Raw genomic sequence first — 108,228 nt, forward strand, 5'->3', positions numbered from 1 at the left:
CACTCTGCAATGTCTGGCGAAAGACGTCCTCATCCGACAACAGCAACGCTTTCAACTCGCCTCTGCTCAGTCTAACGTCTCGATTGGTCATGGCACTTCCCCTTCCACGGGAATCGGTGATCGCAACGTCACCACCGTGCCATGGCCGCTCGCCCCTCAGAGCAGGCGCCGTTCTCTCTCCAAAACTTTTTGCAGAACCTTCAGCACACTATCTCGCCAACCGAGCGGGGACACCCTAATTGGTGGTGACTTGCGTCACCGCCACGCCGGTTATCCTGCCGTTCCCGGCTGTGGAGGTGAGCGTCTGCGTGACCGTGGCGTCCTTCTGGTCGGGAGACGAAGCAGGATAAGAGGCGGCGAAGCCGAAATGGCCGTAACGATCGGGCTTGGCGGCGCCAAATTTCGCGGCCACGTCGCTCAGCGGCGCTCCGACGCCGGGCGTATCGAGTTCAATAGCTGTCAGGCTGGCAGGCGCGCCGGCGCATCCTTCCGGCACCTTGCCTTCCGGGTTCGGCTGCAGGGCGACGGACAGGACACCGTGGTCGGAGCCGCCCATCTCGCCGGATACGAACCAGAAGATCGACGGCGATCCGCCGGCGTCGGGGCCGGCATAGCAAAGCCAGTGGCGTGAATCTCCGGCGTCACCTTCATCGTGCATCGCTCCGCCGAAGGCTTTTTCGACATCGGCAAGCGTGGTTTCCTCAAGCTTTATCTCCAGCGGCCCAGCTTTGACCTGCTTGAATAGCGGGCTGGCCAGCGGCGAGTTGATATCGCCCAGGGATGGAATCGCCCGGTCCGGGTTGAGCGGCTTGGCCAGCGTCGTTGCATTGGTCACCAGTCCGGCAACGATGAGTGCGAAATATCCGGCGTTCTGTCCCATGCCGATCTCCTGTCGTTCGAAATGAAGGTGCGGAAGGATTTGCGGGCGGGTGCTACCCTGTCTGGCTGATGCCCAAACCGGTGCACGACCAACTGGACCGAAGATAAATTCACAAGTCCGCAGCCTTCAACGTCATTCCGGCGACTTGGCAACCAAAGTGTAATCGAGGCTCACAATTCCTTCTCGGCCAGCTCCCGAAATGCGTCGGGAACCGACCGCTGTAGCCCGAGCGCGACCGAGGCGTAGCCGACCGCCTCCCAGCCGAAGCGGTCGCGGATCTTGTCGACGGCGCGATCCGCGGTCCAGCGCGCCGCGCCCTTGCTGGTGCCGGGGCGGCGGCGGTAGTCGTCGAGCCCGAGCGGCAGTTCCAGTTGCAGGCCGGCATGCTGCTCCAGATGCGATACGGCGATCGCCAGCAGCGAGATTGTCTTTTCGTGCGGATGGTCGATGAGCACCTTGCGCACCAGCGCCTCGGCGATCTCGGCCAGCATGGCGGTTGCCGAAATCGGCTGATCGAGCGTGATCGAGCGCGTCACCGAGCGCAAATCGGCAAAGCGGACGCGAACCGTCACCGTGCGGCCGGGCCGGGATTTCGCCCGCAGCCTTGTGGCGACCCTGTCGGCCAGATGCAGCAAAGCGGGCACGAAGACCTGCTCCTCGGCGGGTTTCCGGCCGAGCGCCGATTGCGCGCCGGCCGAGCGCGCCCGGCGCTGCGTCTCGAGCTTGCGCGGATCGCGGTTCCACGCCAGCGCGTTGAGTTTCTCTCCCGCCGCCGGCCCGAGCAGGCGCTCAAGCGCCCCACCATTGGTCTTCGCCAGCTCGCCGATGGTGTTGACGCCGATGCCGGCCAGCCGCTGCCTGGTGACCGGGCCGACGCCCCACATCAACTCGACCGGCAGGTGGTGCAGGAACTCCAGCTCGTGGCGCGGATCGACCACCACCAGCCCGTCCGGTTTTGCGACCTGTGAGGCGATCTTGGCCAGATGCTTGGTGCGGGCTACGCCGACCGAGATCGGCAGGCCGAGCTCGGCCCGCACGCGGCGGCGGATCTTGCCGGCGATCTCGGCCGGCGAGCCGAACAAATGGGTGCAGCCGGCGACGTCGGCAAAGGCCTCGTCGATCGAAATCCGCTCGACCACCGGCGTGAAATCGCCGAGCACCTTGATTGCCGCATCGCCCAGCCGCTGATAGTCCTTGAAATGGCCGCCGACGAAGATGAGTTGCGGGCAGAGTTCCCGCGCCCGCCGTCCCGGCATACCGCCGCGCACGCCGAACGCCTTGGCTTCATAGGATGCGGCAAGCACTACCCCGCCGCCGACGGCAATCGGCTTGCCGCGCAAGGCCGGGTCGAGCAATTGTTCGACCGAGGCATAGAAGGCATCCAGATCCGCGTGGAGGATGTTGGCTTCCATCCGGCCCGTTCGCCCGCGGCGGTTCGAACGCCGCATTGTCTCGAGTTGTGATGAGAACATAAAGAGAACATTGTGGGTGAATTGTCAAGCAGCGCGGACGACAGGTGAAGGGGCAATCGCTTCAGGTTGGCGCCGCCCCTCATCGCCCTGCCGGGCACTTCTCCCCGTATAGTGACGGGGAGAAGGACGCTTTCGTCGATGGCTTCGCCAATCACTAACGTTGCAGGAAAGTGCCGAGTTTGCGGACAGCCCCTTCTCCCCGTCGCTATACGGGGAGAAGGTGCCGGCAGGCGGATGAGGGGCAGCGCCGACTTCGGCAATCAGCCGAGCGCTACAGCGCCATCTTGTAGCCGAGATGACTGGCGGTGAAGCCGAGGCGCTCGTAAAAAGCGTGCGCCTCCCGTCGACCTTTGTCCGTGGTGAGCTGGACGAAGCTGCAATTGCGCGAACGGCATGTTTCAATCGCCCATTCGATCATCAGCTTGCCGAGGCCGCGCGAGCGCCATTGCCGGGCGACGCGAACGCCTTCGATCTGGCCGCGCCAGGCGCCTTTTCTCGAAATGCCTGGAAGGAAGCTGAGCTGCAGCGTTCCGACCACTTGCCCGGCGTTGACGGCGACGGCCAGCAACTGGTTGGGATCGATATCGATTGCGCTGAAGGCATCGAGATAGGACGGCGCAAGCGGCGTGGACGGGTCTTCCCGGTCTGCGCCGAGCACATCGTCGGCAAGCATTGCAACGATCGCCGGCAGGTCGGGCGCCTGCGCGCGACGGAATTCGATCTCGCTCATCGCGTGGAGACATACGGCGCGGATTTGGGGACGACAAGCGTGAAGGGATGCAACTTTGCCGGTCTACTGGAAAGCAGCCGTTGAAAGACCTATGACAGGCGAGATCGGGAGGCTACGATATGGATGTTCCAGCCAGCATGAAGGCTGAATTGGCAGCCTGGAACAATGGGTCCGGCATCGATCTACAAAGCTGGGTCGGGTGCGAGGGCCGATTTGCGCTTGCTGTGGGATACAGCACCATTTTCTGGCCGAAATTCGTGACGTTCGAACGCTACGTTTTGATGGAAGGGTTTAGCGAGGAAGGCCTGCGAAGCTTTGAACGAGACCCCAACGCCACACGACAGTCCGTGGAAGCGGTTATGAACCACCTGCACATTGCCGACATTCACGCCTTGGGCGCCGCCGACATCTCTCGCGACAAACTCGTGTTTCTCGGCTCGGTTCTCAAGGAGATTTATGAGGCAAAACTGCAATGGCAGTTTGCGAACCGAAGGTTTGTCGTCGAGTTTTTCGCTTCAGACTCCAGAGACCTGGAGGATTATCAGCTGTCTTTCTGGCAAGCAGACTAGGGCAATGGGCGAGGCGAGCAACTTAGCGAGGGTCAACCCTTCAATGCGGATCGAAATCGAGGGTGTCTCCCTGGAGACGTTGAGGGCGCTGTCGCGCGCGGACCAGGATGCGTTGCTGGCCTTCGGCCGGCCGATCTCCTTCGCCATGGGCAGCGCCACCGTCCTGGCCGAATTCAATCGCAATGGCGGCACGCTTCTGGTCAATTTTGCCCATATCGACGGCGGTGGCGAAGGCGTCCTGCTCGTCTTGTGGAGGCTTGTCCGGGCCTATGCCATCGATCGGCAATTCAAGCTGATCCGTTGGAATGTCCATGCCGCCACCTGCGCCACACCGAATCCCCGGCTGCAGCGTTTCCTGCGCTCCCATCACTTCGCAGAGATCGACGATGCCAGCTACGGCCGCATTTTCGCTCGCAGCCAGCAGCTTTGATCGGCTGGCTGGCCGCTCCGCTCGGGCTTACGCCGCCTCGAGCGCCCAGAGGCGGTGGCCGTAGCGGCGGAAGAAGCGGGCGAAGAGGCGTTGCTGCCTGGCGCGGGTGAGGTCGGCGGCGCGCCTTTCCTGTCGCCAGCGCGGCATGTTGCGGAACATCGACAGGAAGCGGGCGGCATCCTCGAGTGCCTCCTCGGCTGACTGCGCCGGGCGGATCGCCGCCAGGACAGAGCGCGGCTCGGCTTCATCTGGTCGATCGCCGCCTTGCGCTGGCGATGACCCTGGCGTGCCTTGCGGATGCCGTCCTGGCGGATGGCCGCGAAAGCGGCAAGCATGGCCGGGCTGTCGCCGCTATAGCCGCAAGCATGGGCGAACTGGGCTGGGTCCATCGTCATTCCCTTGCTGCCGGCCGGCTGCGGTTCCGTTGCTCGCGCCGATTCCAGTCCGCACCACGTATAAGCATAACTCAAATAATCGAACAAGTGAAACTTTCACATTGATGTAAGCGGAACCGACTCGACTCCGCTCCAAAAACCGATAATGTTGCGAACAAAGCAGGAACAACGATGGGGATGATCATGGCATTGGCAGGCAAGGAAGCGACGATCGCCGATGTTGTCTCGATTGCCGTCGAATGCATCGACTGCGGCCGTAACAGGTGGTGGAAGCCGGCCGAGCTCAAGCGGCATGGGGTGATGCCGGAGACGCCGCTGGCCGCACTTTCGGGGCGCCTGATCTGCAAGGCCTGCCGGGCCGACGGCCTGCCGGGCGCCGCCGTCTCGATCCAGGCCGCCTTCATCGACGACCGGCAACGGACCCGCGCCGAGGCGCGCCTGCTCAACGGTCGAGAGCTGCAGCCGAGGCGGGCTTGAGGGGGCGGGACGGTGTTCTTCCTTCTCCCCTTGTGGGAGAAGGTGGCCGAGCGAAGCTCGGTCGGATGAGGGGTGTTGGACGGATCGCTACCNCCTTGTGGGAGAAGGTGGCCGAGCGAAGCTCGGTCGGATGAGGGGTGTTGGACGGATCGCTACCTTGATGGCGTAAGTGCTTAAAAATCGCTTCTACATTTCCTCCGCCGCGTTCCTTCCAGCACCCCTCATCCGGCTCGGCGCTGTGCGCCGATCCACCTTCTCCCACAAGGGGAGAAGGCAACAAGCCCTCAATACCCCAGCAATTCCTTGAGCGGGATGACGCGGAAGACGTTCTTGATGGCGTAGCGGTTGAAGGACAGCGTCTTGGGCGGGTTGTACTGCTCGACGATCAGCTCGGCGGCGGTGCGCTTGACCAGCTTCTTGATGAAGGCCTTGCCGTTTTGCTCGTTCTCCTCGGGCAGGGTCTCGATCACCACATGGTCGCCGGGCAACGCTTCGCGGCCGCCGCAATAGATCATCTCGCCGGGCTCGTAGCGCGGCACCATCGAATCGCTCAGCACGTGCAGCGCAAACACGTTGCGCAGATGCCGGATCCCCGGCGGCCGCTGGACATAGCCGGCCGGCTGGCCGTTGAAGGTGAAGTCGCCATCGTCGCCGCCGACGGCGGTGCCGAGAAGCTGGATGTCCATCGGCCCGGCGGGCAGGGGGCCGGAATCGGTGACGATCTCGGCATCGGCAACCGGCCCGGCATCTTCGAGGAAGACGACCTCGCCCTTGCCGAGCGCCACCGGGTCGACGCGCAGGAACGCGGCGGTCTTCAAAAGGTTCTCGGTCTTGGGCAGGTTGCGCCCGGTTTCCCAATTGCCGACGGCAGCGACATCGGTGTCGTTGTGCTCGGCAATGTGGCGCATCACCAGGCCGCGCTGCTTGCGCGCCCGGCGGATCGCCGCCCCGACCTTGATCGACAGTGCAGTTTTCACCATGGCTCCATCTGAGGCACAAGATTCGGTTTCGTCTATGCAAGAATCGCTTGCATTATGGTTTGAGTTATGCTCTTATGTGGTCATGCACAAGTCGCTCCGCCAGCTTTCGGTCCTCGAATCCGCCCTTCAGCGCCAAGGCGGCGGCCGAGGTAGTCATGTGCCAACCCTTTCCCCTTCGTCGCGGCTGTCCTCCTCCCCGGCCGGGACGATGCCCGAGGCTCGCGCCTCGGATCCGGCAGCGCAAGCGGCCGGAACGGCCGGAGCCGTTCCCCTCACGGCTCCGGCCACGAATTACCTGCCGGCCGGCAATGCGGAAGCCGCGGTTTCCTGCATCCGCACCGAAGACGGCACGGTCATCGCCTTCGACGAGCGGACGGACAAGGCAGTGTCCGGCGCAACAAGGCAGGCGGCCGAGATGAAGCTCGATCGCAGCAGACCACGCGAAGGCTGACCGGCTTTCGAGCCTGAGGCCGGCGAAGCCGGCGCCGCACACAACCATTTTTGCAGGAAATGAAACATCATGGGCGCCCGCTATTCCGCCTCGGAACTGGAACAAATAGAGAACTGGCTGATGAGCGGGCTGTCGGCCGCGAAGATCGCCACCCGGTTGACCGCGCTGCGCGGCCGCCCGGCCTCGCGCGCGGCCATCATCGGCATCGTCCACCGCACCGCCCGTCTGCGCGCCATCGGCCTTGCCAGATCCAAAGGCTGGTGTGGCGGACGCTCTGGCGGCCGGCTCGGAAATTCGGCGCCTGAGCCATCAAGCACTGCTGATCAAGCGGAGTCGGCTCCGAAGGCCGAGCCACGCTGCCGCCCGGCAAGGCTGTCGGCCAGGCTGGCGCCGCCGGCCTGGCAGCCGGGTCCGACTCGGATCACCGGGTCAGATGGCGCGCCGCTCGAAATGCCGGCGCCGCGCCCGATCGCCGCCGGCGGTCGCCAGCCGCATTTCGTTGCCATGCGCTTCATCGATTGCCTGTTCGAGCGCTGCCGCGCGCCGCTCGACACGACGCCGCAGGAGGATGCGGAAAACGACGCCCCCGGCAGCCGCCCCGGTTTGGACATGCTGTGCTGCGGGCTGCGCACAAAGCCTTCGAAAGCTACTGCGCCTATCACGCTGCGCGCTTCCTGCGCACGCTGCCGGCCGAAGCGATTTGAGCCCGCTGCAATGAGGCTGGAAGTTCGCCAGAGCCCGACGACCAAAACCTAGGAGGACCGAGCCGATGAGCACCAAAACCGCCCAAAAGGCCACAGCCAGGCCACCGCGATTGCCGAAAGGCGAGGCCGAGCAGGTGCGCATCCGCAAGGAGATCGGCCATGATTTCGCACTGAAGGACGACCGGTTCGGCCGCAAGCGGCTGGCGAAGGGGACGCAGGAGGGAGCGCGCCTCTATGAGGTCTCCAATGACGGCCACACAGCGACCGGCGGCATCGTGCGGGTGCGCAACGTCGACCCGCTGAGCGGCCTCACCTCGCTGTCGCGCCAGCAGCGCGAGGCGGGTACGCGCTACCGCCAGGATTTCCGCAACTCGTCCGAGGCAACCGCCAAGCCGATGGCTTGGGCCGAGCGCGTCGACGGCGGCCGTACCGGCAGCGGCGTCGCCGAACACATCCTGTCCGCCGGCCGCGACCATGCCGAGGCAACCAGGGCGCTTGTCCATTGGGAGATCGCCGGCATCGTGCAAAAGGTCTGCTGTGCCGACGCAACGATCAAGAGCCTGGCCGAACAGGCCGGCGAGCCGCGCGACGTGGTGGTGAAACTACTCAAGATCGGGCTCGACATATTGGCCGTGCATTACGGCATGATGCTGATGCGCAAGCCGAGGTGAGAAGCCCCGCCGATCCGGCCGGCAATACCGGCCGGATCGATCCCTCAACGACGGCAGACACGGATTCTTTCGATAATCCGGTGGTGATGACGCCAGTGCTTGATGACTTCGGTGTGGCAGCGCCGGTGGTGGTACCGGTAGCGCGGCCTGTAGTCCTCGTCGTAGACATCATAGCGGTAACGGGGGACGTACTCATCGTCGTAATCGGAATACCGATGGTGGCGATAATAATAGTCGTCGTCATAGCCGTTGCCGATGCCGATCGTGACGCTGCCGCCGGCATTCGCCGGGCCGATCACGGAAGCCGCCGAGGCGATGGCGATCACCGAGGCAAGCAGGAGCTTCTTCATAGCTACCTCCTTCTTTAACGTCCCTCTAATAGAAAAACCCCCGAGGGGCAGCCTCGTTCCATAGATTGGCAAGATGTAAGGAACGGACGGGCCCGAAGTTTAGCGCCTGCTGGCGCGAAAACGCCGCTGGCTGCGCCGGGGTCGGATCGTCGACGCAGCGTGGCCGCTCCTCTCATCAAACAGCGGCAATCGCGCGTCAGTCCCGTCTTTTGCCGACGTCTGCCTACAGAACATGGCCCAATTCCAGCAAAACGAACGCGGTCGCACCCAGCACAGCGAGGGCGTAGGCCGCATAAAGAACAAGCAGCATTACCTCAAAGTCCCGGACGAAGCTTGTGGCAATCCTGGTCTCCTTAGGCTCCGCTTTCTCGATGCGGTCGGTTTCCAGTTGCTCCGTTGCCACAACGAGGCAGACAATCCTGTCGTTGTCGGCCGCCTGTAATATCCGTTCCGTCAAATCGACTGCAATCACTGGATCATCGGCCAACTGATCTCGCGATAGCCGGCTTTCAGTGACGGTCTGGATTTCACGCTTTCTCACGCACGCATAATTGCGTCGACTAAATTAGGTTCCACTAAAATAGATAGATTGCCTCGACCCGATCACGACGTGATGAGGCGTGAGCCCAGCTGGGCGGTGAACTCCGCCTGAGGCCGCCATTTGCCGACCGTCGAGGCGAATCTCGATCGGCGCATCCTCCGATCAAACGGCGCGGGCTTCTTTATAGGCTGCTACGGTGCGCCATTGCTGGTAGGTCGCAATGCCAAAGCAGCCAAACTCTCATATCGCGAACGCAGCGCCGACGTCTTCGGTGCCGACCGGTTATGACGAAGATCGCATGCTTACTTATATCCGGCTGCTCGACGCATCGGCTGAAGGGACCGATTGGCGTGAGGTCGCCCGCATCGTTCTGCACATTGATCCGGAGCGGGAGCCGGAGAGGGCTTTCCGGGCGTGGGCGACACATCTGGCGCGTGCACGATGGATGACCAGGAAGCGGAACGAGTTGCGCCAATTGCATGATGAGTGGTGGGGATGAGCACCATCTAAGCGGAACTGCCGTCTCGGTCTGGCCGTTTGAGGGAGGAGGCCAACATGGAAAAGCGCCCAATGACTTCTTGGCGAGCCAATACTTTCGAGCTGTGCTGCCTTCTTGCAGTTCCGCTGTCGCTTATTCTTACGGTTTTCCTGGCGGGTCTCATCCTTAGCTGACCCCCGCGTCGGATCCGACAAGATCCGGAACCGTTACTTTACAGCCGCCGCCATCACATCCGAAAACAGCGCCCGCTCCACTGCCGGTTCCAGCGTTTCGGCGAAGGGCGTCGCCAGGTGGTGGCGGTCGCGGAAGGCTAGTTTGCCGTCGATGAAGACATGGCAGGTGGTCTGGTCGCAAAAGCGGTCGGTCATGTCGATGTAAGCAGCGTTCGGTGTCGAGCGCACGATATCGCGCTCGATGGTGGCGATGTCGTCGTTTGCCGCCATGATCCTCGGCGTGTCGCATGTCGCGGGCGTCTGGCCCCGCCACAGCGCCCGCGCCACGCATTTGTCGGCGTAGCTTGCATTGTAGGGAACGTCCCTGATGACCGCGACCTTGATGCCGGCCTGGCTGAAGGCTTGAAGCGTCCAGGTGAGGCCCGTCCGCCACTGCGCTTGCCAATCGGCGTGCTTCAACTCCTCGGGCGATTCTTTCATCACATTGCCGATCGAGAACTCCGAGATCACCACCAGTTGCGGGTGGAGCGCGATGATGTCCTTGACCGACTGCTCGCGCCATTGATCGCATTCGGTGTAGTCGCGCTTCAGCCGCCAGTTCCAGGTCGTCACCCGCGAAGCCCGGCAGGAGGATTTGAGAAAGGTGACGACGCGAAAATTGTTCTTCTCGGCCGCCTCGATCAGCGGCGTCGACCAATGGTCGGCATGCGAGTCGCCGAACAGCACGACCGAGCGCTGGGCATCCTTGCGGCCGAACATGCAGGGCTTCGGCTTGACGGTCTCGAAATCGAGCACGCAGCCGCCATTGCTCGCGCGCACGGTGGAGAGCTGCGCGGCGCTGTCGGCGATGACGTGCTGTTCGGGGCTGAGATTGTGCTCGGCAAAGCGCGCATTGCCATAGGCCGCGACCACGCCGGCGCCGGTCAGCGCGACGGCGGGCACCAGCGCCCGCGCTGCTCCGGCCATCAGCCAGCCGTTGCGGCGGATCGGGTTCTCGATGAAATGATAGGTGAACATCGATAGAAGCAGCGTCAGCGCCGCGCAGGCAAGGCGGTCCAGGATGGACAGGCTGGGAACCACCATCGCCGCATAGACGATGACCGGCCAGTGCCAGAGATAGAGCGAATAGGACAGCCGGCCCAACCATTGCATGGGCGGCAGCGCCAGCACGGCGCTCGGCAGATTGCGGCCGCCGCTGCCGCTGAGCAGCAGCAGCACGGTGCCGACAACAGGCGCCAGCGCATTCACCCCGGGAAACGGCGAGTCTTCGTCCAGCATCAAATAGGCCCAGGCGATCAGCGCCAGACCGAGGCATGCCTGGAGCGTGGCCAGCAGCGGCCGGTCGCGCCAGATTTTTGCCGGCGCCATGGTCGCGAGGCCGCCGGCGGCGAATTCCCAGGCCCTGAGCGGCGAGAAATAGAAGGCCCAGGGCTGCGACACTTCCGTCAGCCAGGCGCAGGCGGCGAAGGAGGCCGCGCCGGCGACGCCGATGACGATTATAGCGGCGCGCTTGCCGGGACGCAGCCAAGCGGCGGCAAGAAGCAGCGCCGGCCATGCCAAATAGAACTGTTCCTCGACCGAGAGCGACCAGAAGTGGATGAACGGGTTGTTGGTGGCGTCGGCGGCGAAATAGTCGAACGACCAGCGGATCAGCCAAAGGTTGATCATGTAGGCGGAGGCGAACATGGCGCCTTTCGAATAAAGCGCCTGTTCCTCCGGCGACAGGATGAAGTAACCCGTGAACAGCGTGGCGAGGATGACGAACAGTGCCGCCGGCAACAGGCGCCGGGCGCGCCGGGCGTAGAAGCGCCAGAGGTTCAGCCGCCCGGTCTCGGTGATTTCCGTAACCAGGTGACGGGTGATCAGATAGCCGGAGATGACGAAGAAGATGTCGACGCCGGCAAAGCCGCCGGGCAGGCCGGACAGACCAAAATGGAAGGCGATGACACCCGCCACCGCCAGCGCGCGCAGCCCTTCGATGTCAGGCCGAAATGATGCCGACACAATCACCTCATGCAAGGAATGCCCACCTCGCAGAGGCTCGACCCGATGCGACGATATTGCAATGCAACAAATCTAACGCAGTGCAACATAGGGGGAGGGCGCGGCTCCTCCAGTTCCTCGCGTGGGCGATTCACTCACATGAGCGATTCGAGAGCGACTGATATGGAAGCGAAGCGAAGGGTGCCGATGCGATCACGCCTTTTTCAAAAACTCGGTCTTCAGCACCAGGCCCTTCACCTGCCTGGTGCTGCATTCGATCTCGCCGGGATTGCCGGTGAGGCGAATATTCTTCACCAGCGTGCCGCGCTTGATCGTCTCCGACGTGCCTTTGACCTTGAGATCCTTGATCAGGGTCACGGAGTCGCCCTCGTGCAGCGCCGTGCCATTGCTGTCTCTTATGATCGCGTCGGTCATGGCAGGTCTTTCGTGGGACTCCGGTGCGGAGGTGGTTGGCTCATTACCCGGCCTATCCCACGGTTGGCGGCGAGGTCAAGCGTGCCGGGGGCAGCGTGCCGGTAACCAAGCGTGCCGGCCGCTAATGCTAGGCGGACGGCCGACCGGAAAACCCGGATTGTGAGCAGACTGGGACCCCTGGGCGGTAGTGGCATTGCCGCTTCGCGACATGCGCTCAGGCCAAGCCATGCCAATGGCGCCACGGCAATCGAAGTCGTGGCCTTTTACGCGGATATTCCGGCACGAGTTCAAATAGATGAGCGCCCGCCCGTGCGGACAGGAAGGTCGCAGTGACAGACCTGCCCGCCCTTTCGCTTGGTGCGTTATTTCAATTGGCAACGATCACTTGTTGGCGCCACCGAGCTGGTTGGCCATCTTGCAGAAGTCGGCATGCATCGTGGCAATGCCTGCGTCGCTGCATTCCTTCAACATCATGGCCCGGTCGCTCGTGGACATGGCCATCCATGCCGCCTTGAATTCGGCTTCCGACTTCATGGTCTTCATGCCGGCGTCGGTGAAGAAGGGGTTCATTTTCTGCGGATCGTCGAGCGCCGAAGTGCCAGTGGCACCGGCGGCAAGCGCTGCGCCGGTCATCATCGAAAGCGCCATCGCGCCCATGCAAAGCGTCTTGATGTTCATGATCATTCCTCCTGAGCTGCTGCTTTGAGGTTGTCCATCAGCGATCTACGAAGGAACGGTGTTTTGACCCAAAAGTTCCACGTTCTGGCGCAGACATGGAACAGGATTGCCCGTGACGTCATTAATGCAAAAAATTCTACCATGACTGAATTTGCCGCGCTGCCGACCAGGGCAATCGGCGTCCAGCTGGGTGAGACGCTGCGAAGTTGCACGCCGGCTCAATATGCCCGATCATGGCGACGGCGGGGCGGAGGTATCAAGTGGCGGCAAATCGTCGAAACGACGCGCACCTGTCGGAGCCCCGGCGGGCGGGCATTGTTTCCGCGGCCAGGGCGCTTCCGCGCACATCGTTGCCCAGCGTAGCGTCGGTCGTGACGGCCGTCGCGGCGCTCTATTTCGGGCGCGAGGTCTTTCTGCCGATCGCAATCGCGCTGCTGCTTACCTTTGCGCTCGTGCCCATGGTGTCGGCACTCAAGCGAGCCGGCATTCCGCGTCTTCCTGCCGTGATCGCCAGTGTGCTCGGCGCATTCACGGTGCTGGCTCTGTTCTCCTTCATCGTCGCCACGCAGGTCAGTGAACTGGCGCAGAACATTCCGCTTTACCAGGCGAATATCCTGACCAAGGTCCGGTCGCTCAAGGAAACCGGCGTCGGCGGCGGCATCGTTTCCAGATTGAGCCGGGTGATCGAACGCGTCGGCCAGGAGCTCGACAGACCCGAGCCCGCACAACCCGCCGCCGATCAGCCTCCGCGGGAACCGATCCCGGTCGAAATCGTCGCGCGCGAACGACCGCTCGAGGTTCTCCAGAATCTGATCGGCCCGCTGCTGAGCCCGCTGGCATCGGCCGGACTGATCGTCGTGGTCGTCATATTCATGCTGCTGGAGCGGGAGGACCTGCGCGATCGTTTCATACGCCTCGTCGGCTACGGCGATCTGCACCGAACCACCGAGGCGCTGCAGGATGCCGGCAAGCGCGTCGGCCGCTATCTGCTCATGCAACTGGTCGTGAACATCGTCTATGCCGTCCCAATTGCAATCGGACTTTGGCTGCTGGGCATACCCAATCCATTGCTGTGGGGCTTGCTGGCGCTGGCGCTGCGCTTCGTTCCCTATATCGGCCCGGTCATAGCGACGCTGTTGCCTCTGTTCCTGGCGCTGGCCGTGGCGCCCGGCTGGTCGCTCGTGCTCTGGACTGCAGGGCTTTTCGTCGTGGTGGAACTGATCACCGGCAACGTGATCGAACCTTGGCTCTACGGCTCGCGCACCGGGCTGTCGCCATTGGCCATCATCGTTGCGGCGATCTTCTGGACCTGGCTTTGGGGGCCATTGGGCCTGGTTTTGTCGACGCCGCTCACGGTCTGCCTCGTCGTGCTCGGCCGCCATGTGCCGCAGTTCGAATTCCTCGACGTTCTGTTCGGCAACGAACCCGTGCTCGAACCGCACGCCCGGCTTTACCAGCGGCTGTTGGCCGGCGATCCCGAGGAAGCGACGGACCATGCCGAGGAGATGCTGGAGGAAGAATATCTGGTCGAGTTCTACGACAAGGTCGCGATTCCCGCACTTCTGCTCGGCGAGCAGGACCGGGTGCGCGGTGTGTTGAGCGATGAGCAAAGACAGCAGGTCGCGGGCAGCGCGCTGACGATGGTGGCGAACCTCGACGACAGCGCGCAGGAGGAGGCGGAAGCGGACGACACGGCCGCGGCCGAGGACCACGGCTCACGCGAGGACAAGCACGTTCAGGGGGAGGTTCAGGGCGAGGAAGACACCGAACTGCCGGATGGCACGGGCATGTCGGTGCTGTGCGCCGGAGGGCGCGGCGAACTCGACGACGCGGCTGCCGCCATGCTGGCGCAGGTGCTCGAAGTCCAGGGCGCTACGGTGTTGAGAGCGAGCTTCGCCGAGATGGAACCGGGGAGCATTCGCCGCCTTGAGCTCGACGCCGTCGATACTGTCGTCGTCGGATTTTTGAACCGGGATTCCGTCAAGCACGGGCGGTTCCTGGTCCGTCGGCTGAAACGCGCCAAACCAAGGTTGCGAGTGGGCATCGTGTTGTGGTCGGAAGCCGACAGCGACAACCAGGAGGCAGATGCCAGATTGGCCAACGAGATCAACGCCGATTTCGTCGCACATGGCATGGTAGGCGCGGTGCTCGGTGCGTTGTCCAGCGCTGCGCCGGTGGCGCTGAAGACCACCGCCAAACGCCGCATGCGCCGCCTGACGCCGGCGCGCAAGAAAGAGCCGCTCGCCGCGGCAAAATGAGCGCGGCGAAGACTGCGGCAGGTCGGGTTATTACCGCTTTCGCGAAAGTGGTAACAACGAAACGGATCAGGTTATCTTCGCAAGGTCGCGCTGAACCGTCCGCCGCGGCAAACGGCGCCAACCTTCATACAGTCCAGAAATAGCGCACCGTATGGAAGAAGACCGGGGCGGCGAAGACCAGGCTGTCGGCACGGTCCATCATGCCGCCATGGCCTTCGATCAGATGGCCCCAGTCCTTGACGCCTTGATCGCGCTTGATGGCGGAGGCGACCAGCCCGCCAAGGAAGCCCATCAGGCAGGCGATGAAGGCGACGCCGGCTGCCTGCAGCGGCGAGAACGGCGTCAGGAACGACAGCAGCGCGCCGAGCAGGCTCGATGCCGCCAGCCCGCCGACCAGCCCCTCCCAAGTCTTCGACGGCGAGACCGTCGGCGCCAGGAGATGCCGGCCGAACAGCTTGCCGAAAATATATTGCAGCACGTCGCTGCCTTGCACGGTGATGATCAGGAAAGCGATCAGCAACAGGTTGCGGCCTTCGAAGCCTGGCACCTCGAGCGTCAGCAGCGCCGGCACGTGGCTGACGCAGTAGACCGAAATCATGACCGCCCATTGCTGCGCCGAGACGCGCTCGAGAAAGCGTTCGGTGTCGCCGTGCAGCGCGGTGATCGCCGGCATCAGCAGGAAGCAGTAGACCGGGATGAAGATGGTGAACAGGCCGTACCAGGCGGTCCACACCAACCAGTACTGGAACGGGATGACGATGCCGAACATGCCGAGCAGCACCCAGTGGTCGCTGCGGCGGCTGTGCGTCAGCGTCACGAATTCGCGCAACGCGGCGAACGAAATCAGCGCGAACAGGATGGTCATGCCGGGGCGGCCGAAGAAGAAGGCGACGGTGATCGCCACCACCATCACCCACCAGGCATTGATGCGCTGGGTGAGATTGACCAGCGTCGGCGACAACGGCTTTGGCGCGCGCCATGACAAGACGCCGGCGACGACGCTGGCGCTGATCAGCACCGCCAGCAGGCCGACAATCAGAATGAGGGTTTCGTGCATCATCGGCAGCATTTTGCCTTGGTCCTCAATCGTCTCGCTGCGGCCGGGGGTTCAGCGCCAGCAGCGTTTCGCGGGCGCGGTCGAGAAAGGCGCGGCGTTCCTCACCCGGTTGAATGGCGATCGGCGCGCCGAAGACGACACGGCAAAGCAGCGGCACCGGCACGAATTGCCCCTTGGGCAGCACCCGCGACATGTTCTCGATCCAGCACGGGATGAGCTCGACATCGGGCCGCGCCATCGACAGATTGTAAAGGCCGGAGCGGAACGGCAGCAGCGGTTCGTCGGTCATGTTGCGCGTGCCTTCGGGAAACAGGATCAGCGAATGGCCCTGGTCGAGCACCGACAGCATGATCGAGATCGGGTGCTGCGTTTCATCCGTCCACTGCCGGTGGATCAGCACGGAAGACAGCATGTCCTCGGCAATGAAACGGCGCAGCCGCGTCTTGCTCCAATAATCGGCGGCCGCCACCGCATGGGTACGGGCGCGCTCCTTCTCGCTGAGGCAGGCCGACAGCAGGATGAAATCGCCGTGGCTGGCATGGTTGGCGAAGTAGATGCGCTGCCGGTCCGATGGCTGGCTGCCGTTCCAGATCGGCCGCACTCCGGTGACCACCCAGGCCAGCGCCGACAGGCCGACCGAGGTCACCGTCTGCAGCAGGGTATAGGTGCTGACGCGAAGCTTTGTCATGGACGGGCTCAAAAGAATGCCGCGACGACCGAGGCCGCCGCGAACAGGCTGAAGGCGATACGCTGCTTGGCGAGCAGACGGCGCGTGCCGGCCATCCGCTGGTCGAGCGAGCGGCCAGCGGCCGCCGTGGGTTTCAGCCGCATGCGCGCCAGCACGTCGTCGATCGCCGCACCACCGCCTGCCTCGCTGGCGTGGCTGGCCATCAGCCGGAACAGCAGCGCGTCGAACAAAAGCAGGGCCGAGAGAATAATTGTGGCTATGGCACCCGCGGCGGCGATCAGCCAGGCCGCCGCGGACAGCGACGATGTTTNCCGCCAGCAAGGCAGCAGCAATCAACAGCAGCGGCCACGCAACCTGCACCATCAGTCCGGCGGCGAACGTCTCGGCCTTGTCTCGAAAGGCGGTCATGTCGGCGCGTCCATGCCAAGATGCACAGGCCGGCCGGCAGCGGCGAGCTGGCCTCGCGCCTGATCCGGCGTGGCGGCCCGGCCGCTGGCGACCAGCCATTCGGCGACGACGGCGGCGCTGCGCTGGAAGCCGAGCGCACAGCAGACCAGCACCGTGCCCTTGCTCTGCGCCGTCTCGATCGCCGCCACCGCTTGCGCACGCGCCTCGCGAGACGGCGGCAAAAGGTCGACCATGGGCAGGCTCAACCAGCGGATCGAGGCGCCGCGCGGCCTTTCCAATTCGCCGGCAAGGTCGATCACCGTGCCGAAGGCGTCGGCCTCGGCGGCGGTCGGAAAACGGCCAAGGGAAACACCGTCGGCAATGACGATCTGCGCCGGAAGCTTTCGCGTCCATGCCCACACATTGACCTTGGCGGCAACCCGGTAGGGCCACAGCAGAAGACGGCTGGCCAGCGACACGCGGCCATCGGCTGTTTTCTGGAACACCTTGGCGCCGGCGCCGGCATAGGCGAAAGCGACTATGGCCAGCGCCAGTGCCGGCCACAACAGGATGAGCCACAGCGCCGAGACCAATGCGCCGGCAGCGGCGCCGGCCAGCGCAAGGCTTGCGCCGAGCGCATAGAACAGCGCCAGAAGCCGCGCCTTCGGATCAGTGCTCAGGCGGAAGCCGGCGAACGGCAGCTCGCCGTCGCGCGAAAACAGCCACAGCGCGAAAAGGCCGAGCAGCGCGCCGGTCGGAATGTCGATGAAATGGTGCTGCCACGTCGTCAGCACCGAGGCGCCGATCAGGAAACACCAGACATGCCAGGCGACGCCGGCGATGCCGGTCAATCGGTGACGCCAATGGTCCCAGATGATGACCAGCAGCGCAATATGCAGCGACGGCGCCTGGTTGAAGGGTTTGTCGAAGCCGCCGAGCACGGCGAACATGAAGCCGGGCAGGCCGCTCGTCTGCGGGCGCACGAACGTCGCAGTCAGCGGGAACAGGATGAAGCAGGCGACGGCGACGATCTGTGCCGTCAGATAGCGGCCGGCAAGGCGGTCGACGCCGCTCNACAGGATGAAGCAGGCGACGGCGACGATCTGTGCCGTCAGATAGCGGCCGGCAAGGCGGTCGACGCCGCTCTTCGAACTGTTCAACAGCAACGACAAGCCATAGAACAGGTTGATCGACCAGTAGGGCACGATCGTCCAGGCAAGGAACGCGACGCCATGCTCCCAGCCGAACACGATGCTGCCGAGGTCGTCGCGCCGCGACGCCAGCCAGTTGGCGAAGCCGTAGGTGGCGTAGAAGAACGGCGCCAGAAATGCCAGCCACAGCGCGGCGCGCAGGACTATCCCGGGATACGGCTCGTGCGGCAAGGCCGGAAGGGCAGGGGCATCGCGAGGTAAGGCAGAGGCAGGCAAGTCCATGTTCAGACGCGCCGCGCGACCGAAACGGTGAAGATGCCCCACTGGTCGATGCGCTGGTCGAGCTTCTCGAAGCCGGCGGCCGCCACCAACTGGTCCATCTCGGTCTGCGTGCGGCGGCGCATCACCCAGGCCTGGCCGCCGCGGTGCGAGGTCAGGCTGCGCGCGATCATCTCGAGCTGCGGATGCCAAGGCTGGTTGGTGTAGACGAGCAGGCTTCCGGGCTGCATGGCGCTGGCCAGTCCACCGAGCGAGCGGGCGATCATGGCATTGTCGGAAAACAATTCGTAGAGCCCCGAGACGATGGCGAGATCCGGCGCCGGGTCGAGCCCGGCCAGCATCGTGGCGTCGAAGGCGTCACCTTGATGGAAAGTGACGCTCGCCGGCAGCTTGCGCTCGGCGATCAGCTTGCGGCCGAGCGAGACGTTGAGCTCGGAGAAATCCTGCAGCCGCACGCTTGCCGGCGGCGCGGCGCCTTTCTGCACGGCATCGAGCACATAGCGGCCATGGCCGGCGGCGATATCGACGATATGGACCGGCCGGCCGGCGGCCTTGAGCGAGGCGGCGGCGCTGCCGATCAGCTCTTCCAGATGCAGCTTGCGCTGGCGGATGCCGCGCCAGCCGATGGCATCGAGAAAGGTGCGGTCGATCATGCGGCCAATGGGGCTGATGCCGCGCGCCTCGTTCTCATAGACATAGTCGAGCGTCGAGCCGGAATCGAAGCCGGTGGCAATCCCCGTCTTCATGCCGGACGACAGCCAGGCGCCCATGCGGATCGAAGCGCGGCTGATTGTCCAGTAGAGCCCCCTGGGAGACAGCAGCGGCAGCGGCGAGGCCAGCCGGTCGGCCTCGTCGCGTGTGTAGCCGGCACGGTCGGCCTCGGTCAGGTCGACCGGCTTTTCCGGCGCTGTGAACTGCCTTTCGAGGAAAGGCCTGATCAGGTCGAGTGCCTTGTGGCGGTCGCGCTCGCCCAGCGTGTCGTGAAAGAAGCCGGGCAAAATATGCCGCTCCTTGGCCGGGCTCGCCAGATTGACGAAAAACTCGTGCTGCGGTCCATGGCGCACCACCCAGTCGCTGCCGGAGATCAGAAGCTGTGTCGGCACGGTGATGGCGCGGGCGTCGGCGACGATGCGCGCGGCATGGTCGTAGAGCTCGACCAGGATGTTGGAGGCGATCGGCCGGGTGATCAGCGGGTCGGCGTCGAAGGAGGCGATGCGCTCGGGGTCATGCGTCAGGAATTTCGCCTTGACGTAGGAATTGACGAAGAAGCGGCCCTTCAGCTTCTGCCACAACGCAATGCCTTGCTTCGCGAAGGGCACGTAGAGCTTGACCGAGAAGGCCGGCGAGGCCAGCACCAGGGCGCGAATGTCGGGCGCGTAATCGTGCACCCAGGCGGCGGCAAGCACGGCGCCGAAGGATTGCGCGATCAGCGCGATGTCGCGCCGGGCAAAGCCGTCGCTGCCAATCTCGCGCACGAAACAATCGATGTCGCGCACCAGCGTCGCAAACGACGGCGCATAGCCGCGTTCGCCGGCGGAGCGGCCATTGCCGCGCGCATCCCAGGCATAGAACGCGTGGTCGGGCATCTCAAGCTCGTCGACCAGATGCGCCATGCGGCCGCCATGCTCGTGGCCGCGATGGAACAGCAGGATGGCACCCTTGCGGTGTTCCGACAGCGCCGGCCAACAGCGGTAAAAGATCTCGGTGCCGTCATGGCTCTTGAAGCTGCGCTCCTGCGCCACCCGCTCGATGTTGGCTGAAGCCACTGCCGCAACCGTCTGTTGGTGAAGCATGTTGTTCTCCCTGGCGAGACCGGAATTCAGCTGCCGCTCCCGTTAAGGCCGCTGTGTATCCGGTTGATGGCGGTCGCCAGCGAGAGTGTAGCCATGGCCGGAAACACGAGCGGCGTGAGCGCCGGGACCCACAGGCCGGACGCGATAAGCACGGCGAGGATGCCGAGCGCCAGCGCCCGGTCGCTTTTGCCGAACGGGCCGGCATAGTTGCGCCCGGTTCCTGCGGCGATGCCGAGCACGCCGGCGAACTCCGTGATCATAGCCGCGATCGCAAATGCAACGACGCCCCAGGCAGGAAAAATGACGGCAAAGGCCAGGATCAAAGCGAGATCGGAGACAACATCGCAGAGCTCGTTGAGATACATGCCGAGCTTCGAGGCCTGGCCATGTTCCCTCGCGAGCATACCGTCGATCGCATTCAGCGCCATTCGCGTAAACAGCACGAGCGGCATCAGCAGAAAGACCACGCGGTGGCCGGCAAGGGCTGCCACCACAAGGCCGGTGGCGAGCGAGAGGGCAGCGGCCAGCAACGTGATCTGGTTGGCGGTGATGCCGGCTCTGGCCAGTCCGTCGGCAAGCGGCCGCAACCTGGCCTGGAAGGCCGGTTTCAGCGCATAAAGCGTTGGCATATGCGAACCCCCCGGCCGCGGTGCAAATTGATGTTGGCGAGGATGGTCAATTGGCGCGCAAGACGCAAGGGCGGCGCCCACTACTTTCCGCAAACTTGCCGGACGGCTATGTCCTCGCTTTGACCGTGTCGCCCGGGAACAGTGCGGGCAAACTTTGTTCGGCCGCCGCCCAGGCGCGACTATGGTAACGCCGCAGGATGAGAATGCATGCGGCGAAGACCAGCAGCCCGCAAATCACGCCGGGCGTCATGCCCCCGCCGAAAGCAGACTTTACAACGATGCCGGTGAAGACGCCGGCAATGGCGCCATTGATCGTGCCCACCATCCCCGCGGTGGTCATGAAATATTGCAGCGGCGAGGGTCTGAGGCCCTTGTCGACCAGCACCGCCGAGGGGTCGTCATGCGTGGAATTGACAAGGTATTTTTGCAGCACGGGCGCCAGCTCGACGAAATAGTGGCGGATCCGGGCCATGCCGCGGGCATGCACCATGTCCTCGATGGCAACCTGCACAGCGCGTACGAAGGTGACCAGGCCGATGAAGAACAGGCAAGGCAGCAAGATCAGGCTGAACAGGATGAACGGCCTGCCCATCTCCGTGACCTGCGCGACGAAGGACAAGGCAATCGTTGCGCTCGAGACCGAGGTCAGGAACAGATCGGCTCGCTGGTTCGCTTCCTGAATGGTCGCGGCGCGAGCGTTTTGCAGCACGAAATGCTCGGTCGTCAGGCACTGCAGGGCGTGCTGCGCCTGGTCAGGCGGAACCGGAGCGTCGGGAGAACGGGTCATCGACATTTGCCCGCTTCTGCCCGCCGGAACCGGCAGGCAGAAGGGGGCGTCGTCCTGCGAGCTGTCAGGTCTTGCCGTCGCCGCCGCTGATGGCGATACGCTTGGCCTTTGCCTGGGCGCGCTCCGTCTTGGGCAGCGTCACGCTGAGCACACCGTTCCGGAACGCGGCGTTCACCTTGTCTTCGTCGACTTCGTAGCCGAGCGGGATACGCCGCTCGAAACGGCCATAGAAGCGTTCGGAGAACTGCCTGTCCTTGTCCTCGGTCTCTTCGCGCTTCTCGCCGCGCAGCGTCAGCACGCCGTCATCGAGCAGCAGCTCGACATCTTTCGCGTCCATGCCGGGGATCTCGGCGGTGACGCGGATCTCCTTTTCGCCATCGGCGATGTCGATACTGGGCCAGCTGGCGCTGGCCGCGGAGAGGCCACCGAGCGACGGCAGCCGCGTGTCGAAGCCGCGGAACGCCTCGTCGAACAGGCGGTTCATTTCGCGATGCAGCGTCAGGAAGGGATCGCGATCGGCGTCACGGAACAGGCTGGGGCCTGATTGTTCTCCCGGCCCCAGGGAATGAGATCACGAATAGCCATTGCATAGTCTCCTTTCTCGACTGGTGCATTCAGGCAGCCTGCTCGACCTGCGCGACCTTCGGCCCGGTCTTCGGCGAGGCGACATCGGTCGCGATGGCGATGCGCCGAGGCTTCATCTCCTCGGGCACCTCACGTACCAGATCGATGCTGAGCAGGCCGTTGTCGAGCGAGGCGCCTGCGACCTTGACGTGATCGGCAAGCTCGAAACGGCGGGTAAAGGGCCGTGTGGCGAGGCCACGATGCAGATACTCCGCGTTATCCGGCTCCTTGTGCTGGCCGGAGACAATCAGGAGGTTGGGTTCATGGGTGATTTCGAGGTCGTCCTCGGAAAAGCCAGCGACGGCGATGGTGACGCGGTAGCTGTTCTCGCCGCTGCGCGCGATGTCATAGGGCGGCCAGGCGTCGAAAGCCTGCGGAGCATTTTCCAGCAGGTTGAAGACGCGGTCGAAGCCGATGCTCGACCGATAGAGCGGGGAAAAGTCGAATGCGGTTCTCATAGCTACATCCTCCATCGAGCAACATAGATACGAGGAGCGCCAAAGAGCTGGCGCTCCCTGGTTTCGCCGGCCCCATTTCGGCGACCGGTGCCTTCGATCTGGTTATTGTCCGCCGCAAGTCAAGACCCGGCGGCTTTCGCTTTGCCGGTTTTTCGGGCCGGTTTTCGGTCGGCTCGGCGAGGCTGCCAATCCCCCTTTTTGCGGCGAGATGTCCGGCAGGAGATTGCCTGTTTGATTTCAATTGCCAACGCTGACTTCCCCGGCCGGTTATTGTCTGCAGCAGGTCAAGACCCAGATTTCTTGTGTTGCCGGGCCCGTTCCCGGCACCCGCAGATGGAGCTGACCATGACACGCGACGAGATCATTTCTGTGCTGGGCCCGGTCGACGAAGCCGTGATCGCCGACATTGCGGCGACGGACGGGACGGTCCAGGAATTGCGCGAGGCCCTGGCCTGGATCGCCGCCGACGAGGCGTTGGTGAACGAGGGCCGACCGCTGCCGACGGCAAGAGTAGCGACGCTGATCGAACTGCTGCAAGGGCCGGACGAGGAGGAATAACCGGCTGTCGCCGCGATGCTCTTGAACCGCGCAGAGAGACGAACCATGTCCTTCAGCGGCGCCGGCCGGCCGCCGGTGCCGCCAGCATAACGTTGCTTGCTCAAACAAGAAGACGATCAGAAAACAAGGAGGAGGTGATGGACGACGTCCGCTTTGCCGAGCCGATCACGTTGAAATTCCAATCCAGCGAGCGCAAGGTCGCCAGCAGTTGGGAAGCCATCGAATGCATGCGCCAGCAGTGGCCGGACCGTGCACGCAGCCGGAGTTGGCGCGCCGCCTATCGGACCTGCCGCGACGCGCTCGACGGTTGGCGTACCGGCGTGATGCGCGCAAGGCCTTCGTCCGGGCGGCGCGCAAGGCCCGATTGCTCGCATCGGCCCGCAAGCCTGTCGACCGCGCCGGCTAGTCCGGACCCCCCTCCGATATTGTGAGATCCAAAACAAGTGGGGAGAGGCAGCTGCCTTTCCCCCGCTTCGGAGACTTTGTCCGCTGTCTAGCGGCAGATCGGCTTGCTCCTCAGTGGACGGTAATAATGCCGTTTACGGCCCGCCATTCGGAGGGCTGGATCAGGTGATGATGGGCGACGCGCACCGAATGCAGCGGGCCTTCGATCTCGCGCTCCCAGAAATCGAGGAAATGCTTCAGCGTCGGGAAATCGGGGGCAATATCGTATTCCTGCCAGATGTAGAGCTGCAGAAGGCTTCGATGATCGGGCAGGCGGTAGTGGATCTCCGCCGTGGTGAGGCCAAACCCTTGCATCTGGAGCTGAAAGTCCCTGCTGATCATGCAATCCTTCCTTTCCCAATGAACCTCCGTCTGCAAAACGCCTCGCCTTCCACATAGGTTCCAGCCGCCGCAAGCGGCTCAGGAGACGGACAGATTTGGAAATCCGGCCGGGTCATCGCGCCGGAAACGGCGAATGTGCTAACAATTACAGCGTATTGGCACTCTCAGGCGTCGAGTGCTAAAATTTTTGCATGATCCTCTTGAAAGCTGAAAAAAGCGCGACTAGTTCGTATGCGCGCGATGCCTGATGAAGGGGTCGCGCACCCCGTGCCGGGCCGATATTGCCGGTCCGGTCAGGAGGATGTTCGAAAATCTGTTTGTCCAGAGAGGAGAACGACATGGCGTTCCGTCCATTGCATGACCGTATCCTGGTCCGCCGCATCGAGGTCGACGAAAAGACCGCGGGCGGCATCATCATCCCCGACACCGCCAGGGAGAAGCCGCAGGAGGGCGAGGTCATCGCCGCCGGCCCCGGCGCGCGCGACGACAGCGGCCAGTTGCAGCCGCTCGACGTCAAGGTCGGCGACCGCATTCTGTTCGGCAAATGGTCCGGCACCGAGATCAAACTCAATGGCGAGGATCTGCTCATCATGAAAGAGAGCGACGTGCTGGGTGTGATCGAAGCCACGGGCGAGATGAAGAAGGCTGCCTGAGGGGGGCCTGAACAAGCATTCCAGTCAACGAAAAGCTGCCTATCGAGGAGTGTTCCAATGGCTGCCAAAGATGTGAAATTTCATACCGAAGCGCGCGAGAAGATGTTGCGCGGCGTCGACATCCTCGCCAATGCGGTGAAGGTGACGCTCGGTCCCAAGGGCCGCAACGTTGTCTTGGACAAATCGTTCGGCGCGCCGCGCATCACCAAGGACGGCGTGACGGTGGCGAAAGAGATCGAGCTTGAGGACAAGTTCGAGAACATGGGCGCGCAGATGGTGCGCGAGGTCGCCTCGAAGACCAGCGATACCGCCGGCGACGGCACCACGACCGCGACGATTCTGGCGCAGTCGATCGTCCAGGAAGGCGCCAAGGCGGTTGCTGCCGGCATGAACCCGATGGACCTGAAGCGCGGCATCGACAAGGCGGTCGAAGCAATCATCGCCGAACTGAAGGCCAATGCCCGCAAGGTGACCAGGAACGACGAAATCGCTCAGGTCGGCGCCATCTCTGCCAATGGCGATGCCGAGATCGGCCGCTTCCTCGCAGAGGCGATGGAAAAGGTCGGCAATGAGGGCGTCATCACTGTCGAGGAAGCCAAGACCGCCGAGACCGAGTTGGAAGTGGTCGAAGGCATGCAGTTCGACCGCGGCTATCTCTCGCCATATTTCATCACCAACCAGGATAAGATGCGCGTCGAGCTCGAAGAACCCTATGTGCTGATCCACGAGAAGAAGCTCTCCAACCTCCAGGCCATGCTTCCCGTGCTCGAAGCCGCCGTGCAATCCGGCAAGCCGCTGCTGATCATTGCCGAGGACGTCGAAGGCGAGGCGCTGGCGACGCTGGTCGTCAACAAATTGCGGGGCGGCCTGAAGGTTGCAGCCGTCAAGGCGCCGGGCTTTGGTGACCGCCGCAAGGCCATGCTCGAAGACATCGCCATCCTGACCGGCGGCACGGCGATCTCGGAAGACCTCGGCATCAAGCTCGAGAACGTCACGCTGGAGATGCTCGGCCGCGCCAAGAAGGTGCTGATCGAGAAGGAGAACACCACCATCGTCGACGGCGCCGGCAAGAAGGAAGAGATCCAGGGCCGCGTCGCCCAGATCAAGCAGCAGATCGAGGAGACCACCTCGGACTACGACAAGGAGAANAACGTCACGCTGGAGATGCTCGGCCGCGCCAAGAAGGTGCTGATCGAGAAGGAGAACACCACCATCGTCGACGGTGCCGGCCGCAAGGATGAAATCCAGGCGCGCATCAGCCAGATCAAGGCCCAGATCGAGGAAACCACCTCCGACTACGACCGCGAGAAGCTGCAGGAGCGGCTGGCCAAGCTCGCTGGCGGTGTCGCCGTCATCCGCGTCGGCGGCTTGACCGAGGTCGAGGTCAAGGAGCGCAAGGATCGCGTCGACGATGCCATGCACGCCACACGCGCGGCGGTCGAGGAGGGTATCCTGCCCGGCGGCGGCGTGGCGCTGCTGAGGGCGGCGAAGGCGCTCGACAATATCGAGGTCGACAATCCCGACCAGAAGACCGGCGTCGAGATCGTGCGTCGCGCGATCGAGGCCCCGGTGCGCCAGATCGCCGAGAATGCCGGTGCGGAAGGTTCGATCATCGTCGGCAAGCTGCGCGAGACGACCGACTTCGGCTATGGCTGGAACGCCCAGACCAACGAGTTCGGCGACCTCTACAGTCAAGGCGTCATCGACCCGGCCAAGGTCGTGCGCACTGCTCTCCAGGGCGCCGCTTCCGTCGCCGGCCTGCTGGTGACGACCGAGGCGATGGTGGCAGAGAAGCCGAAGAAGGAAACGCCCATGCCTCCGATGCCCGGCGGTGGCGGCATGGACTTCTAAGGCCAGGCTTCCAAAGCGCGACTTCGAAACGGCAGATGGACCGTGTCCACCTTCGTCGCCTTCGCCCGCCGCAACGACCTGCTTGCGCCGCAGACGAACGGGATGGTTGCCGGCGAGAGCGTTGCTGGCGCGACGGTTGCCGACTGGGCAACGCGCGCACAGCGCGTCAACGCCCCGGTCTGAGCGGTCGGAGAAGTCGCCAATCTCCCCCCTTGAGGGGGAGATGTCGCCGAAGGCGACAGAGAGGGTCGGTACGTCCTGGCGCGACGCCCTGTGGGACGAAAGAGAAGGTTGGCGCTTCACGCGAGGCGCCCCCCTCTGTCCTGCCGGACATCTCCCCCTCAAGGGGGGAGATTACGCGCTCAGCCGCTTTCGCTTGCTAAGCCCGTGGTAGCAGCCGGCGCATGATCAGCGAGGCATGGCCGCCCACGCCGTGTGCAGCCGGCCGGCGCTCGACGACCTCGAAGCCGTGCTTGCGATAGAAGGCGATTGCGCGGTCGTTGCCCTCGATCACTTCCAGGGCGATGCTGGGAATACCCGCATGCGCGGCAAGAACGGCATGCAGCAGGTCGGCGGCAAGGCCGGTGCCGTACTCGCTTTTGTCTATATGGAGCCGCTCGAGCATGACCTCGCCTTTGTCGTCCATCGCGGCCATCGCATAACCGGCGAGCGAGCCGTCAGCCCGCTCGGCGACGAAGGACATCTTGTTGTCGTCCCCGAGCTCGGACGCCAGCCGCTCCGGCGCGTGCCTCTCATCCGACAGCCGTGCCGTGGTCTCGGCACCCAGGATCGGCGAATAGGTGTAGCGCCAGGACCCTCCAAGCAGCCGCGACACCGCCGGAACGTCCTGTTCGGTCATGGTCCTTATTTGGGTCATTGGCACCTCGCCTCAGAAACCTGCCCCTTTTGAGCGGAGATGTCCGGCAAGACAGAGAGGTGCTGTCCCGCCGACCCTGCACGGCTGAGTTCAGCGCACATCCGCGCCGACCACCATGACTATGTGCTGGCAGACATTATCGATATCGCGAATGACGTCGTCGTTCCAGAACCGCAGGATAGTCCAGCCCAGCGCTTCAAGCCGTGCGCTTCTGGTAGCGTCCGATATTGAGGCATCGGCCCGGGCATGCTGGGAGCCATCCAGTTCGACAATCAGCTTTTTGTCCGGGCAGGCAAAATCGACAATATGGCCTGCAATTGGCATCTGCCGCCGAAATGCCAGCCCCATGAGTCGATGCGCCCTGACCTCATTCCAGAGCTTCAGCTCGGCATCCGTCATGGCCTTGCGCATCTTGCGCGCATTGCCGCGGTTGCGGGGAGGTACGGGATAGTGATTCACTACTTCTATTCCTCAGCGCGAAACTTGCCCATCTTCTCTATGCTGCGCTTGAACACCCCCCCTCTGTCCTGCCGGACATCTCCCCCTCAAGGGGGGAGATTGGCAGCTTCGCCGAAAGTTCTCCCTTCTTTAGAGATTGGCGAAAGCTGGAGCGACGTCCAATCTCCCCCCTTGAGGGGGAGATGTCCGGCAGGACAGAGGGGGGTGCTGGCCCGCCGACCTGGATAGGTATGGCACCTGTATCACCGCCTCACCCGCGATTTCAGCCAGCGATCGAAGGCCACCGCGAGGATGAGGATCAGGCCGATGACGATGCTTTGCGTGTAGGACGAGACGTTGTTGAACTGCAGCCCGTTCTGCAAGACGCCGATCAGTCCTGCACCGACCACCGTGCCGCCGACGCTGCCGATGCCGCCGAATAGCGAGGTGCCGCCGATGACTACCGCCGAGATCACCGTCAGCTCGTAGCCGATGCCGGCGACGGCTTCGGAGGAGTTGAGCCGCGCCGACAAAACGAAGGCGGCAAGGCCGGCGAAGAAGCCGACGATGATGTAGACCGAGATCAGGATGCGGTCGACACGCAGGCCGGAGAGCCGTGCCGCCTCGGCATTGCCGCCGACGGCATAGACCGCGCGGCCGTAACGGGTGTAGCGCAGCACGATATGGCAAAGGAACGCGGCAATCGCGAAGATGATCGCCGGCACCGGCACCGGGCCGATCAGGCCGGTACCGAACCAGCGCATCGAGGCGTCGAAGCCGGAGATCGGGCCGCCATTGGAAATCGTCAAGGTCAGGCCGCGAAACACGGTGAGGCCGCCAAGCGTGACGACGAAGGGCGGCACTTTCAGCCTGGTGATGGCAAAGCCCTGGACGCCGCCGGCCACGGCGCCGACGACGACGGCGGCGAGAAGGGCGGCGAACCAGCCGTAGCCTTGCGTGCCCGTTGTCGACAGCGACAGCGTGTTGGCGGTGCCGCCCTTGGCCACCACCGCCGCGACCATACCGCAGAAGGCGAGCAGCGAGCCAACCGACAGGTCGATGCCGGCGGTGAGGATGACGAAGGTCATGCCGAGCGCGATCAGGCCGGTGATCGAGATCTGGCGCATGATGTTGAACAGGTTGATCGGGTCGATGAAGCTCGGCTTCAGCACGGTGAAGACGACGATCAGCAACGCCAGGAACATCAGCGGGCCGAAGCTCATCAGCAGGCGCGCAATATTGACGCCGCGGCGCTGGCTCCGTTCGGTCGTGCTGGTCATTGCGTTGCTTCCTGCTTCTGGTCGAGCGCCATCAGTTCCATCAGTTTCTCCTCGGTCGCCTCGATGCCAGGCATCTCGCCGGTGATGCGCCCGCGCCGCATGGTGACGATCCTGTCCGACACCGCAAGCACTTCGGGCAGCTCGGACGAGATCATCATGATGGCGATGCCGCGCGCCGCGAGCTCTACCAGGATCTGGTGCACCTCCGCCTTGGCGCCGACATCGACACCACGCGTCGGTTCATCGACGATCAGCACCTTGGGATCGCGTGCCAGCCAGCGGGCAAGGATGACCTTCTGCTGGTTGCCACCGGACAGTCCCTCGATCGCCTGCTCGGGCGAGGCCATGCGGATCGACAGCGTCTTCCTATAGTTCGCCAACGCCTCGCGCTCTCGCCGCTCGGCCATGAAGCCGACATTGGAGTAGCGGTCGAGCGCGGCGATCGAGAAATTGGTGAGGATGGCGAGTGCTGCGAAGATTGCCTGGTGCTTGCGGTCTTCCGGAACCAGCCCGATGCCGAGCTCGATGGCGTCGGCGGGTNCGGCGGGTGAGGCGGGCGCGATCGGCTTGCCGTCGAGCATGATGGTGCCGGCTGCAATGCGGTCGGCGCCGAAGATGGCGCGGGCGAGCTCGGTGCGGCCGGAGCCGACGAGCCCGGCGACGCCGAGGATTTCGCCCGCCTTGAGGTCGAGATCGACGCCTTCGAGCACGATGGCGTGCGGCGCCTGCGGATCGCGCACCGTGCGCAGGCCGCGCACCGAGAGCCGGACGTCGCCGGCGACGTCGCGCTGCGTCGGCCTGGCATAGAGCTCGGAAGCGGCGCGGCCGACCATCTTCTCGATGATCTTCGGCAGTTTGATCGGCCCGCCTTCGCGGTCGAGATGGCCGGCCAGCCTGCCGTCGCGCAGCACCGTCATGCGGTCGCAGATCGCCGAGGCCTCCTCCAGCCGGTGGGTGACGAACATGATGGCGACGCCATGCTTGCGCAGCCGGCCCATGATCGACATCAGCCTGTGCACTTCGGTTTCGGTCAGCGCCGAGGTCGGCTCGTCCATGATGATCAAGCGGCTCTTCAGCGATAGCGCACGGGCGATCTCGACCAGCTGCTGCTCGGCCACCGACAGCGCCGACACCGGCGTCGCCGGGTCGAGGTCGAGGCCGACGCGAGCGATGATCGCGCGTGAGTCTTCCACCATCTTCCGCCAACTGACCAGCCCGAACCGGCCGAGCGGTGCGCGGCCGATGAAGATATTCTCCGCCACGGTCAGCGTCGGGATCAGGCTCAGTTCCTGGTAGATTGTTACGATGCCGTGGCGCTTGGCATCCTGCGGATTGTGCGGGCTGAATTCGACCCCATCGAAGACGATGCGGCCGCTGGACGGCGGCATCACGCCGGACAGGATCTTGAGCAGCGTCGATTTGCCGGCTCCGTTCTCGCCGAGCAGGCCGAGGATCTCGCCGGGGCGGACTTCGAGCGAAACGTCGTTCAGCGCGGTGACGCCGGCAAAGCGCTTGGTCACGCCCTCGACGGTGAGCAGGGCGGGAGAGGGCGCGATGGCGGCTGCCTTGGGCAAAGTTTGCTCCTGGATTGCGATTGCCGGCGGGACAGCGCCCCCCCTCTGTCCTACCGGACATCTCCCCCACGAGGGGGGAGATTGGATGTCACCTCGGCTTTCGCCAATCTTCCTGCGTTGCAGAAAAGGCGCCATCGGCGAAGCTCCCGATCTTCCCCCAAGTGGGGGAGATGCCCGGCAGGGCAGAGGGGGGCGCGACAGAATGCTACTTTTGCCGCTGCGCGCCCTTTGTGCAACCTTACTTCGTCTCGCCCAGCCTCTCCGCCTTGTCGAGATTGTCCTTGCCGATGACGATCGGCGTCAAAAGCACCAGCTTTTCCTTCGGCTCGGTCTTGTCCCTGGCGTAGGCGACCGCGATCTGCACGGCGGTGCGCGATTGTTCGCCGGGGAATTGCTCGACCGTTCCGGCCAGCTTGCCGTCGCGCACGGCGACCAGCGCTTCGGGAAGCGCGTCGAAGCCGTAGATCTTGACGTCGGTGAAGTTGCGCGCCGCGCAGGCTTCGACCGCGCCAAGCGCCATGTCGTCATTGGCGCAGATGATCGCGTCGGGCTTGCCGTTGGCGGCAAGGCCGGCCTCGGTGACGGACAGCGCCTCGGCGCGGGCGAAGTTGGCGGTCTGCTCGAAGATGATCTGGTACTTGTCCTTCATCGGATCGAGGACGTTGTGCACACCCTTGTTGCGGTCGATCGCCGGGCCGGCACCGGGCTGGCCCTGCAGATGGAAGATCTTGGCGCCGTTCGGGAACGCCGCCACCATGGCCTGTGCTTCGGCCTCGCCGCCCTTGACATTGTCGGCGCCGACATGGGCGAGGATGCCTTCGACGCCTTCGACGCGGCGGTCGATGGTGACGACGGGAACGCCGGCCTTGACCGCTTCCTCGATGGCTGGGGCCAGCGCGTTGACGTCGAGCGGCGAGATGACGATGGCGTTGACCTTCTGCACCAGCGCCGCTTCGATATCGGCGGTCTGCTTGGGCGCCGAATTCTGGCCGTCGCTCTCGACCAGGTTGACGCCTTGCGCCTGGGCCTCAGCTTTGATCTGGTTCAGCATGTGCACGAAGAATGGAAAGCCGAGGCTCGGCACCGAACCAAGGATGGTCAGCTTGTCCTGCGCAAAAGCCAGTCGCGGAGCGGCCAGCGCCAAGGCGCCCATCGCCGCCGACGACAGCAGGAATTCACGTCTGTTGATCAATTTAGTCTCCTCCCAGATGAGCGCATGACCCCGAAACCGGAATGGGTTTTCCGGAAGGTTCCTTGCGTCGATTCAAACATGGAGTGTCCTTTGAGCGCCCAACTCGCTTTGAAGGGACGCACGGCGCTCCAGCCGGTCCACCGCGACGTTCTCCTCCGCTCGGTGCCTGCCGGCGGATGCTAGCCAAGGCCGGAGCTTTGCGCAAGAACGGGAGCAGGCAAGACCTACCGATCGATCATCACCATGGTGCGCTCGCCGTAGCGCGGCCCGGCGACCTTTCCCGGCGCCAGCGCGTCGTCGAGCACTTGCATCTCGGCTGGGTCCAGCCTGATCGAAGCCGCGGCGACGTTCTCCTCGAGGTATTTTCTGCGCTTGGTGCCGGGGATCGGCACGATGTCGATGCCGAAGTCGCTCCCCTTGTGGAGCAGCCAGGCCAGCGCGATCTGACCTGGCTTGACGCGCTTGGCGGCGGCGATGTCGAGTACCATGGCCGCCGCCCGCATGTTGGCATCATAGTTGGCGCCCTGGTAGCGCGGGTCGCCGCGGCGGTAATCGCCCTCCGGATAATCTTCGGCGCGCCTGACATCGCCGGTGAGAAAGCCGCGGCCGAGCGGCGAGAACGGCACCAGGCCGATGCCGAGCTCCTTCAGCAGCGTAATGATTTCCGGCTCCAGATTGCGCTCCCACAGCGAATATTCGCTCTGCACGGCCGACACCGGATGCACGGCATGCGCCCGGCGGATATTGGCGGCGCCGGCTTCAGAGAGGCCGAAGAAGCGGACCTTGCCCTGAGCGATCAGCTCGCCGACAGCGCCCGCCACATCCTCGATCGGCACCGCCGGATCGACGCGGTGCTGATAGAGGAGGTCGACGTGGTCGGTGGCGAGCCTCCTCAGCGAACCTTCCAAAGCCTCGCGGATATGTTCGGGCCGGCTGTCGCGCTCGGTGCCGACTTGCTTGCCGTTTTCAATGCGGAAGCCGAATTTCGTCGCGATCGTCACCTCATCGCGCCGGCCCTTCAGCGCGCGGCCGAGCAGTTCCTCGTTGGTGAACGGCCCGTACACTTCCGCGGTGTCGAGGAAGGTGCAGCCGAGTTCGATGGCGCGGTGCAGCGTGGCGGTCGATTCCGCCTCGTCGGCCGGGCCGTAGGACTGGCTCATGCCCATGCAGCCGAGACCGATTGCCGAGACTTGCAGCCCCTGGCTGCCGAGTTTGCGCATCGTCACTGTCATGTGAAGCTCTCCGGATCAGCATCGCGTTCCAAGCCGCCAGGGCAATATAGCGCACCGGCTCGATTTCCACAGAGCGGGAGGCGCCACCGCGCGAGGGCTCAGTGCGGCCGCCAAATTGACAGCCGAGCCGCTCTCGGCCATCCTTAAGGCACGCCGCCTTGCGGCTTGTGCGTGAGTAACCAGCATGGCCAGTTCCGTCGCCAGTCAGAAATCCAAGCGCGCCGCGGTGCGGAACGCGCTCGACCGCCACAAGGTGTACATCACTGCGCAGCGTTTTTCGGCCGGCAGCTACAGCGCGCGCGTGCTGGTGGACGGCGAGGCCTATTGGGTCGACGAATTCCGGCTCAGCCAGCTGCAGCAGGGCCTGTCGCCGGCCGAACTCGAATTGACGCCGGCCACCGACGATTGAGCGGCGTGACCTGCCATCCTTCGTCATCCCAGGGCGGAGCAGGAGCTAAGCGACGTCGCGGAGACCCTGGGATCCATGCCGTGACATTGGAGCGCCGCTGCGATGGGATTTTGATGCCGCGCTCGTTGCTTTTGCCCACCACCCGCGCCTAGTCCATGCCAGCTCCTTCGAAGCTCAAGGCTTATCGCGCCAAGCGCGAGTTCACGAGGACGCCGGAACCAGCCGGCGGTCTGGTTGCCGGTGAGGGCAATCGTTTCGTTGTCCACAAGCATCACGCCACCGCCGACCACTACGATCTGCGCCTGCAGGTCGGCGACGTGCTGAAGAGCTGGGCGGTGCCGCGCGGCCCGTCGCTCAACCCCGCCGACAAACGGCTGGCGGTCGAGACCGAGGACCATCCGCTCGAGTATATCGACTTCGAAGGTGTCATTCCCGAAGGCGAATATGGCGGCGGGCCGATGATCGTCTGGGACACCGGCGTCTGGGCGCCGATGGACGATGTCGAGAAGAGCCTGCGCACCGGTTCCTTCAAGTTCCGCCTCGCCGGCGAAAAGCTGAATGGCGGCTGGATGCTGACGCGGCTGAAACCGAAGCCCGGCGACGATGAGGGCAAGAAGAACTGGCTGCTGTTCAAGGAGCGCGATCTCGCCGCCGACGCCAAGCTCGACATACTGGAAGCCCGGCCGGAAAGCGTCAAATCCGGACGCCGCATCGAGGAGCTGGTGGCAACGCCGAAGCCTGCCGCCAAACCTGCCAGGCCGGTGGTGCTGAAACCCGGCGCTTTGCCGGGCGCCGTCAAGGCGCCGCCGCCTTCCCGGATCGAGCCGCAGCTGACCACGCAGGTTCCGAAGCCGCCGGGCGGCGATGACCCAGCGGCCCGAACGCGCGAAGCCTGGCTGCACGAGATCAAGTTCGACGGCTACCGCACCATGGCGCATGTTTCCGATGGGAAGGTCAGGCTGATCACCCGCGCCGGCCTCGACTGGACGAAGCGCTATGGCGACCTTCCGCTTGCCTTCGCCAGGCTGCCGTGCCGCGAGGCGATCATCGACGGCGAGGTCGTCGCGCTCGACGCCAAGGGCATCAGCCGCTTTGCCCTTTTGCAGGATGCGCTGGCCGAAGGCGCCGGCAACAAGCTCCACTTCTATGCCTTCGACCTTCTCTATCTCGACGGCTGGGACCTGAGGCAAGTGCCGCTCCGCCGGCGCAAGACGCTGCTTTCGCAGCTGCTGTCCGGTCTCGGCGCCAACTCCGCCATCCAGTACAGCGATCACGCCGAGGGCGACGGCCAGGCGCTTTATGACCAGGCATCGGAAATGGGGCTGGAGGGCGTCGTCTCGAAACGTGCTACGGCGGTCTACCAGAGCGGCCGCACCAAGACCTGGACCAAGACCAAGGCGCTTCAGACCGGCGATTTCGTTATCGCCGGCTACACTGTCTCCGACGCGGCCGAGGGGCTGGCCGCACTCGGCCTCGGCGAATTCGAGGATGGCGAATTGCACTATCGCGGCAAGGTCGGCACCGGCTTCGATGCGAGGACCGCCGGCGAATTGCTGGCCAGGCTGGAGCCGCTAAGGGCGGGTGCATCCGCGCCCGAAGGGGTTCCCCGCGAAATCATGCGCGAGATGAACTGGGTGCGGCCGCTGCTTTCGGCGCATATCCACTACGCCAACCGGACCACCGACAATGCGCTGCGCCATGCCGTGTTCCGCGGCCTGCGCGACGTCGGCCTGTCGACGCCGGTTTCGGCCAAGCGCAAGCGGCTGATCGCCGAGGCCGACCTCGCCACCATCTGGGTGACCAACCCGACGCGACGGCTGTTCGGCAAGACCGGCCCGACCAAGCTCGACATTGCCGTCTATTACGCGCTGGTCGGCGATTTCATGCTGCCGCACATTCTCGGCCGGCCGGTGTCGCTGGTGCGCTGCCCGACCGGCAGGCCGCAGGACTGTTTCTTCCAGCGCCACGCCTTCACCGGCATGCCGTCCTCTGTGGCGACTTTCGAAGCGACCAATTCGGAGGGCGAGACCAAATCCTATCTCTCGGTGGAAGACGCCAAGGGCTATCTGGCGCTGGCGCAGTTCGGTGTCGTCGAGTTCCACACCTGGGGCACCCATCGCACGCGGCTCGACAAGCCGGACCTGATCGTTTTCGACCTCGACCCGGGCGAGGGGATCGCCTGGCGCGAGGTGGTTGAGGCGGCGGTGCACATTAAGGGCGAGCTGGAAGCGCTAGGGCTGGTGCCGTTCGCCAAGACGTCCGGCGGCCACGGCATCCACATATCAGTGCCGGTGACGCAAAAGCAGAACTGGAAGAAACTCCACCAGGCAACCAGCGTCATCTCGACCCATCTCGCCGCCACCGCGCCCGACACCTTCACCACCACCATGGGCAAGGAAAACCGCAAGCGGCGCATCTTCATCGATTATCACCGCAATGCGCGCGGCCACACTTCTGCGGCTCCCTATTCGCTGCGCGCCCGCACCAATTTGCCGGCCTCGACGCCGGTGAGCTGGAGCGATCTGGAATCCATCGACGCTCCGCAGGATCTGAATTATTCGTCGCTGCCGGGCCTGCTGGCGACGTCAGGCGATCCCTGGGCCGACATGGAAGATTTCGCCCGGGATTTGCCGGTGATAGGCACCGGGAGATAGTCCCGCGGGCGCGGCCCCAGACTCCATCGACGCTCCGGAAAATTTGAATTATTCTTCGCCACGGATCCCTTGCCTGCAGGCGGCTCTCAGCGGAGGAAGATTTCGCTAGGGATTTGCCGGTATTGTAAGGGGCAATGTAGGATTTCGGCAGCCCCGTTCGTCCTCCGGACGAATGAACGCTGCGAACAGTTCGACAGCACAAGGCCGCGTAGGAGTATTTCATGGCGCCCAGGGCAAGTTGGAAAGGTTACCTCAAGCTCAGTCTGGTCAGCTGTCCGGTCCGGCTCTATCCGGCGACCAGCGCCAGCGAGCGCATCAGCTTCAACCAGCTGCACAACAAGACGCACAACCGCATCAACATGAAGCCGGTCGACCCCGAACTCGGGCTGGTCGAGCGTTCGGACCTGGTCAAGGGCTACGAATACGAGGACAAGCAGTACATCATCATCGAGGACTCCGATCTCGATGCGGTACGCATCGAATCCAATCATACGATGAACATAGAGGCCTTTGTCGACGAGCATTCGGTCGACGTCATCTATCAGGACGCGCCCTATTACCTGGCGCCGGACGGCGCAATGGCCGAGGAGACCTTCGCCGTGCTGCGCGAAGCGATGCGCAAATCCGGCAAGCTGGCGATCGCCCGCCTGGTGCTGTCCAGCCGCGAGCGCGTGGTGACGATCGGCGCGCGCGAGAACGGCATGTTCGTCTGCACCTTGAGGAATCCGAACGAAGTGCGTGGCACGGCTGAGTATTTCGGCAATATCCCGGCCGGAACCCCCGATCCCGAAATGCTGCAATTGGCCGAGGCGCTGATCAAGCAGAAGGAAACCACCTTCGATCCGAAGAATTACGAGGACCGCTACGAGATCGCGCTGATGGCGATGATCCGCGAGAAGCTGAAGGGCCATAAGCCGATCATCGCGGCGGCGCCTGAGCGCGGCAATGTCATCAATCTCATGGATGCGCTGAAGGCGAGCCTGTCGCAATCGGCCAAGCCGCCGGCCAAGTCCAAGAGCAAGGCCGATGAAACGGCCAAGCCCGCGGCGAAATCCGCCAAGGCCGGCGCCGCCGCGGCCAAGGAAAACCCGCTCAAGGCGAACCTTCTCAAAGCCGTCGGCAAGAGCAAGGCGTGACGGCTCTCGCCGGCACGGTCTTCGGCATCGTCGGCGCGCTGGCCGCCTTTCCGCTCAGGTTGGCGGCGCGCGAGGTCGAGCGCCAGCACGGCGAGTTGCGGCGCGGCGTCACTCGGCGCACCACACATGTCGTGTTGGGCCGCATGTTGCTCGCCAGGGCCGATGATGCCGAGATTGAGCGCCGCGTCGTCACCGAGCGCGCGGCCGGGCGCAAGCTGGTCAGCGAGAACGGCTTCCTGCGCCTGCTCGGCCTGATGAAAGCGCCGGAGGCTTCGGCGCTGTCGCGGCAGTCGCTGATCGACCAGTCGCGGCTGACCGGCGAGGATCTCGACCTTTTGTCGCTGTTCGATGCCTTCGAGCATGATTGCGAACCGTATTCCTTTCGCGACCTGATCCTCGCCCGCAAATATGCCGGGCTGGTTGCCGGCGGCGCCTCATGGGGGGCGATTGCGCGCTCGGTGCACCGCTCGGGCCCGGTCGCCTCGCTCACCGCCAAGTCGCTCGCCGTCGGCTCGCAGCATGGGCGGGCCGATGCGATCTATCTCGAGGGCGGCCAGAGCGAACTCGACGGCCAGCTGCTGTTCGATCTGGGAACGCAGGATGACGACACGCTGGAAGAGCTGTTCGCCGATGCCGAGGCGGCGGAAGGGGCTGAAGACCACGAGCAGGCGGCGGCGCTCTACCGGCGCTGCCTGGCCATCGACCCAAGCGATGCCATCGCCGCTTTCAACCGCGCCAACTGCCTGCGCGCCGCCGGCCACGCGGCCGAGGCGGCGCACGACTATGCCCGCGCGATAAAGCTCGATCCCGGCTTCGTCGAGGCCTGGTTCAATCTCGCCGGGCTGATGAGCGAAGAGGGGCGGGTGGCGTCGGGGCGACGGCATTTGCTCAAGGCGATCGCACTCGATCCCAATTATGCCGACGCGGTATTCAACCTTGCGAGGCTGGAGTTCGACGCCGGCAATCTCGCCGAGGCGCGGCGTCGCTGGGTGCGCTACCTCGAACTCGATCCCAACTCCGAATGGGCGCGCACGGCCGCCAAGGGGATACAGTTCGTGGATTTGCAGCTGGCGCGGATGTCGGCGGGGTGAGGTAGTAGCGCCTCCTTCTCCCCTTGTTGTGGGAGAAGGTGGATCGGCGCGCAGCGCCGAGACGGTTGAGGGGTGTTGGAAGAAATGAGGCGTCGGCGTTCCCTGGAACACCCCTCATCCGACCGAGCTTCGCTCGGCCACCTTCTCCCACAAGGGGAGAAGGGGTCACCAGCGTTGGAGTCCCCATGACAACCTTCCTCTTCGACGGCCCCGACACCGCCGCCATCACCATCCTGCTCGCCCATGGCGCAGGCGCTCCTATGGACTCGCCCTCGATGACCGCCACCGCCAAGGCGCTGGCCGCAGCCGGCTTCCGCGTCGCGCGCTTTGAATTCCACTACATGGCGGCTCGCCGCTACGGCCACCGCAAGCCGCCGCCGCGCGCCGAGACGGTGAACCCGGAATACGTCAAGGCGATCGCCGACCTCCGGGCGAAGGGCGTGGAGGGTCCGCTGATCATCGGCGGCAAGTCGATGGGCGGACGCGTCGCTTCGATGATCGCCGACGAGATGTTTTCGAAGGGCGAGATCTCGGGCCTGCTTTGCCTTGGCTATCCCTTCCATCCGCCGGGCAAACCGACGCAGCTTCGGACAAAACACCTCGCCGGCCTCAAGACGCCGACTTTGATCGTCCAGGGCACGCGCGACGAGTTCGGCACGAGGGACGAGGTCGCGACCTACGATCTTTCCGACGCAATCGAAATCCTCTGGCTGGAGGACGGCGACCACGATCTGAAGCCGCGCAAGAGCATTTCCGGTTTCTCCGCCGCCGACCATTTGAAGACACTCGCCGATGCGGTGAAGGCGTGGACCGAACGCATCGTGCGCTGAAGCAGGCCGATGAAGATCGCCACCTTCAACGTCAACAACATCAACAGCCGGCTGCCGAACCTGCTCGCATGGCTGGCCACCGCCAAACCCGACATCGCCTGCCTGCAGGAGCTCAAGGCCAGACAGACGCAGTTTCCGCGCACTGCGCTGGCGGCCGCCGGCTACGGCGCAGTTTGGGTCGGGCAGCCGACCTGGAACGGCGTCGCCATCCTTTCGCGTGGCGCAGAACCCGTTCTGACCCGCGAGGCGCTGCCCGGCGACGACAGTGACCAGCAGGCGCGCTACATCGAGGCAGCGGTCACCGGCATCGTCGTCGCCTGCCTCTACGCGCCGAACGGCAATCCGCAGCCCGGCCCGAAATTCCAGTACAAGCTGGCCTGGCACGAAAGGCTGGAGGCGCATGCGGCACAGTTGCTCGACACCGGCCTGCCGGTGGTGCTGGCCGGCGACTACAACATCGTGCCCGAGCCGCGCGACATCTACCCGACCCGCTCCTATGACGACAACGCGCTGGTCCAGCCGGAAAGCCGCGCATCGTTCCAGCGGCTGCTCGACCAGGGCTGGCTTGACGCGCTGCGCAAGAAGCACCCGACGGAGACGCTCTACACATTCTGGGATTACCGCCGCAATCGCTGGCCGCGCGATGCCGGCCTGCGCCTCGATCATATCTTGCTCAGCAAGAAGCTGTCGCGCCGGCTGGTAGCGGCGGGCATCGACCGCGACGTGCGCGGCGAGACCGGCGCCAGCGATCACGCGCCGGTCTGGGTGGAGTTGAAGTGAGGCACGGAGGCTGGCGCCGCCTTTCCGGGCGGCAACGAGTCAGGTTGGCCGCGCCGCTTCGCGGGCGAACGCCTCGGCATGCCGGCAACCCTCGACGATCTCGAAGGCCATCTGATGGTCGGCTTCCGCTCGTCGCGGACCGGCGAGGTCATGCCGCTCGAATTCACCGTCGGCGGCGGGTTGCGCTATGTCAGCCTGCCCAACCGGGTGACGGTCAACGGCTCCGACACGATGGCGGAGCTGGCGCGTCTCGGCTTCGGCTTGGTGCAGGCGCCGCATTACCGCTCCGCCGGGGATTTCGCACGCGGCACGCTTGTCGAAGTGCTGCCGGGTTACCCGCCGTCGCCGACACCGCTGTCGGCGCTCTACCCACAGAACCGCCAGCTCGCGCCACGGGTACGCGTGTTCATCGACTGGGTGACCGGGATTTTTGGCGAGGATGGGACATCGGGCCGGGTGTGATCGTCCGGGCCGCCGGCTACTTTGCGAAGGGCGATCGGACGAGATAAACATCGCGCTTGGGTTTTAGTGACAAGCGCACCGCCGGCGCCTATGCCGTGACGGGCGGATTGGGTGAGGACAAAAGCTGCGCTCTCGCTGCGTTCGCGTCGTAGGGCCGGCAAACTGTAAGAGATCTCCGACATCGTTGCGCTGATCGAAGCGAGGGAAGCCGAAAAGCGATGGTCGCGGAACGTACAAAAACGGACCGCCTCACCTTCACGATGGAAAATTCGGACAGTTAGCCGACAACTCGGCCCATGCTCGATCCAATTCGAGTTTCGATTGGGTCTTTTCAATGCTTTTCGCGGTAGAGTTGTCGATGAAGTTGCTTTCGACCCGCATGACTCGAAAATTTCCACCTGATGGCCGCTGATAGAGGACAATATAGCCGCAGTAACGATCGATGTTTTCAAACTTCGCCGCTATGTCGACTGCGGCATAGACGCCAGGAAAGGCAGCGTTCTCTGGGTCCTTCAACCACGTGAATTTGAGTAGCCGGCGCTCGCGCACAGCGCCGGCCTGAGAATGAAAATGTTTACTTTGCTCCACGAAGGCATTCGATGGGATCGAAGCTTTGGCGGTATCAGTTTTCATTTCGTATGCCCGCCCATACTCTTGATTATCGAGCGAAAGGAAATAGTGACCAACCGTTTCCGTTGCATCTCGAACCGCGTCCTCCGAGGGCGTCCACTCTTGCGATTGTGCGGGTAGGATCGCGACCAACACCGAAGTCACGATCGCAAGGAAAGCTACGGCTGCATGTGTCATGGTAATTTCTTCGCAGGAGCTTGCCACGAATGCAATCCGGTCACGGCCGATAGCCAGAATTTCGAACTGACCCACATCCCAATGGCGCGCTATGTTAGCGCTGCCGCAAGCGGATTGTCACATATCTCGAACTCCAGCCACTTGCGGTTGCCCGTGCGCGCCATCGCGGCCCTGATCCTTGATCAGCTCCGCCCTCGTGCTATAAAAAACCATGTCAGGGACCAGCCCCGCGGCCGCTGCGCCGCTCATCGTGATCGACCTTCAGACCGGCATGTTCGACGGTGTCGCCGAGCCGCCGATCCATGATGCCGACGGCATGGTTGCCCGCACCCGCGCGCTGATCGAGTGGGCACGGCGCAGCGGGCGCAAGGTCGCCTTCATCAGGCATGACGGGCTGCAGGGCGATCCACTGGCGCCGGGTGAGCCGGGCTGGCCGGTGTGGCCGGCGCTCGGCCAGGCCGGGGACGAGCCGACGTTCGCCAAGCGTGTCGGCGACGCGTTCAGCAATGCCGCGCTTGCAGAATGGGTAGTCGGGCAGGGCGCCGGCGAGGTCGTTCTGATCGGCGCGCAGACCGATTTCTGCGTGGCGGCCACGGTGAAGGGCGCCTTTGCAGCGGGCCTGGGCGTCACCGTGGTTTCCGACGCCCACAGCACGCTCGACGCCGCCAGCGAGACCGCCGCGGAGATCATCGCCCGGCACAATGCGGCATTTGCCGCCGCCGGGGTCAAACTTGCGACGACAAAAGCCCTGACCGATAGCTGATCCGCCGGCTCATCCCTACGCCGTCAAAGCCTGATCCAGCCGGGAAGCAACTGGCGGGTTCAGACAATTTGGCGCGGGGCGCCTCACCACTGCGGGCTTCCGCCGGCGCGGCCTATCGCGTATTGGCGCGGGAACGCTCCTTTGGCCTTTCCGGAAAACCATGATTCGTCTCGAAAGCATCAGCAAGCAGAACGGCCGTCAGATCGTCTTCATCGAAGCCTCCGCCGCCTTGCAGAAGGGCGAGAAGGTCGGGCTGGTCGGGCCCAACGGCGCCGGCAAGACGACGCTGTTTCGCATGATCAACGGCGAGGAGCAGCCCGACGAAGGCCAGGTCTCGGTCGATCGCGGCGTCACCATCGGCTATTTCAGCCAGGATGTCGGCGACATGTCCGGCCGCAGCGCCGTTGCCGAAGTGATGGACGGCGCCGGCCCGGTGAGCGAGGTGGCGGCCGAGATGCGCGAGCTCGAGCACGCCATGGGCGACCCCGATCGCGCCGGTGAAATGGACGAGATCATCGCCCGTTACGGCGAGGCGCAGCACCGTTTCGAGGAGCTCGACGGTTACGCGCTGGATGGGCGTGCTCGCGAGGTGCTGGACGGCCTTGGCTTCAGCCAGGAGATGATGGACGGCGACGTCGGCAAACTGTCCGGCGGCTGGAAAATGCGCGTAGCACTTGCCAGGATCCTTTTGATGCGGCCCGACGCCATGCTGCTCGACGAGCCGAGCAACCATCTCGACCTCGAAAGCCTGATCTGGCTGGAGCAGTTCCTGAAGAACTATGACGGCGCGCTGCTGATGACCTCGCACGACCGCGAGTTCATGAACCGCATCGTCAACAAGGTGGTCGAGATCGACGGCGGTTCGCTGACCGCCTACTCCGGCAACTACGAATTCTACCAGCAGCAGCGGGCGATTGCCGACCGGCAGCAGCAGGCGCAGTTCGAGCGCCAGCAGGCGATGCTGGCCAAGGAGATCGCCTTCATCGAGCGCTTCAAGGCGCGGGCTTCACATGCCGCCCAGGTACAGAGCCGGGTGAAGAAGCTGGACAAGATCGACCGGGTCGAGCCGCCCAAGCGCCGCCAGAAGGTATCGTTCGACTTCCAGCCGGCGCCGCGCTGCGGCGAGGACGTGGTGACGCTGAAGAACGTGCACAAGGGCTATGGCAGCCGCTCGATCTACGAGGGATTGGATTTTCAGGTGCGCCGCCGCGAGCGCTGGTGCATCATGGGCGTCAACGGCGCCGGCAAGTCGACGCTGCTGAAGCTGGTCGCTGGCGCTTCCGAGCCGGACAATGGCACGGTGGCGCGCGGGCCCAGCGTCAAGATGGGCTATTTCGCCCAGCACGCCATGGAAGTGCTGGAGGGCGAGCGCACCGTGTTCCAGACGCTGGAAGATGCATTTCCGCAGGCCGGCCAGGCGCCGCTCAGGGCGCTGGCCGGCTGCTTCGGCTTTTCCGGCGACGAGATCGAGAAGAAATGCCGCGTGCTGTCGGGCGGCGAGAAGGCGCGGCTGGTGATGGCGCTGATGCTGTTCGATCCGCCCAATTTGCTGGTGCTGGACGAGCCGACCAACCACCTCGACATCGCCACCAAGGAGATGCTGATCACGGCACTGTCGCAGTACGAGGGAACCATGCTGTTCGTCTCGCACGACCGCCATTTCCTGGCGGCGCTGTCGAACCGGGTGCTGGAACTGACGCCCGAGGGCATCCACACCTATGGCGGCGGCTATACCGAATATGTCGAGCGCACCGGGCAGGAGGCGCCGGGGTTGCGGAGCTGAGGCCGGCTCTGCCGCTCACGGTCACGTAGACGCTCGGTTCCGGAGGCCAAGCACGAGGTGCTCAGCCATGTATCGCAATTTCGCGCAGCGGATCGCCGCCGTCGATGAACAGCCGGCCTTGCGCGGTCAACGCCGCCTTGAGCCGTCGCAGGGCAATTTTTCCTGCTTCGGGATGACGCCCGTCCAGCGCGCCGACGCGCACCGCAACGGCAATGTCGAAGTGCTTCTCATCGGCCTCCAACTCGAAATCCTCGATGGCGATCTGGCGAAGGCTCAGCCGGCCTGCCGCAATCTCGGCGCGCGAGGCGGCCCCGGCCTGCGCGATGGCCTTGGCCGAGCGGTCGATCGCCAGCACGTGCCCACCGCCGATCCGGCGCGCGATCTCGCGCGCTGCAGCACCCGGTCCGCAGCCGATCTCCAGCACTCGCATGCCCTGCCGCAAGGGCAGCGCATTGACGATCTCCAAAAGCCTTGGCGACAAGTCGTTCGCCATACGCTCTTCTCCAGCTTTTTCGCAATCCGAGATTAGCGACCGCGGCCGGCGACGGGAAGGCCGAGAGACGCGGGCATCGCCGATGTGTTCAGCTGGTATGTTCAGTTGGGTGCTGCTTGAGGGGGATGATCGACATCGAAGAGGTCGACGATCCGGTCTCGACCGCGGGCGACCGGGCGGACCCCGAGCGGCCCGGCGTCGTTGACCTGAGGGGTAGGGAGGGAACTGGCGCCGAGCCTAACCGGTTGGGGGGTAGATCACCGGCCGTTTATGTGTATACGCTCAAGCTAATATAAGAGCAAGCTAATGTTTTGCGTCAGCTATGTTGGACGATTGTTCTGATCAGTGGCCGGTTGTGGCTTCCTGCCGCGCCCTCCAACCCGGCCAAACACCGCTTATTGCCTTCAAGTCCTGGCTCCAATGCTGTACCCCGGCCCGAAATTCAAGGAGCCTGCGATGACCTCACATCCCGACATCCCCGACGCCAGCATGGCGGTCGATGCGGCCGGCGTGGCAGCCGATGACCGGCGCGCTCGCGAGGCGGATGCCGCATGGCGGGACGATGTTCGCGAGGGCGTGCGGTATGTAGGCGATCTGGATTCGCTGCCGCTGTCGCCGGCCGAGCGGGCGGCGGCCGAAGCCGCGGCCACGCGCCACAAGGTTCGCATTCCCAAGGCCTATCTCGACCTGATCGACTGGAACGACCCCGCCGATCCGATACGGCTTCAGGTCATCCCGTCGCCCGACGAACTGGCAGAGCAGGAGGGCGAACTCGACGATCCGATCGCCGACCACGCCTTCAGTCCCGTGCCTAGATTGACGCATCGACATGCCGACCGGGTTCTGTTGTTCCCGACCTATCAATGCGCGGTCTATTGCCGGTTCTGCTTTCGCAAGGAGCAGCTGACGTCGATCGGCCGCGGCTATACGCGCGAAGCTCTCGACGAAGCCTTCGCCTATATCGCGGCCCATCCGGAAATCCGCGAGGTGATCCTGACCGGCGGCGACCCGCTATCGCTGCCGGACAGGGCGCTGACGGAAATCCGCGCCCGTGTCGAGGCGATCCAGCATGTGCGGCTGTTGCGCATCCACACTCGCGTACCCGTCGCGCTGCCGTCGCGCGTCACCGGCGGGTTGATTCAAGCCTTGCAGGGCCGGCTGATGGTCACTGTCGTCACCCATTTCAACCATCCACGCGAAATCACGGAGGCGACCGAGCGGGCCTGCCGCACGTTGCGGCAGGGCGGCTTCGTGCTGCTGAACCAGAGCGTTCTGCTGAAAGGCGTGAACGATACGGTCGAGGTGCTGGAAGAGCTGTGCCGCGAGCTGATGTATCGCCTTGGCGTCAAACCCTATTACCTGCACCACGGCGATCTCGTGCGCGGCATGGCGCACCGGCGCACCACGATCGCCGAGGGCCAGGCGCTGGTCAGCGCCTTGCGTGCGCGCCTGTCGGGCATCTGCAATCCCGTCTACGTGCTGGACCTGCCGGACGGCGGAGGGAAAGTGCCGCTCGGCCCGTCCCATCTTGAGGCACGGGAAGGGGAGACGTGGCGAATACGTGGGCTTGATGGGGCGGTGAGGGGGTATGGAGAGCTGGTTGGGGAGGAGGGGACGCGCAGCCGCCGTCCAAGCCAGCCCACCTTGGTGACCTGACATGCAGCCCTTGATCACGGAAGCATGCGTTAACTGCTGTTCTATTTGGTGCTTGCGCAATTGCTAAAATGGTGGAAATGTTGGTGCGGGGTAATGGGTTAGGGGAGTTCGTCCCGGCTGTAGCGAGTTCCGGGGCGGCGCAGAAAAATCATGAACTTTCCACAGTTCCTGGTGGGGCTGACCACCACATCGTCCATCGTGGCGATCTCGACTTACCTTGCGACGGGTTCAATCTGGAAGACGCTGGCCTGGACGATCTTGACCTTGATCGTCATGCAGGTTGGATATTTCCTGTTCGTCGTCCGGTTGATCTACGGATCCGGGGCGAAAAGCGCGGAGGCAAAGCCGCGGCGTCTGAGGGCTGTGCCGCCGAACCGTCGAGGTCGCGTTCAGCTTATGTAGTAATGTCCCATATAGATATCATGGTCTAGACAGGACATGTTCGGTTCTGGGAATGTGCATTGGACGTTCCGCTAGTTTAGTCAACTAATATATATCGCCCAACTCATATCGTCGTTTTTGGGCTAGCGGGAAAACCTGCCTGCTGCTTGTACGACGGTGCCTAAGGCCACATTTTACAACCGGCTGGCAAGCTGCCTTTTGTTGATGCCAGCTTAAATCCGGCTGGTGTTTTCGATGGGCCATTGAGGCTATAAAGCCGTTCAACCGGGCGGCATCGAGATGCATTTCGGCCGGTCGAGAGGGTTGTGGTGATCGACGGAACGCCAAACGTGATCTTGCTGATCGGTAGCGCCCCCGATGTGGTGCGCTCCGCCGCCTGGCCCAAGCAGGCCTTCGGCAAGATCGTCGCCATCAACAACGCCTGGCGCGTGCGCCCCGACTGGGATTTCCTCGTCCATGCCGGCGATTTCCCGGCGGAGCGGATGCCGCAAGGCGGTCCCCTGCAGCAGGCGCAGATCTTCAGCGCCTCGCATTACGTGCCGGCGCAAAACAGCTTTGGCGGCTTCGTCTATGCCGGCGGCACCATGTCGATGACGGCGGCCTACTGGACGATCCACAGTCAGAAGCCGGACGTGCTGGCATTCCTTGGCTGCGACATGATCTACGACCAGCCCGGCAACACGCATTTTTACGGCGTCGGCCGCGCCGATCCGCTGCGCAACGACGTCACCCTGCGCAACCTCGAGGCGAAGTCGGCCCGCCTGCTCATCCATGCGCTTCGGCGCGGCTGCCTGTGCGTCAACCTATCCGACCTGCCGCGCAGCCGACTGATCTTCCCGCGGCTGACGCTCGATGAACTCGGCGCGCTTTCTTCCTCGCAGCTTTCGGAAATGAAGGCGGAGATGCTTGCCGGCCTGCGGCTCGATCAGGCGGAGGAGGCCGACAGGATCGAGAAGGAACTCGGCTATCTCTTCGAGGACGGCATGTACTGGAAGCACCTTGACAAACTCGACGAGAAATTCCTGGCCAACATCGACCGGCTGTGGATGGCGGCGGTGGAGGCGAGCTTGAGCAGTCGGCCGAAGCTGCCGATCTCCCCTACAAGGCGGGAGATCGGCGCGTCGTCCGCTTAGCTTTTGGCCGCCTCGAGCTTGTCTTGCATCTTGGTCTCGAAGTCGCTGGCGTCATGGCGCTCGTGCAGCTGCATCGAAGGCTCGCCGAAGGTGCGGTTGACCATGCGGCCGCGCTTGACCGCCGGCCGCGCGTCGATGGCGTCGGCCCAGCGCTGCACGTTCTTGTACTGCTCCACCTGCAGGAACTCGCCGGAATCGTCATACATACGGCCCTTGGCCAGCCCGCCATACCAGGGCCACACCGCAATGTCGGCAATCGTATAGTCGCTGCCGCCTAAATACTCGCTTTCGGCGAGGCGTCGGTCGAGCACGTCCATCTGCCGCTTGGTTTCCATGGCGAAGCGGTCGATGGCATATTCGATCTTCGTCGGCGCATAGGTGTAGAAATGGCCGAAGCCGCCACCGAGATAGGGCGCCGAGCCCATCTGCCAGAACAGCCATGACAGGGTCTCGGCGCGAGCCGGCTGCTCCGTCGGCAGGAATTCGCCGAATTTTTCGGCGAGGTAGAGCAGGATCGAGCCGGATTCGAAGATGCGGACCGGCTTTTTCCCACTGCGATCCATCATGGCCGGGATCTTCGAGTTGGGGTTGACCTCGACGAAGCCGCTGCCGAACTGGTCGCCGTCGTTGATCCTAATAAGCCAGGCGTCGTATTCGGCGCCGCTGTGGCCGAGCGCCAGAAGTTCCTCCAGCATGATCGTCACCTTGACGCCGTTCGGTGTCGCCAACGAATAAAGCTGCAGCGGATGCTTGCCGACCGGCAGTTTCTTGTCATGCGTCGGGCCGGCGATCGGCCGGTTGATGCTGGCGAAAGCGCCGCCATTTGCCTTGTTCCAGGTCCAGACTTTTGGCGGCGTGTATTGGTCCGTTGCGTAGTCGTTCATTTGGGAGGCCTTTGGAAGGGTTGGTTGGGAGGATATCCGATATCAACGTGGGTAATGGCGGAGGAACTTTGCATAGGGCAGCTTGGGATAGCCGTAGGTACAGATAGGGCTGCCGGCGCTGTTGCAAAACCCCGGCGCGAACGGCGCGGCGCCGGTCCACGCCAAAGCCGGCGCCGCCTCTTGCGCCTGATCACCTGCGCCATACCTATAGCCCATATCGGCCTGCGAACCCCATATCGGCCTGCGAACATTGCCAGGAACCAAAGCATGAATATCGAACCCCTTTTGCGATCCATCGTGGCCGTCCGCGCCACCGTGCCAGAGGACGCCTTCACGGCAAATACACTTGGCACCCGCCGCGAGGGCAGTGGCGTGGTCATCCGCGGCGACGGGCTGGTACTCACCATCGGCTATCTCATCACCGAGGCCGAGGAGGTCTGGCTGGCCGACCAGGACGGGCGCGTGGTTCCCGCCCATGCGCTAGCCTACGACCAGGAGTCGGGCTTCGGCCTGGTGCAGGCGCTGGCGCCGCTCGGGCTGCCCGCCATTGCGCTCGGCGATGCCTCCAGGGCCAAGATCGGCGATCCCGTCGTGCTCGCCGACGGCGTCGGCCGCTCCGTGCGGGCGCGGATCGTCACCAAGCAGGAATTCGCCGGCTATTGGGAATATCTGCTCGACGAGGCGATCTTCACGGCGCCGGCTCACCCCTCATGGGGCGGCGCCGGCCTCATCGGCGCGGATGGCAGGCTGCTCGGCATCGGTTCGCTGCGCCTGCAGATGAGCCGCAACGGCGAGGTCGCCGACATCAACATGGTGGTGCCGATCGATCTTCTGCCGCCCATCCTCGACGATCTGCTGACGCGCGGGCAGGTCGCCAGGCCGCCGCGGCCGTGGCTCGGCGCCTTCTCGGCCGAGAGCGACGGCAAGGTCGTGGTGATGAGCGTCGCCGAGGGCGGTCCGGCCGCCCAGGCGGGCCTTCGCCAAGGCGATGTCATCTCGGATGTCCGCGACACGGCGGTCGATGGGCTTGCCGATTTTTATCGCAAGCTTTGGAAGAGCGGCCCGGCCGGTGCCGAGATCCCGCTCCGGGTGCTGCGCGATGGCCGCGAAACCTGGCTGCGCGTCAAGTCCGCCGATCGCAACAGCCTGCTGTGGAAGCCGCCGCTGCAGTGAGGCAACCGAAACCTCTCACTCTCCGCAAGCGCTGAAGCCAGTGCCCGGGGTCCATTCCGCAAATGGGATGACCTTGCCTTCGACCGATACGGTCGCTTGCCTGGTGCTGCCGTCCGCCAGCTTCTTGCTGCTTTTGCCCTTGCCGGTCAGCACATTGTAGTCGCAGTCGCCGGCAACATTGTCGTCCATGTAATCCCAATACTCGTAGGCAAAACCGGCGACGACGAACGTGCCGTTGCGCCAGGCGAGCGTCAGCGTCTTATTGGTCCGCTCGCTGCCGATCTCCATCGCCGGAATATAGAGCTTGATCGAACCGTTGGGGAGCGTAGTGAGTTCGGGCTCGGTGTCGGATGTGGCGGGGCCCGGCCGGTCGTAATCCTTCCATTCCCCGTCAATCTGATCATGCACGATCCCGGCAGGTTTTAGAAAATCCCCATTGCGATCTTTGAGGAAAAAATACAGGTCCATGGGAGAGCCGGGCTCGGTCTCGACGATCATCGCCAGATCGGCGGCGCCGTCGCCGTTCCAGTCGCCGGTCGCCGCCGTGATGATCTTCTGCGTCTCGATCGGCTCCGCCAGTGCGGCGGCCGGCAGCAGGACCAGACCGAATATTGTCGATCGCATGTAAAATCCTCTTAGCCTGGGCAGGTCTGAGACGCACGCGCTTCTCAGGAGGCCCGGCTCTGCCGCGTCTCGGAACGGCTCGTCTCGTTGAGCAGCCGGCAGAGCGAAACGGCTTCACGACGGCTCAGGCCGATCAGCGCGATTTCCGAAAATTGCGCCGGCAGATCGTGAACGATGTCCCACACCATCCAACGGCCGTTCGGCTCCATGACACATTCGTAGCGCAATAATTGTTCCTGCATCCGACCCCCGGCTTTGCTCACCGGACTGGTACAGCGTCGAGGTAAATGAGTTGTTGCGCCGCGCGAGTATTCCGCGGCTGTCAAAACCAGGCGTTGAATCCCACAGGGGCGAACCCGACAGGTCACGGCTGACGGTGCCGATACTCTCGACAAGGCGGCAGGGCAGGGACGCTTCCGGCATGAAGGCGGCCGCCGCCAGAATTGGATCAGGCGTTGCGGCTCGCCATATGCGCGTCGAGCTTCCTCCTCGAGGGGCCGTAACGCTTGATGATGGTCGCGGCCTCGCTTTGCGGTATGCCGTATTTGCGGGCAAAGGCAGCGACCTCGTAAGGCTCTTCGCCTGAGACCAGTTTGCGATCCTGCTTGGTCTTGGATTTGTCGTCGGCCATGGCGTCCTCCATCACATCTGGTCGTTATAGGGCTCCTTGGTCCGGCCGACCATCCTGGCCAGTTCGGCAAAGGACGGTACGCCGGTTTCACCCTGGGCATTGTTGGCCGCCTGCAGCAGCCTGAGCGGAAAGCAGACGGCGTCGCGGTTGGATGGCGACATGTCTTCATAGAGACGCTCGTCGCTGGTCATCGCCGCCTCGGCGCGGCGCAACGCCATGTCGACCTCGTCGACCGACAGCAGGCCCTTGTGGACCAGCGCGTTGTTGACGGCCGCGATCGCCATCATCAATCCTTCGAGCTGGAGATTGGCGACGTTCATCGTCTTGCGTCCTTGCCGGGCTTCTTGGCGGTAGCCTTGCCGTCTGGCCGGATCGCTGTGCGCGGCGGGTTCTGGCCCTCCGAATGCCGGGTCTTGTCGTCGAAATCGTCAGCCGGCCTGGTCAATCCCATGCCGCCGGGAGGCGGCTTGTTGCCGGCCGCATCCTGCGAGAATTCGTCGGCCGCGTCGGGGCTCGTCTTTGCCGGATATTTCCTCGCGCCGGTCTCGTAGCGGTTCTGGTCGTCGGCCATGTCCTGTGCTCCGGTTGCAATGAGCAGATAACCTTCAGGCGCCGCCAGCGGTTCCGTGGTGAAATCGACCTTGCCGGCGCCGAAGGCTTCGCAATCTGTCGGGTTTTAGTGCATTCTTGTGCATGCCAACAATGCTTCGCCCCGACGCGCCGGCACAATGCTGCTCCTACTGCGGCGGGCGCGACCACAATTACGAGGATTGCCCGAAGCGCAAAAGCGATGCCGAACGGCAGAAGGAGACGCCAGGCAACGCGTCCCAGCCCGCTGCGGCGGCTGCAGGGGAAATCCGCCAGCCGGCCTGAACCACCCCGCCGGTCCGGCCGGCTGGCGCGAAGGTCCTTCCATATCCAGAGGATTGCAATGCCGCCACTATTGTGGGCAAAAGCAGCACGGGCAATCAGGTTGGGGTGGGGTGATGACCGAAACGCAAGGCAATTCAAGCCGTCCGCAGGGCAAGCCGGGGATGGCATCGGGATCGATCGGTTCCGGCCTGATCGCACTCGTCATCTTGGCGCTCGGCGTCTTTGCGCTCCTGGGGTCCTGGTACACGATCGACCAGGGCGACCGCGGCGTGCTCTTGACCAACGGGGCGCTGAGTTCGGTCGTCGATCCCGGACTGCATTTCAAGCTGCCGTGGCTGCAGCGCGTCGAGAAGATCAGCTTGCGCCAGCAGGTGCTCAAATGGGGCTGCGAAAACCAGAACGATTGCAGCGGCCTGCCGGCCATGCAGGCCTATTCGCGCGACCAGCAGCCGGCCGACATGCGCGTTACCGTCAACTTCCACGTGCCGGCCGCCGAAGTCAGCAACGTCTACACCAATTATGGATCGATCGAGGCACTGGCCGACCGTGTCATTGCCAGGAAAGCACCGCAGGAGATCAAGACGGTGTTCGGCCAGTACGACGCGGTGTCGGTTATCCAGAACCGGGCGAAGTTCAACAAGGACGTCGCCGACGCCATCGCGGCGGTAACCGACGGCCCGGTGATGATAGACAGCGTGCAGGTCGAGAACATCGACTTCTCCGACGCCTACGAGCAGGCGGTCGAAGCCAGGATGACGGCGCAGGTCGAGGTGCAGAAGCAGGAACAGAACCTGCAGCAGGAAAAGATCAAGGCCGATATCGCCGTCACCCAGGCCAAGGGCCGCGCCGACAGCGTCAAGGCCGAAGCCGAGGCCAGCGCCTACAAGACCAGGGTCGAAGGCGATGCGACCGCGGGCGCCATCAAGGCTCGCGCCGCCGCAATCGCCAACAATCCGCTGCTGGTCGAACTGACCAAGGCGGAGAGATGGAACGGCGAATTGCCGAAGTCGATGATCCCGGGCTCGACCGTACCGTTCCTCGAACTCAGCACGCCTGCCGCAGCATCGAACTGAGGCGCGGCGCAAACCAGATCAGGGCGGCGGCGCGATAGCCGTCCTGGTGCGGTTACGGCTGAAGCACGGCGCCTCGGGCGATTGCCTGCGTTTGACTTAGAAAAGCTGTCAGCAGCTCCATTCCCGCCGGCCAGTCGCCGAGCCCGCTGTCGCCATTGATGTGGCCAAGCGGTCCGGCGATATGGAGATCGCTGCCCCATCGCTCGGATTTCGCCCTGGCATAGTCCAGCGAGCCGTAGGGATCGTTGGTGCTGGCGACAATCAGCGACGGAAAGCGAAGCCGTTGTTGCGGTGCGTCGGCGAAGGCCCGGGCGGAGGAGGGGAAGGCCGGCGACGCAGGGTCCGGAACCGCGACCAGCAACGCGCCGCCGATAGAGCGGGGGGAGATCCGCTGCCAGTGCACGACGAGCAGACAGCCGAGGCTGTGGGCGACGAGCACCGGCGGTGTCCTTGCCTGGCATACAGCGGTTTCCAGCGCAGCCACCCAGTCGTCGAGGTCCGGCGCGTCCCAACTCGCCGGGTTGAACCGCCGCATCGCCGGGTTTGCCTGCTGCCAACGTGTCTGCCAGTGGGCTTTGCCCGATCCGCCGATGCCCGGCACAATGATGACGTCGGTCATGCGAAGCCCTTCTTTCCTGATGCAGCGCGTGCAATTCTAGGTCTTCTCCCAGGTGGCGGAATGAGAGATCATCGGAAAGCAGCGACGAAATCCGATGGATTAGAGGCGATCATGCGGAACGGCGATTATCGGCCAAGGCTCGACCCCACCGATCTGGCGATCATTGAGATCATGCAGGAGGATGGCCGCATCGGCATCTCCGAGCTTGGCCGCCGCGTCGGACTGTCCCAGCCCGCCACCTCGGAACGGGTGAAGCGGCTGGAGGAGCGCGGCGTCATCACCGGTTACAAGGCGGTGATCAATTCGGCAGCGCTCGGGCTCGGCACCATGGCGGTCATCCGCCTGCGCACCACGCATGAGCATATCCAGGCCTGCCTGAAGAAGTTCGCCCAATTGCCGGAGGTGGTCGAGGTGCTGCGGGTGACCGGCGAGGATTGTTTTCTGGTCAAGGTCGTGGTCCCGTCACCGCCCGATCTTGAAAGCATCGTCGACAGCATCGGCCACCACGGCACGGTGACGACAAATGTGGTTCTGCGCGCCGAGCAACCGAAGCGGCTGGGACGCGAATTGATGACCAGGGCCTGACCGGTCTATCGCTTGGTCTGCGTATGCCCGACGGCATTGGCGAACGAGATGCCGCCCTTGATCTCGCGCATCGCCATCGAGGTGATCGTGCGCCGCACGCCGGGCAGCCGGCTGAGCTCCTCGCGCAGCATCCTGTCGAGCGCCATCATGTCGACGGTGACGATCTGCAGGAGATAGTCGGCCTCGCCAGTCGTGGCGTGGCAGCGGCGGATCAGCGGATGCTTTTTGACCGCCGCCTCGAAGGCGTCCGATAGCTCGAAATCGATCGACACCTGGATGAAGGCTTCGATGCCGAAGCCGAGCTTGGCCGGGTCGATCCGGGTCGAGTAGCCGCGGATGACGCCGGCGTCCTCAAGCGCCTTGACCCGCTTCCAGCACGGCGTCTTGCTCAAGCCGACCTCATCGGCGAGCGCGGCAAAGGAGATGCGGGCCTCGCGTTCGAGCGCCGCGACGATCTTCCGGTCGACCGCATCCAGCATCATTCGTTCTTCCAATCTGCTTCAGTGACAATTTTCGTCCTTCGTTTCCCGCCAATCGAATAACAGAAAGGGACAATGTTCGGCAAGAAAGCGATTAGACTCGGGCTGGGATCCAACAAACGCCTGCGGCCCAACGGCCGCGGCAAGGAGCATGGCCATGGACAAGCAGGACTATTATGCCCGCATCGAAACGCCTGAGATGCGCGACTATGGCGTCTACCTCAAATGCGACAGGCTGCTGGCCTGCCAGAAGCCGCTGGCCGAGATGGTGAATGCCGACGAGTTGCAGTTCCAGATCGTGCACCAGGTCGAGGAGCTGTGGATGAAGCTCATCGCCTACACGCTGATCGACGTCGTCGATTTCCTGGAAAAGCAGGACACGCATCGCGTCGTCACGCTGATGGGGCGCGTGCATCGGCTGATGCGGCTGATGACGGCGCAGCTCGACCTGCTCGAAACCATGTCGCCCAAGGAGTACCAGCAGATCCGGCTGCAGCTCGGCAATGGCAGCGGCCAGGAATCGCCGGGCTTCAAGCAGCTGCTGCGCCTGCCGCCCGATCTGTGGCGGGCCTTCAAGGCGTCATACCTCGACGACCGCGGCCTTTCGGTCGAGGATGTCTACGATACCGGCTACGATCACGGCGACAGCTATGTCGTTGCCGAAGCGCTGATCGAGTTCGACGAGCTGTTCCAGAAATTCCGTGCCAACCACCTCTATCTCATCCACCGCACGATCGGCCTCGGCGCGAAATCGCTGAAGGGCCGGCCGGTCGAATTGCTGGAAGCCGGCGCCCGCCACCGCTTCTTCCCGGAACTCTGGGACATACGCTGGGCGATGACCGACCGCTGGGGCAGCCAGTATGGAACGGTACGGGAGCCGATCAGCAAGCCGGGGGTCAAGGTGGGGTAGTACAACCTTCCTTCTCCCCTTGTGGGAGAAGGTGGATCGGCGCGCAGCGCCGAGACGGATGAGGGGTGTTGGACGGAGTGCCGCCGGCGCCAAGCTGGAGCACCCCTCATCCGTCGCCTTCGGCGACACCTTCTCCCACAAGGGGAGAAGGGAAGGCGCCACTTTGGTGTCGCCCGCTTGTATCCTGCAGGTTTTTCGGGGGATGATGTCGGGCTTGCGGTTGGTGGTGCGTCCTTGGGGCACAACCATCGTAACTCTTGGGAGGACATCATGACCTTGGAAACCGCTCAATCAACCGTTCAGTCGCCGTGGCAGACCGCGGCAATCCTTATCGCCCGCCTGATCTTTGCCGCCGTCTTCCTGATGGCCGTGATCTTCAAATTCGTCGATATCGGCGCCACCGCCGGCTATATCGCGGCGGCTGGATTTCCGTTCCCGCTGTTCCTGGCCTGGTGCGCAGCCCTGCTCGAGGTCGTCCTCGTTCTATGCTTCCTGACCGGCGCCTTCTTCTCATGGGCAGCACTCGTCGCCGGCGCCTATGTGCTGTTCCTCGGCTTCGCCTTCCACGGGCCGTCGCACTGGGCCGGCAACCAGGCCGAGTTCGGCTTCTTCGTCGATCACTTCACCTTCCTGGCCGGGCTGCTGTTCGCCGCCGTGCACGGGCCGGGCAGGGTCCTGGCGCTGAGGCTTGGCAGGGCGTGATGCCCAATCTCGCATCCGGCGTTCTCGTAAAGGCGCTCAGAAGGGTGGCTGCGACGATCCCGGCCGGGTCTATGACCGCGACCAGGGCCAGATCGGCAGCACGATCCGCACCAGCATCGTCGTGACGATCGAGAACGGCTGGATACCGTCATTCAGGCCATCGCAGTTCGATTGAAATAAAAGCGACAGCTAAAGTACGAGCGTTCGAGGTTTATGCTTTTCGTAGATGCGCCTGCATTCCCTCTGTACTTCCAACATTCGGCGGGCTAAGCAAGACGCGGGTCTTGAGGGGGAATTCATGAACATCGCCACGCGTTTTGCTGCCGCCATGATAGGCACGTCTCTGCTTGCCGGCTGCACTACCTTGACCGAAGGCGAATTCAACACGATGCATACCACGCTTGAAGGCAGCCCTGTCACCAAGCGCGTGGCGATCAACGAATGCATTGCACGCGAGAGGTCCACGCCGCTCAACGAAAGAACGACTTACGCGGCAATCATGAATGTCAGTGTCGCAAAATACGATAGCGCCTTTTGTAACCGGCTCTTTAATGCCGTTGCTAATGGCAGGCTGACTTACGCGGACTACCGCAGGCTTTCTTCGCCGGGGGCCGACAGCAGCAAGTTGATCAAGATCCTGCAGGGCCGCTAGCAGGCGCCGCCAGCAGTCTTGCCGCCCTGGCGCGGCAAGCCGTTGTCGCGGCGTCAGTTATGATCGCCGCGTCACATCTGGTCGTTGTAAGGTTCCTTGATCTGACCGACCATGCGTGCCAGTTTCGAGAAGGACGGCATGTCCGTCTCCGGCTGACATTGATTGGCCAACTCCAGCAGTCGGATCGGGAAGTTGACGGCGTCGCGGCTGGACGCCGACATGCCTTCGGACCTTTCCTCGTTGGTCTCGCTGGCTTCGGCCTTGCGCAAGGCGATGTCTATCTCCTCGACAGAGAGCACGCCCTTGCGGACCAGAACCTGATTGATCGATGCGATGGCCATAAGCAGGCCTTCGAGTTGCAGATTGGCGACGTTCATGATTTTTGCTCCCATGGCTAAGGGTCAAACGCGCGAATGCCTGTTCTGATCCGCGGCTGCGGCTGCTCGTCGGCCGGTGAGATGCCTCGGCAAATGGAGGAAGCGCCAATTGCCGACGCTGCGTTCGCGCCCACAAAGTGGCTGGCGGGCAACGCGAGGCGCCGAAGAGAAATTCGGTTTTTTGTCGCCGCGCCACATTTTGTTCTTGCTTTGTGCCGGCAGCTATGCTACTAATTTGGGTATGGTGCTAATTGGCTCCAACGANGCGGTTGTCCGGTTTGCCACATTTTGTTCTTGCTTTGTGCCGGCAGCTATGCTACTAATTTGGGTATGGTGCTAATTGGCTCCAACGACCCGCCCGCCGAGGCGGGTTTTTGTTTTCAGGCTTCTTTTCGATCGAACGTTGCTTGTGTTGCCGGCTGTGAAGTCGGCGGGACAGCGCCCGGGACAGTACCCCCCTCTGGCCTGCCGGCCATCTCCCCCTCAAGTGGGGAGATTGGCGGTTTCGGCGCTGCGCTCTTCCTGCAACGTTGGAGATTGGCGAAAGCCGGCGCGAAAGCCGATTTCCCCCCAAGTGGGGGAGATGTCCGGCAGGACAGAGAGGGGCGCGAAGGAATGCAGCCTAGCGGTCTTCTTGGAAGGTCAATCGGGAGGCGGACAAGGCGAGGCGCTGAACGGAATTCGCATTTTTCTGCCACTGCGCCACATTTTGTTCTTGCTTTGTGCCGGCAGCTATGCTACTAATCTGGGTATGGTGCCAATTGGCTCCAACGACCCGCCCGCCGAGGCGGGGTTTTNCACATTTTGTTCTTGCTTTGTGCCGGCAGCTATGCTACTAATCTGGGTATGGTGCCAATTGGCTCCAACGACCCGCCCGCCGAGGCGGGTTTTTGTTTTCAGGCCGATTTGGAGACGATCACGGCGAGCGAGGCGAGTTTTCCGTCACTCAGGCTTCGGATGTAGTTGCGGCGGCGCTGCAGGAATTCCGCGCCCATGACGACTTCATTTGCCTGCTGCTGCGCCGGCGAGGGCACGATGCCGGAATTGGCCCTCTTCAGCGCCAGCTCAACATGTTCGCCGGTTTCGTCGACGATTTCGTCGATGCGAAATCCGGCATCGACAAACAGGGTTTTCAATTTTTCCCGATCGGCGAGGTGGCTGGTCGCCGCAGAAACCGCCCAGGGCATGGGATAGTAGGGCTCGCCGCCGGCGAGCACGGCTTCGGTCCAGATCAGCCTGCCTCGCGGTTTCAGCACGCGCCAGGCCTCGTCGATGACCGCGGCCTTGTTCTCGATGTTCATGCCGACATAGAAGCAGATCGCCGCATCGAAGGTGCTGTCGCCAAAAGGCAGTTTCGTCGCGTCGGCCTGATGGAAGCGAACCTTGTCTGCCAGTCCGCTGAGTGCGGTCAGTCGGCTCGACGCGGCGACAAAGGCTGGTGTCAGGTCGATGCCGTCGACCTGGCAGCCATAGGTCGAGGCCAGAAACCTTGCCGGCCCGCCAATGCCGCTGCCGATATCCAGGATCCGATCTGTCGGCGAAGGAGCAAGACGGGCCGCATGCTCCCGCGTGGCGATCAGTTCGCGGCCATGGAGCTGATCGAATGGATAGAGTTGCGCGGCCGCGAGTTTTCCGGCCGGGTCGGCGTCCGGGATCGCGGCCAATATGCGATCGACGATGCCGTCGCTGCCGTAGTGACTGGTGACATTGCCCATGACGCGTTCCCCTCAAGCGCAACCACCATCCCATCAACGCAAGTCTCACGCAATGCCCGCCCTTTTCGCCCTCCTTCCAGCCGTTCACCGACGAGGGTGCGAGGTCGTCAGTGCATTTTCTTCCACCGCGCCACATTTTGTTCTTGCTTTGTGCCGGCAGCTATGCTACTAATCTGGGTATGGTGCCAATTGGCTCCAACGACCCGCCCGCCGAGGCGGGTTTTTTATTTCCGGCTCCTGTTCGACCGAATGTTGCGNCACATTTTGTTCTTGCTTTGTGCCGGCAGCTATGCTACTAATCTGGGTATGGTGCCAATTGGCTCCAACGACCCGCCCGCCGAGGCGGGTTTTTCATTTCGGGCTCCTGTTCGACCGAATGTTGCGTGTGCTGCCGAGGTATGTCGGCGCAAATGAACGCGACCGACTATCCCGGTCCGCAACCACCTATCGTCCATAGATTTCCCAACGCGCCCGTGCGCCCACTTCAGAGAACACCCCATGTCCAACCGTTATGCCACCATCATCACCGACGATGACGGCCGCGAGGTCGTCAGCGCCATTGGCGAGTTCGCCGGCACCGCACCCTATGCACGCCATGGCCGCTTCGAGCAGGTGGCCGCCGGCGTGCGGATCGGCATGGTGCGCGGCGGTACCGTCGATGCGGTCGGCGGCTTTGGCTTCCCGTCGGGAGCACTCGACGGCAAGGCGGTGGCAATTCTCAGGGCAAGGCTGAATGCCTTGCCTGACGCCGGTGCGATGAAGCCCGGCACGACGACTGATGCGAAACCGGCAAGCCAGCCGCGGAAGCCGAAGTCGGCACGCGCCGGCAAGAAGGCCAGGCCGCGCAAGCGCATCGTGCGGCCAGGCAACAAGAAGCCGGCGGTCTCCGCTGGGACGGCGGAGTAGGGCATGGCCGAAGCTCCTTCCACCGGCGATCCGCAGCCGCACGATCAAGCACCCGGCAGCCGAACCAAGCGGGCGAAGAAGACGCTGGCCGACGGCTTTCTCGAAGCGATCCGCGCCGATTTTCGCGCCCATGGCGCCGGCGTTATCGCCGAGGTGCGCGCCGAAAAGCCCGACCAGTACCTGAAGCTCGTGCTGTCGGTGCTGCCCAAGGATATTAGTGTCAACATCAACAATCTGGATGCATTGAGCGATGACGAAATCAGGCAGCGCATCCGCGGCCTCGAAGCCGTCCTTAGGCCGTTCCTCGAGAAGCCGGGCTTCGCAAAAGGCCTCGCACAGCCGGGCGGCAAGGACGGAATATCTCAGCCTGCTGGCGGAGCTGGACCGCAGGCGCCGCACTAACCAGCTTGCCGCCTATCGGCCCTATCCCAGGCAGGCCGAGTTCCATGCAGCCGGCGCGACCAATCGCGAGCGCCTGTTCATGGCCGGCAACCAGCTCGGCAAGACCAGGGCCGGCGGCGCCGAATGGGCGATGCACCTCACCGGCCGCTATCCAGATTGGTGGCAAGGCAAGGTTTTCGATTGTCCGGTTCGGATGTGGGCGGCCGGCGTCACCGGCGAAAGCACGCGCGATAACCCGCAGCGCATCCTGATCGGCCCGCCGCAGCAGCAGGCGGCCGGCACCGGCATGATCCCGGCCGACGCCATCGTCAGCACGATGGCGGGACGGGCGCCGGGCGCGCTCGACAGCGTCGTGGTGCGCTGGGGCGGCGGCGGCGACGTCCAGGCCGGTGAATCGGTGCTGTCGTTCAAGAGCTACGAGAAGGGTCGCGAGAAATGGCAGGGCGAAACGCTGCACGGCGTCTGGTTCGACGAGGAGCCGCCGCTCGACATCTATTCCGAAGGGCTGACCCGCACCAACGCCACCGGCGGCATCACCATCGTCACCTTCACGCCGCTGCTCGGCATGTCGGACGTGGTGCTGCTGTTTTTGTCGGCTGAGCAGGTCGAGTTCATTGGTGAAGGGGAAGCAATCGGCTGAATAAGCCAGCCCGGCGCAATCATTATCCCAGCTGACTGTGGCGCACGGAATAGTGTGGAGCACTTCTCTTTGCAGCAAAATTGTAGTTATTTGGACGGAGGATGAGAGCCGCAACGGAGGGGTGGGCAGTGGGAAATCACTATCGGTCGCTAGTCGTGATCGGTGCAATAATGCTTTCAGGATGCGTAGTGACTGAGAGCCGGTTCAATACAATCAACGCTGGAATACAAAGAAGTCCAGCTTTCAAAAAGGATTTTATGACTCAGTGTGCGGTGGGATTAGGGGCAAAGCCACTAGGTTACCGCAAACAATGGGCAAGAATAATAAACACAAGTGTTGAAGCATTGCCAGAGGTGTACTGCAAACGCTGGACTGATGCGGCGGTGAGCGGGCGAATGACGTACGCGGATTACAAAAATGGATTGTCGCGACCTACCTACGAAAGTAAGTTGATCAAGATACTTCAGGGCCATTAGCCGGCCCGCCTGTGTTCGTCGCGCGCCGTCCCGGTTTTGCTCCAGCAAGGTATCGCGCATGAGCCGCCACGTCCCCTTCATGACCAGCGCGGTTGCCAAGCCATGATCCGGAACTAGACTGGCTACATTGGGCGGGAGATCACAACTATGAATAGACGAATGGTGTTGATCGGCGGCCTTTCGTCAATTGTCGTATCACCAGAAGGCAACGTCGGCATGTCAGCAACTTCTCCTCCTGTCCCGAAATGGCGGCCATCGTTTTCGCAGCCCATCGATCGCATCGAAGAGCGCATTGGCTACTACTTCAACCAGGAGCGTGACTTTGCCATCCTTGAAAACGGCACCTGTGTGCTGACGGAGGCTGGTCTTTCCGATGGCGCTGCATCCTTGGCAGCCATCCAGACGCTTGCCGAGATCTACAACTACCACCCGGACATGAAACCATCTGATATGGACGATGGCAATTTGTTGGTCAGTTACAATCATCCTGCCTTCAACGTCGTGCTGACCGATATTGCAAAGGCGCATTGGCCAGAGATCGAGGCTCGCCACCAGGACGGACTGACGACCGACGAGGTGTTGTTCACGCCGCTCGGGCAGAACGTATTCGATGATTTTGGCAAAAAGGCGCTGCTAGGCCGGTGCTACATGTTCATGGATGCACAGGCGCCGAAAGTCGTGCGCATCAAACGTCGGACGATCTGATCCCGACTTTTCGACCGGCTCCGTGGCAGGTGTTCCGAGCGATGCAAACGGAGCTGCGAGGCGGGGCGTTGGAGCGCGCGCCTGCCACCACGATTCAATGCCGCGAGGGCGCACAATGACCCGCCACGTCACCTTCATGACCATCGACGATGCCGAGCATTATACGCCGCAGCAGCGCGCCGAGGTCATTGCCGCCTATCCGGCGCATGAGCGCGAGGCGCGGGCCAAGGGCATTCCGGTGCTCAGCTCCGGCCGCATCTTTCCGGTGGCCGAGGAGCTGATCGCCTGCGAGCCGTTCCCGCCGCCGCGCTATTGGCCAAGGCTCGGCGCGCTCGATTTCGGCTGGGACCATCCGTCGGCCGCGGTCGAGCTCGCCTGGGATACGGAGGCCGATGTCGTCTATGTCACGAAGGCCTGCCGTGCCTCGCAGCAGACTCCCGCCATGCAGGCGCTGACGCTGAAACCGTGGGGCGATTGGCTGCCATGGGCATGGCCGCGCGACGGCCGCCGCGAGACGCTGGAAGGTGCCGGCACCGCACTTGCCAGGCAATATTCCGCGCACGGGCTGAACATGCTCGCCAGCCATGCGCAGTTCGCCGACGGTTCGGTATCGGTCGAGGCCGGGCTGATGGAGATGCTCGACCGCATGCAGAGCGGCCGCTTCAAGGTGTTCTCGACGCTTTTGCCGTGGTTCGAGGAGTTCCGGCTCTATCACCGCCGGGATGGCCAGGTGGTGAAGCTGCGCGACGATTTGATGGCGGCGACCCGCTACGGCGTGATGATGCTGAGGGAAGCGGTGGTCGACCCGGCTCTGTTCAAGGCCGCGCGGCGGAAGGCGGGGCAGAGCGATCCGCTGGGGGCGTTTCGGTGAGGAAAATCGGGGAGGGAGGCAATGCGCTCCGGCTCCGATTGGAAAACTGTAGTGAACGTCCGTGGACGTGGTGTAGCATCGAATGATCCCGCTCAAGGGACGCATCGGCGTGGCCTCACGGGGGCATTCGCCGATAGGGGAGGATCAGATGAAAAACGGAATTTCTCCAGACCACATACTGCAAATTGGCTTTGGGTTCTGGCCAGCCAAGACATTGTTGAGCGCCGTGGAACTGGGACTCTTCTCGCTGCTTGCGGACGGCCCCAAAACGGGCCTCGAACTGCAAGGCGCGATGAGGCTGCATCCGCGCGCAACGTATGATTTTCTCGACACCCTCGTCGCGCTCGGATTGCTGCAGAGGGACGGCGCCGGTGAAACCGGCAAATACGGCAATACGCCATCGACCGCGCTGTTCCTGGTCAAGCGGAGCCCCCAATACATCGGTGGAATCCTTGAGATGGCGAACGCACGACTGTATCGGTTCTGGGGCGATCTCACACCGGCATTGCAAACCGGAAAGCCTCAAAACGAGATCAAGGAGACAGGCAAGTCGATGTTCGGCGAGCTCTATGCGGACCCGGCGCGCCTGGAGCAGTTCATGGACGCGATGAGCGGCATCTCCATGGGCAATTTCACGGCGTTTGCCGAGAAATTCGACTTTTCCAAATATAAGACGCTGGCCGATATAGGCGGCGCAACCGGGCAGCTTTCGGCCATCGTCGCGGCGCGGCATCCGCACATGCAATGCCGGACGTGCGATCTCGCCGATGTGCAGCCGATCGCCGAACGGCGCTTGAGGGAGCGCAATCTCGGCGGCCGGGTCATCGCCGAGACGATCGACTTCTTCGCGGACGAATTCCCCAAGGCGGACATCATCACGATGGGAATGATCCTTCACGACTGGAATCTCGAGAACAAGAAAATGCTGATCGCCAAGGCCTATCGTGCATTGCCGACCGGCGGCGCGCTGGTCGCCATCGAGAACATCATCGACGATGAACGCAGGCAAAACGGCTTCGGTCTCATGATGTCGCTGAACATGCTGATCGAATTTGGCGAGGCGTTTGACTTCACCGGCGCCCAGTTCACCGAGTGGTGCAAAGTGGCAGGGTTTAGTCGCTGCGAGATTATTCCATTGGCGGGACCTGCAAGCGCAGCAGTGGCTTACAAATAGAGGCTTGGCACCCGCGCGCAGTTCGCCGGCGGCTCGGTGGCGGTCGGGCCGATGCTCGGCCGCATGCAATCAGGCCGCTTCAAGGTGGTTTCGACGCTCTTGCCCTGGTTCGAGGAGTTCCGTCTCTATCATCGCAGGGACGGCCAGGTGGTGAAGCTGCGCGACGATTTGATGGCAGCGACACGCTACGGCGTGATGATGCTGAGGGAAGCGCAGGTCGACCCCGCGGTGTTCAAGGCCGCGCGGCGGAAGGCCGGGCAGAGCGATCCGCTGGGGGCGTTTCGGTGACGATGCTTGCGTTTATGCACGCCCGGCGGCAAAACGACGACGTAGCGGCAACATCATGTTAGGGGGCAATATGGAATCGGAAAACTCGCTGCTCGGGATATTCATCTCCTGGATGCCGATGCTGATTTATCTCGCAGCAAGCCTTTGGGTAACGATCTGGCTCACCTTCAAGCTGATCCGCGTTCAACAGGCGATGGTGCAGGCGCAGGAAGGCATTCTCGCCAAGCTGACCGAGATCGACAGCCGGATGTCCGCGAAGATACGCCAGGACTGAGATTCGCGGCGGACGCATAGGACGAAGCGCCGAAAAGCTTAGCCGGGCTCCTTAGCCCATTCGCCGCCGCTGCCATGATAGGTCTCTGCGGAGAGCAAGAAAACCTGTGCGCAGGTCGTGCACCGAAAGCGGTAACGAAGCAGATCGTCCCATGGTCCATCCGGGTTGAGATCCGAAAACGGGATGACACTCGACATAGGACCACCCGGTACTTCCTGCAGAATACCGTCGCGTATGGCCTCTTTGGCCATCGTGATCGCCGCCGCGAGACGACCGGTGCTAAAGATCGTACGGGTCTCCTTGATCGGCGCACAGTTACGACAAGTCATGCGCTTGTCCCATAGGTACATCCACAAGTCACAGGCCAAGGAAATCCAGACGGCAAAGAGAGTCAATCTAGCTTGGCGGCCTCGTTTCCCTAGGGCTCTCCGCTTCGCAGCGTGCCGGAAAATGACCCAACATGACCGTCCGCATCATCCCTGCCACTTTGCGCGATCTCTCCTACATCGCCGCCAACCTCCGGCCCGAAGACCGGGCCGAGATCGATTGCCAGTTCGATGACTGGTCGCCGGCGCTGCTGGCGTTGACGGCGCTGCAGGGGTTTGCCTATGTCGCCGAGCTCGACGGCAATCCGGAGGCCGGCTTCGGCGCTGCCGAACAGCGCGGCGGCTTATGGATCGCCTGGAGCTGGGGCACGCGCCGCATGAGGCGCTGCGTGCCTGGGATTACGGAATTCTTTCATGCCGTGCTCGGGCCTGAAGTTGCCGCGCGCGGCGCGTGGCGGGTCGAGGCGCGAGCGCTGGCCGCCAATGAATTGGCGCTGCGCTGGCTTGCCCGGCTTGGCGCGACGCAACGCTGCCGCCTGCCGGGCTATGGCCGGAACGGCGAGGATTTTCTGCTCTACGACTGGACAAGAGCCTCTCACTTTGGAGAAAACCATGTGCCTTTTTCAAAAGCCACCGGCGCTGAAGCCGTTGCCGCCGACACCGACCATTGCCGACAAGGACGTGCAGGCGCGCGAAGCAGCGTTGCGGGCCCAGCTTGCGGCCAATGACGGCACCGCCGGAACCGTGAAGACCGATTTGTCGCCCGGCGATCTGACCGGCCAGCGCCGCGTGCTGCTGGGGGTTTGACATGGGCGCGATGAGACGAGTGTTCCGCAACCGGGTGCTGGCGTGGTGGTACTGGCGCCGGCACGCGCGGTTGGTGAAGAAGAGAGGCGGGATGAGGGCTCTTCCTTCTCCCCTTGTGGGAGAAGGTGGATCGGTGCGGCAGCGCCGAGCCGGATGAGGGGTGCTGGAAGGAATGAGGCGAAAAAACCTTCAGCGATTTGAAGAGCTTACCTCTGCAAAATAGCGATCGGTCCAACACCCCTCATCCGACCGAGCTTCGCTCGGCCACCTTCTCCCACAAGTGGAGAAGGTCAAGGCAGCTTCCGCCTTTTCCGTAACAGCACAGCGCAAATCGTGTTCCTTCCGCACGGTTGACATTCCTCCCTCAGCCGCCATGCTGCATTGCAACATGGCAATCGAGGAGTTCGGCATGACAGAAGCCCGGTCATCGCGCATCGAGTGCCTGGACGGGCTTCGGGCGCTTGCCGCGATCTGGGTGCTCATCGGGCACTGCTTGTTGTTGACCGGCTGGCAGATTCCTATTCTTGGCGAACCGGACCTCGGCGTCGATCTGTTCATCATGCTGTCCGGCTTCCTGATGGTGTTCCACTACCAGCTGCGCCAGGACAAGGAGCCCTGGCAAAGGCCGGAAACCTGGCTGAAATTCTGGACCCGCCGCTATTTCAGGATAGCGCCGCTGTTCTACGTCATGCTGTTCGCTGCCCTGGCGCTTGGCCCTTATCTCTACGGGTCGAGAATGATCATCGACGAGTTCCTGCTGCGGTCGCCGCAGGCGCCCGAGCGTTATCTCGACAGCGGGCTGAAGAATATCTGCGCCCATCTGCTGTTCCTGTTCGGCCTGGTGCCGAATTTCGCCTATCGCACGCCGCTGCCCGACTGGAGCCTGGGGCTGGAGATGCAGTTCTACGCACTGTTCCCGGCCATCATGCTGCTGGTTCGCAGGCTTGACTGGATATGGGCGGCCATCCTGGTCGCGGCGACCGGCAGCGCGATGGTGTTCTTGATGGGACAGTTGTCGGTGCATTTTCCGATGCCGTCGTTCCTGCCGCTGAAGATGCAGATTTTCCTGTGCGGGATGCTGCTGGCGGGCGTCGTCCATCAAAGGCAAAAGCGGCCCTTCGTGCATCTGGCATTGGCCATGCTGCTGGCGGCGCTGCCGTTCGGCGGCGGCTATGGGCTGAGCAAGCTGTTGATGCGCGAAGCGCTCGTCCTGGGGTTCTTTGCCTTGGTTCTCTACCGCATGCTGCCGGGAATGGCGGGTATCGTGGCCAGAAACATCGCCATGACGCTCGCCAACAGGTTCTTTCATTTGATGGGTGAGCTTTCCTTCAGCATCTATCTGATCCATCTGCTGGTTCTCCAGCCGGTTGCGGCTCTGGTCATCACCCAGTTCGGCCACGAGCTGTCGGCGCCGCTGCGCTTCGCGATCGTCACTGTCGTCGTCTTGCCAGTGGTGTGCCTGCTGTCCTGGATCACCTACATGCTGATCGAAGTACCCGGCCAGAAGATGGGCCGTTTCGTGGTGCAGCGCTTTGGGCGGAGCCCGGCGCTGGAGACGACGCCGGCGGAATAAGGCGCTTCCAATCTCCCCCTTGAGGGGAGATGTCGCCGAAGGCGACAGAGGGGGTCGCNGAATAAGGCGCTTCCAATCTCCCCCTTGAGGGGAGATGTCGCCGAAGGCGACAGAGGGGGTCGCCGATCCACGCGAGACGACCCCCTCTGTCCTACCGGACATCTCCCCCTCGAGGGGGGAGATCGGCAGCCTCGGCGTCCCGCCATTTCTTTCTTTTCCCCATTGAGTTCATCAAGCGAGGCTGACCATGAGCGATTCCCGTGCCCGCGATATCCTGGCGCGACAGGCTGAACTGGAGAGCGAGCGCAGCCAGTATGAGCATGTCTGGGAGGCGGTGTCCGAATTCTGCGATCCCGACGCGCCCGATATGTGGAGTGGCCGCCGCCAGGCCGGCGTCGATTCGCAGGCTGAGCGGCAGGAGCGGCGCGGTGCGCGTGTCTACGCCAACACCATCAACTCGGCCGCCAACCGGCTGGCCGCGGGGCTGGAGAGCCTGATCATCCCGCAGTCGGAGAAATGGCATGGGCTGTCGACCGCGGCCATCAACGACGATGAGACCGACGAGGAGAAGGAATGGGCGGAAGCGCTGCGCGACTTCCTGTTCTCGCTGCGCTACTCCGCCAATTCGAACTTCGTGCCGGCAACGCAGGCCTGCCTGCGCAATGTCGTGCGCTATGGCCCGGCCTATCTCTATGCCGAGGAAGGTTTTGGCGACACGCTGATCCGCTATGCCTCGATCCCTGTAGTCGAGGGCTATCTCTCGCGCAACCGCTGGGGCCAGGTCGATATCTTTCACCGCCGCTACGAGCGCACGGCGCGGCAGGCGGCGCAATTGCTCGGCTACGACAGACTGCCGGCGCGGATCAAGATTCTGGTCGACGACCCCGCCAAATGCGAGACGAAAATCTCGCTGATCCAGTGCATCCAGCCGCGCGACGAGCGCAAGATGTACAGTCTGAGCGGCTCCTACCAGTATCTCGACACGGCCTTCGCCTCCTACCATGTCATCGAGGACGAGGAGGCGATCGTCAGGGAAAGCGGTTTTCGCTCGTTCCCGGTATCGTGCTTCAACTGGCGCCGCTACGAGGGCGATCCCTACGGCATCTCGCCGACCATCGAGGCACTGACGACGGTGCGCGAGGAGAACGCCGTGCGGCGCTCCGGCCTGCGCGCGCTGCAGCAGATCACCGATCCGGCGACCGCCTCCAAGGCAAGGCTCGACTATGTGCCGGTGCTCAATCCCGGCGAGAACTATCCCGGCCTCATCGACGATGCCGGCCGGCCGCTGATCGCGCCGATCGCCACCGGCCAGAACCCGACCTATGCCTTCAATTATGCCGACAGCCGGGCCGAGGAGATCCGCGACATGATGTTCGTCAATCTGTTCCAGACGCTGGTGCAGAACCCGCAGATGACGGCGACCGAAGCCTTGATCCGGCAGGAGGAGAAGGGCGCGCTGCTCGGGCCGTCCGGCTCGATCATCCAGGCCGGCTTTGCCAGCAATCTCGACCGCGAGCTGGGCATTCTCGAGGACAAGGGACTTTACGAGGAAGATAGCCGCTTCCTGCCGCCGGCGAGCCTTGCCGGCAAGGCGCTGCGGCCGACCTTCACCGGCCCGCTCGACGTGCTGCGCCGTTCGGCCGAGGCGCGCGACACCATCCAGGTTGTCACCACCGCCATGCAGATGGCGCAGTTCGATCCCGGCGTGATGGACAATATCGACGGCGACGCGGCGCTGAAGATCGTGCAGGGCGCCGGCCGCAGTCCGCAGCGCATCTTTCGCCGCCAGGACGAGGTGGCGGGCATTCGCGATGCCCGCGCCAAGGCTCAAGCTGAACAGGCCGGCATGGCGGCGGTTGCGGCCGCCGGCAAGGTCGCCAGGGATGCCGTGCCGGCGGCAGTGCAGGCGCGCGACAGCGGCCTGCTCGACGGGCTCGGCGGACTGATGCCGCAGGCTGCGCAAGATGCTTCGGGCGGGCAGGGCGCATGAGCGGCAAACGCTTCGCCCATTCCAGCCAGGCCGGCGGCCCGGCCAAGGCGCGGGATGCCCTGGCCAAGGCCTATCTCAGGGTGTTCTCGGGCCAGGACGGCGAGATGGTGCTGGCCGACCTGGCGGCCGCAACCGGCTATTACCGCCGCCCGTCCTATGGCGAGTGGCTGGCCAAGACCAAGACGCCGAACGGCTTCGAGCTGCACAGCGCGCTCAGCAATGCCCGCGCCGAGGTGGTGCAGCACATTATGGGGTTTTTGACGCTGGACGAGGCGCAGTTGGCTGCGCTGGAGAAGGCGGCGAGGCTGGAGGCGTAGGGGCTTAGGAGCGCCGGCCTTGCAGGGGTCACGGCCCGCTCCGGCCGATCATTCCGGCGACCTCGGCCAGTTCACAGCAGGATCACCATAGGTTGCCGCGGCCAAGCCCCGTTTAGCCCACGCCCGTCGGCTTTGAGCATCATTAATGCCGGCCAATTCCTCATTGGCGACCTCTCCAAAATTCATGACCCGACGAAGGCGGCAGGACCCGGCCGGATCGCCGGTGCGGCGCCCGACCGCGCGGTGATCTTCGGCAGTTCGAGTCTGCGGGCTCCTTGGGCAAGGAATATTAAATGGCGACTATACCTCTCCAGCTTGCTCAGCGCCGGCTCGATACCGGCAATGTGCTCTCCTATCCCGAAGGGTCGCCGATCGGCAGGGCGATGCAGGGTTTTGGCGACGAGCTCTCTGCCGTCGCAGAGCGCTACCAGCAGCAGAAGCAGCAGCAGGAAGCGTTCGACGCTGAACTCGCGCGGCGTCGGTTCAACGGCCAGATCGCGCAGGCGGAAGACGAGGTGGTGGCGAATGCGCCGGCCGATGGCGGAGGCCTGCATGACACGATGTACGGCCAGGTCGATCCGCGCACCGGGCTCGTCACCAAGCCTGGCCTGTTCGACACGCTGTTCGACGACGCCTTGCCGAAAATACCCGAGAGTCAGCGCACCGCTTTCGCCAGGCAGAAGGAGGCCATGCGCGAGGCCGGCTCACTACGGATGGCTGCGAGGCAGCTTCAGCGGCGCGACGAATATGAGCAGGCCGAGTGGACCAAGGTCGATAACATCTCAACCAGTGCCATCGCGCAAAGCAACCCGAAGGACACCGAGAAGTTCGACGCGATCCGGCAGAACGGCTTTGACCTGATCGCCAAACTTCGCAACCCGCTTGCCCGACAAGCGGCGGAAGTCGCCTGGCGCAGCAATACGGCCAAGGCGCTGGTTCAAGCGATGATCGCCCAGGATCCGAAGCAGGCTGCCGAGATGCTGGGTGCTGCGCAGGCTGGAAGCCGAACCAAGGACGACACCGCCGCGGCCGTGGGTGGCTCCAGCGCCTTTGGTGCGCCCAATGCGGCGGCAGCGAAGGGTGACCGCGTCGGCAAGCGGACGCCTGATGAAAGGGTGGCGCAGGCGTTCAGGGACGACCTTCCGCAACAGGAACAGGCAGCGCTGATCCGACAGGCGCAGGCGGCCAACACTGCTCAGCAGGTTGAGCTTCGCACCAACATCGGTCTCGCCGAGCAGAACGCGCCGGACGCCATCGCACGGACTGGCGCTTATTCCGGCAAGATGCCTGGCCGGGACGCCTTCAGGATCGCCTATGGGCTCGACAAGGGCGACAAACGCTTCCGGGATTTCGACTGGCGAGCCGATGTCGGTAGGCAGGTTTTCGGCATGCGCACCATGCCGAACCAAGCGATCCATGCCGCCCTTCACGATGCCGATTCCGGGCCGAACGGTTCGCAGGAAGACCAGGCGCGCCGTGAGACGACCGCCGCGGCGGTAGGGCTGGTCATGAATCACAGACGAACCGATGGCGGGGGCTACGTCAGCGAAGTGTTTCCCAATATCGCTGCCGCATGGAAAGCGGTGACCGGTGGCAGACTCGAGGACCCGAACGGCTATGACAAGGACGCCTATGACAAAGCGATAGCCATGTCTGTCGCCGCGCAGGAACAATTGGGTATTGAGGACCCTCAGCCCGTGCCGCTGTCCATTATCCGTGATCTCTCCGATAATTATGACAGCGCGAGCATGTACCAGCAGGACATAAACGCGAAAGTAAGCACGCTGCTTGCCGGAACGTCCGGCCCTGCCGCTCGAGCAGGCGTGGCCCGGCAACTGGCGGATGCCGATCTGGCCTGGATTATGCCGGTTGAGGCCGGCTACAAGCCTATGTCGACGCGCGCAGTGTTGGCATCGCAGGCCAAAGGTCTTGGCAAGGCGGCCGCCAATGCGGGGATCGGCGCAGCTGAACTTGCGGCCAAACTGGTTACTCTGGCCGCCGACGGCAATACCCAGGCAACACTCAGCCCGCCTGATTTCACGGGTGCTTACTACGAGCCGTCGAACCGCGATGAAAATCTGATGATGCATCAGGGATCTGACGCATTGGGCTGGTCGATACCATGGCCCGGGGTTGGTCGAGCTGCTGTTACCGAGAAAGGGATAACGCGCGCAATCGAAGCGGTCGGTTCGGGAGCCGCGAAGCGCGCCGAAGGCCTCGTTGCCAACAAGCGCGTGTCCGAACTTGCCGCAGAAGATGCGGGTACCGGAGCAATTCGGGCGCCGACAGGCCAGTTCTATAGTGTGATCTTTGAAATGAGGTTGAGCCCGACCTTGTATCCGGGCTTCTCGCGCGAGGTACATTACCAAGCTGCCAACGAATCCTTATTGCAAACGATGGAAGGAGAAACGGCTTTCGCTCAGGATTTGCGGAATCAGGGGGTCAATCTTCAGCGAACGCAGACAGGGCTCGCTCCCCGGACCGCGCCTCCTGACTTTAGCTGGCACCACGCCGCAGAACCCGGTGTGATGCAACTTGTCCCTAGATCCCAACATGATGGTGGGAGTACCTTCCAGGAGACATTACACCCGGATCGCCGAGGAGGATTTTCTTTGTGGGGAAAACAATAAAGTTGCTGGATATCGTTGGACGGTTGCCGGAATTTGACGAGGAGGACACGATTTATGTGTCGGAGCCTTGGACCGAAGATTCAGACGCAATGGTTGCAACTGGGCCGGAAGGGGCATTGGTGCCAGCGGAGGCAGCCAAAGAGGGCCTGACATACTTTCTCGAAATCCACATTGCGATCGAGGTTATCGAGGCCTGGGTTGCGTCGCTGAAAGAAAGGCCCAGCCTTTCCGCGATCTGTGAAAGACTCATTTATTACGCCACCTATGATGCATGAGAGGTAATATGTCGACTGACCCACGTTATGATGGACAGCCGCTGCTTAGGCTACTGGAGCTTTATGTGCTCTGGGCCATCGGAGAACTTTCTCAGGAGTCGGAGGATGGCTTGAAAAAGATGGGCCCCAAACTGCAATCTATCTATGGCGGCGATGGACAATGGCATGACGCAATAGCCCAGTCTATGCACATGCCTGAGGGGATGCCGGCAGCAATCCGGGATATGTGGGCAAGGAACCTCAAAATCGCCCGCGACAATGATGTAACTCTCACACCGCAGAAATTTGCGGAGATGTTCGTGGACGAAAATTTCGTGGGTTGAACGTTCTTCTGATTGGAATTGCGAATTGAGGTGATGATGCCCCTAATTCTGCCCTGCCGTACACCCGGCTTGGCCTGACAGATCGTCCCTTAAAGGGCGTCGCGTATCGACGCGCCTTTAGGTCTTTGTTCATCCATGTCGTTGTCCCAGAACCGCTGCAAACTTTTGGGCGACATGCACTAGCCGCTGAAGCTGGCTCCACCGCGCCAACCGCATTCTACACTCAATAATCGCCGTTGTAGTACCGGTCGTCGCAGGGGGCGGTGTAGATGCGGCCGCTGTTGCGGTCCTGATAGCGGCAAAGCTGTTCGCTGCGCGGCTGGGGCGTGGTGGCGTTGCCGACGACGGCGCCCAGCAAGGCGCCGGCTCCGGCACCGATGACCGTGCTCTTGGTGTTGCCGCCGATCGCCTGGCCGGCAAGCGCGCCGGCGCCGGCGCCGAGCAGCGCACCGGTGCTGGTTCTCTGCTGTGCTTCGGTCTGCGCGCAGCCTGCCAGCGCGGCGGTTACGAACATGGCGGCAATGGCTCTGGACATGGTCATCGTCTGATACTCCCTTGAAGTCTATGAACTAATTCGCAGGCTGATTTTGCCAAGTACGGTCGCATTTGCGGCGGAACATAGGCACCGTGCCTCACGAAATAAGACATGGTTGTTTTTGTCTGACGGCCTGAGACGACGGCTCGGCAAGACGATGCCCAAACGAGACTAATCTTTGACGGCCCCATGTCGCCCGATCTGCTTTTTCTACGCAGCGGCCAACTCTTCCTCAAATCCTCAAACGGAGATACCAAATGACCCGAGGTCTTGCCCGGACGCTTTCGCGTGCCGCCGCCAGAGAAGCCGGCCTTGCCCCGCCCAAGGCGGGGCTTACCGCCAGGACGACCGGACAGGGCGGCGCCTACCGCACCGTCTTTTCGTTCAATGCCATGCCGGTGCCGGTCACCGATGCGCAGGGCTTTGCCAGCCAGAAGCTCTTCGACTTTCTCGATGGCAAGGTGCGGATCAAAGGCGGCACGGCAAGACTGCAGTTCGCCGTGCTGACGCCACGCGCCTCGACCATCAACGACAATGCCGCGCTGACCTGGTCGCTCGGCTCGGCGGCAGCATCGAGCGCTGTACTGGCAGGCACCATGGTCAATGTGGTGGGCGCCACTGGCCGTACGCTGGATGGCGCGGGTGCCGCGCCGTCGAGCGCATCGATTGCCGATGTTGCCGCAGCCTTGACGCTCGACGGCACCGTGACGCCGGTCGACCTCTATCTCAACCTGGCGTTTGCCACCGGCACCGATATCGACGCCGATGGCACGCTGGCGGTGTCGGGCATCATCACGCTGCTCTGGGAGAACTGGGGCGATAATGCGTAGGCGCTAATCTCCCCCCTTGAGGGGGAGATGTTGCCGAAGGCGACAGAGGGGGTCGGTTCGACCGGGCGCGACGCCCGGCGACAGATGAGGTCGGCGCTCCACGCGCGGCTACCCCCTCTGGCCTGCCGGCCATCTCCCCCTCGAGGGGGGAGATACCAAGCTTCGCCGCCAGCGCTCTCATCACCGGCCTTTAATTCTCAACAAAAGGAATCTTCTCATGACAGATCTGGCAGACGCCGGGTCCGTGGTGGCGGCGCCACCGGCGGGCAACCTTGCACGGCCACCGGCCAACGGGGACAACGGGTCCGCCCCGCCTGCGGCCACAAGCTGGTTTGACGGTCTCTCCGAAGGCAACCGCAAGCTTGCTGAAACCAAGGGCTGGACCAAGCCTGACAGCCTCGATCGGGTTTTCAACTCCTATGCGGAGCTGGAGCGGCAGCAGGGCGAGAGCCTGCGCGTTCCGGCAGCCGATGCAGCCGCGGAAGACTGGGACAGGTTCCATGCCCGGCTGCCCGAGGCGATGCGTCCGCTGACCTCACCCGAGAAGGTCGAGTACCGGCGCCCCGACGGGCTCCCCGAAAACTTCGCCTATTCGGACGAACTCGCCAATGCGTCCAAGGCCTGGGCGGTCGAGGCAGGTGCTACCCCGAAGGTCGCACAGGCCTATCACGACCGCTTCGTCGGCTACATGGCCGAGCAGGCCAAGGCACAGCAGATCGCCCTTGCCCGTTCGGTCGAGACGACGCACGACGATCTCGTCAGGGATTGGGGGCCGACCGGCAGCGATGGCTTTCGCCAGAAGCTCGAGGTCGCCAACCGGGCGATGAAGAAGCTCGGACTGGTCAATGCCTACAAGGCGAAGGGCATCCTTCTGCCGGACGGTGCCTTGACCGACCCGCAGATCGCCAAGGCGTTCCACGCCATCGGCGAGGCGATGTTCCGCGAAGACACGATCGACGGCAATGCTGCCTTGAGCGGAGGCAATCCCTTCAAGCGCAATGCCGCCGGCGAGCGCAACCTGACTGGCATCTCGGCGCTCGTCAAAGGCGACCCGGCCCGTGCCCGGCGGCTGGCACGCGAGGCCGGCGAAAATCCCGACCTGTGGATGCCCAACAATCCTCTTTAACCCAAACCTGAAGGAAGACAAAAATGGCAGATGCCTATACCCGTATCGCGGACGCGATCGTTCCCTCCGTCTATGCGCAATACTCGTTCGAGGAGCACGTCCAGTCGCTGGAGATTTACCAGGCCGGGATCCTGTTTTCCGACCCGTCGATCGCCTCGAAGCTCAGCCTGGGCGGACGTTCCGTCGACATGCCCGGCTGGAAGGACCTCGGCAATGATCCGTCCGAGCCGGTCAACGACGACCCGGCCGACTCGATCGAGATGAAGAAGATCGGCGCGCGCCGCGAAGTCGCGGCCCGCAATGTGCGTGCGCAGGCCTGGGGCATCCCGGATCTGACCTCGATCCTTGCCGGCGACGATCCGCAGAAGCTTATCGTGCGCCGCCAGACCGACTACTGGCAGCGCGCCAACAAGCTGACGCTGCTGGGCATACTGAAAGGCGTGCTGGCCGACAACATCGCCAATGACGCCGGTGACCTGGTGCGCGTCACCGGCGCCTCCATCGTAGACACCGACATCATCGAGGCCGCCTATCTGATGGGCGACCGCGCCGACAAATTCAAGACGATCTGGATGCATTCCAAGCAGATGAAGGCGCTGAAGCTCGCCGACCTCATCGACTATGTGCCGTCGTCCGAGCAGGGCGGACCGCTGATCCCCTATTACATGGGGCTCAGGGCCGTCGTCGACGACGACATTCCGGTTGCCGGCGGCGTCTACACGGCGTTCATGTTCAAGGACAAGGCGATCCTGTGGAACGAGCTGCCGGTCAACACCGAAGGCGGGCCGCTCGAGTTCGACCGCAAGCCGCGGCAGGGCCATGGCGGTGGCGTCACCGAAATGGTCGGCCGCCGGCATTTCGTGCCGCATGTGCCGGGCACCCGCTTCCTCGACGCGTCCTCGGCCGGAGAATTCGCCACCGATGCCGAGCTGGCACTGGCGGCAAACTGGGACCGCACGGCGTCGAGCGTCAAGCACATGACGTTCATCGCGCTGAAGACGACGGAGGCCTGATCGGGCTGGAAGGGGGCAGGAGTGAAGAACTCCCGCCCCTTCTGGACGGTAGGTCGGCCGATGTGGCGAACCCCAAGTTCACCCGCTGCGCTGCGCCAGAGTGATGTGAATTTTGGCGTTCACCACATTATTCGTGTTGCCCTTTGGCCAATCGACGGCACCAAACAGTTACAAGAAAGGGCGATGCTGCCTTGTCTTGGTAAGGGAGGTCACCATGAACATGAAGTACAAAACAGTTCAGGAAGTGCTCCGAAAAGCGGGCATTGTCATGAGCAAGAAGGGGGAAGTTCATCGCATAAACTTCTTCAGCGGCCTGGAAGACACCGCCTACTACACGCCAAGTCTTCAGGACGCCCTGGACAGGGGCTTGGCTTTGGCGGGAGGTGCCGGAAGGGTGAAAGCAAGCGTCTTTGCCAAGTCAGCTGAAACAGGGATCTCGACCGGCGCACACGTCGGCTGACACAATTCATGCAAGACATCGCCGCGTTGCGCGGCGGTGTCGTGAACCGCAATAGCCGAAGCATTGCTTCCTTACTTCGAACGGAAAAGAGGCGGATCACGCAGCGCCTGCCACCCGTGTCCTGACGGGCGGTTGGCGTCGTGACGCTCCATGCACGAGACGTGCAACGTTCCGCCCAAGCCAAAATCACAAGAAATCCCAGCCGCCTTGAAGCGGCTTTTTGCCGTGGAGGCACCATGCCCCGTTTTCCCCGACCAACCACACAGCCGGAGGCCTGAGCCATGGCCATCACCCCGCTCGACATCGCCAACATGGCGCTCGCCGTGCTCGACGAGGCGCCGATCGAAAGCCTCGACCAGGATGCCAAGGCGGCACGCCTGCTCAATCTGCATTTCGACCTGACCCGCGAGGCCGAATTGACCAAGCACGCCTTTGTCTTCGCCATCCTGGCGGCCTCGGTCGCCGGCTTCGACACCGGCAGTGGCGCCGGCACGCTGAACTTCGCCTATGAGCTTCCCGCCGATTGCCTGCGGCCCTTGCCGCTGACCCATAGCGGCGAGCCGGACGGCGTTCCGCTCTCATGGCGGCAGGAGGCCGGGCTGATCTATTCGGATCAGGCCGGACCGCGCGTCATCCGCTATGTCGCCAATCTGACCGACCCCAACGACTGGGACGCGCTGTTCAGCGAAGTGCTGGTGGCGGCGCTCGCCATCAAGATCGCCCATCCCTTGACCCACAAGGCCAGCATGATCGACGTCGCCCGTAGCGCCTATGACAGGGCGCTGGACGCCGCCTATTCAGCCAATGCCATTCAGCGCGGCGGCAGATTTTCCACGACGTCCTGGGCTTTCCAGCGCGGCGACAGCCGGTTCGTCGGCCGATGACCACGCTCTATCCGATCCAGGACGCTTTCATCCGCGGCGAGATTTCTCCCCGCTTGCATGCTCGCGCCTCGCTCGACCTTTACCGGGCGGCGCTGTCGAAATGCACGAACTTCGTCACGCTGCCGCATGGCGGCATCAGGAAACGCGGCGGCACGTATTTTTGCGCGCAGGTGAAGGCTCCGTCAAAGGCGACACGGCTGATCCCGTTCATCTTCTCGGCCGATCAGGCCTATGCGCTCGAATTCGGCGATCTCTCCATCCGCGTCTATGCCTATGGCGCGCGCGTCGGCACGGTCGAAGTCGTTTCGCCTTATCCCGAGGCCGATCTCTTCGACCTGCAATTCGTCCAGTCGGCAGACCAGATGTGGATCACCCATAAGGATCATCCGGTCAAAGTGCTGACGCGCACCGCGCACACGACCTGGACGCTGGCCGATTTCGTCTTTCTCGACGGCCCTTACGACAAGATCAACATCACGGCCACGACGCTAACGCCGGCCGCAACCGGCAACGCCATGCCGATCATGGTCGCGAATACGCTGCCAAGCGGCACGGTCAGCAACAGCAACGGCTCATCCGACGTGTGGCAGGTGTTCGATGGCGACAAGCAGAAGGGGGAGAACATAGCGGGCTTTCCGAGCGGGTATCTGCGCTACCAGTTCGGCGGCGGGGCCAAGACAGTCGACGCCTACTGGATTACCGCGACGAATGATCACTCAGACACTGCATCGCCAAGCCAGTGGCAATTCCAGGCCTCGCACAACGGCACCGACTGGACGACGCTGGACAGCCGCGACGGAGAGACGGGCTGGTCCAAGTCGGAAACCCGTTTCTTCGACGGCTTCAACAACACGGTTGCCTACGAATATTATCAGCTGCTGTTTTCAGGTGGCGGCAGCGACGGAACCGCTATCGCCGAACTGGCCCTGCACGAATACGCGCCGTCGCAAACGCCGTTCGATCTTTTGGCCTCCTCGATCGTCGGCATCAACGACGGCATCGGCTTCCAGACCAGCGATGTCGGCCGTGCCGTTCGTCTGCTTGGCGCGGATGGCTTCTGGCGCTGGGCCAAGATCGTTGCCCGGACCAGCACCATGGTGGTCACGGTCCAGTTGTACGGGCATGCTCTGCCCGATCTCAGCCCGATCATTCGCTGGCGTCTCGGCACGTTCGTGCCCGGCAAGTATGTGCAGAGCGGTTCGCTTTACGAGGAGCGCCTGGCGTTCAGCCGAAAATTCTCGGTCTATGCCTCGCAAACCGGCGATTTCGACAACTTCGCCACCGGTGAGAAAGACACCGACGCGCTGGAATTCGTGCAGGCAGGTGGCGGTCAGGCCAACGACATTACGTGGGTGGCGGAATCGGACGGCGCGCTGATCATCGGAACGCTTGGCGGGGTGAGGGCGCTGTCGGGTTCCGGGATCGACGAGGCGCTGACGCCGTCCTCGTTCAAGAACCGCCGGTCGCGGACTTTCGGTTGTGCCCCGCTGCGTCCCGTCGATGCGGGGCAGTCGTTCCTCTATGTCACCCGCTCCCGCAAATCGATCGCCGAGCTGACGCAAAACGCCACCGGCCGCTTCACCTCCGACGATGTCGGTCAAATATCGGAGCACATTCCGAAGAAAGGCGTCGTTGAACTCGCCTCCAGACCGACCCCGACCCGCTGCTGTGGTTCCCNGGCGTCGTTGAACTCGCCTTCCAGACCGACCCCGACCCGCTGCTGTGGTTCCCGCTCGGAAATGGCGAACTCGGCGGCCACACGCACCAGCCGTCGCAAGACGTTCGCGGCATGCATATCCACCAGATCGCCGGAAGCTTCGCAGGATCGAACTGGGCCGTTGTCGAAAGCGCCGTGGTGACGCCCGGCCAGGACGGCAACGACGATCTCTGGCTGATAGTCAAGCGCACGATCGGCGGCGTGACCAGGCGCTATATCGAAATAAAGACCGCGCCGTTCGAGTATGGCGGGATCGGCGATGCATTCGAAGTCGACTGCGGCCTGACCTATGGTGGCGTCGCTGTGGGCACGGTCTCAGGGCTTGATCATCTCAACGGCGAAACAGCCGACGTCCTGGCCGATGGCAAAGTCTACAAGGGCCTTGCCGTGGCCGCTGGCGCGGTCTCGCTGCCCGGTGGGGCTACGGCAGCCAAATGGCAGGTCGGGCTCGGCTACCAGTCCGAAGCCAACACGCTGGAGCTCGATGTCGGCGGCCGCGACGGATCGATCGTCGGGCGGCGCAAGAAGGTGGCCAAGCTCATTCTTTCGCTGCTGGAAACCGACACAACCGGGCTTCAGGTCCAGTCGTTCATCCGCGGCCGCTGGGAGCAGGTTCGCATCCCGTCCGTGGTTGCACCCGACGGCATGGCGAAATTGTTCACCGGCAATGTCGAGGTGCCGATCGACGATAGCTGGGAAGGGCAGGGGCGGGTGAAGATCCGCCACGTCAATCCAACGCCCTGCACGATCAGGGCGATGACACCAGTGTTCGACGCCGAGCCTTAGGAACTGCTGATCTCCCCCCTCGAGGGGGAGATGTCGCCGAAGGCGACAGAGGGGGTCGGTTCGTCCTGACGCGGCCTCCTATCGCCTCCATCGCGGGGGAAGAACGCCGGCGCTCCACGCGAGACGACCCCCTCTGGCCTACCGGCCATCTCCCCTCGAGGGGGGAGATCACCCGCTCCGTCTTCCATCGCTTCCCCAACCAAGGAACCCACCAGTGACCCCAACCCATGCCGAAGACCTCGGCAAGGCGCGGACGGCTGCCGATTTCGCTGCCATCCGCGCCTTGCTCGACACCGACCTCAACAATGCGATCGCCCGCAAGGGCGAGCTGGAAACGGAAAAGTTTCACGCGATCTTCGGCGCCGGCAATTTGACGGCGGCGCGTGCCGCATTGGACGACTGCAACGCTGAAATCGCGCTGATCGAGAAAACCATCGAGGACGCGGACGAGCGCCGCGTCGACGCCCCCCTGGACGACCCCCCCGCCGAAGCCGTCGCCGCCACGCCGGCGCCGGGCGACGAGGTCAGGACAAAGGCCGAGGCGCTCGGCGAGCGCTGGCGCACGGTCCACTGGCTGATCGAGCAGNCACCGCCGCCAACGGCCTGTCCGACGGCGCTGCCGGGGTCAGAGTCAACCTGACCACCATCCGGCGCATTGCCATGGCCGGCCCGCGGGCCGTCGCGCCATCGCGTCTCAGCCGCCCGGCGATCCAGGCCGACCGGCTGCTTTTGTCCTTCCTCAGCCCCGGCGGCGTGCTCGACCGGCGGCCTGCGATCGGCGCGCCGGTCGACGGCATCAAAAGCAAATTCATTCCCGCCGGCGAACGAGGCTGACCATGTGCACACTAGCTCTTATCGGTACGGCGCTTTCGGTCGGCGGCGCGCTGGCGGAAGGCCAACAGTCGAAGCAAATGGCCGAGTACCAGGCCAAGGCCTATGAACAGCAGGCGCGGGCCGACGCCCAAAGCTCGGCCTTCGAGCAGGGCCAGGAGCGCCATAAGCAGGATCTGCTGCAGGCGCAGGCGCGTGCCCAGGCCGGCGCTTCGGGCGTCGCTATTTCTGGTTCGCCGACCGAGGTGATGGCGGCCAATGCAAGGCAGGGCCAGCTCGACCTCAAGGCGATCCAGTACGGCTCGCAGCTGCGCCAGAACGGTCTCGCCACGCAGGCGGCGATCGCGCGCTTTTCCGGCAGGCAGGCGGTCGGCGCCTCGATCTTCAAGGCCGGCAGCAATCTCGTGTCCGGCATCTCCGGCCTCCACGACCCGGCCAAGGCGGTGACGTTCGGCAGAAGCGCCTTCCCGCCGGCGCCGGGTGGAGGCCTCTACTGATGGCCACCATCCCGCTCCAGCTTGCCCAGCGCCGCCTCGACACCGGCACTGTGGCCTCCTATCCCAGCGGCTCGCCGGCGGGCGCCGCCATGCAAGGCTTTGGCGACGAGCTGTCGGCGATTGCCGAGCGCTTCCGGCAGCAGAAGCAGCAGCAGGATGCATTCGACGCCGACATTATCGGCCGCGAGCTGAACGCACGCATCGCGCACGCCGAGGCCGTGGCGGTGCAGACCGCGCCGGCCGACGGCGGCGGCCTGCACGACTTCATGTATGGCCAGCTCGGTCCGCGCAGCGACGGCGTCGTCAAGCCCGGCCTGTTCGACCAGATCTTCGACGACACCGTAGCGAAAGTGCCGGAGGGCGAACGCGCCAATTTCCTGGCGCAAAAGCAGGCGTTGCGGCTCGCCGGCTCGGCCCGCATGGCCGCGCAGCAGCACGCGCGGCGCCAGAACTATGAGCAGGCCGAGTGGAGCAAGGTCGAGCAAATCTACACCGGCTCGATCGCGCAAAGCGACCCGAACGACACAAAAACATTCGAGGCGATCAGGCAGAGCGGGCTCGACCTGATCGGCAAGATGGGCAACCCACTCGCCAGGCAGGCGGCCGAGGCTGCCTGGCGCGCCAACACGGCCAAGGCGCTTGTCCGGGCGATGATTGCCCAGGACCCGAAGCGTGCTGCGGAGATGCTGGGTGGGGGGTCGGGAGCGACTGACGGCAGGACCAAGGACGATACCGTCGAGGCTGTGAGTGGGCCTCCGGCGGATGGAACTGCCGCACCGGCTTCGCTCCGTGACCGCGTAGGCAAGCTTACGCCGGACCAAACGTTGGCGCAGGCTTTTGGGGACGACATTGCCCCCGAAGAGCGGCCAGGGTTGGTCCAGCAGGCCCGAGCCGCCGACGCGATGCGGCAAGTCGAAAAACGCACAAACATTATCCTGGCCGAGCAGAATGCGCCGGCCGACATCAGGGACAATGGAACCTATTCCGGCCCGATCCCAACGCCGGAACAGTTCGTCGCTCTCTATGGCGCTACCGAAGGCGCCAGGCGCTTCGAGGCGTTCAACAGGACCGTTGAGGTTAATCGTCAATTCCACGGCATGCGCGACCTGTCGAATAACGCCGTGCGGGCCATGGTCAAGGACGCCGACCCCACCGCAGATAGTTCAACGCCGGAAGTGCACAAGGCGCGCCATGACGCTATCGCCACCGCCGCGGACCTGACGTTCAAGGCCAGGCAGGCCGATCCGGGCGGCTATGTCCGCGAGGCATTCGCGAACCTTGATGCGGCCTGGAGCAACCTGTCGAAGCCGGGAGACTATCGGGCGGCGATCATTGGCTCCATCGCCGCCCAGCAACAGTTGGGTTTTGAGACCGCCCAGCCGCTACCCAACTCTGTCGCTGAGGACATTGTCGGCAGACTCAAGGCCCAGCCGCAAGACCAGACCGCAGAGCTGCGCAATGTGTTCGCCGCGCTACCGAATCAAGCCGCGCGCGAAGCGGTGCTCAGCCACCTGTTTCAGACCAGCGCGTCCCAAACAGATAACAGCATCGCGGATAGGTCGGTCCGGGCAGCTGTAGTCGACCCGATGATGCTGCTCGATTTAGCCAACACTGTCGAGCCAGGACGATCGGTATCAAACGCGGAACTCACCAACTACTTACCGACGAATCAAGAGTGGCTCGGGAGATTGATAGCCGGCGACAGTGAGCGGGGGAGCCTGTGGCGTCGTCTCGCACAAAAACTCGTGGGCTCCGATGGGCTTGGCGAAGACAGCATCTCGGTGGCCGACTTCACGCCGTTGGGGACGTCATTTGCACTGGAGAAGGCTGGAAATGCAGCGCTGGAAGGCAACTACGAAGAAACACTGCTCAATGCCGCGGGCGCAATTCCTGGCGATAGGTTGGCGGCCGTGGCCCTGGAACGCGCCGCGGCGAAGATTGCCAAGCCCTGGGTAGAGAAACTCTCAATATTTTCGAGGCGGCCGACTGACCTAGTCGAAGGCGGCGAGGCGCTTGTTCGTGGGGTCGATGCCGAAACCCTTAGGCACCAGCAAGCGCTTGCGCGCTCGGTCTCGCCACCAATGCCACGCCGGAAGACACCACCCGGCGAAATATCCGACAGTGGCGTTGAAACCGCGCTATTAGCTGCGATGCTTGCCAGGGATACGTCCAAAGTTAAACATGCCGGGGGCGAAGGTTGGCTGGGCTCCATCCAAGGACTATCGAAAAACCTTTTTCGACGCGAATCCTAGCCTCAACAAAAGCAACTATATAGTGCATCATGGCGTCGAGCAGGGGATTTTAAAAAGGTATCTCGGGCTTTTTACAGAGCAAGAGCTGCATTCAATCGAGAATCTTCGTGGAATCCGGAACGAGTTCGACATAAATTTGCACCAGAAGGTCATTCGGAACGAGTGAGAATATTTCTATAAGAATAACTCTCATGCTACCCGCCATAACGTCCTTGACTATGTTACCGAAATCGACAAGAAGTATGGACATTTGTTCTATCCGCCAATAGGTGAATGATGAGATACTTTGACATTCTGCCCGATGTGGCCGGCGGATTGGGTGACGGCACTGTTATGGATACCAGCGTCCACCCTCCTATCGTGAGCAAGCTTGTGTACCAGATGGAGGGATGGATCGGTGATGTTCTTATAACAAGCTTTCCATGTTTCCTCGTGACGGAAGAGGCCGCGCACGCGTTGTCAGAAATCGGCTTCACCGGAGCGACATTCGCCCCTGTTGAAGTCACAACGTCCGAAGATTTCCGCGAACTTCAGCCCGAGGTAGAGCTTCCATCTTTCGTGTGGCTGAAGGTAAACGGGAAAGCGGGTCACGATGACTTCGGCATCGCCAAGAACCTTAACCTCGTCTTATCGGAGCGAGTCTTCGATGTGTTTGATGAACGAGGTCTCCCTTCCGCTACCATCAAGCCGTTCGACGTTCGGCAAGAGTAGGTTAGGCACCGTCAGATTGATCGGCTGGTAGATTGGAGGTCGCAATGTTCGAGAAATTTCGCCAAAACTTCCCGGTGGATAGTAGGATGCCGGCGGACACCGGCAATTTCTCCCTGGATACGAAAGTGCCTGGATTGAGCGAGTTGCTGGCCAGTTTCGGCGGCGCTTCGTTCAAGCACGGTTTGTACAGGATAATCCGGGCGCAGGACGTGGCACGTTGGAACGCACGTGTCTGCCTGGGTTTTCCGGAATTCACCGGCCGGATCACCTGCTTTGGTTATGATTGGCTGGGGACGGCGCTTGCAGTCGATAGCCAAAGGCTGGAACAAGGGGAACCTGGTGTCGTGATGTTCGAGCCGGGCACGGGGGAGGTGCTCCAGGTGCCGGCCAACATCCGCACCTTCCACGAGGTCGATGTCATAGAGGATGAAGACGCGGCGTTGGCCGCCAACCTTTACGCGGATTGGCGCGAGGCCGGTGGCGCCGAACCGGCTTACAACCAATGCATCGGCTACAAGATACCATTGTTTCTCGATGGCAAGGACGAAATCAAAAACCAGGAGCTGTCGGACCTGGAAGTCTATTGGCACATAATGGGCCAACTTATCGCGAAGGTGAAAGACCTGCCGCCGGGAACACCTGTCAATATCCGAGACCTTCTCTAAAACAGGGTTTCCGCTGATCTGCCATTGGGGACTCCCGTTCGAAGCTTGGCTAGAGGCGGTATTCGCCTCTGGTCTGAAGGGATGCAACCCCCGCAGTCTGTGATGCGGTATCCGTTTTGTGGCCGGACGGTCCGGGTAGAGCGTGCCACCATCGGGACAGCGGTCTGATTGTGGTCACGATGCTGGCTTATGGCCTGCTAACCGCCGGGCGGTCAGTTGGCGGTCCGGATCGCCTCCTGTTTCAGATGAAGGATTGACCTGTTGCGCACAGACACTTTTCCGACCATGGCAAGGATCGCTTTTCTGCTTACCTTGGCCGGTGTTCTCCTGCTCGCGCTTTCGCCGGTGCGCTTCCTGCAGGAGTTGGACATGGGCTTCACCTTCCACCATGACAAGCTCAACCACGCCGCGGCGTTCGCTGTGCTGGCGGCGCTCGGAAGCCTCGGCTGGCCGGAACACAAGACGAGGCTGGTCGTGCTCCTCGCTCTTACCGGCGCGGCGATCGAGCTGCTTCAGGGCGCCCAGCTGATCGCGCGCGATATGGATATCCTCGACTGGGTCGCCGACTGCGCCGGCATGGCCTGCGGGCTGGCGGCCATGGGCGGGACAAGAAGGCTCATTGGCGGGCTGCTATAGCCCTGGACCGCGCTGCTCACTATCCGCAAAATCGTCCGTGAATACACCGGCTGCGCCGGATAGCGCGGTGTCCGGCCGCGTAGCTTAAGTCTCCCACCGACAGCACCGAACCCCTTCCAGCCTCGCTTATGCGGGGCTTTTTTTATGGAGCAAGCCCTCATGTCCCGACCTGCAACTGCCGCCGTTCGCCTCCTGACCGGCGAACGCGAACCCGTGCGCCTCGCAACCACGGCCGACGTCCTCCTGCACGGCCTGCAGGCCATCGATGGCGTGCCGGCCGAAATCGGCGACCGCGTGCTGGTCAAGGACCAGGCCGACCCGACGCAGAACGGCATCTACACCGCGAGCGCAGGCGAATGGTTCCGCGCCGCCGATGCCCGCACTACCCGCACCCTGCAGAAGGGCACGACCGTTCACACCCAGATCGGGTCGGACAATGCGGACCGCGTGTTCGAGTTCACGGCCGACGAGCCGGCCGTCGGCGCCGATGCCATCACCATCGCCGCATCCGTTCCGCCCGACATCGCGGACGTGGTCGAAGAGGTCGAAGCGCTGCGCGATGAAACCCAGGCGCTGAAGGATGCTGCCGCCGCCAGCGCCGGCCAGGCATCCGCGAGCGCTGCCGCTTCCGCCGCGAATGCCGGCCAAACCACTGCCGACCGGGCTGCCACCAATTTCGATGCTGTCGCGGCCGCGGCGGCCGTCATCAGCGCTCAGGCCGCACGCGACGCTTCGCTCTACGGCAAGGGCATTTTCCCGACGACTGCGGCGGCAATCGGCTTCGGCGTCGTCGGCAACGGTGCGATCACGGCGGGCTCGGGCGGCGCCAATGGCACGTTCGACCTGGCGTTTACTGGCGGGACCGGTTCGGGCGCCGCCGGCCGCTTCATAGTGGCGGGCGGGGCGCTGACGCAGATACTGATCACGGCGCCGGGCTCCTACACGGTGGCGCCGACGTTCAGTTTTGCAGCCTCGGCAGGGCTCGCCGGCGCCGCCGCCGCGGCGGTGCTGGGCAGGAATGTCGATGTCGGCGAGTATTTCTGGACCGAAGCTTCGACTGGTTCGTTGGGGTTGTACAATGTCGGGGCAGGCCCGATCGCCGTCGATACAGGTGTCCGGGCGTCACCGGCGGAGATTGCGCTGATCAGCTCAAGGGTCGTCGGGCCAGTTCCGATCACTGGTTCCGTCGGCGGCACGGTGATTACGAACGACAGCATCTATTTCTGGCCCGGATCGCTGTCGACGGTCGACGAATATCTGGCAACCTTGGAGCTCGGATTTGGCGCCGTGCCGGGGACAGCCCACATCGTCATTGCCCACGTCGAGGGCGACGGGACGCTTAGCCTGGTTTCAGAGCAGACGATATCCTTTCCAGCCGGCCCGTCGTCTGTTGTTTCAGGGCTTTCGATCCTGAAGCCTGCCGGCAGCGTCATGGGCGTCCAGCGCACTGGCGCTGGTAGCTGGTACTACACTGCCGGGCCAATTCCGAACGGCGAACTCGAGTGGTTCACGGCCGCGGTTCCGGCCTCGCACGCGGCCAAGACTATAGGCGCGGTAAATGGCCCGCAGTGGAAGGCGACCTTCACCGGCGAAGTCGCCGTCAAGGCGCGTGCTGCCTATACCACGGCAAACGGTCTCGTTTCCGCTGTCGGCATTAGCCAGGAAATCGGCTGGCCGACGCTGGTCAACACCGGGTCGGACGTTCCGGGCAGCTACAGCGTCATCATGCGGACGCCAGCGCCGGCCGACGGCTATATTACAGCGGTCGACGTTGGCGCTGGCGCTGGCGCCGGCGCTGCGCTCATTCATGTAGTGGACTATCTCGGCGGGTTGGTGGTCAACGTCCTAAGCACATATGCGGTGACGCTGATCAACGGGGTCGCCCATATTCCGCTGGGTATCCCAATCCCAGCCGGCAAATATCCGGCGATCAGCGGTGGCGCCTACAAGTTTCAAAACAGCGTCAACCCGCAAGGCATCCCTGCATGGATCAAGTCAGGCGCGCTGTCGAATGGCGCGACCATAGCATCATCCGCCCAGCATCGGTATGAGGTCCGCTTTACGATCAAAACCGGTCTGCTCGCCGATGCCGATCGGGCCTTGGCCGGGGGCGGCGGAAATGACGGCATGAACCTGCTGGGTGGCGCCGATCCGAACGGCGTCGTCGATGCGACCGCGCTGTTTGCGTCGGCGGCGAGCACTCATCCGAATCCCTATGTGCCGCCTGGAAATTTCGCTTTGACGGCCATTCCTGCATCAGGCGACGGCCTCTGGGGGCCGGGCAAGCCGATGGTCGGCGGCAAGCGCTTCTTCATTCCGCGCCAGCCTTCTTTGCAAAACCTCTTTGACGGGTTTCGCGCGAAGATGGCCGAACACATCGCCAACAACGATGTGCTCTGTCTGATCGCCGATAGCATCGGCCATTGGGCGCTTGCCAGCGACGGGCCGAAACACTGGTTCAACCTGGTTACCCGTTTTGCCAATATCGGCATTGCGGACGATGAACCGGGCATGACCGCGTTGCGGCCAAGCTCTACCTACCTTCCGACGTTTTATGGCGTCACCGTCGCCGGGAGCGTGTCGACAGGGTCGCGCGGGCCGATCGGCGAGAGCATCATCCTCGCCGCAGGCGCATCCTTGGCGTTCACCGGCGCCTGTGAACAGGTCGACGTCCACTACACCCAGGACGCCGCCCAGGGCTCGCTTGCCTTCGCCTTCAACGGCGCCGCGGCGTACAAAACCGTCAACTGTGCCGGCGCCCTGGCGCTTGATCAGTATTCGGGGCCGTCGCTCACCGGGCAAGCGGCAAGCGGCAATTACACGCTTACGGCTGTCGGCGGGCCTGTGGAGATCACCGGGCTCATCCGGCTTGGCGTTAAGGCGGCCGGCTCGCGTCCGCGCCTGCGCACCTTGCGCGCGGCACACGGCAGCTATACCTTCTCGTCATTCAACACCGAGCGTCTTACATCGGCCGCCGCTCAATGCGGCTACGCCGGCGGCAAGATCGTGCCCATCCTGGCGCTCGGCATCAATGACAGTTTTGGCACGCCGCCGGCCACGATATCGGCAAACATCGCAACAATCATCAACACGCTGGAAGCGGCCGCTGCACCGCGTATCCTTGTCATGCCGCCGACGCGGCCTTCGGCGGCATGGGATGCAAGCTACACCGGCGGCCGCACCTATGATGCCGCTCTCGGCGCGATCCGACAGATCTACAGGTCCCGGAACGTGCTGACCATCCCGGTCGATGGCTTCGATTACATCAACTCTGGGAACTACCAAGAGGGGCTGCATTTCAACGATGCCGGCCATGACGGCAACGCGCTGCGCTTCATCGAACAAGTCGCGGAACGGGGATAGCCAATGCCGTTCCCTATTCAGCACAAGGGCGAACTCGTCACCGAGCTCGAGGAGGGCGAGGAATGGCTGGTGGTCGGCGCGATGATCATGGTCGCAAAGCCGAAGGATCCGGCACACAGCCGCAAAATCCCGGTTCCTGAAGGCGACATTGAGGGTCTCGTTGAGGTCTGGGTAGGCGTCGCGTAGTCGAAGCTGGACGCCATTCGCAGGCAATGGCAGGATGAGGTTGGCGGGGGGCTATCCTTGGAGGATTGTCCATGGCGCATGCCGGCAGCATCATCGACATCTATGACGACTATTACGCCGATGGAAAAGTAGCCGCAAAACGGGATATAGCTTCAAACCAGTCGGTCGGGCACATCGAAGCGATCATTCAAAGCCAGTGCTTCGACAGGATTCTTGACATCGGGGCGGGCGAAGGTGCGGTGCTGGATAAGCTGAACAGGAAGGGGCTCGGTAAGAAACTTGGCGCCGTCGAGATTTCGAAGAGCGGCGTCGAGGCCATCAAGGCAAGAAAAATCGCCAAACTGGCCAACGTCGACGTATTCGACGGCTATCACATCCCCCATCCCGACAAGTCGTTCGATCTCGGGCTTGCCATTCACGTCGTCGAACACGTCGAGCACGAACGGATGTTTCTGAGGGAGGCGGCTCGGGTCTGCAAGAAGCTCTATATCGAAGTGCCTTTGGAGCATACGCGAGATATCAGTAAGGCCATTCGGATGTCAGGGCCGTATGGGCATATCAACTTCTACACGACCCAAACGTTTGAAAACCTTCTCAAAACGTCCGGGCTAAAGGTCGAGCGGCTAAAGGTTTTTGCGCACGACCTCGCCTATGAACAGCACCTGGCTGGCGAAAAAAAAGGATGGGTAAAACACAGACTGCGAACCGAATTTCTCAGGTTTGCACCCAAGATGGCGATGCGCAGCATGGCCTACATGGCTGGAGCTCTGTGCTCAAGTCGCTGATCTAGCAGCAGCGCCGCCGATTTGCTTTGCAGGATTACCGCCGACCATACTAAAGGGCGGCACGTCTTTTGTGACCACAGACCCCGCACCGACGACCGATCCCTTGCCGATCGTTACGCCCTTGAGAATGATGACGTTGAAGCCGATAAAAACACTGTCTTCAATCTTCACTGGCGCAACGGTGATCTTTGACCAGTCCTTTTTCCCCTGATGCCAGTCGGCGATATCTTCCTGGCGGTCTTGCCAACCCGTCGCGTGAGAATTGTGATCGACGACTGTGGTACCCCAACTAATGATCACGTCATCCCCGATTTCGATCCTCTCAGCCGCTACGAGGTGGCTCTTGCCGATATAGGATCTTTTTCCAACGATGATCTTTGCATCGGCGCGATCGAAGGAAAAGACGCCATTGATGATGCATTCTTCGCCGATCGCATGCTTGCCTCGCCGCAAACTGCGGACGCTCCGCAAACTTAGCTTCGTCGCGGGACCGGAGTTGATGCCGGCTAGGCGGTAGAGGAATGATGGAACGAATGGCATATCAGTTACGGTTGAAGTGCGGCTTTGACAACCTCTCAGCGAAAGGCTTTGATTGCTCAAAGAATCTGAAATGCTTCCAATGTTGGTGTGCCCCTTCGAAGAATGCCGGCGCTGCGTCTTCGAGGTCTGTATCAATGATTGTGCGTGGGATTAGTTGCCCTTCGGCTAACTGAACCGACAGCCGAAATTGGTTGTTCGCAATAAGCAGGTCAGGCTCTATCATCCATGCGACTCCTCACGGCCTAGGTATTGCGACAAGCGGCGGCGGTTTGCAAGCTTGCAAACGCGCGTGTCCGCCAGTCTGGAGGCCATTTGAAAATCGCCGAAAAGTTCGTCAGAAGAATTGCTCTGCGAGGGCCGCTCGGGATGCTGTGCGCACCAACAATGGCACAGCAGGCCGACCAGAAATCCTACAGCTGGGCGGTATTTCGGAATTGTCAGGGTTCATCGCCGACGCAGACCCACCGCGGCGGAGCCGCTACCGTCTGCTGTCCTGCGGCTTCTGGTGAGGTTCCTGGCTTTTCGACCACCAGACAAAATACAGCGAGCCCATCTTCATCACAGGCACGCGGCGGTCGCGTTCCCTGGCCCGCAACTCACGATAGGTCTTCATCTTCAGAGTGCCGCCAGGCAACCTGATACGCACTGCCATCGGTCCAACTCCCGTTGTGCAACGCAGCAATTTTCGTGCAATGCGGTAAGTAGAGACCTTCCGTTGCGGAAGAGTCAACAGCAGGATCATCAACTTATTTTGCGAGCTGCGGAGGCTTCGCGGTGCCGGGCGGGCAGGGCCGGCCGAAAGAGCTTTATCCTGGCGACTGATCATCAATCAGGCGCTGGCGGTTCGACCACCAGGTGAAATAGATCCGGCCGATCTTGACGACGGGTATGCGGCGGGCGCGTTCGCGGTCGCGCAATTCGCGGTACACCTTCACCTTCAGTGTGCCGCCAGGCATCCTGATACGCACCGCCATCGATTCCGCCACCCCATTGTGCAATGCAGCATCAGAGACCTTCCGCTGCGGAAGAGTCAATGCCTGCCCGCTGACTATTTCTGGGACTAGTCGAGCGGTCTTGAGGTTCGGGCGCGCGCGGCGGTTCCCGATCCCGCACGGGGCGCCAGTGCCAGTTGGGATCGTCGGGTGCGGGGGCTATTTCCTGGGCGAGGATTTATTGGGCGAGGATGGGCGACCGGACATGCCGCTCGGCCACCAGATGACGAAGTAATTGCCGAACTGCCAAACCGGCACCTCGCGTTTCTGCTCGCGGCGCCGCAGCTCGTCCCTTTTCTTGATCTTCAAGGTGCCGCCTGGAAGCCTGATTCTTATCGTCACGTGTCCTCCCGTACCCGCTACAGGTACGAACGATAGACGGGAACAGTTTCATCCCGGCTAAGCAATTTCATCCAGGTCGAGCAATTTCGGGCGCGGTAGACGCAGGAACCGGGACCTGAGCGAGATCGCCGGAACTGGCTTCATTTGAAGAAATCCGCAATGCCGTTGATGGCCAGCACCGCATAGACGATCGGTCCGGCGATAAACGCACAATAGAGGCAGAGGATCGCCGACAGCACCAGCAGCAGCGGCTTGTCGCGACCGACGGTGCGGAGCTCGGACTTCACCGTCCAGCGCGCCGCAGCGGTTTGTTCATCATCAGACATGTGCACCATCCCGCGGCCATTTCACACGGCAGGTCGAAAACATCAACCTTCCTTGCAACATCGGCACGGGCTGCCGCCCAATTCTGCTTTGCCGCCACGCATCTGCTTTTTCAACCTCAAAACCTTGCCCGCGAGGGCGGAAAGGACTGCCCATGGACATGACGTTCAGGGGCGCCGCCAGGCGCCTCGATGATATAGACTTGCCGAAACTCGGTGCCCGGATCGGCGTCGGCGAGGACGAGATGCACGCGTTCCTCGATGTTGAAACCAGCGGGCGCGGCTTCGACGCCGTTGGCCGGCCGGTCATCCTGTTCGAACCGCACGTCTTCTACCGCAACCTGTCGGGTGCCAAGCGGGCAAAGGCGGTAGCCGCCGGCCTCGCCTATCCGAAGTGGGGCGCAAAGCCCTATCCCAGGGACAGCTACCCACGGCTCAGGGCAGCTTGTGCGATCGACGAAACCGCGGCGCTCAAATCCGCTTCGTGGGGGCTGGGTCAGGTCCTCGGCGAGAATTTCAAGGCCGCGGGCTTCCTTACCGTGCAGGCGATGGCCGAGGCAATGATGGCGGACGAGGCGCTGCAGCTCGGTGCGGCGATCGATTTCATCGTCGCGAACCGGCTCGACGGCAATCTGCGCAATCATGACTGGGCTGCTTTTGCCAAGGGCTACAACGGCGCCGGCTACCGCAAGAACGCCTACGATACCAGGCTTGCCGAGGCCTATCGCAAATGGTCGCGCATCAAGGACACGCCCTGGCCGTCTGCCGGTCCGGTGTCATCGGCGGTCGTCCCCGCAGTCCCGCCAGAGCCCGCTAAGCCAATTGCCGTTCCGCAAGCGACCGCTGCGCCCGCGTCCTCTGCACCTCCCGTGCCTGCCGCCAGGCCCGGCCTCTGGGCAGCGCTGATCGCAGCCATCCTGAAACTATCAGCCATCCTGAAACTGTTTGGAAGGAAATGACATGTGGACCCGGATCAAGAGCTTCTTCCGCGGCAGCGAAACAATATTCTGGGCGCGGCTTCAGGCGGCCATCGGCGTTATCGCGACCGTCGTTACCTATGTCGACCCGCAGGTTCTTTCGCCGATTATCCCAGGGGAATGGTTCCCCTGGTTTCTTGTGATCAACGGCGTTTTGACCGAGTTCCTGCGCCGCCGCCGCGCGGAGGATTTGTGATGGCCGCACTCCTCGCCATTCTCAGCGCCATCCTCGGCAACAAGGTCGTCATGACGGTATTGGCCGCTGCGGCCGGCGGCATCGGCCTTTATGTTGCCGGCGGCATCAACCGGGCGAAGAAGGAGGCGGTCAAACAGGCCGAGGCAAAAGTCGCGGCCGCCGAAGACCGCCTGGAAATGAGCCGCGAGGCCGCCGCCGAAGAGCGCAAGGCCGCCGGCATGACCGATGCGGCAGCCAGAGCGGAGGCTGGGAAATGGGCAAGGCGCTGATCCTCTGCCTGGTGCTCGCCGGCTGCACGACAACCGCGCCGGCCGGTAATCCGCGCCAGGTCTGGTGCGACCATAACCAGCCGCGCCGGCCATCGGCGGCCGTGGTCGCCGCCATGACCCGGCCCGAGCTCGACGAGATGAATGCCTTCAACGGGCAGGGCGCCAGATGGTGCGGGTGGACGCCATGATGCACGAGTTGCTCGACGTCCTGGGCATCAAGGCGCCGGTGTTGGTCGCCGGCCTGTCCGGCGGCATTTTGCGGGCCTTGTCGCGCCATCGCTACAAGGTCCGCGAAATGGTGGCCTCGCCGATCTGCGGCGCGCTGGCGGCGGCCTATCTGACGCTGCCGGTCGTGCATTATTTCCGCGCCGCCGGCCTGCCCATTCCTTCTCCGGACGACGACACCACGACGCTGGCCGCGGCGTTCCTAATCGGCGTCTCGGCCATGTGGATTTCGGACATCGTCTTCGAAATGATCGTGCGCCGGTTCGGGCCGGTGAAGGAGGAGTAAGCCGCCCAAGCCCGACGAAATAGTGACGTTCAGTTGGAGCCCGCCGCACCGAAAGGTNCCGAAAGGTGCGGCGGGCTTTTTTGCATTTTCCCTCGCATTCTGTACGATCTTTCTTTCGCGACAGGGCGGCTCGATCCGGCGCTGCCCGACCAAGATGCGCGTTAGGCATGGGAGATGGTGTCATGCTTGCCAAGGTCCTGACACAAGCGGCAGTCCTGACAGCCGGGGCGCTTCTGTTTGCCGCGACGGCCCACGCCCGGCCGGACAGCCGCGCGATGACGTGCGAACAGACACAGCTTCTGATCCAGAGGCATCGCTCGGTGGTGCTGACCACCGGCCAGAACACCTACGATCGATACGTCCGCCAATTCGGCAATGAATGCGACTGGCCGCAGGTGCCGCGCGCCGCTTATATCAAGACGCGTGACGGTCAATGTCCGGTCTATCGCTGCCAGGATCCGGTCTTCGACCTCCCGGACTGAAAGCAAGGGTTTTTCATCCGACCGCCGATGCAGAATGCGGAAGGCGGTGGCTCATTCCTCGTCGAAAGGACCACCTTCCCGTTGGAGATCGCGCGAAATGACGCGTTCATCGGTGTCGTCCGGCAAGGCCTCGTCGCTTTCCTGGTAAGCGTTATCGTCGTCCTCCTCCGGCAGTTCGCCGCTTTTCTCGACGTCGTAGCGAATATCGCCGTTTTGCGGCACGCCGTCAGGGAGGATTCTCCCGCTCCGGATGGCGTCCCAGTCCTGCTGCTGGATCGTCGGGCTCTCCGTCTCGTCGTCGGTTCGTTCTTTCCTGCGCGGTTTCATCGCGGTTCTCCATAATGTCAGGGGCCCTGAATTGGCTCAGTGGTTGAACTCATAAGTCTGGCGGCCGGTTCCGGGCCGCTGCGGTCCGGGCGCATTGCCGCACGACGGAACCAATCGCGCCTGCCCGCCTTCACATTCAGAAGATACTGGCGCGAAAGGAGCTCGACATGAGACCGCTCATTTTCTTGCCGTATATGCTAGGTGCGCTGCTGCTGGCGGTGCCGGCGGCCGCGCAGCCGGGCGAACAGGCGCAATCCGACCGCTGCAAAGTCGAGCTGCCCGACAAGAACAGCGAGCAGCAGAAGCCGGCCGGCAACAATTTGTCCGATACGCTCGAGCCATGCGGTGGGGTGCTGAAGCCCCCGCCAACGGGCGATCAGGGCATGGCGGCGCCACCGCCGGATGAGGGCAAGACCCCGGTGATCAAGCCCGGCGAGGTGCCGCCACAGCCGCCAAAGCAGTAGCAGCGACGAGCGGCAACTTCGCGCCGCTTGCGCCGGCAGGTTTGTTGCACTCGCTTAGGAACATTAGCTTGTCCTAAATGTTATTTCAGACGCAGTAGATATCACCCCCCTCCGGTATCGCTGCTGATCGGGAAACCGATCGGCCCGCGTCTTGCGACGCGGGCCACCGCAGTTCATTCGCAGTCCATTCGCCGCATCGCGCGGGCACTTCACCGGTGTTCGATTAGCCGCCACTTACGGAACAACAAGGTGGCGTGGGCGTTTGCCTAGAGGGTTCGCCGCTTCGACCGGAATGCCGCGTCGCAATTGTAAGGGCGAGGCCCGTAACAACAGGAGTAGACGATGAAAATCCACCTTGTTCCTGCTGCGGCGGGATTGGCGTTGCTTGCCGGCGTCGGCGTGGCCACCGCGGACCAGGTGATTGTCACGCCCGAACAGCAGACGGTCATCCGCGAATACGTCCACAAGCACCCGCTTGCGTCGATCAGTCTTCTGGGGGTGGAGCTCAATATCGGTTCCACGTTGCCCGATACGGTCGAGCTGCAACCGATCGATGTTCCAGACGTGCGGTACAGATACGTCGTCGTCGGCAATCGCACCGTGCTCGTCGACCCCGGCACCCGCAAGATCGTGCAGGTCATCGAGTGATCGGCGTTGCCAAACCGCGAACCGGGTTTGGAAAGGTCACGGTCTAATAACCAAATCAGAGCTCCATCCCGAGCGATCGGGATGGAGCCGCTGTCGTCTCGAAACAAGGAAAGGAGCCATTCCCATGCTGCCGCATGTCGAGCCGGTCAACGTGGCCGCCGCCGTCGACAAACTGCTTGCTGAACGAGGCGATGGTCTGCTGTCGATGAAGGCGGCGATAGCACTGTTGCGCAAACGCACCGGAACCGAGCGCTCGGACGCCGACCTTGAAGGGCTGATCATCAAGAAGGCGGCGCTCCTCGGCGTCGCTGTCCTGTGTGACAGAGAGGCTCAATGACGGTGTTGCCTGCGCCTCAAGACGCGGGTCGAAATTTCAGCTAGAACAGCGTTGCTTACGCATGAACCGAGCCGACGGAGGCAACAGTGACGGACAGGCAGGAACGGATTCGCCAGCGAGCACACGCGATCTGGGAACAGGCAGGCAGGCCCGACGGGGCCCATCAGCAGCATTGGGATCAGGCTACCGCCGAAATCGACGCAGAAACCGCCGCGCCGGAGACCGCCAGCCGACCGAAGCCGAAAGCACGCCAGCCTAAGCCGGCGCCCGTCACCAAGGACGGAAGCAAACCCAAGGCGCCACGCAAAGCGTGAACGAGCGGATTTAGGCAGACTTGGATTGAACGCGTCCAAACGGCAGAATTCAGATCCATTATAGGCTACGTTCATGGTATAGGCCCGGCCGCCTTGTCCGGATCGGTCCGGTCACGGCGGAACTGCCCTGCCCAAGGCAATGGCAACAGCCATTCCTCGTGCCTGCCAGTGCAGAGCTCATATTCAGGCGCGAGATTCGTCGGCGCCAAGCCCGCCATCCCAATGGCGGGCTACTTACCGCCTTGCACGTGGCGGCAGCAGGGCGGGGCTCACACGAGCACGCGCCTCAGTGTGTTTGACGGCCAGGATCCGGCGAAGCGGACGCTCCGTCTTCCAAGGCGTCCCAGCCCACGGCGGGGCTTCTTTGCATCAGCTGAGGGCACGCAAACTCCGCCAGATCGGTTTCCGCGAAGCCGTCGAACTCGATAGCCGCCCCGTAGAGCTGGGCTGCTTGCATGACGAGCCATTCGATGTCTTCGCGCGCAACATTCTCGGCGAGGTTCTGCAGTCGCGCGGCTTCGGCGACAGCAGTCAGATTGATGGCAATCCCGGACCGCAATGTAGCCCGAACTCGGGAACTGACGTCTTCGTGCAGGCGAACCGAAAATCCGTAGCGCATGGAAAACCTTCCCTTCAGGAGCGGTTTATCCCTCGCTTTCACCATGCGCCCAGAGTCGGCGATTGACAAGCGAAAATCTTGAAAAATCATTTAGTATCAAATAGTTAGTGTATTTTGTCGATTGTGCGGTTGATGCTTGATCCGCTTCATTGGATTTCTGCACGGATCACGCATCTGGAGATCTTGACGTACTCTGCCAACATACCTAACTCTACGAAGAATTAGGAACATGCTAACTCAGCTAGTTTTAGCCTGGTATGACTGGAGGCCGAGATGTCCGAACTGGAACGCCCGGAACGATTGCAGATCATGCTGACCGCCGATGAACTGGCGGCGTTGGAGAACTGGCGCTTCGACAAGCGCATGCCGAGCCGGTCGGCCGCGGTACGGGAACTTTTGAGGCGAGGCCTCACAGCCGATGGTTTCCTGACGGCGGCGCATGGGACCAAGTCGCGCGATTTCGGCATTCTGCCGCATTCTGCAGATGGCGACGGGGCAGTCGACGGGGTGCCCCAGAAGGAATAGCGCCGTTTCCGCCGCGGATCGCCCGCTCTCCGACCGTGCTTCGCGTCTCTCTTGCTTCGCGATGAGCTGTGAATGTCTGGTCTGCTGATCGCTGCGAAGTAGAAGAGATCCAAAGCTCTGTCTTGCCAGACGCTCCGCAATCAGGGAGTGCTTGATCGGCATGGTGTGGGCTCGGGAATTTTGCCGATGACGCTGGAATTGACGGCCGGCGACCAGTCGATGCTGCATGGCGAGCAAGGCTCGGCAGCCGCTGCCGCCATGAAGATCCTGGTTGCCTTTTCGAAGGCGGTCGGCGCGCGCAAATTGCTGGACATTGCCGGTGCCCATATCGACGGCTGCCTTTATCACGGCCAGGCCAGCCTCGATTTCGTCGAAATGCTGATCGAGGGCGGCGGCCGCGTTCGGGTGCCGACGACGCTGAACGTCGGTTCGTTCGACCTCATCCATCCCGGATTGGTGAAGATGCCGGTGTCGCAAGAAACGCCGGCGCGACGCCTGATGAAGGCGCATCTGGAACTCGGCTGCCAGGCGACCTTCACCTGCGCACCCTATCAGACCCGGTTCCGGCCAAGGTTCGGCGAGCAGATCGCCTGGGGTGAGTCCAACGCCATCGTCTTTGCCAATTCGGTGATCGGGGCGCGGACCAACCGCTATGGCGATTTTATCGATTTGTGCTGCGCAATGACCGGGCGCGCGCCGGCATGGGGGCTGCATCTGAGTGAAAATCGACGAGGCCAGGTCCTGTTCGAGCTGACTGACGCTGCTTTCGAGCCAAGCGACGCTCTGTTTGTCGGCGTCGGGCTGATCATCGGGCAAAGGGCTCGCGACCGCATCCCTGTCATATCGGGCCTGCCGCAGCCGCGCGACGAGGACCAATTGAAGGCGCTGGGGGCGGCGGCGGCAACGACGGGTGCCGTGGCGCTGTTTCATGCCGTCGGCATCACGCCGGAGGCGAAGACGCCGGATGAGGCGTTGCACGGCCTGGCGCCGGAGGAAAAAATCCGGATCTCTCGCGCTGACATCCACCATGCGCTGGCCAGGCTGTCGAGCGTCCCCGACGGCGTGCAGCTTGCAGCCGTGTCGTTAGGCACGCCGCATTTCTCCCATGAAGAGTGGATGCGCCTGTTGCCGCTGCTGCGCGAAGTCGGTCCAGGCAAGGGTGTCCCAATCTATGTCAACACAGGGCGCGCGACGCTGACGCGGCTGCAGGACGAAGGCGCACTGGCCGGCATGGAAGCCTTCGGCCTCGTTCCGGTCACCGACACCTGCACCTATGTCACGTCGATCCTCGAGCGTCTCGATGGCGTGGTGATGACCAATTCGGGCAAATGGGCGCATTACGCACCTGGCAATATCGGTGTCTCGGTGGCCTTCGGTGACATGGAAGACTGCGTCCGCTCGGCTGCGGCCGGCCGCGTCGTGCGAGGCGCGCCATGAAGACGCCGGCCAGAACCGGTACATTCCACCTTTCCGGCTCGGCACAAGGCCCAGCGCTGGTGCTTTCGCAGGCGCTCAGCTTCTGGGGCGGGATCGACGTCGAAACGGGCGACATCATCGACCATTCGCATCCGGACCTGGGCGGCAATATCGCCGGCAAGATCCTGGTGATGCCGAGCGGGCGAGGGTCGTCGTCCTCGTCTTCGGTTCTAGCCGAAGCGATCCGCAGAGGCACGGCGCCGGCCGGCATTATCCTGGAGCGGCCGGACCCGATCCTTGCCGTCGGCGCCATCGTTGCCGAATTCCTCTACGAAATCAGCATGCCGCTGGTTGTCTGCGACATGTCAGGCATTGTCTCCGGCGACCGGATCGCAATCGGTCTGGGCGAAGATGCGCAAGCGATGGTGAGCAAGCTCTAGCCGGCCATCAGTCCCGCCGCGCCCCGCCGCCAGTAGGCTGCCGCCAGTGTTTCGTTGCGGCCGAGCGCCAGCGTGCCGCGCCAGTGTTCGCGCACCGTCGTGGCGGCTGCCGCTTCGGCCGCAAACCAGCCGAACGCCGAACCGGTCGGCCATGCGAGCAAGCTTACCCACAGGGGCGAAATGGCATGGTCGGCAGTGATAGCCGGCGCGGGCACATGCGCTGGTTTCGATCGGGCAGCATGACGGTTATGCTGCCGATGGCGTGTCTGTCCTTGCGCCGTCTTGCGGGTTCAAGGCACTGGCCGCCGAGACGGTCGTCGCCGGCGGCGGAGACGAAGGCGCTGTTCGTATTGGGCGGCGCATCTATGATCGGCATCGGCCCTTCTTTCAGATCTCCGGGATGCTTTCCCTGAAGATCACTTGCAGCCGTGGCTGGTGCAGTTCGTAAGGCAAGCCCCTGACCGCATGGCTCAAGGTGTTGAGCGCCTCGCGGGCTTCGACACGCGGGTTCTGGTCGATGACCGCGTCGAGCGTGCCGTCGAGCAGAAGCTCCTTGGTGCCTTCCGTCACCTCATGGCCGAGAAAGACCGTCGACAGCGCGCGCCCGCGCTCCTTGAGTGCGCGGGCGATGCCGGTGTTGCCGGCGCCGACATTGTAGATGGCGGCCAGGTCCGGGTGCCGGTCGAGCAGGGCGGAGGCCTCCGAATAGGCCTTCTCCCGGTCGTCGAGCATCTCGCGCATCTCGACGATCTGCAGATTGGGCGATTCTTCCGCCAGTATGTGGCGGAAGCCCATCTCGCGCTCCTCGTGGCCGCGGTAGGAGAGCGAACCGGCGAACAGCGCGACCTTGCCCGGACGCCCGGCACCCATGAAGCGGTTGAGAAGGTAGCCGGCGAGCCGGCCGGCGGCGCGGTTGTCGATGCCGATATAGGCAACCCGCGGCACATGCAGGATGTCGGAAGCGATGGTGACGACCCTGACGCCGCTGGCCGAAAGTGAGCGGATCGCCTCGCGGACCGTCGGATGGTCGAGCGCGATCACACCGACGCCTTGCGTCTGCCCGTGCAGTTCCTGCAGCAGACGCGCAAGCCGGTCCGGATTGAAGCCTTCGATGGTAGCGACGCGGACGTCGAGGTCCGGCCGCGCCTGCGCCTGCGCCTCGATCTGGCGGTGCAGCATCTTGATGAAGGAATTGGTGCCGGCGGGCAGGGCGAAATCCAGCCGTATGACCTCGCCAGTAACCGCGTTGCGCTGGTTCGGATTGTTCGAATTTTCAGCGATATAGCCAAGCCGCTGTGCCGTTTCGAGCACGACCTCGCGGGTGCGCGCCCGAACCCCGGCGCGGTTGTTGAGCACACGGTCGACCGTGGCGGCCGAAACGCCGGCCTCCCGGGCTATGTCTGTCAGGGTGGACCGCACTGTCGATCACCTCATTCCAAAACGCGCCAGGGGCGCATCGAGATCACGCATTTCATGGGTCCACCGTCGGAGAGCGGCTTCATCGCCGTCCGCGATTCTGATGGGAAATGATGTAACCGGCCTTGGCCGATGCGCAAGCCGCCGCGCTACACCAAAATGCCCAAGCAGACCAAAGCGGGGAGGTGGGCAGCCGGGCTCCCTCAAATTCAAGCACCGGCTTCAGTATGAGAGCCTTTACAAACGCCATTCTTCCCCTCCCATGAGATGTTATGAGGTGTATTGATTATTTATGATGTTGACAGCCTTCGTATAGTGCCGTCAATATCCATCATAAGGGCCGTGGAGGAACAAGGCCCTGAGGGAGGAGTTCCAATGTCGAATTTGATCCGCGTGTCGCGGCGCCGTTTGCTGGCGTCCGGTGGAAAGGCGGCAGTCCTTGTTGCCGCCGCAGGTATTGCACCGAAATTCATTCGCCCAAGCCGTGCCTATGCGGCCGATGCCCTGGCGCCCGGCATGATCGGTGGCCCGACGGGCTTCGACGGCTCGGAGCGCTACCAGTATGGCGCCGACACGCCCGAGGGCCGCGCCATCGAGGCGGCCAGGGCGATGAAGGGCGCCGGCAAGGCGCCGGCCAAGATCGTACTTGGCCTGTCCGACGGCTCGATCGGCCAGTTGACCCAGCCGTTTCCGGCCGGCGCGCCGTCGATCAAGGATCTCTGGGAGAAGGAAACCGGCATTCCGTTGGAAATCGTCGGTGTGCCAAACGGCCAGGAATTCACCAAGACGATGCAGGACATCTCCACCAAGGGTGGGGCATATGACATCTACGCGGTCGAATGGAACCGCCTTGGCGACCTCGCCGAAACCGGCGGCATCCTCAAGCTCGACGACTTCGTCGCGCAATACAAGCCGGAATGGGACGATCCCGAGCGCGGCTATGTCGACGGCGCCAAGGGCGTCTCGCTGCTCAACCAGTATCGCGGCTCGACCTACGGCGTGTCGCTGGATGGCGACTTCCAGACATGGGTCTACCGTACCGATCTGTTCGGCGACGCAAACGAGAAGAAGGCCTTCTCCGACAAATACGGCTATGAACTGGCGGCGCCGAAGACCTGGAAGCAGCATGACGAGATCGCGGCCTTCTTCCAGCGCCCGGACAAGGGCCTGTTCGGCTCGACCGATCTGCGCAACCAGGGCTGGGGCTACACCAACTGGTATCAGCGTTATGTCTCAATGGCTTCGCCCAATCAGTTCTTGTTCGACGATACCGGCAAGCCGCTGATCAATTCTGAGCAAGGTATCGCGGCGACCAGCGAGTACATCGCTTCGCTTTCGCACCATTCGCCGGACGCGATCTCCTGGGGCTGGCCGGAGCAGTACGGCAATTTCGCCAAGGGCGGTGCGGCCATGACCTGCGCCTTCTCCAATCTGCCGAAATTCCTCGACAATGCCGGCAACAAGGATTCAGCTGTCACCGGCAAGATCGGCTCGATGCTGCCGCCCGGCCGCGAAATCGACGGCAAGCTGGTCAGCCGGTCGGTGCTGTGGCTCAATCTGTCGGCGTCGGTGTCCTCGCAAGCCAAGAATCCGGAGGCCTGCTACCTGTTCCTGCAGTGGCTGGGCTCAAGCCGCATCTACGCCTGGATGACTGCCAATCCGGGCGGCTACTTCGATCCGTTCCGGCTATCGGATTTCTCGGATCCGCTGGTTCGCCAGACCTATCACGCCTACCACATGGACGTGGTGCGAGAGACGGTCGCCCGCACCGTGCCCACCATCAACTATCCCGGCGCCACCGCCTTCCACAACGCGCTGGACGAGAACCTCGTCGCCGCGCTGACCAAGGCCAAGACAGCCGAGCAGGCGATGGCCGACACCGAGGCCGAGTGGAAGAAGATTGCCCGCCGCACCGGCGAGGAGAAGCTTCTCGAAGCCATCAAGACCAACAAGGAGGCCTGGCCGACCGTCCTCGATCCGATCGCCTGATCGTCGCAGGATCTTACCAAGAAGGGGAGGAGCGGTCGCTCTTCCCCTCGGCAACGAAGGACCCAGCAAAGCCGCAAGATGAAGCGTTCAGTTCCTTTCGAGATATTCCGCTATGCCGCGATCGTTGCGGCGATGGCGGTGACGCTGGTGCCGATCCTGTGGATGGTGTCGATGGCGTTCAAGCCGATCGCCGAATGGTCGGCGACCGGCGCCGACCTGACCTGGTGGCCGAAGAACCCGACACTCAGCAATTTCCGCTTCGTCTTCGGTGAATCGACCAACAATCTGATCGTCGCGCTCGACCGCACAGCTTTGAAGCCGATCCTGTCGTCGCTGCTGTCGGCCACATTCGGTACGGCAATCGCCATGTCGGCGGGCACCGCGGCGGCCTACGGCCTGTCGCGCTTCGGCTCGGGCCAGAACCTGCCGCTGGCGCTGATCCAGCTTCGCCTGTTTCCGCCGATGGCGGTCATGACCCCGGTGATGATCATGTGGGCCTTCCTCAATTTCACCGACAGCTGGTGGGGGCTGTCGTTGATCTACGGCATCGTCACGCTGCCTTTCGCCTTCTGGCTGATGAAGACCTTCTTCGACGACATGCCGCGCGAGATCGAGGAAGCGGCGCTGGTCGAGGGCTGCTCGCGGTGGCGCGTCTTCACCCGCATCACGCTGCCGATGATGCGCGCGCCGCTGGCCAGTGCTGCGCTGTTCGTCTTCATCCTCAACTGGTCGGACTATCTGATTGCATTGCTTCTGACGACGCGCGAATGGGTGACGGTCCCTGTCTACATGGCCTCGCTGTCCTCATCGATGACCGGACAGCTCTACGGCGCCAAGGCAGCCCTCGGCCTGATAGCGGCAGTGCCGCCTGTCATCATGGGCATCGCCATCCAGCGCCATCTGGTGCGCGGACTGACCTTCGGGGCGCTCAAGCAATGAGCGCGGTGACTGCGACGATTTCGGAGGGCGACATGCAAGCCTCCAAAGCGGCGTCGGTGCTGCCGGACGAGGGCGCAAAGCTCGGCTTCCGGCTGACGCTGCCGGCGCAGATCCTGGTGCTGTTCATCGCCGTCTTCCCGCTCCTGATGCAGCTCTACATCAGCCTGACCGACTGGTCGCCACTGTCAGGCACCGGCTGGTGGAACGCCTGGTCGATGTGGAACAGTTTCGCCAACTACACCGACCTTGCCGCCGATGCGNCTGTTTGCCGACGAGTTCCCCGGCAAGCGGATCTTCTACTCGATCCTCTTGATGCCGATGATGGTGGTGCCGGCGGTGGCCGGCTACATGTTCTTCATGCTGTTTCAGTCAGGCGGCCCGGTCAACGACATCCTGTCTGCGATCTCAGGCTTTCCCGTCACCATCGCCTGGCTGTCGGACCCGACGCTGGCGCTCATCGCCGTCATGGTCGCCGACATCTGGCAGTGGACGCCGCTGATGTTCCTGATCCTGCTTGCCGGCCTGGTCGGCGTGCCCGACGACCAGATCAAGGCGGCGACGCTGCTCGGCGCCAACCCGTGGCAGCGCTTCGTCACCATCGTGCTGCCGAAGATGAAGACGATCATCATCATCGCGCTGGCGATCAGGGTGATCGAGAACTTCAAGATCTTCGACACGCTTTACATCATGACCGGCGGCGGTCCCGGCGTCGCTACCGAAACCATCTCCGTCTACATCTACAAGCTCACCACCCAGGACCTGATCTGGGGCTATGTGGCGGCAATCGCGCTGGCCATATTGATCGTGCTGTCCATCGCTGCGGTGTTTGCCATGAAACGCATGGCCCGGGTACGCGAGGTGGCGGCATGAGCACCATCCACCTGCAGAACCTGGTCAAGAAATTCGGCGACTTCACCGCGCTGAAGACGATGGACCTGGCCATTGCCGACGGCGAGTTCATGGCGCTGCTCGGGCCGTCTGGCTGCGGCAAGTCGACGACGATGAACATGATCGCCGGCATGGAAGGGCCGACCAGCGGCAAGATCCTGTTTGGCGAGCGCGACATGGCCGGCGTGCCGATGGGGCGGCGCGGCGTCGGCTTCGTCTTCCAGAACTATGCGATCTTCACTCATATGAGCGTGCGGCAGAACCTCGCCTACGGGCCGAAAATGCGCGGCGCACCAAAGGCCGAGATCGGCCGCCGTGTCGACGCCATTGCCGAGATGCTGCAACTGACGCCGCTGCTCGACCGCAAGGCGGACAGACTGTCGGTCAACATATTGCAGCGGGTGGCGATCGGCCGTTCGGCGATCATGGAGCCGGCGATCTTCCTGCTCGACGAGCCGCTTTCCAATGTCGACGCCGCCTTCCGGGCAGTGATGCGGACCGAACTGAAGCAGTTGCAGCGGCAGTTCCGGCAGACCATGGTCTACGTCACCCACGATCAGCTCGAAGCAATGACCATGGCCGACCGCATCGCGGTGATGGACCACGGCGTGCTGCAGCAGGTCGGCACGCCGCTCGAGGTCTACAACAACCCGGCCAATGTCTTCGTCGCCCGCTTCATCGGCGCGCCGGGCATGAACCTGCTCAAGGGCAGGCCGGCGGAAAGCGACCGAGGTCTGGTCATCGATCTCGGCCCGCTCGGCGTGACACCGCCGCTGCCGGTCGAGATCGCAGATGCCGTACGCAGGATGCGCGGCGAGGTGTTTTATGGCTTTCGACCGGAGCAGGTGACGCTGGCTGAAGGTGGCCCTGGCCTGTCCATGCCGGTGAGTTTCGTCGAGCGGATCGGTGCGCGCACCATCATCCACCTTGGCGACGGCGAGACTGCGGTGAAGGCGGTGTTCGACAATGATGTCGGGCTGGCGATCGGGCAGACAGCCGTCGTCGCGCCTGCGGCGGAGGCGGTGCGCGTCTTCGACGCCGCCTCCGGTCTTGCATTGAGAGCAGGTTGAGATGGCCGACATCGTTTTCCGTAATGTGACAAAACGCTATGGCGGCACGCTGGCCGTCGACGATGCGTCGTTCGCGGTGAACGACAACGAGTTCTTCTGCTTCTTCGGGCCGCCGCTGTCGGGCAAGTCGACGATACTGCGCCTGGTGCTCGGGCTGGAAACCCCGGACGCGGGCGAGATCCTGATCGGCGGAAAGCCGGTCAACACGGTGNCTGCGCCTGGTGCTCGGGCTGGAAACCCCGGACGCGGGCGAGATCCTGATCGGCGGAAAGCCGGTCAACACGGTGTCGCCGGCCGAGCGCAACGTCGCCATGGTGTTCCAGAATTTGGCGCTGTTTCCGCATATGAGCGCGCGCGACAACATCCGCTTTCCGCTGGTCGAACGCCGGGTCGCCGAAGCCGAGATCGAAAAGCGCGTCGCCGATGTCGCGGCCAAGCTGCATATCGGCCATATCCTGCACAAGCCGCCGGCACAGCTTTCCGGAGGTGAGCGGCAGCGCGTGGCGATTGCCCGCGCGCTGGTGCGGGATCCCGCCGCCTATCTGATGGACGACCCGATTTCGGCGCTCGACGCCCGGCTGCGCGAGGAGACGCGGGTCGAGCTCAAGCGCATCCAGCGCGAGCTCGGCAAGACGCTGATCTATGTCACGCACGACCAGGAAGAAGCGATGTCGGTCGCCGACCGAATGGCCATTCTGGAGAACGGCAAGATCAGGCAGATCGGCGCGCCGGCCGAGATCTATGACCGGCCGGCCAGCACCTATGTGGCGCGGCTGCTCGGGTCGCCGATGATGAATATATTGAAGTCGGTGCACGGCGCGGAAGGCGTGGAGGCGGCGGAAGGCACGATCCGCGTCGCGGACAAGGCTGCGCCGGCCGATGCCGTCGAGATCGGGCTCAGGCCGGAAGACATCAAGGTCAGGTCTTGGTCGGGTGGAATGCCGGAGGGGGGCGCGGGCCGCCCGGCGCGAGTGTTCGAGGTCGAGCCGCTCGGCGGCTACACCGTTGTGACGCTCGCCGCCGGAAAGACGCGTCTGCGGGCGCTGTTACGCGGCCAGCCGGACATCAGGCCGGACGCGATGGTAGTGATATCCTGCGAGCCGGGCAGGGTGCATTATTTCGGACAGAGCGGGGGAGCCTTGGCACGATGACGGCGGCTGCAAGGAACGAGCTTCGGGAGGAACATATGGCAAGCCAAGAAATGGTGGGCAACGGCTTCGAGCCGGACGTTAAAGTCCGCACCAGGGAATACAGGATCGGCTGCGTCGGCGCCGGCATGATCATGGCCGAATGTCACCTTGCCGCCTACAAGGAAGCCGGTTTCCCGGTGGTGGCGATTGCCTCGCGGACCAAGGCCAGCGCCGAGAAAGTCGCCAAACGCTGGGATATCCCAACCGTCCACGACACGCCGGAACAGCTCATCGAGGACAAGAACGTCGAGATCATCGACCTTGCCTTTCCGCCGGACAAGCAGCCGGCACTGATCCGTCATGCTCTGAAGCAGGCACATATCAAGGCGATCCTGGCGCAGAAGCCATTGGCGCTGTCCCTTGAAGAGGCCGTCAAACTTCGCGACGAGGCGGCCAAGGCAGGCAAGATCCTCTCGGTCAACCAGAACATGCGTTACGACCAGTCGATGCGCGTCTTGAAGCAGATCATCGACAGCGGCGCGCTCGGCGACATCGTTTTCGCCCAGATCGACATGCATGCGATCCCGCACTGGCAGAGCTTCCTCGAGGACTATGACCGGCTGACGCTCGCCAATATGAGCGTCCACCATCTCGACGTATTGCGCTTCCTGTTCGGCGATCCCTTGGAGATCACCACCCTGACCCGCAAGGATCCGCGCACCCGCTTCGATCATTCGGACGGCATCACCGTGTCGACGATAAAGTTCCCGTCGGGCGTGCTCGCCGTATCGCTTGAGGATGTCTGGTCCGGTCCGCGCCAGGAGGGCTACAAGGACGACCAGCACATCAACTGGCGCGTCGACGGCACCAAGGGCGTCGCCAAGGGCACCATCGGCTGGCCGACAGGTTCTGCCTCGACGCTGACCTATGCCTCGACCGAGACCACCGGTGGTGAATGGGTGACGCCCAGCTGGGACACGATGTGGTTCCCGCATGCCTTCATCGGCGTCATGGAGCAGCTCCAGCACGCGGTCAAGACGGGCGAGCCGCCGGCGCTGTCCGTCGCCGACAACGTCAAGACCATGGCGCTGGTCGAAGCCGGCTACCGCTCCATCGACAAGGGCCGGACCGTCAAGCTTTCCGAAATCTCGATC

General features: G+C 63.1%; 125 protein-coding genes and 6 pseudogenes (1 of these 131 only partly in view). 82 read left to right on the top strand and 49 right to left on the bottom strand.

The window, feature by feature from the left end; translation table 11 throughout:
* Positions 1-235: 235 nt before the first annotated feature.
* The 3 genes from X773_RS73595 to X773_RS48790 form a co-directional block, all read right to left on the bottom strand.
* Entirely contained in the window at positions 236-880 is a 645-nt protein-coding gene (locus X773_RS73595) for a hypothetical protein (RefSeq protein WP_023675646.1), read from the bottom strand.
* Positions 881-1,050: 170 nt separating this feature from the next.
* Positions 1,051-2,292: a DNA polymerase IV gene (dinB, locus tag X773_RS48785; RefSeq protein WP_023675647.1), complete on the bottom strand. Its 1,242-nt coding sequence runs from the start codon at positions 2,290-2,292 to the stop codon at positions 1,051-1,053.
* A gap of 331 nt (positions 2,293-2,623) precedes the next feature.
* A complete protein-coding gene (locus tag X773_RS48790) occupies positions 2,624-3,082 on the bottom strand; it encodes a GNAT family N-acetyltransferase (protein WP_023675648.1) in 459 nt (152 codons plus the stop codon).
* Between the two features lie 119 nt (positions 3,083-3,201).
* Here X773_RS48790 and X773_RS48795 point away from each other — a divergent pair, with 119 nt between their 5' ends.
* Both X773_RS48795 and X773_RS0137480 read left to right on the top strand, forming a co-directional pair.
* Positions 3,202-3,651, top strand: a complete 450-nt coding sequence (locus tag X773_RS48795) for a hypothetical protein (RefSeq protein ID WP_023675649.1) — start codon at positions 3,202-3,204, stop codon at positions 3,649-3,651.
* A gap of 43 nt (positions 3,652-3,694) precedes the next feature.
* A complete protein-coding gene (locus tag X773_RS0137480) occupies positions 3,695-4,081 on the top strand; it encodes a hypothetical protein (RefSeq protein WP_051406100.1) in 387 nt (128 codons plus the stop codon).
* Between the two features lie 27 nt (positions 4,082-4,108).
* On the opposite strand, the gene X773_RS78970 is transcribed toward X773_RS0137480, so the two are convergent.
* The gene (locus tag X773_RS78970; RefSeq protein WP_280952088.1) at positions 4,109-4,240 is read right to left on the bottom strand and encodes a hypothetical protein; all 132 of its coding nucleotides are present in this window, start codon (positions 4,238-4,240) and stop codon (positions 4,109-4,111) included.
* Positions 4,241-4,647: 407 nt separating this feature from the next.
* Here X773_RS78970 and X773_RS48805 point away from each other — a divergent pair, with 407 nt between their 5' ends.
* The gene (locus X773_RS48805; protein WP_245274648.1) at positions 4,648-4,953 is read left to right on the top strand and encodes a hypothetical protein; all 306 of its coding nucleotides are present in this window, start codon (positions 4,648-4,650) and stop codon (positions 4,951-4,953) included.
* 284 nt (positions 4,954-5,237) lie between these two features.
* Here X773_RS48805 and X773_RS48810 read toward each other — a convergent pair whose 3' ends face one another.
* A complete protein-coding gene (locus tag X773_RS48810) occupies positions 5,238-5,933 on the bottom strand; it encodes a helix-turn-helix transcriptional regulator (protein ID WP_023675652.1) in 696 nt (231 codons plus the stop codon).
* Positions 5,934-6,141: 208 nt separating this feature from the next.
* Between X773_RS48810 and X773_RS48815 the strand changes: the two genes are divergently transcribed.
* The 3 genes from X773_RS48815 to X773_RS48825 all read left to right on the top strand — a co-directional run bounded on the left by X773_RS48815 (position 6,142) and on the right by X773_RS48825 (position 7,759).
* Entirely contained in the window at positions 6,142-6,384 is a 243-nt protein-coding gene (locus X773_RS48815; protein WP_245274649.1) for a hypothetical protein, read from the top strand.
* Between the two features lie 69 nt (positions 6,385-6,453).
* The gene (locus X773_RS48820; protein WP_023675654.1) at positions 6,454-7,140 is read left to right on the top strand and encodes a high mobility group family protein; all 687 of its coding nucleotides are present in this window, start codon (positions 6,454-6,456) and stop codon (positions 7,138-7,140) included.
* Positions 7,141-7,153: 13 nt separating this feature from the next.
* Positions 7,154-7,759 carry a DUF6456 domain-containing protein gene (locus X773_RS48825; RefSeq protein ID WP_023675655.1) on the top strand — a complete coding sequence of 202 codons (606 nt, stop codon included), beginning with the start codon at positions 7,154-7,156 and terminating at the stop codon, positions 7,757-7,759.
* A 44-nt stretch (positions 7,760-7,803) separates the two neighbouring features.
* Here the strand turns inward: X773_RS48825 and X773_RS48830 are convergent, their stop codons facing one another.
* Together X773_RS48830 and X773_RS48835 are read right to left on the bottom strand one after the other, a co-directional pair.
* The gene (locus tag X773_RS48830; protein ID WP_023675656.1) at positions 7,804-8,109 is read right to left on the bottom strand and encodes a hypothetical protein; all 306 of its coding nucleotides are present in this window, start codon (positions 8,107-8,109) and stop codon (positions 7,804-7,806) included.
* A gap of 223 nt (positions 8,110-8,332) precedes the next feature.
* Positions 8,333-8,596, bottom strand: a complete 264-nt coding sequence (locus tag X773_RS48835) for a hypothetical protein (RefSeq protein WP_245274650.1) — start codon at positions 8,594-8,596, stop codon at positions 8,333-8,335.
* Positions 8,597-8,870: 274 nt separating this feature from the next.
* On the opposite strand from X773_RS48835, the gene X773_RS48840 reads away from it, so the two are divergent.
* Complete coding sequence (locus tag X773_RS48840) at positions 8,871-9,149, top strand: hypothetical protein (protein ID WP_023675658.1); 279 nt, start codon at positions 8,871-8,873, stop codon at positions 9,147-9,149.
* 206 nt (positions 9,150-9,355) lie between these two features.
* Here X773_RS48840 and X773_RS48845 read toward each other — a convergent pair whose 3' ends face one another.
* The 3 genes from X773_RS48845 to X773_RS48855 all read right to left on the bottom strand — a co-directional run bounded on the left by X773_RS48845 (position 9,356) and on the right by X773_RS48855 (position 12,418).
* Complete coding sequence (locus X773_RS48845) at positions 9,356-11,326, bottom strand: acyltransferase family protein (protein WP_023675659.1); 1,971 nt, start codon at positions 11,324-11,326, stop codon at positions 9,356-9,358.
* A 192-nt stretch (positions 11,327-11,518) separates the two neighbouring features.
* Positions 11,519-11,740 (bottom strand): alkylphosphonate utilization protein, encoded by a 222-nt coding sequence (locus tag X773_RS48850; RefSeq protein WP_023675660.1) that lies wholly within the window; start codon positions 11,738-11,740, stop codon positions 11,519-11,521.
* Positions 11,741-12,121: 381 nt separating this feature from the next.
* The gene (locus X773_RS48855) at positions 12,122-12,418 is read right to left on the bottom strand and encodes a hypothetical protein (protein WP_023675661.1); all 297 of its coding nucleotides are present in this window, start codon (positions 12,416-12,418) and stop codon (positions 12,122-12,124) included.
* Positions 12,419-12,678: 260 nt separating this feature from the next.
* On the opposite strand from X773_RS48855, the gene X773_RS48860 reads away from it, so the two are divergent.
* Positions 12,679-14,676, top strand: coding sequence for an AI-2E family transporter (locus X773_RS48860; protein ID WP_023675662.1), 1,998 nt, complete (start codon positions 12,679-12,681; stop codon positions 14,674-14,676).
* Between the two features lie 124 nt (positions 14,677-14,800).
* Here the strand turns inward: X773_RS48860 and X773_RS48865 are convergent, their stop codons facing one another.
* The 8 genes and pseudogenes from X773_RS48865 to X773_RS48905 form a co-directional block, all read right to left on the bottom strand.
* Positions 14,801-15,736, bottom strand: coding sequence for a phosphatidate cytidylyltransferase (locus tag X773_RS48865; protein ID WP_023675663.1), 936 nt, complete (start codon positions 15,734-15,736; stop codon positions 14,801-14,803).
* Between the two features lie 22 nt (positions 15,737-15,758).
* Positions 15,759-16,421, bottom strand: coding sequence for a lysophospholipid acyltransferase family protein (locus X773_RS48870; protein WP_031211476.1), 663 nt, complete (start codon positions 16,419-16,421; stop codon positions 15,759-15,761).
* Between the two features lie 404 nt (positions 16,422-16,825).
* Complete coding sequence (locus X773_RS48880) at positions 16,826-18,241, bottom strand: serine/threonine protein phosphatase (RefSeq protein WP_084641013.1); 1,416 nt, start codon at positions 18,239-18,241, stop codon at positions 16,826-16,828.
* Between the two features lie 2 nt (positions 18,242-18,243).
* Positions 18,244-20,031 carry a bifunctional alpha/beta hydrolase/class I SAM-dependent methyltransferase gene (locus tag X773_RS48885; protein WP_023675667.1) on the bottom strand — a complete coding sequence of 596 codons (1,788 nt, stop codon included), beginning with the start codon at positions 20,029-20,031 and terminating at the stop codon, positions 18,244-18,246.
* A gap of 26 nt (positions 20,032-20,057) precedes the next feature.
* Entirely contained in the window at positions 20,058-20,660 is a 603-nt protein-coding gene (locus X773_RS48890; RefSeq protein WP_023675668.1) for a CDP-alcohol phosphatidyltransferase family protein, read from the bottom strand.
* Positions 20,661-20,766: 106 nt separating this feature from the next.
* Positions 20,767-21,447 (bottom strand): hypothetical protein, encoded by a 681-nt coding sequence (locus tag X773_RS48895; RefSeq protein ID WP_031211478.1) that lies wholly within the window; start codon positions 21,445-21,447, stop codon positions 20,767-20,769.
* 64 nt (positions 21,448-21,511) lie between these two features.
* Positions 21,512-22,032 (bottom strand): annotated as a pseudogene (locus X773_RS48900) (Hsp20/alpha crystallin family protein).
* Positions 22,033-22,061: 29 nt separating this feature from the next.
* Positions 22,062-22,529: an Hsp20 family protein gene (locus X773_RS48905; protein WP_023675670.1), complete on the bottom strand. Its 468-nt coding sequence runs from the start codon at positions 22,527-22,529 to the stop codon at positions 22,062-22,064.
* Between the two features lie 345 nt (positions 22,530-22,874).
* On the opposite strand from X773_RS48905, the gene X773_RS48910 reads away from it, so the two are divergent.
* A complete protein-coding gene (locus X773_RS48910; protein WP_245274651.1) occupies positions 22,875-23,087 on the top strand; it encodes a hypothetical protein in 213 nt (70 codons plus the stop codon).
* Positions 23,088-23,224: 137 nt separating this feature from the next.
* The gene (locus X773_RS48915; protein WP_245274652.1) at positions 23,225-23,518 is read left to right on the top strand and encodes a DUF982 domain-containing protein; all 294 of its coding nucleotides are present in this window, start codon (positions 23,225-23,227) and stop codon (positions 23,516-23,518) included.
* An 85-nt stretch (positions 23,519-23,603) separates the two neighbouring features.
* Here the strand turns inward: X773_RS48915 and X773_RS48920 are convergent, their stop codons facing one another.
* On the bottom strand, positions 23,604-23,873 hold the full coding sequence (locus tag X773_RS48920) for an usg protein (protein ID WP_023675672.1): 270 nt from the start codon (positions 23,871-23,873) through the stop codon (positions 23,604-23,606).
* Between the two features lie 338 nt (positions 23,874-24,211).
* On the opposite strand from X773_RS48920, the gene X773_RS48925 reads away from it, so the two are divergent.
* The 3 genes from X773_RS48925 to X773_RS76285 all read left to right on the top strand — a co-directional run bounded on the left by X773_RS48925 (position 24,212) and on the right by X773_RS76285 (position 26,560).
* Positions 24,212-24,526, top strand: a complete 315-nt coding sequence (locus X773_RS48925) for a co-chaperone GroES (RefSeq protein ID WP_023675673.1) — start codon at positions 24,212-24,214, stop codon at positions 24,524-24,526.
* A 57-nt stretch (positions 24,527-24,583) separates the two neighbouring features.
* The gene (gene groL, locus X773_RS48930) at positions 24,584-26,377 is read left to right on the top strand and encodes a chaperonin GroEL (RefSeq protein WP_023675674.1); all 1,794 of its coding nucleotides are present in this window, start codon (positions 24,584-24,586) and stop codon (positions 26,375-26,377) included.
* Between the two features lie 42 nt (positions 26,378-26,419).
* Complete coding sequence (locus X773_RS76285) at positions 26,420-26,560, top strand: hypothetical protein (RefSeq protein WP_023675675.1); 141 nt, start codon at positions 26,420-26,422, stop codon at positions 26,558-26,560.
* A gap of 196 nt (positions 26,561-26,756) precedes the next feature.
* Here the strand turns inward: X773_RS76285 and X773_RS48935 are convergent, their stop codons facing one another.
* The 6 genes from X773_RS48935 to X773_RS48960 form a co-directional block, all read right to left on the bottom strand.
* On the bottom strand, positions 26,757-27,254 hold the full coding sequence (locus X773_RS48935; RefSeq protein WP_031211481.1) for an N-acetyltransferase: 498 nt from the start codon (positions 27,252-27,254) through the stop codon (positions 26,757-26,759).
* A 90-nt stretch (positions 27,255-27,344) separates the two neighbouring features.
* Positions 27,345-27,665, bottom strand: coding sequence for an endonuclease domain-containing protein (locus tag X773_RS48940; protein ID WP_031211482.1), 321 nt, complete (start codon positions 27,663-27,665; stop codon positions 27,345-27,347).
* 290 nt (positions 27,666-27,955) lie between these two features.
* A complete protein-coding gene (locus X773_RS48945; protein WP_023675678.1) occupies positions 27,956-28,972 on the bottom strand; it encodes an ABC transporter permease in 1,017 nt (338 codons plus the stop codon).
* Complete coding sequence (locus X773_RS48950; protein WP_023675679.1) at positions 28,969-30,546, bottom strand: sugar ABC transporter ATP-binding protein; 1,578 nt, start codon at positions 30,544-30,546, stop codon at positions 28,969-28,971. The genes X773_RS48945 and X773_RS48950 overlap by 4 nt, the downstream gene beginning before the upstream one ends.
* 238 nt (positions 30,547-30,784) lie before the next feature.
* The gene (locus X773_RS48955; RefSeq protein WP_023675680.1) at positions 30,785-31,735 is read right to left on the bottom strand and encodes a substrate-binding domain-containing protein; all 951 of its coding nucleotides are present in this window, start codon (positions 31,733-31,735) and stop codon (positions 30,785-30,787) included.
* A 227-nt stretch (positions 31,736-31,962) separates the two neighbouring features.
* Positions 31,963-32,970, bottom strand: coding sequence for an aldo/keto reductase (locus tag X773_RS48960; RefSeq protein ID WP_023675681.1), 1,008 nt, complete (start codon positions 32,968-32,970; stop codon positions 31,963-31,965).
* 184 nt (positions 32,971-33,154) lie between these two features.
* On the opposite strand from X773_RS48960, the gene X773_RS48965 reads away from it, so the two are divergent.
* The 7 genes and pseudogenes from X773_RS48965 to X773_RS48995 form a co-directional block, all read left to right on the top strand.
* Complete coding sequence (locus tag X773_RS48965; protein WP_023675682.1) at positions 33,155-33,379, top strand: hypothetical protein; 225 nt, start codon at positions 33,155-33,157, stop codon at positions 33,377-33,379.
* A 155-nt stretch (positions 33,380-33,534) separates the two neighbouring features.
* Positions 33,535-36,033 (top strand): DNA ligase D, encoded by a 2,499-nt coding sequence (gene ligD / locus X773_RS48970; RefSeq protein WP_023675683.1) that lies wholly within the window; start codon positions 33,535-33,537, stop codon positions 36,031-36,033.
* A gap of 221 nt (positions 36,034-36,254) precedes the next feature.
* On the top strand, positions 36,255-37,169 hold the full coding sequence (locus X773_RS48975) for a Ku protein (protein WP_023675684.1): 915 nt from the start codon (positions 36,255-36,257) through the stop codon (positions 37,167-37,169).
* Positions 37,166-38,260 (top strand): tetratricopeptide repeat protein, encoded by a 1,095-nt coding sequence (locus tag X773_RS48980; RefSeq protein WP_023675685.1) that lies wholly within the window; start codon positions 37,166-37,168, stop codon positions 38,258-38,260. The genes X773_RS48975 and X773_RS48980 overlap by 4 nt, the downstream gene beginning before the upstream one ends.
* A 185-nt stretch (positions 38,261-38,445) precedes the next feature.
* On the top strand, positions 38,446-39,090 hold the full coding sequence (locus X773_RS48985) for an alpha/beta fold hydrolase (RefSeq protein WP_023675686.1): 645 nt from the start codon (positions 38,446-38,448) through the stop codon (positions 39,088-39,090).
* Between the two features lie 9 nt (positions 39,091-39,099).
* Positions 39,100-39,870, top strand: coding sequence for an exodeoxyribonuclease III (locus X773_RS48990; RefSeq protein ID WP_023675687.1), 771 nt, complete (start codon positions 39,100-39,102; stop codon positions 39,868-39,870).
* Positions 39,871-39,936: 66 nt separating this feature from the next.
* A pseudogene (locus X773_RS48995) lies at positions 39,937-40,332 on the top strand (LysR substrate-binding domain-containing protein); the annotation flags it as partial.
* A gap of 255 nt (positions 40,333-40,587) precedes the next feature.
* Here the strand turns inward: X773_RS48995 and X773_RS49000 are convergent.
* Positions 40,588-41,139: a DUF4019 domain-containing protein gene (locus X773_RS49000; protein WP_156937308.1), complete on the bottom strand. Its 552-nt coding sequence runs from the start codon at positions 41,137-41,139 to the stop codon at positions 40,588-40,590.
* A 211-nt stretch (positions 41,140-41,350) separates the two neighbouring features.
* On the opposite strand from X773_RS49000, the gene X773_RS49005 reads away from it, so the two are divergent.
* Positions 41,351-41,902, top strand: a complete 552-nt coding sequence (locus X773_RS49005; RefSeq protein WP_023675690.1) for an isochorismatase family protein — start codon at positions 41,351-41,353, stop codon at positions 41,900-41,902.
* Between the two features lie 160 nt (positions 41,903-42,062).
* Positions 42,063-43,685 carry an ABC-F family ATP-binding cassette domain-containing protein gene (locus X773_RS49010; protein WP_023675691.1) on the top strand — a complete coding sequence of 541 codons (1,623 nt, stop codon included), beginning with the start codon at positions 42,063-42,065 and terminating at the stop codon, positions 43,683-43,685.
* A gap of 61 nt (positions 43,686-43,746) precedes the next feature.
* On the opposite strand, the gene X773_RS49015 is transcribed toward X773_RS49010, so the two are convergent.
* Positions 43,747-44,178, bottom strand: a complete 432-nt coding sequence (locus X773_RS49015; protein ID WP_023675692.1) for a class I SAM-dependent methyltransferase — start codon at positions 44,176-44,178, stop codon at positions 43,747-43,749.
* A gap of 489 nt (positions 44,179-44,667) precedes the next feature.
* Between X773_RS49015 and X773_RS49020 the strand changes: the two genes are divergently transcribed.
* The 3 genes from X773_RS49020 (at position 44,668) to X773_RS49030 (ending at position 47,369) form a co-directional block, all read left to right on the top strand.
* Positions 44,668-45,834, top strand: a complete 1,167-nt coding sequence (locus tag X773_RS49020) for a KamA family radical SAM protein (protein ID WP_084641033.1) — start codon at positions 44,668-44,670, stop codon at positions 45,832-45,834.
* A gap of 150 nt (positions 45,835-45,984) precedes the next feature.
* Entirely contained in the window at positions 45,985-46,236 is a 252-nt protein-coding gene (locus X773_RS49025) for an exopolysaccharide production repressor protein (protein WP_023675695.1), read from the top strand.
* A 329-nt stretch (positions 46,237-46,565) separates the two neighbouring features.
* Positions 46,566-47,369, top strand: a complete 804-nt coding sequence (locus X773_RS49030) for a hypothetical protein (protein WP_245274653.1) — start codon at positions 46,566-46,568, stop codon at positions 47,367-47,369.
* On the opposite strand, the gene yghU is transcribed toward X773_RS49030, so the two are convergent.
* Positions 47,366-48,253: a glutathione-dependent disulfide-bond oxidoreductase gene (gene yghU / locus X773_RS49035; protein WP_023675697.1), complete on the bottom strand. Its 888-nt coding sequence runs from the start codon at positions 48,251-48,253 to the stop codon at positions 47,366-47,368. The two genes, X773_RS49030 and yghU, sit on opposite strands and share 4 nt — an antisense overlap.
* A gap of 267 nt (positions 48,254-48,520) precedes the next feature.
* On the opposite strand from yghU, the gene X773_RS49040 reads away from it, so the two are divergent.
* The gene (locus tag X773_RS49040) at positions 48,521-49,426 is read left to right on the top strand and encodes a S1C family serine protease (RefSeq protein WP_023675699.1); all 906 of its coding nucleotides are present in this window, start codon (positions 48,521-48,523) and stop codon (positions 49,424-49,426) included.
* A gap of 15 nt (positions 49,427-49,441) precedes the next feature.
* Here X773_RS49040 and X773_RS49045 read toward each other — a convergent pair whose 3' ends face one another.
* From X773_RS49045 to X773_RS49065, 5 genes are all read right to left on the bottom strand, one after another.
* Positions 49,442-50,050, bottom strand: a complete 609-nt coding sequence (locus X773_RS49045; RefSeq protein WP_023675700.1) for a hypothetical protein — start codon at positions 50,048-50,050, stop codon at positions 49,442-49,444.
* Positions 50,051-50,094: 44 nt separating this feature from the next.
* On the bottom strand, positions 50,095-50,277 hold the full coding sequence (locus tag X773_RS49050; RefSeq protein ID WP_245274654.1) for a hypothetical protein: 183 nt from the start codon (positions 50,275-50,277) through the stop codon (positions 50,095-50,097).
* Between the two features lie 221 nt (positions 50,278-50,498).
* A complete protein-coding gene (locus X773_RS49055; RefSeq protein ID WP_023675702.1) occupies positions 50,499-50,681 on the bottom strand; it encodes a DUF3606 domain-containing protein in 183 nt (60 codons plus the stop codon).
* A gap of 11 nt (positions 50,682-50,692) precedes the next feature.
* The gene (locus X773_RS49060; protein WP_023675703.1) at positions 50,693-51,001 is read right to left on the bottom strand and encodes a hypothetical protein; all 309 of its coding nucleotides are present in this window, start codon (positions 50,999-51,001) and stop codon (positions 50,693-50,695) included.
* Entirely contained in the window at positions 50,998-51,252 is a 255-nt protein-coding gene (locus tag X773_RS49065; protein WP_023675704.1) for a hypothetical protein, read from the bottom strand. Before X773_RS49065 ends, X773_RS49060 begins: the two co-directional genes overlap by 4 nt.
* Positions 51,253-51,383: 131 nt before the next feature.
* On the opposite strand from X773_RS49065, the gene X773_RS76290 reads away from it, so the two are divergent.
* Both X773_RS76290 and X773_RS49070 read left to right on the top strand, forming a co-directional pair.
* A complete protein-coding gene (locus X773_RS76290) occupies positions 51,384-51,554 on the top strand; it encodes a hypothetical protein (RefSeq protein ID WP_023675705.1) in 171 nt (56 codons plus the stop codon).
* 113 nt (positions 51,555-51,667) lie between these two features.
* A complete protein-coding gene (locus X773_RS49070) occupies positions 51,668-52,627 on the top strand; it encodes a prohibitin family protein (protein WP_023675706.1) in 960 nt (319 codons plus the stop codon).
* 52 nt (positions 52,628-52,679) lie between these two features.
* Here X773_RS49070 and X773_RS49075 read toward each other — a convergent pair whose 3' ends face one another.
* Entirely contained in the window at positions 52,680-53,246 is a 567-nt protein-coding gene (locus X773_RS49075; protein ID WP_023675707.1) for an alpha/beta hydrolase, read from the bottom strand.
* Positions 53,247-53,357: 111 nt separating this feature from the next.
* On the opposite strand from X773_RS49075, the gene X773_RS49080 reads away from it, so the two are divergent.
* The gene (locus tag X773_RS49080) at positions 53,358-53,831 is read left to right on the top strand and encodes an Lrp/AsnC family transcriptional regulator (RefSeq protein ID WP_023675708.1); all 474 of its coding nucleotides are present in this window, start codon (positions 53,358-53,360) and stop codon (positions 53,829-53,831) included.
* Positions 53,832-53,836: 5 nt separating this feature from the next.
* Here the strand turns inward: X773_RS49080 and X773_RS49085 are convergent, their stop codons facing one another.
* Positions 53,837-54,313, bottom strand: a complete 477-nt coding sequence (locus X773_RS49085; protein WP_245274655.1) for an Lrp/AsnC family transcriptional regulator — start codon at positions 54,311-54,313, stop codon at positions 53,837-53,839.
* 154 nt (positions 54,314-54,467) lie between these two features.
* On the opposite strand from X773_RS49085, the gene X773_RS49090 reads away from it, so the two are divergent.
* The 4 genes from X773_RS49090 (at position 54,468) to X773_RS49100 (ending at position 56,574) form a co-directional block, all read left to right on the top strand.
* Positions 54,468-55,220: a tryptophan 2,3-dioxygenase family protein gene (locus X773_RS49090; RefSeq protein ID WP_023675710.1), complete on the top strand. Its 753-nt coding sequence runs from the start codon at positions 54,468-54,470 to the stop codon at positions 55,218-55,220.
* Positions 55,221-55,490: 270 nt separating this feature from the next.
* Positions 55,491-55,922, top strand: a complete 432-nt coding sequence (locus X773_RS49095; RefSeq protein WP_023675711.1) for a DoxX family protein — start codon at positions 55,491-55,493, stop codon at positions 55,920-55,922.
* On the top strand, positions 55,909-56,097 hold the full coding sequence (locus X773_RS0137505; protein ID WP_031211496.1) for a hypothetical protein: 189 nt from the start codon (positions 55,909-55,911) through the stop codon (positions 56,095-56,097). Before X773_RS49095 ends, X773_RS0137505 begins: the two co-directional genes overlap by 14 nt.
* 123 nt (positions 56,098-56,220) lie before the next feature.
* On the top strand, positions 56,221-56,574 hold the full coding sequence (locus tag X773_RS49100) for a hypothetical protein (RefSeq protein WP_023675712.1): 354 nt from the start codon (positions 56,221-56,223) through the stop codon (positions 56,572-56,574).
* Between the two features lie 71 nt (positions 56,575-56,645).
* Here X773_RS49100 and X773_RS49105 read toward each other — a convergent pair whose 3' ends face one another.
* Both X773_RS49105 and X773_RS49110 read right to left on the bottom strand, forming a co-directional pair.
* Complete coding sequence (locus X773_RS49105; RefSeq protein WP_023675713.1) at positions 56,646-56,951, bottom strand: hypothetical protein; 306 nt, start codon at positions 56,949-56,951, stop codon at positions 56,646-56,648.
* Between the two features lie 896 nt (positions 56,952-57,847).
* Positions 57,848-58,666 carry a methyltransferase domain-containing protein gene (locus tag X773_RS49110; protein ID WP_023675715.1) on the bottom strand — a complete coding sequence of 273 codons (819 nt, stop codon included), beginning with the start codon at positions 58,664-58,666 and terminating at the stop codon, positions 57,848-57,850.
* A 498-nt stretch (positions 58,667-59,164) separates the two neighbouring features.
* Here X773_RS49110 and X773_RS49115 point away from each other — a divergent pair, with 498 nt between their 5' ends.
* The 15 genes and pseudogenes from X773_RS49115 to X773_RS49175 all read left to right on the top strand — a co-directional run bounded on the left by X773_RS49115 (position 59,165) and on the right by X773_RS49175 (position 72,643).
* On the top strand, positions 59,165-59,572 hold the full coding sequence (locus X773_RS49115) for a hypothetical protein (RefSeq protein WP_023675716.1): 408 nt from the start codon (positions 59,165-59,167) through the stop codon (positions 59,570-59,572).
* 3 nt (positions 59,573-59,575) lie between these two features.
* Complete coding sequence (locus X773_RS0137510; protein WP_245274656.1) at positions 59,576-59,974, top strand: hypothetical protein; 399 nt, start codon at positions 59,576-59,578, stop codon at positions 59,972-59,974.
* Positions 59,940-60,566, top strand: a pseudogene (locus tag X773_RS49120) (terminase family protein); the annotation flags it as partial. The gene X773_RS0137510 and the pseudogene X773_RS49120, both read left to right, overlap by 35 nt.
* Before the next feature lie 683 nt (positions 60,567-61,249).
* A complete protein-coding gene (locus tag X773_RS49125) occupies positions 61,250-61,795 on the top strand; it encodes a hypothetical protein (protein WP_023675719.1) in 546 nt (181 codons plus the stop codon).
* A 115-nt stretch (positions 61,796-61,910) separates the two neighbouring features.
* Entirely contained in the window at positions 61,911-62,666 is a 756-nt protein-coding gene (locus X773_RS49130; protein ID WP_023675720.1) for a terminase family protein, read from the top strand.
* Positions 62,667-62,748: 82 nt separating this feature from the next.
* Complete coding sequence (locus X773_RS49135) at positions 62,749-63,840, top strand: acetylserotonin O-methyltransferase (protein WP_245274658.1); 1,092 nt, start codon at positions 62,749-62,751, stop codon at positions 63,838-63,840.
* Positions 63,841-63,891: 51 nt separating this feature from the next.
* Positions 63,892-64,128: pseudogene (locus X773_RS49140) on the top strand (terminase); the annotation flags it as partial.
* 70 nt (positions 64,129-64,198) lie between these two features.
* Positions 64,199-64,402 carry a hypothetical protein gene (locus X773_RS49145; RefSeq protein WP_023675723.1) on the top strand — a complete coding sequence of 68 codons (204 nt, stop codon included), beginning with the start codon at positions 64,199-64,201 and terminating at the stop codon, positions 64,400-64,402.
* Between the two features lie 460 nt (positions 64,403-64,862).
* A complete protein-coding gene (locus X773_RS49150; RefSeq protein WP_023675725.1) occupies positions 64,863-65,456 on the top strand; it encodes a hypothetical protein in 594 nt (197 codons plus the stop codon).
* A 488-nt stretch (positions 65,457-65,944) separates the two neighbouring features.
* Positions 65,945-67,108 carry an acyltransferase gene (locus X773_RS49155; protein ID WP_023675727.1) on the top strand — a complete coding sequence of 388 codons (1,164 nt, stop codon included), beginning with the start codon at positions 65,945-65,947 and terminating at the stop codon, positions 67,106-67,108.
* Between the two features lie 247 nt (positions 67,109-67,355).
* Positions 67,356-69,098: a portal protein gene (locus X773_RS49160; RefSeq protein ID WP_023675728.1), complete on the top strand. Its 1,743-nt coding sequence runs from the start codon at positions 67,356-67,358 to the stop codon at positions 69,096-69,098.
* Entirely contained in the window at positions 69,095-69,415 is a 321-nt protein-coding gene (locus X773_RS49165; protein ID WP_023675729.1) for a hypothetical protein, read from the top strand. Before X773_RS49160 ends, X773_RS49165 begins: the two co-directional genes overlap by 4 nt.
* 293 nt (positions 69,416-69,708) lie before the next feature.
* Positions 69,709-72,045, top strand: a complete 2,337-nt coding sequence (locus tag X773_RS77285; protein ID WP_023675730.1) for an HNH endonuclease — start codon at positions 69,709-69,711, stop codon at positions 72,043-72,045.
* Between the two features lie 2 nt (positions 72,046-72,047).
* On the top strand, positions 72,048-72,320 hold the full coding sequence (locus tag X773_RS49170) for a hypothetical protein (protein WP_023675731.1): 273 nt from the start codon (positions 72,048-72,050) through the stop codon (positions 72,318-72,320).
* A gap of 8 nt (positions 72,321-72,328) precedes the next feature.
* A complete protein-coding gene (locus tag X773_RS49175; RefSeq protein WP_031211512.1) occupies positions 72,329-72,643 on the top strand; it encodes a hypothetical protein in 315 nt (104 codons plus the stop codon).
* Between the two features lie 223 nt (positions 72,644-72,866).
* Here X773_RS49175 and X773_RS49180 read toward each other — a convergent pair whose 3' ends face one another.
* Entirely contained in the window at positions 72,867-73,184 is a 318-nt protein-coding gene (locus X773_RS49180; RefSeq protein ID WP_023675733.1) for a YMGG-like glycine zipper-containing protein, read from the bottom strand.
* A 251-nt stretch (positions 73,185-73,435) separates the two neighbouring features.
* On the opposite strand from X773_RS49180, the gene X773_RS49185 reads away from it, so the two are divergent.
* The 15 genes from X773_RS49185 (at position 73,436) to X773_RS49250 (ending at position 89,920) form a co-directional block, all read left to right on the top strand.
* A complete protein-coding gene (locus X773_RS49185) occupies positions 73,436-74,008 on the top strand; it encodes a hypothetical protein (RefSeq protein ID WP_023675734.1) in 573 nt (190 codons plus the stop codon).
* A 217-nt stretch (positions 74,009-74,225) separates the two neighbouring features.
* Positions 74,226-75,134 carry a hypothetical protein gene (locus X773_RS49190; RefSeq protein ID WP_023675735.1) on the top strand — a complete coding sequence of 303 codons (909 nt, stop codon included), beginning with the start codon at positions 74,226-74,228 and terminating at the stop codon, positions 75,132-75,134.
* A 23-nt stretch (positions 75,135-75,157) separates the two neighbouring features.
* Positions 75,158-76,147 (top strand): hypothetical protein, encoded by a 990-nt coding sequence (locus tag X773_RS49195; RefSeq protein WP_023675736.1) that lies wholly within the window; start codon positions 75,158-75,160, stop codon positions 76,145-76,147.
* Positions 76,148-76,361: 214 nt separating this feature from the next.
* Entirely contained in the window at positions 76,362-76,607 is a 246-nt protein-coding gene (locus tag X773_RS49200; protein WP_031211513.1) for a hypothetical protein, read from the top strand.
* Between the two features lie 281 nt (positions 76,608-76,888).
* Complete coding sequence (locus X773_RS49205; RefSeq protein WP_023675738.1) at positions 76,889-77,491, top strand: hypothetical protein; 603 nt, start codon at positions 76,889-76,891, stop codon at positions 77,489-77,491.
* Positions 77,492-79,280: 1,789 nt separating this feature from the next.
* The gene (locus tag X773_RS77995; protein ID WP_023675740.1) at positions 79,281-79,994 is read left to right on the top strand and encodes a hypothetical protein; all 714 of its coding nucleotides are present in this window, start codon (positions 79,281-79,283) and stop codon (positions 79,992-79,994) included.
* 660 nt (positions 79,995-80,654) lie between these two features.
* Positions 80,655-80,828, top strand: a complete 174-nt coding sequence (locus tag X773_RS78000; protein ID WP_023675742.1) for a hypothetical protein — start codon at positions 80,655-80,657, stop codon at positions 80,826-80,828.
* A gap of 2 nt (positions 80,829-80,830) precedes the next feature.
* Positions 80,831-81,322, top strand: a complete 492-nt coding sequence (locus X773_RS49220; RefSeq protein WP_023675743.1) for a hypothetical protein — start codon at positions 80,831-80,833, stop codon at positions 81,320-81,322.
* 89 nt (positions 81,323-81,411) lie between these two features.
* On the top strand, positions 81,412-83,574 hold the full coding sequence (locus tag X773_RS77290) for a hypothetical protein (protein ID WP_198023544.1): 2,163 nt from the start codon (positions 81,412-81,414) through the stop codon (positions 83,572-83,574).
* 276 nt (positions 83,575-83,850) lie between these two features.
* Entirely contained in the window at positions 83,851-84,285 is a 435-nt protein-coding gene (locus X773_RS49225; protein ID WP_023675746.1) for a hypothetical protein, read from the top strand.
* 44 nt (positions 84,286-84,329) lie between these two features.
* Positions 84,330-84,950 (top strand): T6SS immunity protein Tdi1 domain-containing protein, encoded by a 621-nt coding sequence (locus X773_RS49230; RefSeq protein WP_031211521.1) that lies wholly within the window; start codon positions 84,330-84,332, stop codon positions 84,948-84,950.
* A 261-nt stretch (positions 84,951-85,211) separates the two neighbouring features.
* On the top strand, positions 85,212-85,586 hold the full coding sequence (locus X773_RS49235; protein ID WP_348625922.1) for a hypothetical protein: 375 nt from the start codon (positions 85,212-85,214) through the stop codon (positions 85,584-85,586).
* A 159-nt stretch (positions 85,587-85,745) separates the two neighbouring features.
* Positions 85,746-88,949 carry an SGNH/GDSL hydrolase family protein gene (locus tag X773_RS49240; RefSeq protein WP_031211525.1) on the top strand — a complete coding sequence of 1,068 codons (3,204 nt, stop codon included), beginning with the start codon at positions 85,746-85,748 and terminating at the stop codon, positions 88,947-88,949.
* 3 nt (positions 88,950-88,952) lie between these two features.
* Positions 88,953-89,135, top strand: a complete 183-nt coding sequence (locus X773_RS49245) for a hypothetical protein (protein ID WP_023675750.1) — start codon at positions 88,953-88,955, stop codon at positions 89,133-89,135.
* A gap of 71 nt (positions 89,136-89,206) precedes the next feature.
* Positions 89,207-89,920 (top strand): class I SAM-dependent methyltransferase, encoded by a 714-nt coding sequence (locus tag X773_RS49250; protein WP_023675751.1) that lies wholly within the window; start codon positions 89,207-89,209, stop codon positions 89,918-89,920.
* Here X773_RS49250 and X773_RS78975 read toward each other — a convergent pair.
* From X773_RS78975 to X773_RS49275, 5 genes are all read right to left on the bottom strand, one after another.
* The gene (locus X773_RS78975) at positions 89,909-90,460 is read right to left on the bottom strand and encodes an acyltransferase (RefSeq protein ID WP_031211527.1); all 552 of its coding nucleotides are present in this window, start codon (positions 90,458-90,460) and stop codon (positions 89,909-89,911) included. The two genes, X773_RS49250 and X773_RS78975, sit on opposite strands and share 12 nt — an antisense overlap.
* 478 nt (positions 90,461-90,938) lie before the next feature.
* Positions 90,939-91,112, bottom strand: coding sequence for a hypothetical protein (locus X773_RS77295; RefSeq protein ID WP_023675754.1), 174 nt, complete (start codon positions 91,110-91,112; stop codon positions 90,939-90,941).
* Between the two features lie 154 nt (positions 91,113-91,266).
* Positions 91,267-91,434 carry a hypothetical protein gene (locus tag X773_RS77300; protein ID WP_023675755.1) on the bottom strand — a complete coding sequence of 56 codons (168 nt, stop codon included), beginning with the start codon at positions 91,432-91,434 and terminating at the stop codon, positions 91,267-91,269.
* A gap of 177 nt (positions 91,435-91,611) precedes the next feature.
* Entirely contained in the window at positions 91,612-91,794 is a 183-nt protein-coding gene (locus X773_RS49270; RefSeq protein ID WP_031211529.1) for a hypothetical protein, read from the bottom strand.
* A gap of 140 nt (positions 91,795-91,934) precedes the next feature.
* Positions 91,935-92,120, bottom strand: coding sequence for a hypothetical protein (locus X773_RS49275; protein WP_031211530.1), 186 nt, complete (start codon positions 92,118-92,120; stop codon positions 91,935-91,937).
* A 152-nt stretch (positions 92,121-92,272) separates the two neighbouring features.
* Between X773_RS49275 and X773_RS49280 the strand changes: the two genes are divergently transcribed.
* The 6 genes from X773_RS49280 to X773_RS49305 all read left to right on the top strand — a co-directional run bounded on the left by X773_RS49280 (position 92,273) and on the right by X773_RS49305 (position 94,552).
* Positions 92,273-93,076, top strand: a complete 804-nt coding sequence (locus tag X773_RS49280; RefSeq protein ID WP_023675758.1) for an N-acetylmuramidase family protein — start codon at positions 92,273-92,275, stop codon at positions 93,074-93,076.
* 1 nt (position 93,077) lies between these two features.
* Positions 93,078-93,290, top strand: a complete 213-nt coding sequence (locus X773_RS49285) for a hypothetical protein (RefSeq protein ID WP_023675759.1) — start codon at positions 93,078-93,080, stop codon at positions 93,288-93,290.
* Complete coding sequence (locus X773_RS49290) at positions 93,290-93,559, top strand: hypothetical protein (protein ID WP_023675760.1); 270 nt, start codon at positions 93,290-93,292, stop codon at positions 93,557-93,559. Before X773_RS49285 ends, X773_RS49290 begins: the two co-directional genes overlap by 1 nt.
* Entirely contained in the window at positions 93,544-93,747 is a 204-nt protein-coding gene (locus X773_RS49295) for a hypothetical protein (protein WP_023675761.1), read from the top strand. The genes X773_RS49290 and X773_RS49295 overlap by 16 nt, the downstream gene beginning before the upstream one ends.
* A complete protein-coding gene (locus X773_RS49300) occupies positions 93,747-94,070 on the top strand; it encodes a hypothetical protein (protein ID WP_023675762.1) in 324 nt (107 codons plus the stop codon). Before X773_RS49295 ends, X773_RS49300 begins: the two co-directional genes overlap by 1 nt.
* A gap of 182 nt (positions 94,071-94,252) precedes the next feature.
* The gene (locus tag X773_RS49305; protein ID WP_023675763.1) at positions 94,253-94,552 is read left to right on the top strand and encodes a hypothetical protein; all 300 of its coding nucleotides are present in this window, start codon (positions 94,253-94,255) and stop codon (positions 94,550-94,552) included.
* 51 nt (positions 94,553-94,603) lie between these two features.
* Here X773_RS49305 and X773_RS49310 read toward each other — a convergent pair whose 3' ends face one another.
* Complete coding sequence (locus X773_RS49310; RefSeq protein ID WP_023675764.1) at positions 94,604-94,879, bottom strand: hypothetical protein; 276 nt, start codon at positions 94,877-94,879, stop codon at positions 94,604-94,606.
* Between the two features lie 167 nt (positions 94,880-95,046).
* Here X773_RS49310 and X773_RS49315 point away from each other — a divergent pair, with 167 nt between their 5' ends.
* The 4 genes from X773_RS49315 (at position 95,047) to X773_RS49330 (ending at position 96,642) form a co-directional block, all read left to right on the top strand.
* Complete coding sequence (locus tag X773_RS49315; RefSeq protein ID WP_023675765.1) at positions 95,047-95,343, top strand: hypothetical protein; 297 nt, start codon at positions 95,047-95,049, stop codon at positions 95,341-95,343.
* 342 nt (positions 95,344-95,685) lie between these two features.
* Positions 95,686-95,991, top strand: coding sequence for a DUF1236 domain-containing protein (locus X773_RS49320; protein ID WP_023675766.1), 306 nt, complete (start codon positions 95,686-95,688; stop codon positions 95,989-95,991).
* Between the two features lie 124 nt (positions 95,992-96,115).
* Positions 96,116-96,328, top strand: a complete 213-nt coding sequence (locus X773_RS49325; RefSeq protein ID WP_023675767.1) for a hypothetical protein — start codon at positions 96,116-96,118, stop codon at positions 96,326-96,328.
* A gap of 86 nt (positions 96,329-96,414) precedes the next feature.
* Positions 96,415-96,642, top strand: coding sequence for a DUF2934 domain-containing protein (locus X773_RS49330; RefSeq protein WP_023675768.1), 228 nt, complete (start codon positions 96,415-96,417; stop codon positions 96,640-96,642).
* A 286-nt stretch (positions 96,643-96,928) separates the two neighbouring features.
* On the opposite strand, the gene X773_RS73605 is transcribed toward X773_RS49330, so the two are convergent.
* On the bottom strand, positions 96,929-97,351 hold the full coding sequence (locus X773_RS73605; protein ID WP_051406104.1) for a hypothetical protein: 423 nt from the start codon (positions 97,349-97,351) through the stop codon (positions 96,929-96,931).
* 183 nt (positions 97,352-97,534) lie between these two features.
* Between X773_RS73605 and X773_RS49335 the strand changes: the two genes are divergently transcribed.
* The 3 genes from X773_RS49335 (at position 97,535) to X773_RS49345 (ending at position 99,642) form a co-directional block, all read left to right on the top strand.
* Positions 97,535-97,786 carry a hypothetical protein gene (locus tag X773_RS49335; protein WP_023675770.1) on the top strand — a complete coding sequence of 84 codons (252 nt, stop codon included), beginning with the start codon at positions 97,535-97,537 and terminating at the stop codon, positions 97,784-97,786.
* A 186-nt stretch (positions 97,787-97,972) separates the two neighbouring features.
* Complete coding sequence (locus X773_RS49340; protein ID WP_023675771.1) at positions 97,973-99,223, top strand: aconitase X; 1,251 nt, start codon at positions 97,973-97,975, stop codon at positions 99,221-99,223.
* On the top strand, positions 99,220-99,642 hold the full coding sequence (locus X773_RS49345) for a DUF126 domain-containing protein (protein WP_023675772.1): 423 nt from the start codon (positions 99,220-99,222) through the stop codon (positions 99,640-99,642). Before X773_RS49340 ends, X773_RS49345 begins: the two co-directional genes overlap by 4 nt.
* Here the strand turns inward: X773_RS49345 and X773_RS74325 are convergent.
* Genes X773_RS74325 through X773_RS49355 form a run of 3 tightly spaced genes read right to left on the bottom strand, consistent with a single transcriptional unit; the run spans position 99,639 to position 101,061 of the window.
* Positions 99,639-99,803, bottom strand: a complete 165-nt coding sequence (locus X773_RS74325; RefSeq protein ID WP_023675773.1) for an SIP domain-containing protein — start codon at positions 99,801-99,803, stop codon at positions 99,639-99,641. The two genes, X773_RS49345 and X773_RS74325, sit on opposite strands and share 4 nt — an antisense overlap.
* Before the next feature lie 2 nt (positions 99,804-99,805).
* Positions 99,806-100,018 (bottom strand): hypothetical protein, encoded by a 213-nt coding sequence (locus X773_RS77305; RefSeq protein WP_023675774.1) that lies wholly within the window; start codon positions 100,016-100,018, stop codon positions 99,806-99,808.
* A gap of 11 nt (positions 100,019-100,029) precedes the next feature.
* A complete protein-coding gene (locus tag X773_RS49355) occupies positions 100,030-101,061 on the bottom strand; it encodes a LacI family DNA-binding transcriptional regulator (protein WP_023675775.1) in 1,032 nt (343 codons plus the stop codon).
* A gap of 372 nt (positions 101,062-101,433) precedes the next feature.
* Between X773_RS49355 and X773_RS49360 the strand changes: the two genes are divergently transcribed.
* Together X773_RS49360 and X773_RS49365 are read left to right on the top strand one after the other, a co-directional pair.
* Positions 101,434-103,047, top strand: coding sequence for an extracellular solute-binding protein (locus X773_RS49360; RefSeq protein ID WP_023675776.1), 1,614 nt, complete (start codon positions 101,434-101,436; stop codon positions 103,045-103,047).
* A 78-nt stretch (positions 103,048-103,125) separates the two neighbouring features.
* Positions 103,126-103,986 carry a carbohydrate ABC transporter permease gene (locus X773_RS49365; protein WP_023675777.1) on the top strand — a complete coding sequence of 287 codons (861 nt, stop codon included), beginning with the start codon at positions 103,126-103,128 and terminating at the stop codon, positions 103,984-103,986.
* On the opposite strand, the gene X773_RS78010 is transcribed toward X773_RS49365, so the two are convergent.
* Entirely contained in the window at positions 103,976-104,113 is a 138-nt protein-coding gene (locus tag X773_RS78010) for a hypothetical protein (protein WP_245274671.1), read from the bottom strand. The two genes, X773_RS49365 and X773_RS78010, sit on opposite strands and share 11 nt — an antisense overlap.
* Here X773_RS78010 and X773_RS49370 point away from each other — a divergent pair.
* The 4 genes and pseudogenes from X773_RS49370 to X773_RS49385 form a co-directional block, all read left to right on the top strand.
* Positions 104,079-104,856, top strand: a pseudogene (locus tag X773_RS49370) (sugar ABC transporter permease). The gene X773_RS78010 and the pseudogene X773_RS49370 overlap by 35 nt on opposite strands.
* Positions 104,853-105,944, top strand: a complete 1,092-nt coding sequence (locus X773_RS49375; RefSeq protein WP_023675778.1) for an ABC transporter ATP-binding protein — start codon at positions 104,853-104,855, stop codon at positions 105,942-105,944. Before X773_RS49370 ends, X773_RS49375 begins: the two are co-directional and overlap by 4 nt.
* 1 nt (position 105,945) lies before the next feature.
* Positions 105,946-107,095 (top strand): annotated as a pseudogene (locus X773_RS78985) (ABC transporter ATP-binding protein).
* Positions 107,096-107,145: 50 nt separating this feature from the next.
* On the top strand, positions 107,146-108,228 hold the 5' portion of the coding sequence (locus X773_RS49385; RefSeq protein WP_023675779.1) for a Gfo/Idh/MocA family oxidoreductase. 6 nt of this gene lie beyond the right edge of the window; the window shows 1,083 of its 1,089 coding nt (coding positions 1-1,083); it begins with the start codon at positions 107,146-107,148; its stop codon lies beyond the right edge, outside the window.

This window comes from Mesorhizobium sp. LSJC280B00 (assembly GCF_000502835.1).
Classification (GTDB): domain Bacteria; phylum Pseudomonadota; class Alphaproteobacteria; order Rhizobiales; family Rhizobiaceae; genus Mesorhizobium.

Excerpts from the sequence above, each read along its gene's own strand:
- X773_RS49180 (WP_023675733.1), bottom strand. The coding sequence starts at position 73,184 with ATGACCATGTCCAGAGCCATTGCCGCCATGTTCGTAACCGCCGCGCTG.
- X773_RS49290 (WP_023675760.1), top strand. The coding sequence starts at position 93,290 with ATGGCCGCACTCCTCGCCATTCTCAGCGCCATCCTCGGCAACAAGGTC.
- X773_RS49010 (WP_023675691.1), top strand. The coding sequence starts at position 42,063 with ATGATTCGTCTCGAAAGCATCAGCAAGCAGAACGGCCGTCAGATCGTC.
- X773_RS78000 (WP_023675742.1), top strand. The coding sequence starts at position 80,655 with ATGGCCGGCCCGCGGGCCGTCGCGCCATCGCGTCTCAGCCGCCCGGCG.
- X773_RS49155 (WP_023675727.1), top strand. The coding sequence starts at position 65,945 with ATGACAGAAGCCCGGTCATCGCGCATCGAGTGCCTGGACGGGCTTCGG.
- X773_RS48905 (WP_023675670.1), bottom strand. The coding sequence starts at position 22,529 with ATGAGAACCGCATTCGACTTTTCCCCGCTCTATCGGTCGAGCATCGGC.
- X773_RS49135 (WP_245274658.1), top strand. The coding sequence starts at position 62,749 with ATGATCCCGCTCAAGGGACGCATCGGCGTGGCCTCACGGGGGCATTCG.
- X773_RS48850 (WP_023675660.1), bottom strand. The coding sequence starts at position 11,740 with ATGACCGACGCGATCATAAGAGACAGCAATGGCACGGCGCTGCACGAG.
- X773_RS49150 (WP_023675725.1), top strand. The coding sequence starts at position 64,863 with ATGACCGTCCGCATCATCCCTGCCACTTTGCGCGATCTCTCCTACATC.
- X773_RS48895 (WP_031211478.1), bottom strand. The coding sequence starts at position 21,447 with ATGACCCGTTCTCCCGACGCTCCGGTTCCGCCTGACCAGGCGCAGCAC.
- X773_RS49360 (WP_023675776.1), top strand. The coding sequence starts at position 101,434 with ATGTCGAATTTGATCCGCGTGTCGCGGCGCCGTTTGCTGGCGTCCGGT.
- yghU (WP_023675697.1), bottom strand. The coding sequence starts at position 48,253 with ATGAACGACTACGCAACGGACCAATACACGCCGCCAAAAGTCTGGACC.
- X773_RS49300 (WP_023675762.1), top strand. The coding sequence starts at position 93,747 with ATGCACGAGTTGCTCGACGTCCTGGGCATCAAGGCGCCGGTGTTGGTC.
- X773_RS49090 (WP_023675710.1), top strand. The coding sequence starts at position 54,468 with ATGGACAAGCAGGACTATTATGCCCGCATCGAAACGCCTGAGATGCGC.
- X773_RS48925 (WP_023675673.1), top strand. The coding sequence starts at position 24,212 with ATGGCGTTCCGTCCATTGCATGACCGTATCCTGGTCCGCCGCATCGAG.
- X773_RS49275 (WP_031211530.1), bottom strand. The coding sequence starts at position 92,120 with ATGTCTGATGATGAACAAACCGCTGCGGCGCGCTGGACGGTGAAGTCC.
- X773_RS48830 (WP_023675656.1), bottom strand. The coding sequence starts at position 8,109 with ATGAAGAAGCTCCTGCTTGCCTCGGTGATCGCCATCGCCTCGGCGGCT.
- X773_RS48815 (WP_245274649.1), top strand. The coding sequence starts at position 6,142 with ATGCCCGAGGCTCGCGCCTCGGATCCGGCAGCGCAAGCGGCCGGAACG.
- X773_RS49305 (WP_023675763.1), top strand. The coding sequence starts at position 94,253 with ATGCTTGCCAAGGTCCTGACACAAGCGGCAGTCCTGACAGCCGGGGCG.
- X773_RS49105 (WP_023675713.1), bottom strand. The coding sequence starts at position 56,951 with ATGAACGTCGCCAATCTGCAACTCGAAGGCCTGCTTATGGCCATCGCA.
- X773_RS49165 (WP_023675729.1), top strand. The coding sequence starts at position 69,095 with ATGAGCGGCAAACGCTTCGCCCATTCCAGCCAGGCCGGCGGCCCGGCC.
- X773_RS49040 (WP_023675699.1), top strand. The coding sequence starts at position 48,521 with ATGAATATCGAACCCCTTTTGCGATCCATCGTGGCCGTCCGCGCCACC.
- X773_RS49285 (WP_023675759.1), top strand. The coding sequence starts at position 93,078 with ATGTGGACCCGGATCAAGAGCTTCTTCCGCGGCAGCGAAACAATATTC.
- X773_RS49335 (WP_023675770.1), top strand. The coding sequence starts at position 97,535 with ATGTCCGAACTGGAACGCCCGGAACGATTGCAGATCATGCTGACCGCC.
- X773_RS73605 (WP_051406104.1), bottom strand. The coding sequence starts at position 97,351 with ATGATTTTTCAAGATTTTCGCTTGTCAATCGCCGACTCTGGGCGCATG.
- X773_RS77295 (WP_023675754.1), bottom strand. The coding sequence starts at position 91,112 with ATGGCAGTGCGTATCAGGTTGCCTGGCGGCACTCTGAAGATGAAGACC.
- X773_RS48915 (WP_245274652.1), top strand. The coding sequence starts at position 23,225 with ATGGACGACGTCCGCTTTGCCGAGCCGATCACGTTGAAATTCCAATCC.
- X773_RS49020 (WP_084641033.1), top strand. The coding sequence starts at position 44,668 with ATGGCGGTCGATGCGGCCGGCGTGGCAGCCGATGACCGGCGCGCTCGC.
- X773_RS48825 (WP_023675655.1), top strand. The coding sequence starts at position 7,154 with ATGAGCACCAAAACCGCCCAAAAGGCCACAGCCAGGCCACCGCGATTG.
- X773_RS78010 (WP_245274671.1), bottom strand. The coding sequence starts at position 104,113 with ATGAACAGCACCAGGATCTGCGCCGGCAGCGTCAGCCGGAAGCCGAGC.
- X773_RS49130 (WP_023675720.1), top strand. The coding sequence starts at position 61,911 with ATGACCCGCCACGTCACCTTCATGACCATCGACGATGCCGAGCATTAT.
- X773_RS49115 (WP_023675716.1), top strand. The coding sequence starts at position 59,165 with ATGTCCAACCGTTATGCCACCATCATCACCGACGATGACGGCCGCGAG.
- X773_RS48985 (WP_023675686.1), top strand. The coding sequence starts at position 38,446 with ATGACAACCTTCCTCTTCGACGGCCCCGACACCGCCGCCATCACCATC.
- X773_RS49250 (WP_023675751.1), top strand. The coding sequence starts at position 89,207 with ATGGCGCATGCCGGCAGCATCATCGACATCTATGACGACTATTACGCC.
- X773_RS77290 (WP_198023544.1), top strand. The coding sequence starts at position 81,412 with ATGCAAGGCTTTGGCGACGAGCTGTCGGCGATTGCCGAGCGCTTCCGG.
- X773_RS49005 (WP_023675690.1), top strand. The coding sequence starts at position 41,351 with ATGTCAGGGACCAGCCCCGCGGCCGCTGCGCCGCTCATCGTGATCGAC.
- ligD (WP_023675683.1), top strand. The coding sequence starts at position 33,535 with ATGCCAGCTCCTTCGAAGCTCAAGGCTTATCGCGCCAAGCGCGAGTTC.
- X773_RS49295 (WP_023675761.1), top strand. The coding sequence starts at position 93,544 with ATGGGCAAGGCGCTGATCCTCTGCCTGGTGCTCGCCGGCTGCACGACA.
- X773_RS77995 (WP_023675740.1), top strand. The coding sequence starts at position 79,281 with ATGCATATCCACCAGATCGCCGGAAGCTTCGCAGGATCGAACTGGGCC.
- X773_RS48820 (WP_023675654.1), top strand. The coding sequence starts at position 6,454 with ATGGGCGCCCGCTATTCCGCCTCGGAACTGGAACAAATAGAGAACTGG.
- X773_RS49200 (WP_031211513.1), top strand. The coding sequence starts at position 76,362 with ATGAACATGAAGTACAAAACAGTTCAGGAAGTGCTCCGAAAAGCGGGC.
- dinB (WP_023675647.1), bottom strand. The coding sequence starts at position 2,292 with ATGGAAGCCAACATCCTCCACGCGGATCTGGATGCCTTCTATGCCTCG.
- X773_RS78970 (WP_280952088.1), bottom strand. The coding sequence starts at position 4,240 with ATGTTCCGCAACATGCCGCGCTGGCGACAGGAAAGGCGCGCCGCCGAC.
- X773_RS49075 (WP_023675707.1), bottom strand. The coding sequence starts at position 53,246 with ATGACCGACGTCATCATTGTGCCGGGCATCGGCGGATCGGGCAAAGCC.
- X773_RS49145 (WP_023675723.1), top strand. The coding sequence starts at position 64,199 with ATGGAATCGGAAAACTCGCTGCTCGGGATATTCATCTCCTGGATGCCG.
- X773_RS49190 (WP_023675735.1), top strand. The coding sequence starts at position 74,226 with ATGACAGATCTGGCAGACGCCGGGTCCGTGGTGGCGGCGCCACCGGCG.
- X773_RS49365 (WP_023675777.1), top strand. The coding sequence starts at position 103,126 with ATGAAGCGTTCAGTTCCTTTCGAGATATTCCGCTATGCCGCGATCGTT.
- X773_RS48975 (WP_023675684.1), top strand. The coding sequence starts at position 36,255 with ATGGCGCCCAGGGCAAGTTGGAAAGGTTACCTCAAGCTCAGTCTGGTC.
- X773_RS49160 (WP_023675728.1), top strand. The coding sequence starts at position 67,356 with ATGAGCGATTCCCGTGCCCGCGATATCCTGGCGCGACAGGCTGAACTG.
- X773_RS49315 (WP_023675765.1), top strand. The coding sequence starts at position 95,047 with ATGAGACCGCTCATTTTCTTGCCGTATATGCTAGGTGCGCTGCTGCTG.
- X773_RS77305 (WP_023675774.1), bottom strand. The coding sequence starts at position 100,018 with ATGCCGATCATAGATGCGCCGCCCAATACGAACAGCGCCTTCGTCTCC.
- X773_RS48960 (WP_023675681.1), bottom strand. The coding sequence starts at position 32,970 with ATGACAGTGACGATGCGCAAACTCGGCAGCCAGGGGCTGCAAGTCTCG.
- X773_RS48935 (WP_031211481.1), bottom strand. The coding sequence starts at position 27,254 with ATGACCCAAATAAGGACCATGACCGAACAGGACGTTCCGGCGGTGTCG.
- X773_RS48990 (WP_023675687.1), top strand. The coding sequence starts at position 39,100 with ATGAAGATCGCCACCTTCAACGTCAACAACATCAACAGCCGGCTGCCG.
- X773_RS77300 (WP_023675755.1), bottom strand. The coding sequence starts at position 91,434 with ATGGCGGTGCGTATCAGGATGCCTGGCGGCACACTGAAGGTGAAGGTG.
- X773_RS0137510 (WP_245274656.1), top strand. The coding sequence starts at position 59,576 with ATGGCCGAAGCTCCTTCCACCGGCGATCCGCAGCCGCACGATCAAGCA.
- X773_RS49230 (WP_031211521.1), top strand. The coding sequence starts at position 84,330 with ATGTTCGAGAAATTTCGCCAAAACTTCCCGGTGGATAGTAGGATGCCG.
- X773_RS49065 (WP_023675704.1), bottom strand. The coding sequence starts at position 51,252 with ATGGCCGACGACCAGAACCGCTACGAGACCGGCGCGAGGAAATATCCG.
- X773_RS49080 (WP_023675708.1), top strand. The coding sequence starts at position 53,358 with ATGCGGAACGGCGATTATCGGCCAAGGCTCGACCCCACCGATCTGGCG.
- X773_RS78975 (WP_031211527.1), bottom strand. The coding sequence starts at position 90,460 with ATGCCATTCGTTCCATCATTCCTCTACCGCCTAGCCGGCATCAACTCC.
- X773_RS48865 (WP_023675663.1), bottom strand. The coding sequence starts at position 15,736 with ATGATGCACGAAACCCTCATTCTGATTGTCGGCCTGCTGGCGGTGCTG.
- X773_RS49280 (WP_023675758.1), top strand. The coding sequence starts at position 92,273 with ATGGACATGACGTTCAGGGGCGCCGCCAGGCGCCTCGATGATATAGAC.
- X773_RS49185 (WP_023675734.1), top strand. The coding sequence starts at position 73,436 with ATGACCCGAGGTCTTGCCCGGACGCTTTCGCGTGCCGCCGCCAGAGAA.
- X773_RS49345 (WP_023675772.1), top strand. The coding sequence starts at position 99,220 with ATGAAGACGCCGGCCAGAACCGGTACATTCCACCTTTCCGGCTCGGCA.
- X773_RS48870 (WP_031211476.1), bottom strand. The coding sequence starts at position 16,421 with ATGACAAAGCTTCGCGTCAGCACCTATACCCTGCTGCAGACGGTGACC.
- X773_RS77285 (WP_023675730.1), top strand. The coding sequence starts at position 69,709 with ATGGCGACTATACCTCTCCAGCTTGCTCAGCGCCGGCTCGATACCGGC.
- X773_RS49125 (WP_023675719.1), top strand. The coding sequence starts at position 61,250 with ATGGTGTTGATCGGCGGCCTTTCGTCAATTGTCGTATCACCAGAAGGC.
- X773_RS49320 (WP_023675766.1), top strand. The coding sequence starts at position 95,686 with ATGAAAATCCACCTTGTTCCTGCTGCGGCGGGATTGGCGTTGCTTGCC.
- X773_RS49110 (WP_023675715.1), bottom strand. The coding sequence starts at position 58,666 with ATGGGCAATGTCACCAGTCACTACGGCAGCGACGGCATCGTCGATCGC.
- X773_RS49100 (WP_023675712.1), top strand. The coding sequence starts at position 56,221 with ATGAACATCGCCACGCGTTTTGCTGCCGCCATGATAGGCACGTCTCTG.
- X773_RS49070 (WP_023675706.1), top strand. The coding sequence starts at position 51,668 with ATGACCGAAACGCAAGGCAATTCAAGCCGTCCGCAGGGCAAGCCGGGG.
- X773_RS48945 (WP_023675678.1), bottom strand. The coding sequence starts at position 28,972 with ATGACCAGCACGACCGAACGGAGCCAGCGCCGCGGCGTCAATATTGCG.
- X773_RS49340 (WP_023675771.1), top strand. The coding sequence starts at position 97,973 with ATGACGCTGGAATTGACGGCCGGCGACCAGTCGATGCTGCATGGCGAG.
- X773_RS48795 (WP_023675649.1), top strand. The coding sequence starts at position 3,202 with ATGGATGTTCCAGCCAGCATGAAGGCTGAATTGGCAGCCTGGAACAAT.
- X773_RS48840 (WP_023675658.1), top strand. The coding sequence starts at position 8,871 with ATGCCAAAGCAGCCAAACTCTCATATCGCGAACGCAGCGCCGACGTCT.
- X773_RS48855 (WP_023675661.1), bottom strand. The coding sequence starts at position 12,418 with ATGAACATCAAGACGCTTTGCATGGGCGCGATGGCGCTTTCGATGATG.
- X773_RS48940 (WP_031211482.1), bottom strand. The coding sequence starts at position 27,665 with ATGCGCAAGGCCATGACGGATGCCGAGCTGAAGCTCTGGAATGAGGTC.
- X773_RS48885 (WP_023675667.1), bottom strand. The coding sequence starts at position 20,031 with ATGCTTCACCAACAGACGGTTGCGGCAGTGGCTTCAGCCAACATCGAG.
- X773_RS49225 (WP_023675746.1), top strand. The coding sequence starts at position 83,851 with ATGAGATACTTTGACATTCTGCCCGATGTGGCCGGCGGATTGGGTGAC.
- X773_RS73595 (WP_023675646.1), bottom strand. The coding sequence starts at position 880 with ATGGGACAGAACGCCGGATATTTCGCACTCATCGTTGCCGGACTGGTG.
- X773_RS49175 (WP_031211512.1), top strand. The coding sequence starts at position 72,329 with ATGTCGACTGACCCACGTTATGATGGACAGCCGCTGCTTAGGCTACTG.
- X773_RS49375 (WP_023675778.1), top strand. The coding sequence starts at position 104,853 with ATGAGCACCATCCACCTGCAGAACCTGGTCAAGAAATTCGGCGACTTC.
- X773_RS48910 (WP_245274651.1), top strand. The coding sequence starts at position 22,875 with ATGACACGCGACGAGATCATTTCTGTGCTGGGCCCGGTCGACGAAGCC.
- X773_RS48790 (WP_023675648.1), bottom strand. The coding sequence starts at position 3,082 with ATGAGCGAGATCGAATTCCGTCGCGCGCAGGCGCCCGACCTGCCGGCG.
- X773_RS49055 (WP_023675702.1), bottom strand. The coding sequence starts at position 50,681 with ATGGCCGACGACAAATCCAAGACCAAGCAGGATCGCAAACTGGTCTCA.
- X773_RS49205 (WP_023675738.1), top strand. The coding sequence starts at position 76,889 with ATGGCCATCACCCCGCTCGACATCGCCAACATGGCGCTCGCCGTGCTC.
- X773_RS49310 (WP_023675764.1), bottom strand. The coding sequence starts at position 94,879 with ATGAAACCGCGCAGGAAAGAACGAACCGACGACGAGACGGAGAGCCCG.
- X773_RS49240 (WP_031211525.1), top strand. The coding sequence starts at position 85,746 with ATGTCCCGACCTGCAACTGCCGCCGTTCGCCTCCTGACCGGCGAACGC.
- X773_RS49245 (WP_023675750.1), top strand. The coding sequence starts at position 88,953 with ATGCCGTTCCCTATTCAGCACAAGGGCGAACTCGTCACCGAGCTCGAG.
- X773_RS48965 (WP_023675682.1), top strand. The coding sequence starts at position 33,155 with ATGGCCAGTTCCGTCGCCAGTCAGAAATCCAAGCGCGCCGCGGTGCGG.
- X773_RS49095 (WP_023675711.1), top strand. The coding sequence starts at position 55,491 with ATGACCTTGGAAACCGCTCAATCAACCGTTCAGTCGCCGTGGCAGACC.
- X773_RS49325 (WP_023675767.1), top strand. The coding sequence starts at position 96,116 with ATGCTGCCGCATGTCGAGCCGGTCAACGTGGCCGCCGCCGTCGACAAA.
- X773_RS49015 (WP_023675692.1), bottom strand. The coding sequence starts at position 44,178 with ATGGCGAACGACTTGTCGCCAAGGCTTTTGGAGATCGTCAATGCGCTG.
- X773_RS76290 (WP_023675705.1), top strand. The coding sequence starts at position 51,384 with ATGCTTCGCCCCGACGCGCCGGCACAATGCTGCTCCTACTGCGGCGGG.
- X773_RS48920 (WP_023675672.1), bottom strand. The coding sequence starts at position 23,873 with ATGATCAGCAGGGACTTTCAGCTCCAGATGCAAGGGTTTGGCCTCACC.
- X773_RS49085 (WP_245274655.1), bottom strand. The coding sequence starts at position 54,313 with ATGATGCTGGATGCGGTCGACCGGAAGATCGTCGCGGCGCTCGAACGC.
- X773_RS49045 (WP_023675700.1), bottom strand. The coding sequence starts at position 50,050 with ATGCGATCGACAATATTCGGTCTGGTCCTGCTGCCGGCCGCCGCACTG.
- X773_RS49060 (WP_023675703.1), bottom strand. The coding sequence starts at position 51,001 with ATGAACGTCGCCAATCTCCAGCTCGAAGGATTGATGATGGCGATCGCG.
- X773_RS49025 (WP_023675695.1), top strand. The coding sequence starts at position 45,985 with ATGAACTTTCCACAGTTCCTGGTGGGGCTGACCACCACATCGTCCATC.
- X773_RS48810 (WP_023675652.1), bottom strand. The coding sequence starts at position 5,933 with ATGGTGAAAACTGCACTGTCGATCAAGGTCGGGGCGGCGATCCGCCGG.
- X773_RS48890 (WP_023675668.1), bottom strand. The coding sequence starts at position 20,660 with ATGCCAACGCTTTATGCGCTGAAACCGGCCTTCCAGGCCAGGTTGCGG.
- X773_RS0137480 (WP_051406100.1), top strand. The coding sequence starts at position 3,695 with ATGCGGATCGAAATCGAGGGTGTCTCCCTGGAGACGTTGAGGGCGCTG.
- X773_RS48805 (WP_245274648.1), top strand. The coding sequence starts at position 4,648 with ATGGGGATGATCATGGCATTGGCAGGCAAGGAAGCGACGATCGCCGAT.
- X773_RS49220 (WP_023675743.1), top strand. The coding sequence starts at position 80,831 with ATGTGCACACTAGCTCTTATCGGTACGGCGCTTTCGGTCGGCGGCGCG.
- X773_RS49000 (WP_156937308.1), bottom strand. The coding sequence starts at position 41,139 with ATGACACATGCAGCCGTAGCTTTCCTTGCGATCGTGACTTCGGTGTTG.
- X773_RS49195 (WP_023675736.1), top strand. The coding sequence starts at position 75,158 with ATGGCAGATGCCTATACCCGTATCGCGGACGCGATCGTTCCCTCCGTC.